This window comes from Luteolibacter yonseiensis (assembly GCF_016595465.1).
Classification (GTDB): Bacteria; Verrucomicrobiota; Verrucomicrobiia; order Verrucomicrobiales; family Akkermansiaceae; genus Luteolibacter; species Luteolibacter yonseiensis.
This window is the reverse complement of sequence record NZ_JAENIK010000004.1, coordinates 1-115,343: the sequence shown is the minus strand read 5'-3', so window position 1 is coordinate 115,343 and position 115,343 is coordinate 1. Positions and strand designations below refer to the sequence as shown.

Below are 115,343 nucleotides of genomic sequence, written 5' to 3'. Positions count from 1 at the left end.
TCGGGACCTTTGCTCCGGCGGGCAGTTCGGCCTCGGTCCACACCAATTTCCAACCGTCGCCGTCACGGATCTGGAGGGGCCAGGTGAATTTGCCCGAGCGCGGATCGATCTGAAGCGGGTGCCGCACGACATGAGGGTCCCAGGGGCCCTCCAGCATCGCCTCAAGCGCGGGTTCCCGCGGCCATGAGTCGTCGTCCAGAATCCAGACCGCGTCGGCTCCCCCCTCGAATGCGAGCTCCATCACGGCCCGGACGCCTCCAGCATTGCCCAGATTGTCCGGCATCGAGTGCACGACCAGTGTGAACGGGAGATGTTCCAACGAGCCTAAGGCGCTTACCGTGTCATCCGTCGAACAATTGTCCGCGACGAACACCCACTCCGGAGGAGTGGTCTGGCGGGCAAGCGCCATCACGCAGGCCAAGGCGGTTTCCGCGCGGTTCATGGTCGCGAAAACCGCGGCGACACGTGGCTGGAACGAATCCGGTTTCATGTCCATTTCAGAATCACTTTCCACGCGCGGGAGAGCAGGGAGAACAGTCCGTCGATCAGGCCCTCCAGATAAGGATCCTTGAAAAGGGTGTGCCCGTAAACCCTGCGGATCGCGCGGGACTCCACGTGCTGGAACTCCGCCGCGAGCACGGTGTCCATGTTCCGTTCCTTTGTCAGGTGGCGCTGCGAGGCGTTTCCTCCATGCATGCGGAAGTCCGCGATGTTGACCGGGATGTGTTGGAATTTTTTTCCGATGGAATCCAGCCTCGCGTAAAACTCTCCGTCCATCACATAGCGGAAATCCTTCCGCAACCGGTGCCCTTCCCGGATGATCGTCCGGTTCCGATAGAAGGCCGCCGTGGATGGAACATAGCAATGATGATAGATGTGGATGAATGAAGACCAGCGGGGGACCTTCATGTGGCGGGTGAATCCGCCGGATTCATCAATGAAATCATAGTCGCCGTACACCACGTCCGCATCGGATTTTTTCAATTCCGCCAGCGTTCGCGCGAGTGCCCCGGGCTTGAACCTGTCATCAGCGTTCAACCAGATGACCCAGTCTCCCCGCGCGCGGTCGAAGCCCTTGTTGATCGCATCGGACATGCCCTCGTCCTTTTCCCGGATCCAGGCAATGTGGGGAAAACGTGCCGCGACCGCCGCGCTTTCATCCGTTGACCCTGCGTCGAAAACCAGATGCTCCAACGTCACTCCTTCCTGTCCCGCCACGCTCGCGAGGCAGTCCCCGAGGAAGCGGCCGTAGTTCAGGTTCGGAGTGATGATGGTGAAATCCATGTGGGGTTACGGCACGGTGTCCGGCAGTTCGAGCACCTTGGCGGCCACATTGCCGGCGTGCAATGCTGTTGCCCATGTTTTGGAGATCCCGACCGTGTCGCGGCCGCCCGAGTCCCAATGTCCCAGTTCCGTCATGAGGGCGGCGGCGTGGCCGCGGACATCATCCGTGTCCGCCTGCGTGCCGGATGCCTCGGAAACGAACCACCCGAAGCTGGACATGGACGGTGACCGCCCGGAGACGACCGAACACCCGGAGCACAAGGCCTCGCCGGCGGCGATGCCGAAGCTTTCGAAAGCGGACGGACTGTAAAAAACCATCGATTCCCGCAGGACTGCCGAAAGTTCGGACCGGTCCAACGGTCCTCGCAGCCTGACACGGCTTCGCATTCCGGGAGGGAGTCCGGTCAGCCAGGCCATCAGTCGCGGAGTTGGAAACCCGATGATCTGGACGTTCACAAGGGAATCTTCCGCGAGCAGGTGATCGAAAACTGCCATCATGAGTTCCGGACGCTTCTGCAGGCGATCCGGCCATCGGCCGACACACACGATCTGCCGGACCTTTCGCGGGGAGCCATCATAATGAAAGAGCGGCTCGACAGGGTGGGGAATCACCCTGACACGGCGCGCCAGAGCCGGCCCCCCATAGATCCGGCACAATCTCTTGTAGTGGCGTGCCGCTTCGGGCGACACGCACGCGATGACATCTCCCTGCTTCAGGTGGGCGGCCCGCCCGGGATCCGTCACCAGCATTCCCACCGTGATCCCTTTCAGGACCCTTTTGAGGAAAGTGAAAGCTCCGACGGGTTGATAACGGACTCCTGACAAGATCCACTGTTCATGGAGCCAGCCGCGCAGGCCGGCCAGCGGGCTGATGAGTCCGCCGTTGTCCTGATTCAACACCAGATAGACTCCCGCTTGGCGGATCGCCGCAGCCACCTTCCGGAAACGCGGGCTGCCCCACGCATAGAGGACGACACCGTCCAGTTCATGGCTCCGCCACCAGGCGGGAGACTCGAGGTTGGGGAATTCCGTCCGGATCAGGTCCGCCTCGTCCTCCGGCCGGCGGGTTCCAGGCATTACGGCTCTCGCATCGCAGCCGACCGACTGGAGCCCCCGGCACATGAGCCCGCTGTCACGGGCGAAAAAATCCGGACCACCTCCGAATTCAACAGGAGTGCAGGTGAACCAGCGCATGTGTGATGGAAGGCTCACCCTACTTCGTGAAGATCACATTACAGTTCGCTCCGTAGCGGAGAAGCTTGGGAAAACGGCGGAAGAGAAGGGCATCCATGGATTGGACCGTTTTGGACAACCATTCGAAGCGATCCGAAACCGCCTTCATCGGGTAGCCGAGGAGGTTGAACATCTGGACCTCGCAGGATGAGAAGCCCGCGGCCATCCGCTCGAATTGTGAAAGATACAGATTGCTCTCATCTTCGAGTTCATGCTTGGCCATGCGCACCGCCCGGATGGCCGCGACCGGCAGGTTGTGTCCCATCGGTTCGAAAATGAAGACCAGGCGTCCTCCGGGTTTCAACACACGACGCACGCTTGCCGCCAGGCCTGTCGCGTTGTGGGCGAGGTGATGGAGAGCGGCCTGTCCCCAGACCAGATCGAGTGATTCGTCTCCATATCCCGAGAGGTCGAAGGCATCGCCCGCCACGTAGGACAATCCCGGCAGCCGCTGCATGCGCTCCTCGATTTCGGGACCGGATGCGGCGTATAAATCAAGGCCGGTCACCTCCGCCTGCGGGTAGGCTTCCGCCAGCCCGGCTGCGAGTTTTCCAAAACCGCCGCAGATTTCCAAAGCCCGTTTTCCGCTGAGGTCGACGCGGCAGAGTTCGCTGTAGCCCGCGAGGAAAAGCGGTAGATCCGAGGTGGGGAAGCCTCCTATCGCAGGCAGCATGGACTGCGCCTTCGGGTGGGGCGCGGATGTCGGATGGGTGAGCTGGAGGGGCATGGTGGAAGAAGAAAGTGATTTTACCAATGGATCAGCGTGACACCATTCAAATGGTCGCCCGGTCCGAGGATCTCGTTGGTGGGGTCGAGTCTGGCATCAAGCCCCGCGTCGCGCAGCCAGGCCACGAGTTGCGCGTCGGTCCGTCCTTGGATGGACTTCGCGAATACGGATGAGTTGCTGACGATCACACCCCGGGTGGCGTGTTTCAGATACCGGTGGAGGTAGTCGTCCTGGATCGCAGAGCTCAGTTCGGTGAATGCGTAGTTGGAGATCACCAGATCGATGGTGTCTTTGTTTTCCTCCCCGCTGGGGCGGGCGCAGCCCGTGAGGTTGTTTTCCGCGAGCATCCTGACAGCCGCGCTCTCCACTTGGGGCAGGTCGGCCAAGGTGGTGGTTGTCTTGGAAACGAGCGCGTTCATCGCCGCCAGTCCTCCGAACCCGACCCCGATTTCGGTGACATTCGATCCGGGCGAGAGATAACCGTTCCTCCCGAGCCAAAGTGCTGTCGAGAGATAGCGCAGTGTCGTGGGGCTGAAGGCCTGGGGCGTGCCGAGCAAAAAGCCGGGCCAGCGGATGGGATCTCCCCAGGAGTCGAGTTGTTTGACTCCCGGATCGTCCAGCCAGCGAGCGCCCCACTCACGAACCCGCTTGGCATAGAACCGGCCTTCAACCGGCCCGACGGTCTCCACGATGTCGCGGATGGCCGAGTTCCGTCGGAAGTTGCGGCTGTCGATCATGCCGTCCGCGAATGCCTGGCATGTCGTGACCCAGGGGGTGTTTTCGGAAATGCTGGTTCTGTCGTCCGGGCCGCCATCCGGAGCGTGGATGCCGGAAGGGAGGGAGGCGAGGTTCCCATACTCACGCCAGATGCGGTCGTGAACACGGTGCCAGATCCGGCGCTTCGGCACGGTGGAAGAGATTGGTGCGTTCATGCCTGGGAGGAGGTCCGCTTCCTGCCGGAGATGGCCACCCAGGCACCGATGCAGAGAACAAGCGCGGCCGTCGAAGCGGAGGTGATGAAGCCGGCGCGGCGCAGGGGTGGATTGTAACGCATTTCGATGACGTCCGCCTCGTCCGGAGAAGGATTCGGAAAAAGCATGCTGGCGTCCGGGGCCCGCAGCACGGGCTGCCATTCCGTTGCCGACCGGGCTTTGTATTCCCAGCCGTCATCTTCGTTTTCCGCGGTCCGGATCCAGCTCACTCCGGCGGGGACCTCCAGCAGGCGGTGGTTCTCCCCGCCGGTGGTTTCCTGGATCCGGATCATCGGCGGCCTGTTTCCGGAGAAAAACGCGTCCTTGTCGCCGGTGTTTTTGAACCCGGTGTTCCTGGCCACCTTGAGGGGATTGTCATAGAGATCCATGGACGGGCTGCTCCATATCTTGTTCCACTCTCTCGGGACGTCAGGATTGCCCGGCCAGGTGATCAAATGGGAAACTCCGGCCCGTCCTTGTTTTTCCGCATCGCCAGAACTTTCGTTGGGAAGAAGCATGCCATCCGGGACGATGGTGTCATAACCCGTGATCGACCCCACTCCGTACGGTGAAAGCGTGTTCGGGATGAACGGCGTGCAGGCCATGTGTCCCGTGGGATGCATCAGGGTGGTGACCCTGCCGCTGTGGCCGACCGATTCCTGCAATACCAGGGAATCGGCGGTGTCGGGGAAGAGGGGATGCCGCTGGGGATCGGTCCAGACGATCCATCGGGATCCGAACAAGCCGACCTCGGCGACCACGCAGCACACCAGCAGCCAGCTTCCCACCCTGCGGTGGTTCTCCCGCAGGGAAGCGTGCAGTCTGAAACACATCAGCGCGGCGACGAGCAGCAGCAGTGGCAACATCTGTTGCGGACTCCAGATCGAAAAATCATGAATGAGATTGTCAGTCCTTCTCGCCATCCAGCCGGAGAAATAGCCGAACGAACTCCCGCCTCCGATGGCGAGGATTTTCGTCCGTAGCGGATCGGTGATCCCCGGTTTGAAGAACAGGACCAGGCTGGCCGCCGTCCAGACAGCGATGCCGAGTCCCGCCACGGCGGAAGTGATCTTGAAGAGTTTCAACTTCGTCTCACGGCTCGCGGTTTCCATGAAATGGGCGAACGCCAGAATGCCGCCCAGAATGAAAAGCAGGAACAAGCGCTGGTAGAGAACCCGGACCAGCGGGGTCAGCGGCAGCAGCAGCCCCGTCCAGATGAGCACCCGTGCCAGCACCGGTGTCTGCCTGCGCCAGAAGGCGAGGAATGCGATCAACACCGGCAGGGAACCGAAATAGGCGACGAAAAACAGCTCACTCTTGAATCCCTTGAGAATGTCGATCGAGTCGCATCTCCCGAGAACCGATGGGAAGATCTGGAAGGGATAGGCAGCCAGGTTGAAAAGAGGCTGAAGCGCCCCCACGGGATAGATGCCCGCCGCCCTGCCATACATGCCGATGTGCAGCTTGAGACTGTCGCTCTTGAAGAACGCATCCACGCACGGCAGGAACATCATCGCGGCGAGTCCCAGCGCGAGGCAGCCCCATGCGGCATATCGGCCGAGAAGCTTGAGCAAGGATTTGACGAGTTCGGAGTCAGGGACTTTTCTGAATCGGGTTGAGACAAGCCGCCATGATTCCTCCACCCAGATGGCGACGATGGTGATGCAGGAGAATATCGCGTATTGGAGGTTGCCGCCCAGGAAAGCCAGTCCGATGAAGATCGGAACCAGTGCCCAGGTCCACCTTCTGCCTTTTCCGTAGGCATCCACCGCCCACAAAGCCCACGGTATCCAGCAGAACGATCCCAGCGCCCAGCGATGGTAGACCCATACCACGAACTGGGAATTCGCCGCATAGGCGAGGGCTCCGCAACAGACCCATGGCAGGCTGATATCCCTTCCGCGCAGGAAGAGGAACATGCCGGTCATCGCGACCAGCACCTGTCCCAGCAGTCCGAGATTCCATGCCTCCCAGAATCTCATGAAACGATGCAGTTGCATCGTCCAGTCGTAATAAAGGCCCATCGTGTTGGCATACTGGGCCGTTCCTCCATAGGTCATGGTGCTCCAGCCTACCCATCCCTCCCTGCGGTAGCTGTCCTGCGCGAATATCCGGTAAACGATGGATTGGTCCGCCCCATCCGAAACGAAGTGGTTTTTCACGACCGGGTCCGCGTTTTCCGGCCGCCAGGGGCGCATCATTTCGTTGGTGATGTCCTGGGGGGCGAGGTTGAGTCCTCCGATCAACCAAGGAGAGAACCAGGCCAGCACGATGATCGCGCATGCGAGGAGTCCACCTGCGGTTGATTTGTTTGAAAGCGTCATGAAGAAGTGGATGAGGGGAAAGCGTCAGTCGCGCCGCTCGGTTTTCAGTCCGAGAACACCGAGCGAAAAACTGCCGAACAGGAATTGGATGCCAAGTATAATCAGGGTGGATGCCGGGATGATGCGCCGCATGTTCGCGCTGTAGGAGAGTCCTTGGAACCCGGCGTGCTGCCACTCGAGAAAGGCCAGTCCGAGCAGCAGCATGCCGCCGGATCCCATCAGGATTCCCAGGACCAGCCCCCATTCGAGCGAGATGGCGTCAAGGACCCTGCGGAGTCTCCTGTTGGGAGGTAGGAATCCTTGCGAGACGGCGAATTCCCGGGTGAAGACCGCCAGCCAGAGCAGTTGGGTTCCCACGAGCAGGAACATGGAGCACACCATCATCGTGCCGACGTCGAGCACGGCCTTGCCAAAGATCATCTGTCCGAATGCGAGGGTGCCAAGTCCGACGGAACCCACTCCGGTGATGCCGATGCCGGGCATGAGGAAAAGCCAGCGCGGACTGAACAGCAGCATGAACCTCAGGTGGCGCCATCCGTCCCGCCAGCTCCGCAGGTGGGGTGCCCTGGATCTTCCGTCCGGGTGGAGCGTGATGGGCACCTCCGAGATCTTCAGTCCGGCCAGGGTCGCCTTGATCACCATTTCCGAGGCGAACTCCATTCCGATCGTCTGGAGGTTCATCACGCGGTAGCCTTCGCGGGTGAAGGCTCTCAATCCGCAATGGAAGTCGTTGGCGGGGCATTTGAAGAAGAGCCGGCCGATGAAGGTCAGCACGGGATTGCCGATCCACCGGTGTTTCCACGGCATCGCCCCCTTCGCGATCCTGCCTCCTCCACGGGGCATGCGACATCCCATGACGAGGTCGTCGCCCTCCTTGAGCTTCTCGATGAACGGGGTGATGTTGGAAAAATCGTAACTGTCATCCGCATCTCCCATCAGGATCCATTTACCGCCCGCGGCTTCGATCCCCGCGCGCAGAGCGCTGCCATATCCTTTTCTGGAGACGGAAATGATGCGCGCGCCTTCCTCCAGGGCGATCTCAGGCGACCTATCGGAGCTGCCATTGTCGGCGATGAGGACTTCTCCCCGGATACCGGCGGCATCAATGCCCTGCAGCGCTTTCCTGATGCATGTCGCCAAGGTCTCCTCCTCGTTGAGGCATGGCATGACAATGGTGACCAATGGGGTGTCGTTCATGAAATGGATTGATGCTTCAGCCGGGAATCGTGACCGTGTCACCCGACCGGTTTCCATCCGGCCGCTTGCTTTTCTCCGATGGGTGCGAGGGTTTTTTCAAACCAGACCGGAGGCATCAGCACCTGTTGGCCGCTCTTCTTGCCAAGCCACGCGGCCCACCATGAATAACTGCTGTTGGCGATGATGTGGTTTCCGGCCAGCGACATCAGGTGAAGATAGGTCAGCGGTGACGAGGACGGATCGGGTTCGATCACCGTGGTGTCGGATGAGGTGAAATGTCGGCGGCACCAGGACGGTTCGTCGGAGAAGACATGGAAACGCGGGCTTTCCATGCCGGAACGCATGTGTTCCATCGCTTTCGCGTAGTAGCCGGGGTCGCAGATGTCGAGATTGGGGTTGCCGGTATAATCGGTCCGCCGGACATGGATCGCCACCGAGCCGGGAGCGCGGAGTTGTTCGGCCAGACGCTCGTGTCCGTCCTCCAGACCGAGGTCGTGGGTGGAAAGCTCCTGCCGCAGGCTGGCTTCGATGCTTTCAAAATAAAGCGGCGTTTGGAAATAGCCGAAGAGCATGCAGTCCGCGGGCGCTTGCAGGAACCGGGGGTCGAATGATTGGTCGCTTTCGCTTTCCCGTAGAACGGGAACTCCGCGATACTCCCAGTAATGTCTGCCGGTTGCTTTCAGGAGGAGTCTCGCTCCCAATGAACAACGCCGGACCACCTGCGCCTTTCCTTCTCTCAAGCCGGGCAGCCGCTTGATGCATTTCACCTGATCCCATCCTTCCCGGTTGAACCAGGACCCGTCCATTACCAGCGGGACGCCGTGCCTGTCCGCCAGAACCCGTCCCATGGCATACTGGAACAGGTTGTTGCCCAAACGGCCGAGCATGACGATGCGAACCATGGAATCTGCGTGGTCTTGGTGAAAATCGGGGGACAGGCATCATGAAGTCCGGTACCTGCGGAAGGCCGTGACCATCTTCTCCACCACCGCATCCGTCGCGTAGGCTTTTCTCAGCTTCAATCCGCAGTCCCGGATTTCATCCGCCGTCATGGACATGACCTCGTCGAGCGCCGTGAAGAGTGATGCCCGGCTGTCCAGGCTGAACGCTCCCTTGTGGGTGGTCACTCCGAGGATCTCCTCCACCGATGTTCCGGACACGAAACAAACCGGGGTTCCGAGATAGTAGGCCTCCAGCGCAGGCAGGCCGAAGCCTTCGATCTCCGAAGGCAATATGAGGGCCCGCGCCCCCAGATACGCGGCTTGCAGCGCGTCATCCTCAAGGAAGGGCCGTTTGATGATGGTGCGGGAGTCATCCAGCAGGTGTGAGGCTTCCGGTGGAAGAGGACCTATCAGATGCAGCATGGGCAGTTCCATTCCCTGCGATTCCGCTTCCTTCCACCAACGGATGAGCTGGGCCGTCCGCTTGTGTGGTTCGCAGGATGCCAGATGGATGACATAGTTGCCTTTGGCGGGTGAAAGCGGCTGCGGAACCTCCTCATACAGGCAGGGCTCGTAGGTCACCGAAATCTCCTTGGCCGGGATCTGGTGGCGTTTCATGAACTCGCTGATCTGGGTTTTCGACGATTCGGAAACCGTCAGGATGCAGTCAGCGCTCTTCAGGGTATGCTTGAGCATGATGGTCCAGTACCGATATTCCCACGGTCTCCGCCATTCGGGATAACGGTCCTTGTCATATTGGATGATGGTATCGTGGATTGTCACGACGGACGGACTGCAGAACGGACTCAGGAGCGGGAGATAGCCTTTCGGATAGTAATAGATATCCGGTTCCGTCCGGATCCGGTTGAAAAGCGGATGGAAGTGGTCGGTCAGCAATCTCACCCACTTTTTGCGGGTTCCCCACGGCAGGATACGGATGGAATTCACGTTTTCGGGAGCCTGCTGGGAAGTTCGCGAGGCGATGGTCGTTATATCGAGTTCGTCATTTTTCTGTAATGCCTCCAATACGACCTGCGACATTCTGGAAATGCCGAAACTCCGGTCATGCCCCGGGTTCTGGTCGGCCAGATAGGTCGTGACCGTGAGTTTGTCCTTGGGACGGACGGCGTGCCCTGGGGATGCCTCATGACGACGGCCGTCGGTTTCCGCTACGATCTCTTCACAGATCCGTAGGAAATGGTCCCTCCATTCGCCCGGACCGGCCTGCTCCTTGAGCCATTGCCGTCCGGCTTGGCCGCGTGCCGCACGGACTGCGGCTCCGGCGTCCTCGGCGGCAATGATGACCCGTGCGAGGTCGGCGGGGTCACCGGGTGAGTGTGACCAGCCCGTGACTCCATCAGCGATGGTTTCGGTCAATGCGCCGGAACGCGCTCCGATCACCGGTCTTCCGGCGGCATAGGCCTCGTAGGCCGTCAGTCCGAGAGGCTCCCACCAGATGGATGGGACCAGAAGCGCCCGGCAGCGGTTCAGAAGATCCTGTTTTTCCGTCCCGCCGACGAAGCCCACACATCTCACATTCTTCAACCGTCCGGCCCGTTCCAAAAGATGCCGCTCCTCCGGACCGGTCCCGGCGATCACCAGGCCGGGGCAGCGGGGGCCGAGTTTGTCTTCAAGTATCTCCCATGCCTCCACCAGGTTGAGCACCCCCTTCTCAGAGACCAGTCGTCCGAGATACAGATAATATGGCTTTTCGTTTCCAACGAGCGGTTCCTGCCCCGCGTCCCAGCAATGTCGCAACAGCTCGATCTTTCCCGCCGGGATCCCGGCCTCCATGAATTTGTCCTTCATGAAGCGTGACGGGGCTATCCACCGGTCCACGCAATCCAGCAGGCCCCGGGAAATCGCCAGCTTGAGATGGAGGGAGAGAACGGCGGTCTTGAGCCGGGAGTCCTGCCACGCCCCGCTTATGATCTCCGGCAGCGGATTTCCGTGCAGCGCCGCATCGTTGACTTTCGTGCCGGTCCACAATGTCCCCCCCGGACTGAAAGGCCGGAAGTTATGTGTGTATTGCATGACCGGAATGCCAAGTCCCCGGGCCTCCTGATAAAGCCCGAACGAGCCTACGGGGATGACATTGTGGAAAAGAAGGACATCGGGAGCGAACCGCCGGGCATGGGCCCGGAGCTGTGCCCTTGAGTCAGGGTTGTCCGCCATCAAAAAAACCTGCTTCAGGGGGGACGGACCCGCACCCTCGATCCAGTCGTCCGTGCGGAAACGCAATTCGTCGACTGTTGCGGACGACGCAAGAAGATCGGGAATCCCGTCCACCCACGCTTCCTCGCCACCGCGGAAACGGTATTGGTTGAATACCTGGAGAATTTTCATGGATACGCTTTTTTAGACCAAGCGGAACGGGACCTGGATTTCGGTTCGGGCAGGCACGGAGCGGAGGTCCCTCCTCGGTTCATTGGTCTGGAAATGCCTGATCAAGGTAGGTCACGAGCTCAAGGGTGAAACGCTGCTGGGCTTGATCCGTGAAATGTACCAGATCGGCGAAATCGGCGGCCTCCGGTGTGAAAAATGATGCCCCTTCCCGCAGGATCATGTGGTCGGGGTGGCGGGCCGCGAGGTCCGACAGATAGTGTCGCAAATGGGGAACCACCGTCGGGTCCAGGTATTTCCGCATCGCCGGATGGGTGTGTCCCTCGATCACCAGAATTTCGCACCCTTTGGCGGAAAGCTCCTCCACCATGCGGGTGAAGGCCGCCTGCTCGAAGGCGGAGGTTTCACCAATATCCAATTGGGGAGCCCTCCTGCGGGCTTGCTCTTCGAGATCGGTTTCCAGCGACTGGTCGAATTTTTTCTGGGTGACATGGGTGATGTCCCAGCCGAGGACCCGGTGTGAAATCGACTTTTGATACCGATACAGGGGAAACACTCTCCCGATCAATCCGCTCTGGACCGCCTTCGGGACGAGGAAGTCCCAACCGTTCCATTCGACGGCATCCGGGATTTCGGAGAAGTTCATGAACTCCGCGGCGACGATGCCGCTGCCTTTGCCGTAGAACATGATTTCAGAAAGGTAGCAGATCATGAGATCCCCTTTTTTAAACGGAATATCCCGGGAAAGCGTGAGCATGTCGAAGCCGCGTGCGCCGGGTTGTGCCAGTTCGGTGGTCCACAGGCGCCTGCCGATCCGCCGGTTCATCAGCACCTCGTCGATCGCGCGGTTGGTCTGGCTGCTGCCAAGGAGGATCGCCCGGGGCCTGCCGCTGGTTTCCTCCATCAGCGCCCGCTTGATGTGATATTGGGCGAAGTTGTCAACATTGCCCTTGTCGTAGAAAATAGCCCAGAAAAGCACGGTGGATCCTGCGGCGAGCGCCATGACATTCAGAAGTAGAAAAATGACAGCTCCCATGGCCAGTCCTCTCGCGGGCCGGAGCCGCGGACTGCTTCCCAGCCATTTCCAGAAGACCGCTGCGGCGAACGCGCACAGGATCGTTAGTGTGAAAAGTTCCATCGCTTCCGCCATCCGCCCGTGAACGAACGCGGATGGATCGTCGGATTTCCCGTCGATCACCTTCGATATCGTGCCATGGAAACGGGAGGCGGCCGATTCCGCCACAGTTTTCCCCAAGGCGAGAAACCCTGTCCACGCACAGCATAGGATGGCTCCTGCCAGCACTGCCGTTCGTTTGAATGATACGGACACGGATCAGAATTGGAAATAGATGAATGACGAACCGTCAAACACCCCGAGCGTTGAGATCAGGACCAGGACCGCGGCGACGGCGGTGGCCTGCCTTCCACCTGTCCAGGTGGAGAAACAATCCATCGCCGCATGCTTCCACTGGAGGACCAGGACCAGCGAACCGAGCAGCAGGATCGGCCAGGCGAAGCCGCCGGCCTGGGCCGGCGGTATCCACAACGTGGCGAGATAGCCGGAGATGACATTCCATTGGCCGATCTCCGCCGGCACGGTTCCGGAACGGAAGAGCAGCCAGCCGATGCAGGTGAGATGGAAAAACAACGCCACGCCCATTGCTTTCAGAAAAAACACCCCCGGCCCTGATGCGGCAGGTGTTCCCGTCGGGACCTTCCGTTTGACGGAGTCCCAGCCACGATGCAGCACGAGGAGGATGCCGTGATAGAATCCCCAGGCCAGGAACGCGATCCCCGCACCGTGCCACAGTCCTCCAAGGACCATCGTGATCATCAGGTTCCGCGTGGTCCTGAACGCGCCGTGCCTGTTTCCCCCGAGCGGGATGTAAAGGTAGTCACGGAGCCAGACCGAGAGGCTGATGTGCCAGTGCCGCCAGAAGGCCGCGGGATTGGAGACGAGGTAGGGTGCCTTGAAATTGTGAACCAATTCGAAGCCCATCAGTTTGGCCAGTCCCCGGGCGATGTCCGAATAACCGGAAAAATCTCCATAGATTTGAAAAGCGAACGCATACAGCACCAGCCATGAGGCGGCATCGGAAAATGGTGGTTGGCCGGAGGAGAATCCCGCGTCCACAAACGGGGCGAGCCGGTCGGCGATCACGATCTTCTTCAGATAACCCACCAGACACAGCCAGATGCCGTCGATCACCTGCTCCCTCCGGATGACTCTGGGCCTCACGCACTGGGGCAGGAGATCCTTCGCCCTCACGATCGGTCCCGCCACCAGATGGGGGAAGAACGAAACATAGAGCATGAAATCCAACGGATTCCGCACGGCCTTCAGTTCGCGCCGGTAGACGTCGATGGTATAACTCATCGACAGGAAGGTGTAGAAGGAGATGCCCAGGGGCAGGATGACGTGAAGCGTCGGCAGGTCGGCCCGCATGCCGAACGTGTTGAGGATGTCCGCGAGTCCCTCCGCGAAGAAATCGAAGTATTTGAACACCCCGATCACTCCGAGGTTCAACGCCATGCTGAATGCGAGAAACCCTTTTTTCCTTGAAGGATCGGAGGTGGCCTCAAGCCGTAACGCGCACCAGTAATCGAAAAAAGTGGTGAACAGGAGCAGGCCCAGGAAACGCCAGTCCCACCAGCCGTAGAACACGTAGCTCGCCACGACGAGCAGGACGTTCTGCGCCCTGTGCCGCAGGCGGTAATAAAACGTCAGGACGATCGCCAGAAAGACGAGGAATGCGATCGAATTGAAAACCATCGGACGTGGGTCGCAAAAAAATCAGGAGAGCCTGCCGTGGGCCAGCAGCCTCTTCATCACGCGGCGGACCTGGAACAACCTCCGCAGCAGCTTCAGAACGGATGGGTTTTTCAGCCCACCCGGTAGCCGCCGCAGGTCGATATGTTCCCGCTGGGCTTTCAATCCTTCGTCGATCATCCGCTGCCAGTGCTTTTGTGTGGTGCTGTCCTCATACCAGCGGAAATGCGCGAGGGCTTCGGGGATATAGGCGAACCGGTAGCCCTTCCGCAGCAGCCTCAGGTAGTATTCCCAGTCCATGCAGTTGCGGTAGGTCACATCCAGCAGGTTTCCGTCCGCGATGATTTCCCGGCGGTAGAAGGCCGAGGTGGAGGGGATGATACAGCCCACGAAAAGCAGGTCCCACTCATCCACCGGGGTGTCGAGCTTGCGACGGATCACCGTTTTGTCCTCGCGGACATAGACGCAGTCGCCGTGCACCACGTCCGCCGATGGATGGGCGCGGATGAAGTCCACCACCTTTTCCAAGGCTCCGGGAAGCAGATAGTCGTCACAGTTCAGCCACATCAACCAGTCTCCGGTCGCCTGGAGGAAGCCCTTGTTGATGCCGTCGCTCATTCCATCGTCCTTCTCGCTTTTCCATTTCAAATGAGGGTGGCGGGCAAGGACTTCGAGGGTTTCATCGGTCGATCCCGCGTCGGTCACGATGTGCTCCACCTCGACTCCTTTTTGGGCGAGAACGCTCTCGATGCAATCGGTGAGGAACCTGCCCTGGTTGAAGCTGGGAGTGATGATGGAGAATTTCATGTGTTTCACACGACCGGGGCGGGCCTCGCTCCGATTCCTGGCGCGGCACAGGCCGGGGCGGTCTTTCTGACGCGGCGCCAACTACGAAAAACCGGAGCCTCCCAACGCGGCATGGATTCCTTCAACCGAAGGTGAGGTAGAAATTGTTGTCCGCGGGAAGCGAATGGCTGTAGCCCAGCTCCAAAAGAAATTGCTCCAGTTCCTTTCGTGTGCTGCCGAACCTGTCCAGGTTTTCATCGTTGGCCTCCACGACAATGGCGGGCTTGTTCTCCACCAGCCAGTTTTTCATGCCCTTGAGTGCTTTCATCTCGGCACCTTCGATGTCCATTTTCATGATCGAGGTTCTTTCGGTTGTCGTCCGGGATTGTATCCACTCGTCCCAGACTTCGACACGGACATTCGCTATGGCGGTGCCCGATGCGTCTTCTCCCGCCGCCGTATTCGCGAGATGTGAAAGTCCCGAGTTTTCGGAATGGCAGATCAGAGGCAGCCAGCCCGGTTCGTCACTCAGCGCCATTTCCAATACTTCCAATCTGGATGCGACGTTGTTGTCCTCCGCCGATTTCCTGAGTGATCGCGCGATATCCGGGTTGGGTTCCACCGCCAGAATCCTGCAGTTCGGGGAAGCGCTGGATGCGATGATCGAGAAATAGCCGAAGTTCGCCCCCACATCCAGGAACTGGCAGCCGGGTTTGAGGTGGGCCAGGATGAAACCTTCTGTTTTTTTCTCAAACTCACCCCACAGGCGGATGTAGTCCGACATATATTCCGACCCATGGACATTGAGAGACTGGCCCGTTTTCAATCTTGCCGGCGCGGGCGCCGGCCGGACCACGAGAGGGAATATTGAGTTCGACTTGAGCGCGCCCAGTATCCGGTCCCTCCCCTTTTCGAGCGGATAGAGTCGGATCAGATTGGTGATGATTTGCTGTATCATGATTCAGGCTTTTCGGGTGTCTTTTCTGGTGGGGACCATGCCGCGTTCCGAGTGGTATCGGAGCAGCGTGCGCACCATTTGATATCTGCGATAGAAGGAGGAACGTTTCCATGTGGGGAAATTGTCAAATTTCCGCATGATGCTCTCATTTTCCGATACGAATTTGGCTTGTGCAGAAACCGATTTGCTCTCCGGGTGTATGCGGAAAACCGAAACGAGGTCGTGGACATGACGGATCGCGTCCGGGCGCGCTTGAAGCCGCTGTCCCGCTCTCAGGAAAAAGTCGTAGTCGAAACTATAGTTCAATGCCGTGTCCAGGCCTCCTACCGAGTCGTAGAGTCTTTTGGTCCAAACCGAGGAAGGCTGGGGGATCATCAGGTAGAACAGCAGCGCGATTTCAAAATCGAACGATATCTTCAATTTGGCCTCTTTCGTGCCATCGGGCAGCAGAATGGAGTAGTCGCCATAACACAGGTCCAGCTGTTCATCATTATCGAACATGCCAATCATGCGCTTCAGGGCGCCCGGTTCGAAATAGTCGTCACTGTTGATCCAGCAAAGCAGGTCCCCGCTGGCGGATGAAAAACCTTCGTGAATCGCGGAAGACTGGCCGGCGTCCTTGTGGGAGCGCCAGCGGGCGAGGTGTCTTTCGTGTTTTTTGATGATGTCGACGGTTCCGTCGGTAGAGCCGGCGTCGAGGATGATATATTCGAGATCTTCTATTCCTTGGGAGAGGACGCTGTCGATGGTTTGTTCGATGAACTGGGCCTGGTTCAGAACGGGAGTGACAACTGTGATTTTGTTTTTTTTCAAGGAGTTGCTGAGCTGGGGTTTGTTGTATCCGCTGCCGCTCTCAGGCATTCTGCCGGGAAGGGGCCAGCGCCTTTTCGTAAGCCACCCGGACATGTCGCAGGTATTGGGGCTTGGAATAGCTGTCAAGAATCCTGTTCTTGGCGGCTTCCGCTTTTTTGCGCAGCATCCGCCGGTCGGAGTCCGCCTGGATGATCGCATCCGCGATCTTTTCCACAATGACGGGATTCGCCGCGACAGGAATTTTCCAGCCACATTCCGGCGTGACGATTTCTCCCGGCGCGCTGGTGTCGAGAACAACGGGAGCCACTTGGTGCAACATGGAGTCCACCATCGTCATGCCGATGTTCTCCCTGAAGGAGGGGAAAAGGAAGATGTCGCTTTTGTTGAGAATGTCACGGTAGTCGGCCCCCTTCAACAGAGGGAGGAAAGTCACCCTGTCCTCGATCCCCAGCCGGGCGACGTTCTTTTGCAGGTGGGCAACCTCCGGACCGGGGCCTGCGATCCGGAACACGACGTCCACCCCCCGGTCGCGTGCCCGTGCGATGGCCGCGAAGGAGAGGGCGATCCCTTTGGAACCGATGATGCCACCACCGTAGAAACAATTGAGGGGGCCGCTCTCGGAGAGAAGTGAATCCGGCCCGCCTTGTTCCGATGGCTCGAAATAAGTGGGAAAGACCACTTGCACCGGCCGGCTGGTGAACTTGTTGAGGAAATGCCGGGTTTCCTGGTTGGAGGCCAGCACCACGGTATTCCGCTCCAGGCTTCTGCGGAAAGAGGGTGAAAGGGAGTACAGTTTGGAGATCATCGTGCGGAGACCCTCAGTGATCTTGGCTTCGGTGCTGAGCATCCCATAAGCCGAGAACGGAACGTTCCCCGCGCCGCCAACCGGACCCCATACAGAGGGAATACCGGTCTTGTAAAACGGGGAGCCCATCCGCCAGGTGGAATAGGTGACGTGATGGACCAGGTCGAAAGCGTCGGACCGGTGCTCCCGGATGACCGCATCCACGCACTCATCGAGCCAGATCCGATAGTAATGCCAGTTCATCAGGCGGGCGATGGCCTGGTTCCTGTTGTGCTGGTGCGTGCGCCCGACAAACACGAACCGCGCGTCGGCGATGGATTTTTCGACGTTTCCTGATTCCAAATGGTCCAGAATCTCGTGTTCGTGGTTGCAGTGGACGAAAACCGTCAGCCGATGCTGTTCCGAGAGGGCGACAACGGCTTTCCAGGCAAGGCCCAGCTCGGATCCCTGGCTCGGGCTGCAGGCAACTGCGATGAGGGCGATGTGCGTGCGGGATGTCATGAGGGATTTTTCCGTGAGCGGAGGATCTGGATACTGCGGGTGGCCACCCATGCCCACATTTCCAAGCTATGCCAACGCATTTTCGGCAGGCAGCCGACGACAAACCACAGCCATTCCCGTATCGGGTGTGTTACGAAGGTCACTTGGATCGCGCGATACGCCCGAACCGCGTTTTCTCCGTCCAGATTCATGAAACGTTCGCAATGATTGGCGGAGATCTTCTGGCTGAGCGCTTCCTGGGTCGCCGCCTGTTGTTTGGAAATCGAACTGGAATGGACCCGGAAGTCCAGCGAAGGTTCCGGAACTCCGATGATCCGACCGTGCTCGATCATCCTGCCCCAGAGAGCGAAATCCTCGGCGTGCCGTTCTTCCGGCCTGTAACCTCCGCATTCGAGAAACGCGTCTTTCCGGAACATCACCGTGGGATGGATGATGGGGCATTGGAAACAAAGGCGCAGGGCGATCAGCGCCTGGCTCCTGATGAAGCGCCCCGCCTTCGTGACGTAGGCGGGGTCTCCGAAAATGGTGACATGCGTGTGGCAGATGACCGCCCGCGGGTTTTTCCCGACGGCGGCCCATTGTCGCGCGAGCCGCTCGGGATGTGAAACGTCATCCGCGTCCATCCGGGCGATCCATCGTGCCCGCGATTCGGCGACTCCGCGGTTCAGCGCGATGACGATCCCTTCATGCTCCAACGTGATGACGCGTATCCGCGAATCAAGTGAAGCGAATCCGGCGAGGATTTCAGGCGTCCTGTCGCTGCTCCCGTCATCGAGGATGATGAATTCGAAATCACGGAACGTTTGACCGAGGATGCTCCGGACCGCCTCCTCAAGGTATCGTTCCCCGTTCCATACGGGCATGATGATGGAAACAAGGGGTGTCACGGCATTGATGCGAGTTCATGGTACATTTCGGCATGGGCGGCGGCAACCGCTTCCACCGTGAAGCGCCGCAAGGCATCCTCGCGACCCGCCGCGGCCAGGATGGCGGATCGTTCGGGATCGCGGTGGATCTCCAGCAATCGTTCCGACAGCTCTTCCTCATCATTGCTGGTGAACAACAAGCCGGTTGTTCCATGACGGACCACGTCGGGGATTCCTCCCGCGTCCGATCCGATGCAGGCGACTCCCGCCGCCATGGCCTCCGCCAGCGCCAGTCCGAAATTTTCCTGGAGGGATGGGAGCACGGCACATGTCGCGACCCTCAGGGATGCGAGGATCGTTTCGAGGGTGGACTTGCCGTGGAAAACGCACCACGGACGGGACTTCAAGCTCTCGATGAACGCTTGCCCGTAGGGGTGCCCTTCATTGCAATCTCCGAAAAAATGGATTTCGCAGTCCGGAAATTCGGCGTGGAGCCTGTCACCAGCCCTCACCAGGAGGATGGTGTTTTTCCATTCGCTTACAACGGACATGCAAACCACGTAGGGGCGGCCGGAAGGTTTGTTGATCACCTTGAAAAATTCCGGCGAGACGGCGTTCGGGATGATCCATGTCTTCCGCGCGCGTTTGGAGACGCTCTTTTGTGTGTGGCGGGAGATGCAGTGCACGCCGGAGACCCGGCTCAAGGCGAATTTTTCCAATCTTGATGCCAGTCCGAGATAGGAGAACGGCCTGGCTTTCATGGAGGTTGCGATCTCCGTCAAATTGCCATGCAGGGTCAATATCGAGGGGACGCGTGACAAGGCTGCCACGAATCCCGATTCCCGTTCTGTCCCCTGTGCGTGGATTTGGACGGGGCGGGTCCTTCTGAGGTACCGTAAAAGAGCGAGGGCGCGACCGAAGAATGGGCCGCCCATGCCCGGGAGGGGACAGTTGTCATACGCGACGGGGACAAAATGAAGGTTGCCGTCCCAGCGGTCCTCGCCTTCTTCGGGGCGTCTGCGTCCGTATAAGATTTCGATCTGGAGATCTTCGCGGTTTTTCAGTCCGGCAAGCAGGTTGTGGACGGCATTGTGCAGGACCGGAGAGGGCCGGCGTCTGTCGCTTTCGACATAACTCGAAACCTCATTCGCGTCGACGACCAACATGGCGATCTTCAGCGGGGGCCGGGGAGATCGAGTCCCCGCATCCGGATGGGTGGAGCGAGATCTGTCGGCGGAGAAACTCATGCAATTGAGAAAATGCGTTCCATTGCGGTTCTGATGCGTCCGTAGTAGTGATCGATGGTGTAGTTTTCCAGAATGCGCGCGCGGGCGGCGTCTCCCATGCTCATGATTTTTTCCGGATCTTCGAGGAGTGGCCGGAGTTTCCGATCAAATTCCTCATCGGTGAACGAAGTGAGGTGTACTCCGGAAACATCATCCACGGCGGCCTCGCATGCGCCGGTGTCCGTGCTGACGATGGCCGCAAGTCCGCTGCTCATCGCCTCAAGGACGGAGAATGGAAGGCCTTCTTCATAAGAGGGAAGCATGTATAGATCCAAACTCTGGAGCATTTTCTTCAGTGCGGCCCCCTTGAGCACCCCATGGAGTTTGTAGTTACCATCGCTTTTCGCCAGCATTTCGGCGGCTTCCGGATTTTCTATGGGGCCGACGAAATGCACCTCGATCGGCAAACCCGAGCGTTTCGCCCATTCGGCGATCCGGATGACCCGCCACACCCCTTTGCGGAAGCCGATCATTCCGACGACTCCGATCCTTATGGGGCGGCCCCGCGCGACCTCCCGTGGCATCCGGGGAAATTCCCCGGTATCGATCCCGAAGTCGCAATCGTGGATTTTCGCGGGATCGAAACCGTGGTCCAGATAGGATCTGCGCACCGTGGCGCTGCACGAGAGCACCGCATCCGCCAGATCCGTCTGTTCGATTTCATGCAAAACGGAGTCGGGTGTTTTCTCGGTGAACGACAACCCCGCTTCGCGCCTCGCCCTCTGTTGGTAATGAAAATGCTCGAAAGGATGCATGGAACCCCGTTCAAGGATGAGCTTGCGTCCTGTGGGCTTCAGATGGGAAAATAAAAACCGGTGGACGGTCCCGTTGGACCAGACCGCAGGAGCGAGGTCGCTGTGGGATCTGACCCATCTGGCAAGTGTTTTGGGTTCGTCCATCGCCAGAAAGGACGGGAGGTTGTATTTGCTCCGCGCGTGATTCCATACCGTCGCCACAGGGAACGATTTGACGATGTCGGCGGGGATGCCGCTACGGGTGTAGCGGAACTTTGGGAACCCTCCGTATAAAGTCCCCATACAGCCGAGCCGCTGCAGGGCGAATATCGGGTAAGGCATGGGTCTCCACTGCCGTTCGTAAATCACATCCACTGGTGGTAGCATGGTCATAAAAAATTCAATTCGCTTTCAAGTGATGTCACTGTTTGCGATGGATGGAACGCCATCGACTTTCGTCGTCCCACTGTTCCAGAGAGGAGGATGGCCTCCCTGTGGCCTTGATGAAGTCTGCCAGAAGCAGTTCCCCGCGTGAGGGTGACGGTTGGCTATTTCCCTGGACGGAGATGGCGCAGGCTATCGGTCATGGGAACGAATCCGCCACCTCCCGGGCCTTGCCGGGAGGTGGCGTGGTTGGATTTCCGGTATCAGGAGGCTCGTTGCCGGGTTTGAGCCGGTCATCGCCACCCGCCGACGCTACGGAAGTCCCGGTTGCAAGACCCCGCACGAACGGGTTTGGCAGAGAAAGTTGTTCATCGGCGGGGAATGGTATTTTCCACGATGTGCCGCAGCCGCGGGTGCCTTGCCGGGATCGGGGGGCGATGGTGACGGTTCCTGTAGGGACTTCATCCGGAGAGTCCGGCATTCATTTGAAGTCCGCCTTCACCTTGAAGGTGTTGATCGCGCTGTGGAGTTCCGCGGATCCATTTCCCCCGCCAAGCCAACGTGAGGCGATGACCGTCATGCTGTCATCGGGTCCGACCACCACGTCCGGATATTGGATTCCCTCGGCGGAGCCATCAGGAAGGTCCCAGGGGAGCAGGGATTGAATTCCTTCGATTTCCCCGTTGTTGACCAGCCAGGCGGTGAGTTTTTCCCTTTGTGTGGTGGAATTGTTTCCGACAATAACCACTTTTCCGTCAGATGGTCGCTTGTATCCGCACACCCGCGATCCTAAAAGCCCCTGGCTCGGCATATTGGCGCAAGGAATGGCGGTCGGTTTCAGAGCTGTCCAGGTCCGCCCATCGTCGTTTGAAGTCGACCGGTAGATGGCTGTCCGGTCCGTTCTCCAGTAGCTTGCCAATGTCCCGTCTGCCTCGATGATGGCGAAGCCTTCGCCGGCGCGATTGGCAAACTGGGGAATGTTCGCGGGCTTCCAACTGGTTCCCCCGTCATCACTGTAACTGATCATGTTCTTCCAGATGGAGGATGATGTGTGCCAGCATGCCACGATTCTTCCGCTGGGAAGGGTGAGCATGTGGTTCAAAAGCAAACCGTTTTCAAACAATACCTGAGGATTGTCCGACAGTGTGAAGCCGTTTTGTGTGATCGAAACCAGCTGTTTTTTGACCTTGTAAAGGTCGTTGGTGATCGAGAGATAGGTGAGCCAGATTTGATCACCCACCTGGTTCAGCACAGGTCCGACATTGGCTTCGCCGGGTTTTGTGGTGATGACCGTCACGCTTGGTCCCCATACGCCACGGCTGTTTCTGATAGCCATCCGGATCACGCCATCGGCGGTTTCATGGCTCGAGGCGATTTGCCAGGCCGCAAGCACCCGCCCGTCAGGAAGCTGCGACAGGCTGGGGATATGCAGCCCGAGCTTGTTGCGTTCGTAGTCCAGGAGGGCGGAGGTGGAGTCGATGGTGGGATTCTCAACGCTGGAAAATTCGGAATTGAGAGTGTGGCCCGGGAATGAGTTGTAAATGCCGGCCCTTATCGAGGCCGTGGGATTGACCCCCTTCCAGCGGGAGATGGGAAACCAAACCGCGGAGTCGACCTTCGCACCCATGTCGGAGAACAGGCCGCCTTGGATCCATGAGCTGAAGCCATCCGGTTCCTTGCGGATCATCGCCCTGTAGCGGGTGTTCGTGGCGATGATCTGGGTCATCTCCACCCATTGTGAGCCAGAACCGGAATTGGAAAGGATCCGGTTGTAATAGTTGTTGGCGGTTCTTTGGAGCGTCAGCGACATACCGCCTGTTCCCATCAAGCCATTCAGGCTTCCGGTGGAGGTGAAACCCATGATGCTGTTCACATCTCCCTGCCCCGTGGTCATGAAGGACATGATCGAGGACTGCCCTCCGCTTGCGGCGACAGGCGGGTTGAGCAATCCCCTGTAGTTGCCTGCAACTCCTCCTCCCCAAACGATGCCTTCCGCGGTGACCTCCCCCGTGGCGTTGCCGCTGAGAACCACGCTGGTGGAACCGGTGGAGGCATTGTCCAACACCTGGCCATTGACCAGTCGTTGACGGTTTTGGTTCGACAGGATGAGTTTCGAGCGTGTCGTTTCCCTGGCTTGGCCGGATGGATCGGCCGTGCCGGATTCCGCATTGAAAGGGTCGGTCCCCCGTTGGAGTTCGACGATATTGGCGATTCCGTCTTGATCGAAGTCCGCAGTCTCGGGATTGGCCGTGCTTTCGTCGGTATAGATCTGCCGGATGAAGAGGTTCCTGTTGGCGGCTGCGTCGAACCCGTCCTTGAGAATTTCGCCTGTTCCCTTTTGGACCTGCGGAGAGTATTCCCAATGGACGAGATCGGTGGAGTATTGCAGGAAATAGGTCCTGTCAGGCACTCCCGGCCAGGAGGCTTTCAAGACCTTGCCGGTAGGGCTCAGGGAACAGCTCATTTCCGCGGGAGAGACTCCGAAGGCCTGGGGGGCGAGCATGCCCAGTGCCGCCAAGCCACAGATCCGCTCGAACAATGCCCGCGATTTCGAGCGGAGAGTCCGGGGAGAGGGAGAGGGTTTTTGATAGTCTTTGGGATTTTTCATCTGCATCAGGGGGGAGCCCTAGATTACACAAATGAATTCAAAACGAAATCGGGGAGGAGACTGAAATGAAAGCGGGGGATTCCCCTACAAAAACAAGAACGGGAGGCGATCACCTGTCGTCGTAAGACCTGACCCACAGCACCGCCTGTTGCATGAGCTGGACACCATCCTCCAGCTGGAGCTTTTCCTTGATCCTGGCCCGGTAGCTTTCCACGGTTTTGATGCTCAGTCCCAAGGTCTCCGAAATGCTCCGTGTGCTGTTGCCGCGGCCGATCATCTGGAAGATTTCCAGCTCCCGGTCCGCGAGGCTTTCGACGGGGGAAATCTCGCTGCCATTGCCTTTGGCAATGCGCTTCAGCATTATTCCGGCCAGTTTCTCGCTGACGTAGATCTGCCGGTCGATGACCTTTCGAATGGCATGGAGTATCTCGTTGCTGTTTTCCTGTTTGTTGATGTAGCCGAATCCGCCCGCCCGCAGGACACGTTCCGCATACAGTCCCTCATCATGCATGGAAAGAACCAGCACCGGGGTGCCCCACTTGCGGGCCTTGATATCCTTGATCAGTTCCAGACCGCTTGATGATTTCAAACTCAGATCGACAACTGCGATATCGGGCTGGGTGTTTCCGATGCCTTCGATGGCCTGTGAGGCGTCGCTGGCCTCGCCACAGACCTGAAGGTCCGGCTGCTGGTCGATCATCAGGGCGAGAAGCTCCCTGACCATGGGATGATCGTCCACCAGGAAGACACGTTTGACCGATTGATCCATGTTTTACGATACGAGTGGGATTTTGCAGCTGATCCGGGTTCCCTTGTCATCCTGCGAGATGATTTCCAGTTTCGCCCCAGCCAGATTCGCCCGATAACGCATGATTTGGAGACCGATTCCGGGCTCCGTTTTGCAAGATGAGTCAAGACCGATCCCGTCATCAGACACCTCCACTATAAGCTGGTCCGCCTCCCGGGCAAGCAGGATGTGGATATTATCGGTTTTCGCGTGACGGACCGCATTGCTGACGGCCTCCTGTGCGATCCGGTAGAGATGTCCGGCGGCTGCTGTGCCGAGTGTGAAGCGGTCTCCCGTTTGTTGATAGTGGCATTGCACATCCATCCGTTCGGTGGTGGTGGATGCCAGCAGCCCCAATGCGACATCCAGCCCCTCTTCGATCCCCATCGGATAGAGTCCGCGTGCGAGATCCTTGGTTTGCTGGATGCCTTCGCGGATGAGTTCCCCGATTTCCGATGCCTTCCCCGCCTGCCGGGGGAGGTTCATCCGCTCCAGTTCGGTTTTGAATGTTCCGACTGCGAAAGCCACACCCGCCAGATGCTGGCAGACTCCATCGTGGAGATCATGGCCGATCCTGCGTTGCTCACGCTCGCTGGCTTGTGAGATCTGGTTCTCGAGGTTTCGTCGTGATGTGAGATCGTTGAGGACGAGCACCGTACCGGTCCGGTCGGCATTTTTGCCCAAGAGGGGAAGGGCGGTCAGCCCGAGCCGGATCCCGTTGCCGGCGTTGTTGGTGCGGCTCAGGGGAATCTCTCCATACCCGGAGTGCTGGCCGGAAATGCTTTTACGGAGCAGCTGCCGGTCATGTGGACTGCCGGCAGCGGGATCAAGCAGTCCCTTTTCGATCCCGTCCACCCAATCCTCCGCGGAAATCCCCGGACTGATCTCACCGAAAAGCCTCCCTGCGGCCGGATTGAAGACGATGATCCGTCCTTCCCTGTCCGCGACCACCACGCCGTCACGCATGCTGTCCAGAATCGAGGTGAGGATTTCTTTCTGGTTTTGCAGAGCCGCCTCGGTCAGGCGGCGGATCCTGACCTCCGATGTCAACAGGGCCGTCAGGCAAAAGATGGAGAGCCGGATCGCTGAATTCCAATAGACGATGAAAGGACGGGAGTAGTGCTTGGGCCCCAACAGTTCCGCCGCCAACCAAATGCCGGCGGCCAGGAAGGCAAGCGACAGGGATGCTTTTCTTCCTCCATACCATGCTGTCAGAATGATTCCCGGGAGATAGAATGCCGACAAGGCGAGTTCGGAACCGGTCAGCCAGTCGACAAGACCGCAGCACAACACCCAGATGACCCCGGCAGACGAAGGCGGGACGAGCGAATGCAGGGGTTTGATTTCAGAGTGATTCACGGAAAAGATGGGAGGGGGGACCCGGAATCAGACGAGCATGTTTCCACCTGTCATTCCGATCAAACCCAGTTCCGCCAGCCGGTCATCAGGCACGACGACAGGGGCGTTCCAGGGGCCGGATGTCCATTGGTCGAGATGGGGCTGCCATTTTCCGGGTGAATCGATGAGAACTCCGATGCCGTGCTCCCTGAGTTCCTGCGAGGCTTCGTATCGTTCCGGGGCCGCGCAGGTCCAGAAGATGCCTCTCCCGCACGCGGCGGCTTCCAAGGCGACCGTGGACCATGAGGATGCGATCGCATCGCACCAGCGCAGATCATCTTCCAGTCCGGCACCGCTTATGCCGAAAGCCGTTGCTCCCGCCCGTTCCATGGCGAGCAGGGCCTCTTCCACCGGCTCCCGGGGGTGGAGGCGGATCCTCACGTCTGCTTTTCCGATCAAGCCCGCGAGAATCCTATAGTCCTCATCCCGTCTCTCCCGGGTGTAGTCTCCCTCAGCGGGTTGGGAAAAGAAAGCGATACGGGGGCGGGTTCTGCCATCCCTGGAGGGAGGGGAAATCGTTTGATGGATTTTTTCCAAACGCGGATGTCCGTGGCAGTGGATCCGTACCGCGGGATCCACCCGTGGACGGAACCATGCTTCGTCGATTTTGGAGAGCAGGATCAGATCCGTCGCCTGGGTGAGCTGGTAGGTGGGGAGCCGCTGTCCGTGCATTACATGGATGACGTCCGCACCCGTCTCCCTGGCCCATCGGACCAATGCCTTCGAGTCGGGAGCCAGTTCATAAGTGACATACAAGGAACGCAGACGGGGTTCTTCGCCGCGCAGCCTCGCGAGCCCGAGTTCCATGGTGAAGATTTGCTCGATGAGGCGGGGGTGGAATGCCGGCGGCAGGTTTTCTTCACGAGGAACGCACTTCGCCAGAATCCTGGCAAGCCGCCGGTGGGTTTTGAACGCGGTCAGAAGGGAGCGAGAACGCTGTCGGAAGCCGAGTTTCCTGAGGTTGTTGGAAAAATCAAAAGGGACCGCCGGGAGATTTGGAAGTCCGGCGTCCTCACCATAAATCCGGACGCTTTCGGGATCAGACGCTTCGATCAAAGGAATGAGCGAGTCCCTGTGAGCGGGAGTGGGAAGAAGGCGGTAGCCATCCACCGGAGACCGGGATTTTTTCCCTTCGCCGTCTGGGGCCGGACTGAGATCGCGTGAAGAGAAGAGTTGCAGGAGCGCCCAGACACCCCACCATGAAAGCCCGCCTTTGAGCCGGTTCTCCACCACCGGGCCGGCGTTCCATCTCATCACGTGGATGAGGTCGGTCCAATACACGAGAACAGGATCATTGGATTCTCCCCGGAATTTTCTTAAAAAATCCTCATACTCTGAAAGCGAGACAGACATGATCCGGCGGCGGTCGGAGGAGTTTGCAACCAAGGGCGGACGAGGAATCCGCGGGGCGGACACGCAGGGATTCCTCCCGCGCCTTTATTGGCGGCGCGGGCGGCAAGCCACCGCAAAAAGACCGAGAAGGAGGCCTGATCGTTCCGAATCCAGCAAAACCTTCCTCATCTCTTCTGGGTGGCCTCCGCTCATTCTGGCATATTGGTGATGGAGTCCCAGAAATCTTCGCAATCTGAGGTTCCGTGCAAGAGTTTCGCAGGAGGTTTCCGTGTAGCGATGATAGTAAATCCTGAGATCCCCGAAACGTTCCGCGAGTTCTCTTTTGAATTCTTCCTCTCCGGGTTCGTAGAGATGGTGGGAGTTCGTTTTGCTCGGCGCTCCTGTTTTCACATAGGGAATGGAGGCGATCAAGCGTCCCTCCGGGCGAAGCACACGGGCGGCTTCATCAAGAGCCTTGCGGTAGTCCGGCAGATGTTCCAGCACCTCAAGACAGATCACCGCATCAAAGGATGAATCTGGAAACTGAAGTGAGTGGGCGTCACCTTGGGTGATGGATTCGGGATCCGGCACTCTGGATTTCGCCGCGGTGCAGGCGGTGGCGTCGTATTCGATACCCCGATAGGTTGAAACGGCGGGAGCGACGCGGCTGCTGAAGACTCCGAGTCCGGTTCCGATTTCCAGCAGGTCGTCCGAGGGTTTCACCTCGGAAAGCGCTTTGGAATACCGTTGTTCGTGGAGATGGACCTGGAACGGGTCTCCGCAGGTCGCGACATCAAGTCTTTCGAAGACATGCGGAGCTTCTGAATGGGATGTGTTCATCGTGATGAAGGTCGGGAGCCGGTTGGAAGGTCAGCATTTCAGTTTCGCACGCTGGACCTGCTCGACCGGGAGAATCTCGCTGACTTTTCTGGTCAGGGATTTGCTCACGTTGCGCAGATCCCGCGCCAGACGCCGCATGCCGTCAGGTTCGAGGCTTGCGGCGTGGTCGGTGCCCTTCCACGTCCGATCAAGGGTGAAGTGGCGCTCGAAGATCTCAGCTCCCAAAGCGAGGGCGGCGATGTCCGCGGCGATGCCGAGGTGATGTCCGCTGAAGCCGATTTTTTTGACCTTGCTGGCGAAGGTTTCACGCAGGCGGCTGATTTCCAGCAGGCAGATGTCCGCGAATTCGACCGGATATCCCGACGTACAGCTATAGAGCACCAGGTCCTTGTTGCGTCCGTGTTTTTCGAAACGGCTCACGATGGCCTCTTCTTCCGCATGGGTTGTCATGCCCACGGACAAATGGATTTCCCCGCCATATTCGCCGCAGAGGTAATCGAGAATAGGAGTGTTGAGATTGGTCGCGGAGGGGATCTTGATGAAGGCGGGATCGATGGAGACGATCTCGCGGGCGGAGGTCATGTCCCAAACGGACGTGCTGTAGACGAGCCCCAGTTCCTCGCACCATTCCTTGAGCTGGCGGTTCTGGTCGAGGCTGAGTTCCAGGGCTTCGCGGTGGGCGCCATAGGTATCGCCATACGAGTTGTGTGGGTTGGGATGCGGGGCATTGTATTGCTGCGGACTGAGAAGTTCCTTGGGATTGCGTTTCTGGAACTTCACGGCATCCACCTTGCAAAACATCGCCGCGACGGTGATGAGTTCCTTGGCGATGGCCATGTCGCCCTTGTGGTTGCAGCCGATCTCGGCGATGAGGAATGGAGTGGTCATGGTTAACGGGTGTCGACGGTGGAATATGATAGGCTTGTTTCGATCGGGTGCCAGGGCCTTGCCAGGCAGGAAGAGGGGCTAAATTCGACCGGTTCCGGAGGCTGTCGCACGTTCGTTTATCCATGCCTCGACAAGTCCTTCGGTTTCTTTCAGGGCGAAGCCCATCCTCCTGAGGGCGCTCCTGCATGATTCGATGCGGTCGGCACCGACGATGAAAGGATGCATCTCGATTATCAGGAGGCGGAAATCCGGGAGGCGGTGTTCATTTTCCGACACGAAATCAATCTCGCCGCCTTCGATGTCCATGATCAGGACATTGGGCCGGAAATCATGCTTCGCGCACAGGTCGTCGTTGGAGTAAACAGGGACACTCACTTCCTTGCCGGTGGCGAGGTTGGCGCTTCCGCTGACGATGAAGTCCTGAAGAAAGAAGGTCCCGTCCATCGTCTTGCTGACCAGACAGTGTTCGATCATGAACTTGCAGGCGTTCGTGGCACGATTGCTTTCCAGGATCGGGATGAGCCTTGGATTCGCCTCCACCACCAGATGGGCTCCGGGATCCGAGAGCAGGCGGTTGGTCATGCACGAAACCACGCCGACGCAGGCTCCGAGTTCGAGGACCCGGTCGTCCTTGGCGAGATGCCGCCGGATCAATTTGCGTTCCGGCAGTTCGTAGCAATCGAAGAAAAAGCGGGATCGGAAGCCCATCGGCATGAATTGGAAGGGGAGCCCGAACTCGAGTCCTTCCGTGCGATAGGTTTTGTTTGTCAGGCTCCACAGCCAGCCGTAGAGGGGGCTGTCATACTCTCGTTTCACCCAGAGTATGTCAAACATCCGATGCAATGCGATCTTTAGCCGGAGCGGTAACAGTTTCCTGAGGAGTGGCATGATACGGTTGAAATGGAGGTGCTTTTGTCGTTGTTTTCAGCGGGCGACTGCGACCGCCTGAAGGTAGATGTTCTCTCGGGAAGACAAGGATGTCCGGTAGGCGTCCGCCTGCGGGCGGGCGGGCAGCAGTGCGGAAAGTTTCCGAAGCTGCCGGGCCACCAGGGACTTGGGTTTGCGCTGGCGGATGAAGCGGTCCAGAGGCAGGCCGCATGTGCGCAGGGAGACTATTTCGTATCCGCTGTTGGTGAGGCAGCGTTCAAGCGATGTTTCCGTGAAGTAGTTGATATGTGCGAGCCCGCGGATCCCCCATTTGATCTGTTTTTCCACCCAATGATCCGGGTCGTTGGGAACTTCGACGAAGAGATGGCCTCCGGAACCGAGGACATGGGTGTGCAGCCGCCGCAGGAAGGTGCCGGGCTCCGGAACATGTTCCAAAACGTGGCTCATGGTGATCAGTTGGGTGCGGATGCCGGAGTTTTCCGGCTGGAAGAGTTCATTGATCACATCAATATGGGGACCCGTCCGATTGGCCAGGGCGAAACCCGCCATCGCCTTGTCGGCTTCGTAACCTTGGACCCGTCCGCATCTGGTTCCCAGCTTGTTGAGCAGGCGTCCGGCGCCGCAGCCTATGTCAAGCGCGCTCTCAAAACCGGATCTGCCCGAAGTCTCAAGGATGTAGCCCATCTGTATTTCCGCCCGGTGATCCATGAAGCGGATGTATTCCTGATCCGGCACTTCGTTACGGACCTCGCGGTATTCGCTTTCGTAGTAGGCTGCGAGCTGCTCCTCCGTCGGATAGGGGGATGTCTGGCAGAATCCTTCAGATCCGTGGCTGACCACCATACACTCGGGAAAATCCGGATGACGGCCGAGGGGTTTGATTGCGGAACTCATGAATTCAAGCTTTGTTGCGGTGTGGTCGTCCGGATGTGATGAAGAATACGCCAGGCGATGGCCGCGGCCGGGATGTGGACGGCCGCGAAAATCCAGGGGATGGTGGCATCGCCCATTTTGCTGGAGAGAAGGACGCTGGCTGCAAGGAAAGATATGCCCACGCCCAAGTGGAGGAAGGTGTAGGGTTCCCTACGCAGCGCCCGGGTATAGTGCATGGATACGAGCCAGATGGAGTAAAGCACCCAACCGATGGCGAAACCGGCGGCAGATGACGCGGGAAGAAAGCGTGCCGCGGGTCCTGGAAGCAGCCATTGGAAAACCAGCAGCGCGATGACGAATGCCGACATTCCCAGAACGCAGAACCCCACGCTTCTGCGGGCGGCCAGACTCCACGCGGCATTCACTTCCGTCCACATGCCCTTGGCGGCGAGCGCTCCCCAGGAAGGTATGCGGACGGCGGTCCAGGTGTTGGCGATTCCACCGATCATCCGGATCATCTGGAAGGTCATCCCGATCTGACCGGAGACCACCGGGCCGTGAAGTTGCATCGCCAACGGCGCCAGACCGGATTCAAGGAAGTAGCGGCTCATCCATGTGCCTGCGATCCGCCATTGGAAACCCCATATTTCCCTCCTCCAGGAAACCTGCGATTTCCCCGGGGGCCGCAGGATCTGGATCGCGAGTTTACGCCATTTCAACGCCAGGTAAGCCACAGGAAAAGCCACGGAAACAACCGACGACCAGATCACCACATCGATCCCGAGTCCCAGCAGAAGGCAGATCGAAGTGGTGGCAAACCCGACGATTGATGCCCAGAACCTATAGCTCGCCACCTCCGTGATCCGGTTGCAGCCTTCCAGAAGCGCCCAGAACGGTGTGAGCGTGAAGCCGATCGCCGCGCAGGCGGAGCCCACAAGCCAGGGGGTGAGCCAGGCCACTCCATGGTCCGGCTTGGAGGAAAAGAAAAGATATCCGCCCCCCATCAGCGTCAGCATCAGCGCGCCGCCCATGATGGAATAGTACAGATTCGCTTTCTGGAACAGGGACCGGAGACGGGAGAGCGAATCCCTTTTGCCCACCAGCACGCCGTTCCCGTTGAATCTCAACCAGGCGAACTCCTTGCTGGAAAACTGGGTGATGCTCTGCGCGAATCCGGCTTCGAGAAAGACCTGGATGCCGATCACCCCGGCGAAGCTGTAGAAATATCCCTGTTCCACCGGCCGGAGGTGTTTGATCATGAGCATCATGGTGATCGGGCCCGTCACGAAACGGACCAACTGGGTCGCGGTGGATGCGGCGATGGCCCTGTCCATTCCCAACAGCGCCATCAATCTGGCATATGCGGATTTATAGTTGAAATTGGCGGGTGGCATCAGATTGGCGGAGGGGATCAACAAGAAGGTTTCCCGAATGTCGCGGGAAACGGAACGAGTCCCAAGGGGGGCGGTGGGATGGGATTCATGAGGTTTCCGCGATCAGCCGACCTGGATGAGGATACCCTCCCCCGCCTGAATGGAACGATGCCGGTCCATCGAAGGGGGATCAGCGCGGGACGTTTCGGAAAATGAGATTTTCGGCAAGGCATTTCACTTTGGCCGTGTGCCGTTCGGTGAAGAACCAGAATATGACCGCAACAGCGAAAATAAAACCCGCCACAGCGGCGAAAAGAATCAGGTTTTGGAAATTGAAGGGAAGTTTGGCTGGAGCAAGCCATGCACAGATGAAGCAGGCAACGGGCATGTGGATCACATAAAGGTCGAGAGGAACGGAGTTATCATCGTGCGTCATGATGGAACGCTGGGGGATCCGGCATGCGGATGTGGCCTGGGAAGCGGGGAGTAACTCCGGGCCGGCTTGTATGCGGGCAAGGGAAGGTTTTTGTGCAGCATCCCGACCATGGCGGTTCCCATCAGCAGCACCCTTGCGCCTCCTTCAAAGGTTCCGATAATGGCCAGCCAAAAGATGGGGCTGACAATGAAGGGCGAGCAGATGAACAAGGCGACAGGGAACCATTCCGTGCCGCGGGTGCGTTGGATCTGGCGGTGCGCGTGAACCGCCACGAGGATGAAACCGGAAACAAGCACAGCCAAGCCCACGTAGCCCACGGTGCGGATGGTCTGGACGGGGCCGCTATGGTATCCTCCGTTGATCATCATGGATTCCTGAACGTTGGAAAGTCCGCTGATGGCAACGCCACCGCGGTCATCCTCGAACTTTTTCATGGCTTCGAACTCCTTTTTCGTAAAGCCGAGTCCATCGCCCAGCCACTTGTTCTTGATCCATTTTTCGGTGAAAAGAGCTTCTTTCCACATCTCGACCCGCCAGTCGGTCGAGCCTTCCGCATCACGTTGGAAGCGCTGGTCCCAAGTCCCGGGAAGGAAGGTCAGGGCGCGTTGGACGTTGGCGGGCAGAGGGGCGATGGAATTGACAAGAGCCAGCATGAACAAGCCCGCCGCTCCCAAGAAGAAGGAAGCGAAAATCGCCCTCATCCCTCCGCGGTAGAAGATTCCCACCAGGAAATAAAGGCAGGCGTGGATCAATTGGGACCGGTATCCGCTGAAGGCGGCGGCTGCCAGGGACGCGAGAACCAATGGCATCCATAACGGATGGAAGGAGGCCTTGAGCGGGGAGATCCGGCTTGATATCCAGTTGGCGAGGGTCAATGAGATCTGACGGACAAAGCTGACACGGGTCGCTTCTCCTGGTGCGACACTTTCTCCATTTTCGACGTCGCTTGAGAAGGTGGCTCCGAAATAATAGCCGATGGCGGGGACTAGCTTCGAGATGAGACCCAATCCGAAATTCATGACTCCGCTGATCACTGAAAGTCTCACACACCATCGCAGATCGTTTGGTGCGACCAAAATGACAGACAGAAGATACGCGGCTGCGGCGGTGATTGCGAAAAAGACATATGGTTTTCCTCCCACAGAGTCGCCACCAAGCAGGTTCAGGCCCACCGGGTTTCTCATGTAGGTCTGCACCACACACAAGGTGAAGGCGGCACACCAGACTTCCAAAATCGTGATGCGAGGCCGCATGGGCAGCTTGCGCATGAGGAACAACAGCGAACAAAAGCCCAGAGTGACAATCTGGGCCATCATTTCGGTGGTGAAGTTGCCAGGCAGGGGAACGACGAGGCCGAGGGATGAAGCAAACGGAATGATGAGCCATATGCGGCGGCCCAGTGCGACACAGACAGACAGCCCGATCACCCCGACAATCCACAGAACCGTTTCGAACTGTGCGGTTGCCGCGGCGATGCCGAGGTAAAGAGCCCCGATCGCGGCGATCGTGAGCAAGAGGATGGTTTTGATTTTTTGGGAATCCATGGCAGTGGCTACCGTAGGCGGTTCTTGTAAGTGGAATTGATCGTCGACCGGTCAACGGGACGAGTGCCGGGCGTGAAATCCGGATTGGAAGAGCGGTGGTTGGATCGAGATCGGGTCAAATCGCATCCATTTTTACTGTCTGGCGGCGTCATGGAGAGCTTCCGGCGATCACGATTCGCAAGGACTCGGCAACCGACAAACTCCTCATTCCCGATCCCTTGCCAGACAAATGCATGCCAGTGTCTGAGAAATTGCTGACGTCATCCTCACAACCCGAAAAGTCGTCGCGAAGGACGGGGATGATAGTATCGATATTTTCCAACAAGCTGCGTTTGTTGCTCCTGCTTTCCATCAGCGCTTCTCTCTTCGTCAGTAGCCACGGCATCGAGTAGAAAAGGCGCACGCCTTTGCGATCCGCCGCCTCGCGGAACGCACGTAGGATGGATTCTCCCTCACTGCTCAGGCGGGTGGCACGTGCGATACCCGAGGCCGTGAGGTCGGGATTGTGGATTGGGGTTTCAATCCTGCCATGGTATTTGATATCTTCGGGGCCGTAGCGATATTCTTTCCCTGACAACATTTTCAAGCCAAGGGTTGCCAGATAACGGGGACCTGGTCGGGACAGGTTGAGGTACTCCCGAAACGTCGTGGTATGGCCGAATGAATCTCCGCCTCCGGCCAGCCCGGGGTCGCCGGCCGAGGTCGCCATCGCGAAGCTGAAAGCGGAAGGACTTCGTTCGGTGGTTGAGTAAGTGAGAAGGTCCGGTTCCAAGCATATCACCAGGGTATCCCCGGCGGCGCAGTTGGCCAATGCCTGGTGCAATAGGTATTTAGCGCCCGCCGCGACAGGCAGGCCTAGATTGAATGATGGCAGGCCGCAGGTTGTCTCGATGATGCGGGGGTCGATGGAAAAGGCGGTGCTGGAGCCCCCCGTGAAGAAGATGATGGGAGTGGACGGCTGTTCCTTCCTGACTGTTGCGATCTCCGCCTCCCTGCGATCCACGACGTTTTTCCAGAACCTGACTTCAGGATTCTTGGGAATGGCCAGATAAAATCCGGTTCCATATGCCGCAACGGCGCAGGCGAGCAGGGCGGTGACGAATCGCATCTTCTAGAAATTGAAATAGATGAAGGATGATTCTTCCATGGGGGCCAGCAGGATTGTCAGGAAGACCAGGATCATGCAAGCAACAGGACGGCGGGCGTGATGATATGCGGCTGTTTCCTGACGGACGCCCAACAGCTCAAGGCCCAGGAACAGCGAGGCGAACAAAAAGATCAAAGCGGTTGTGGCGATGTCAGAAGGTCCGGCGAAGACACTGGCGACATTTTTGAAATTTGCCAGAGAATATGAGGCGGGGCTGAGGACCGCCTGGGCCTTGTCAAGAAGCACGTGCGGGTCGCGTTCCAAGAAAAACAGCCAGGCAATGGTCGTATACCCGAACGTGACCGCCCACCGCAGGGGAGCCCAGATGGTCAATGGTTTGCCCAGGCCGCAAAAGGCAACGCCGATTCCATGAAGAAGCCCCCATATGATGAATCCCCAGCCGGCGCCATGCCAGATCCCGGATATGAGAAACACGATCAGGATGTTGGCTATCCAGTAACGGGATCTCCGTCCCCCCAGAGGAAGGTAAACATAGTCCCGCAGCCACGTCCCCAGTGTGATGTGCCAATTCCGCCAGAACTCGCGGAGATCCGTGGACCAATACGGGCATCTGAAATTCAGGGTGAGCCGGACACCGAAAAGAAGACCTAGGCCCAGGGCAATGAAGCTGTAGCCTGCGAAATCGAAATAGATCCGTATGCCGAAGGCGAGGGATTCGAACCAGACGTGCCATGCGTTCGCAGGATCCAGGATGAAGTGTCTCGCAAGACTTCCGATGTTGTCCGCGACGATGAGTTTGTATGCCAGGCCGAGAACGATCCATTGAAGTGCCGTATCCAGATTTTCCCGGTGGATTCGGAACCGGGTGTTTTCAAGCTGTGGAAGCAAGGATCCGCGCTTCTCGATCGGCCCGGCGACAATCTGGGGGAAAAACGAACAGAAATTGAGATAATCCAGGAATTTGGGCCTGGATCCCGGATTCCGGATGGTGTCGATCCAGAACCCGATTTTCTGGAAGGTATAGAAAGAAAGTCCCATCGGGATGAGAACCGAAGGCTGTTTCAGGTTGAGCCCGAGCCATTCGTTCATCACGAAATCCCAATATTTATAATAAAAGAGCGGGGCGAGTTGTCCCAACAGCAAGATCACAAATGTCAGTTTCGAAAACCAGCCATCAGGTGAAAAACCGCGCCGTGAGGCGAGCAGCACGCCGATCCAACTCAGGCCGACAACCCATAGGAAAACGATCAAGGTCAGGGCGCTTTCCTCTCCCAGCAAAATCAGTCCGGTAAAGGCCAGGGATAGTTTGGCCACCAGGATTTCGCGATCCGGGCGGACGAGTCTCGCCAAGCCTATCAACAATCGGGAGGCGATGAAGCAGAGGAAGACGAGTTTCCAAAAATCGTATGAAGCGAAGTTCATTGAATTCGGGTGTCTTGGGAGGAGGGAGGCAATCCTAAGTTGCTCCAGATCTCGAAGCCCAGCAGGCTCGATTGGATTTTGAAGCCGTTTTTGCGGAGTTGCTCCTTGTAGTCGGTTCCCTTGAACCGCAGGTCGGGGCGGTTGATGACGACCAGATCCGCGAACATCAGTCCGGGAGGGTCGGCTTCGAGCTGTTGCAAGGCGTGGACGTACCTCATGCCCCCTTGTCGGTAAGCGTAATACCGGGTGGCGTTCATATCCGCCTGCCAGAGGACGCGTTTCCCTTTCTTCAGGGCGTCGATCGCGATGGAAGTGGCGGCTTGATAATCATCGCGCGCATGTCTCTCCTGAAGGCGGAGGCATAGCGATGAAACGAGAAAGACGATGAGCGCGCACGTCGCCAGGATGAAATTCGGGACCACCTTTCTGGTTCCTGATTCAAGGCAAAGGGCGATGGGCAGGAGAACCGCCGGGATGGCAGGGCTGAGGTGCCTTCCCAGAACCCGGAAATCCTGCGTGAGTCCGACAAGGGCGAGGGTGAGAAGTGGAAGCAGGACGGCAGCCGTGACGGCGATGATGCTTCCGCGATCGGTCCGGGAGAGCCAGGTTCGCACGCCGGCGGACCAAGCGCCCGCCAGGCAGAAAAAAGCGGGTATCAACCATGCGAGATGGGAAACCAATGAAAACGGCGTGGCCCTGAGTTCGTTTCTCGTCGGACCGATGCCGAGCAGTCCGAGGATTTCATAAAACCCAAATCCGATGCTGAGCAACCCGCCGCCACCGGATGTCGCGGCCCGGTACCCTTGTTGAAGCGTGTGGATGTAATAGGCGATCACGATCAAGGCGGTCAGACACCAAGGCAGGGACCTCGTCCAGAAGCCGGGAGTCTTCAGCCAGTCCGGTCGGAGAATCACAACCGCGAGCACCGCACCGGCAGCCCAAACCGCGGCGGTGAGACTGCTCAAAGTCAGCAACAGGCATCCGAGGGCAACCGTGTGAAGGCCGTCGAAAGTCGAGGTCCGGCGGCTTTCGATGATTCTTGCAAGGCCTGCGGCGACCAGGGCTCCGGCTGCCATCTGCAGGGTGTAGGGGCGGAGTTCGCCCACATAATAGAGGACGAACGGGGATGCCAGACAAACCAAGGGCCAGAAGCGTACACGCCTGAGAGCCAGCACCATGAGCACCAGGAAGGGCAGATTGATGCAGCGCAGCGCGTATTCACTGATGAAACCGATTTTCACCCATGCCCAGACGGCGACCATGTAGAGAGGCATCTGGATGTCCGATCCACCGAGCCTGTACGTGATTGCGACCCAATCCTTGAATGTGGGCATGAGCGCCTTGAACGCGGTGCTTCCCTCATCCATCCAAAGACTCTGCTGCGTGATCGCACAGAGACCCACCAGTGTCGCCAACAGTCCCAGAACGATGGGATACCAAGTATGTCGGGTGATGTTCATTTCGCGGCGATGCCGGATGTCCTGAGCTGTTGGAAAAGCTCCCGGGCCTTTGTGGCAAATTTGAAGAACGGGACCGACGGTTCGCCACCGAGGCGGGGTGGAAAACCGATGGGCACCTGTCCGTGGCGGATTGCCGGCATTTTCCTGAGGAGGACGGAGAGGGCGACGTTCGCCAGGTCGAAATCCGGCGGGATGGCACGGATGGCGGAGGCACAGGAACTCCCCGTCATCAATCGATAGGGAACGTTGGCATCCACGCAATCGGCACGGGTGAGGAGTTTGAGGGAGGTTCTCAGAATCTGGCTCGCCAGAACCCGGCGGAATCCATCCCGTCTCGAACGCTTGCCATAGATGACATCGAACCGGTCTCTCAATACCCAGAAATCCGCGAAATGGTCGGGCGAGGATTGGCCATCCGAGTCGATCTGCAGGATATGGGGAATCTTGCGTTCAAGGGCGATCAGATAGCCTTGGACGCAGGTCTGCCCATGCCCGCGGTTCGGACGGCTCAACAACTCCATCCGGGGAGCGAACCGGGCGGCGAGATCCTGAAGCTTGGCTTCCGTGCCATCTGTGGAGCCGTCATTGATCGTCAGAAGGGTGAAATCTCCGACCGTCTCATCCAGCACCGCCATCCACGAGCGGACAACCTCTTCGACGGATGCCTGCTCGTTGAACACGGGCATCACAACCAGCAATCGGGGCGTGTCGGGAGAATCGGTCATGTGCGGCAGCGGTGGCGCGTCAGGAATTTGTAAACCATGGTGTCCTTTTTGGACACGCTACCGCCCTTGGTCATTAAGGTTGTGAGCGTAAGGATGCTCACACTCCGAGGGTAATTTGGAGCCTCTATTGTTCAAGAAAAAATGAACAAGGCCGGGTTCGTCCGATAAGGGCTCCGGGGACATGAATCTTGCCAATCCTCCCGCGAAAAGGGACCTTCCTGCCGGATGCATGTGATTCGGAGATTGCTCAGCGACGGTCGCGTGCGTGCGTGCGGGATACTCTTTTGCCTTCTGTTGTTGGTCGTGGGGGGGATCGCGTGGAAAACGGGCATCACACCTGGCGATCTCAAGTCCTGGTGGTTTTCGCTGAATGCCTATCTGGTGAAAAACCCTTGGGCATTGTTTGCCGCACTGGTGATCCTGCCGGGTTTTCCGGTTCCTCTCAGCGCCTTGTTATTCACGGCCGGAGTGGTTTGGAGGGATCAGCCGGCGATGGCTTGTCTGCTCAGCCTGGCCGCCATCACCCTTAACCTTGCCTGGACCTACTGGGCGGCTGCCGGACCGGGACGGAAGGTGGTGGAAAAACTGCTCGTCTCGACCTCGGTGAAAATTCCTGATCTGCCGAAAGGGGATCATCTGAAACTCATTCTGATCCTGAAGCTTACGCCGGGGATTCCCCACTTTTTCCAGAATTACCTTCTCGGATTCCTGCGTGTGCCGTTCCTGCTGTATCTTCCCGTCTCGATCATTTGCAATGGCGTCATCGGTACGGGGATCGTGCTCAGCGGGGTGGGGCTGGCAGATGGACGGCTGATGCCCGCGCTGACAGGCATTTCATTGATCGCGGTCGGGGTGGTCCTCACCCAATTGGTCCGGAACTGGCTGGCGAGACGGAAACAGGTGGCGGGTTGAAGAACGGTCCGGTACGAAAAAGCTGGAATGAGGCGATCCACCTCCTTCCAGCCTTTCAGTTTGTCGGAATGCCTGAGTCCGCTCTCAGATGATCATTCCCGCGGCCACGGTTTCGTTGGTGCCGGGATCGATGAGGATGAACGAGCCGGTGATGCGGTTCCGGCGGTAGGAGTCGTGGATCAGGGGGACGGCGGTGCGCAGGGAAATGCGACCGATGTCATTCATGTTGAAACCAGTCACCCCTTCGATCTTGTGAAGCGTGTTGATGTCCACGTGGTACTTCACCTCCTGGATGATGGCCTTGGTCTCCTGCGTCGTATGACGGATGACGAGTTTCGCCTTCGGCGGCATCGGCTTGTTCGAGAACCAGCAGATCATCGCCTCGATGTCCTGCTCCACACGGGGAGGATTGTTGGTTTTCACCAATGTGTCGCCGCGGGAGATGTCGATTTCCTCTTCAAGGGTGATGCAGACGGATTGCGGAGCGAAGGCCTCTTCGAGTTCTCCATCCGGACTGTGGATGGCCTTGACCTTGGTCGAGAAGCCCGAGGGAAGGACGGTGACTTCATCACCGGGCTTGAAGACGCCACCGGCCACCCGGCCCGCGTAGCCGCGGAAATCATGCCATTCGTCGCTCATCGGGCGGATGACCCACTGCACGGGGAAGCGGGCGTCCACGTGGTTTTCCTCGCCGCCGACATAGACGTTCTCCAGGTGATAGAGGAACGTCGGCCCTTGGTACCAGGGCATGTGTTCGGATTTATCGACCACATTGTCGCCGTTCAGCGCGGAAATGGGGATGTCGGTGATTTCGACGATATTGTCCAAGCGGGATGCGAATTCCCGGAAGTCCTTGATGATTTTTGTGTAAACCTCCTCGGAGTAGTCCACGAGGTCCATCTTGTTCACCGCGACGACGAGGTGTTGGATGCGCAGCAGGTTGGCGATGAACGAGTGCCGCTTGGTTTGCTCGATCACCCCCTTGCGGGCGTCGATCAGGATGATCGCCAGGTTGGCCGTGGAGGCTCCCGTCACCATGTTGCGGGTGTATTGGATGTGGCCCGGAGTGTCGGCGATGATGAATTTCCGTTTCGGTGTGGCGAAGTAGCGGTAGGCGACATCGATGGTGATGCCTTGTTCCCGCTCGGCCTTGAGACCGTCGGTCAGCAGGGCGAGGTTCACGTTCTCATCCCCACGGCGGCGCGAGGATTCCTCCATGGCTTCGAGCTGATCCTCGAAGATGGACTTGGAGTCGTAAAGAAGGCGGCCGATGAGGGTGGATTTGCCGTCATCGACGGAGCCAGCGGTGGTGAAGCGGAGAAGATCCATTTGAAAATTGGGGAACGATCAGTTGAAGGTGATCAGTGGGAAAAGTTGAAGAGTGGAGTTGGGTATTGGGAGGTGGCCAGTAACCGGAATTTCACTGGGTTGCGGACACTTTTCAGAAGTATCCTTCCTTCTTGCGGTCCTCCATGGCGGTTTCCGAGCGTTTGTCGTCGGAACGGGTGCCTCGCTCTGTCTGGCGTGCGGCGGCGACTTCGGCGATGACCTCATCCAGATCGGCGGCTTTGGATTCCACCGCGCCGGTGCAGGTCGCGTCGCCGATGGTGCGGAAGCGCACGATTTTTTTCTCAACCGGTTCGTGGTCCTGGGCCTTGAGGAACTCCGTCACGGCAAGCAGCGAGCCATTGCGCTCGAAGACCTCGCGCTCGTGGGAGAAATAGATGGAGGGAAGGGGGATGTTCTCACGCTTGATGTACATCCAGATGTCCATCTCGGTGAAATTGGAAAGCGGGAACACGCGGAAATGCTCTCCGGGATTTTTCCGGCCGTTGAAGAGGTTCCACAGTTCGGGGCGCTGGTTTTTCGGATCCCATTGGCCGAAATCGTCACGGTGGGAGAAAAAGCGTTCCTTGGCACGGGCCTTTTCCTCATCACGGCGGCCGCCGCCGAGGCAGGCGTCGTATTGGTTTTTCTCGATGGTATCGAGCAGGGTGACGGTTTGCAGTTTGTTGCGTGAGGCGTTCGGTCCTTTTTCCTCGACCACCCGGCCGGTATCGATGGATTCCTGAACCGAGCCGACGACGAGCGTCGCGCGGATGAGCTCCACGAATTCATCGCGATAAGTCATTGTTTCCTCGAAATTGTGGCCTGTGTCGATGTGGACGAGAGGGAACGGCATGCGCGCCGGCCAGAAAGCCTTGCGTGCGAGCCAAGCCATGACGATCGAGTCCTTGCCGCCGGAAAAAAGAAGGGCGGGGTTTTCGAACTGCGCTGCCGTCTCACGCAGAATGAAAATTGCTTCGGCTTCTAACTGGTCGAGATGGCTGAGTTGGTAGTTGGGCATGAGATGCGGATTCGATGGAGGAATGAACCTTGGAAACGGGGGTGGACCACTCGCTCACAAGGAGCAGTGGGGATAGGTTCAGGACCGAGTCGGGTCAAGATTTAATTATTATTTTGGGTAAAATGGTAATGATTAAAGTAATGGTAGATATAATCATAGAAAAAGCCGGAGCCCCGCGGACTCCGGCTTTTTAAGAATGATCCCGGGCTGGATTGGTGATCAGACCAAGGGGCGGTGCGCGGATATTTTCCCGCGGATCGCTTCCAGTAGTTCGAAGGCGGCGTCCTCGATGGAGGACTTCTCCGTGTCCAGGACGAGGTCCGGATTGTTCGGCGGTTCGAAAGAACCGTCTTTTCCCGTGAAATGGGCGATCTCCCCGCGGGCGGCTTTGGCGTAGAGTCCCTTCACATCGCGTTGTTCACAAGCTTCGTAGCTCGCCTTCACATAGACTTCGAAGAGATCGTTTCCCAGAAGTCCCCGCGCCAGATCCCTCAGTTCTCCCCTCGGGGTGATGGCGGAGACAAACGTGATGATGCCTTGGGAAACAAACACCTTCGCCACCTCCGAGATGCGGCGGATGTTTTCCAAGCGGTCGTCATCCGAGAAACCGAGATTGGAGTTGAGTCCGGTGCGCAGATTGTCGCCGTCAAGGATCGTGGTGAAGCGCCCCTGCTGGTGGAGCACGCGCTCCGCCGCGTTCGCGATGGTGGATTTCCCCGATCCGGAAAGCCCGCAGAGCCACACGACGATGCCGCGCTGGCCCAGCAGGTTTTCCTTATCCTGACGGTGGAGGAACCGGTGGAACTCTGGATGAATGTTCGACATTGGAGACGGAAGATACAACGCGGAGCCCGGGGAGTGCGAGTGAATTTCTTCCCCCGTCTCAGGCACCCTTGCCGATGATGAACGCGTCGAAACCATGGGCGACGAGAGCGTCAGCCGGGAGGACGGCGCGGCCGTCGAAGACAAAGGCTGGCTTCAACATGAGGTCGTAGATGCGTGGCAGGTCCAGCGTGCGGAATTCATCCCATTCGGTGAGCGTCGCCAACGCGTGGGCTCCGTTCGCGGCCGAGTATGGATCGGAGCAGAACTCGATGTTCGAGGCGATGAGCTCGGGTGAGACACCGGCGTAGATCAGATCCTGGGTGATGGTTTCCACGCTGACCCTCGGGTCGTAGATCGCGAGGTGGGCGCGCTCGTTCAGCAGATCGCGGCAGACCTGGATGGCGGCGGATTCGCGGGTGTCGTTGGTGTCCTTCTTGAATGCGAATCCGAAAATCGCGATGCGCTTGCTGTTGACGGTGTTATAAAGCGTGCGGACGATCTTCTCCACGAAGCGTGATTTCTGCCAGTCATTGAGGTGCACCACCTGGCGCCAGTATTCGGCGACGTGGGGCAGGTTGAACGAGTCGCAGAGATAGACGAGATTCAGGATGTCCTTCTGGAAGCAGGAGCCGCCGAACCCGACCGAGGCCTTGAGGAACTTGGGTCCGATCCGTGAGTCCATCCCGATCGCGCGGGCGACCTCGTCCACATCCGCACCGGTGGCTTCGCAAAGGGCGGAGATGGAGTTGATCGAGGAAATCCGTTGGGCGAGGAAGGCGTTCGCAACCAGCTTGGAAAGCTCGGAGGACCAGAGGTTGGTGGTGATGATGCGTTCGCGGGGAATCCAGTTCGCATAGACGGAGACCAGAGCTTCCACGGCGGCCTGGCCTTCCGGGGTGGATTCGCCTCCGATGAGGATGCGGTCCGGTGCCTCCATGTCTTCCACGGCGGTTCCTTCGGCGAGGAATTCCGGGTTGGAGAGCACCTGGAACGTCGCTCCGTTCGGCGAGTTGGCGGCGAGAATGGACTTGATGGCGGTCGCCGTCTTCACCGGGATGGTGCTTTTCTCGACGATGATCTTGTTTCCTTCCGAAACCTCGGCGATGAGACGGGCGGCGGACTCGATGTAACGCAGGTCCGCGGCGCGTCCCGCGCCGATGCCGTAGGATTTCGTAGGCGTTCCCACGGAGACGAAGATCAGGTCCGCCGCCGCGATCGCCGAGCGGATGTCGGTGGTGAAGTGGAGGTTTTTGCCGATGGCCGAGGCCACGACCTCATCAAGGCCCGGTTCGTAAACCGGGAGGGTGTCGGAGTTCCACGCGGCGATGCGTTGCTCGTTCAGGTCGGCGACCGTCACTTGGATGTGCGGGCATTTGGCGGCGATCATGGCCATGGTGGGGCCGCCGACATAGCCGGCGCCGAGGCAGCAGATGGATTTGACGTTCATAGAGTCGTGTTTTGTTGGTTCGGGGTGGGTGATTGTGGGAGATGTTCAACCCCGCACGTGGTCGCGGAGCAGGTGATAGACGAAGAGTGAATTGTAGGTGAAGTAGCGTTTGAAAAGGCGGCGAGGTTCCATCGCCACGCGGTAAGCCCATTCCATGCCGCATTTCTGGATCAGAGGCGGCGCCTGGCGGACCTCGCCCGCATGGAAGGCGAATGCCGCGCCAATGCCGAAATACACTCCGGGTGGCAGGCGGTGCTTGTTTGATGCGATCCAGTGCTCCTGCTTCGGGCAGCCGAGGCCCACCCAGATCAGGTTTGCTCCGGACCGGCGGATTTTTTCAGAGATCGTGTCGAACTCGTTCTCCGGCCATTCTCCGAATGGAGGTGAATGGGTGCCGGCGATTGCGACGCCGGGGAACCGGATCGCGAATTTTTCCAACAGGCTGTCCAGTGTGGATTGTTTTCCACCCAACAGGAAATGTTTGAACTCCGTGGCCTTGCCTTCCGTGGCACGCAGGGTCTCCAGCATCAGCGTGGGGCCGTAGACCCGGTCGGTCAGTCTTTCCGCGTCGGGGAGTTTGGAGTTGAGCGCCCACACCAGAGGCATTCCGTCCGGACAGATGAGGTCGAAACCGCGCATGGATTGTCCGAACTCCGGGTCCGTGCGGGCGAGGGCCGCGACGTGGGTGTTCGCCGCTTCGACCGCATAGGTTCCGCCGCGCTTAAGAGCATGGTTGAGGATCCATTCGACCGCCCCCGCGTAGGTGGTTGCAGCCAGGGGCAGGCCGATGATGGAGATGATTTTCAAACGGCGGGAAGTTTATTCCTTGGATACCGGGACGTGGTGTCCGTGGCTCTTGAGCAGCGAATGGCTGCGGGCGATGTTGAGATCGTGAGCCACCATTTCCGCACACATTTCCTCCACGGTGATTTCAGGAGTCCAGCCGAGCTTGGCCTTCGCTTTCGAAGGATCGCCCAACAGGGTTTCGACCTCCGCAGGGCGGAAGTAGCGCGGATCGACCTTGACGACCACATCACCGGCCTTGACGGCGCAGGCTTTTTCCGGATCCAGGATGCTGCTGACCGTGGCGATCTCATCCACTCCCTCACCGGAAAATTCCAGTTCGATGCCGGCTTCCCTGGCGGAGAGTTTCACGAACTCGCGCACGGAGATCTGCTTGCCGGTGGCGATCACGAAGTCATCCGCGGTTTCCTGCTGGAGCATCATCCACTGCATGCGGACATAGTCTTTCGCGTGGCCCCAGTCGCGCAGGGAATCCATGTTTCCAAGGAACAGGCATGACTCCAGGCCTTGGGCGATGTTGGAAATCGCACGGGTGATCTTCCGGGTGACGAAGGTTTCGCCGCGGCGCGGGGACTCGTGGTTGAAGAGGATGCCGTTGCACGCATACATGCCATAAGCCTCGCGGTAGTTCACCGTGATCCAATAGGCGTACATCTTCGCCACCGCGTAGGGCGAGCGGGGGTGGAATGGGGTGGTCTCCTTCTGCGGGATCTCCTGGACGAGGCCGTAGAGCTCGGAGGTGGAGGCCTGGTAGAAGCGTGTCTTCTTTTCGAGGCCGAGGAAACGGATCGACTCCAGCAGGCGCAGCGTGCCGATGGCGTCCACGTCCGCGGTGTATTCCGGAGCTTCGAACGAGACGGCGACGTGTGACTGCGCGCCGAGATTGTAAACCTCGTCCGGCTGGATCTCGCTGAGGATGCGGGTGAGGTTGGAGCTGTCCGTCAGGTCGCCATAGTGCAGGCGGAAGCGTGAGTTCTCCACATGCGGATCTTCGTAGATATGGTCGACCCGCTGGGTGTTGAATAGGGAAGCGCGACGCTTGATGCCGTGGACTTCGTAGCCTTTTTCGAGAAGAAATTCGGCCAGATAGGAACCGTCTTGTCCGGTGATGCCGGTGATCAGTGCTTTTTTCACTAGGGTGGGGTGGTTGATTGTTAGAGGCGGGCAACTCCGGTCGCGAGAGTTGATAGAAAATCCTGATAGGCGGCAGCAAGGCCGATTTCGAACGAAACTCCGGGTGTCCAGCCGGTGGACCTGATCTTGGAGATGTCCATCAGCTTGCGCGGCGTGCCGTCCGGCTTCGAGGGGTCTGTTAGAATGTCTCCGGTGAAGCCCACGGTGCCCGCGACGAGCGAGGCGAGCTGGAAAATGGTGATGTCCTCGCCCACGCCGACATTCACCCAGTCCGGCGGGGATTCCAGTCCCAGCAGGTGGAAACACGCGGCGGCGAGATCATCCACATGCAGGAACTCGCGCCGCGGGGTGCCGGTGCCCCAGATGGTGACGGACGAGTCTCCGCGCTCCTTGGCCTCGTGGAAGCGGCGGATGAGGGCGGGGATGACGTGGGAGTTCTCCGGGTGGTAGTTGTCACCGGGACCGTAGAGGTTGGTCGGCATGGCGCTGTGGTAGGTCAGGCCGTGCTGGGCGCGGTAATGCTGGCAGAGTTTCAGGCCCGCGATTTTCGCAATGGCATATGCCTCGTTCGTCGTTTCCAGCGGACTGGTCAGAAGGCAGTCCTCGGGCATCGGCTGGGGCGCCATTTTCGGATAGATGCAGGACGAGCCGAGGAACAGCACGCGGGGCACGCCGGCGCGCCGGCTGCCTTCCACGAGATTCGAGGCGATCGCGAGGTTTTCATAAATGAAATCCGCCGGGTAGGTGGAGTTCGCGTGGATGCCTCCGACCTTGGCCGCCGCGATGATGACGATGTCCGGCTTTTCCCATCCGAGAAACTCGAAGACGGCTCCCTGGTCGCAGAGGTCGAGCTGATCGCGCGTGGTGGTGATGATTTCGTGACCGCCGAGTTTTTCCGCCTCACGGACGAGTGCCTTGCCGACCATTCCGCGGTGGCCTGCGATGTATAGTTTCTTCATAAATTGGTTCCGTATCGGGCGATCAGCCGCTCTGCCACAGCAATGGCCATGCCTGTTACCTGATCCATATTGTAATATCGGTAGGTTGCCAGGCGGCCGATGAAGCTGACGGACTTTTCCGCCGCGGCGAGTTCCGCATACCGCTGGTAAGCGGCGCGGGATTCCGGGGCGGGGACGGGATAGAAGGGCTCCTCATCCGGTGTCCAGTCCTTGGGGAATTCCCTGATGATCGTGCTCGCCGCGATGTCCTGTCCGGTGGCGTGCTTGATCTCGACGATGCGGGTGAAAGGTACTTCCGCATCCGGATAATTCACCTGCATGGCGGGTTGCCAAAAGCCTGGTTTGCCGGAGATCTTCTCCCGTTCCAGCAGTTGCGGGCCGCTGAATGACTCGGCCTCGAAACGCAGGGAGCGGTAGGGAAGGGGGCCGAAGCGGCGGTCGTAGAACTCATCCACCGCTCCGGTGTAGACCAGGTGTTTGTGCTTCCACCGGGCGCGGGCCTCACCGGCATCCACACCGAGGTGCAGCTCCACACCGGGCGAGGCCTCCAGCAGGTTCTCAAAGAGGGCGGTGTAGCCGCGTTCCGGCAACGCTTGGAATGTCTCGGAGAGGTAGCGGTCGTCGCGGTTCGTGCGGATGGGGATGCGGCCGCAGACCGAGGCGTCGAGTTCGCGCGGGTGGCGCTTCCATTGTTTCAGCGTGTAGCCTTCGAAGAACAGCTCGTAGAGTTCCCGCCCGACTTGGGAAATGATCACCTCTTCCGAGTTGGCCGGCTCGGAAATGGGGATGCGGTTCTTTTCCAGCCAGTCTTCGAAACCGGCGGTCGTCGATTCCCTGCCGATGAACTGTTCGAAGGTGTTGAGGTTGATCGGAAAGTTCCAGTAACGGCCACGGGCATGACTCCTGATCGTGTAGCTGACCTGATGCCACCCGGTGAACGCGGACAGGTAGTCGACGATGCGCCGTGAGTTGGAGCGGAAGTAGTGGGGGCCGTATTGGTGAATGAGCACCCCGGCGGCATCCGTGCGGTCATACGCATTTCCCCCGAGATGGTGGCGGCGGTCCACCACCACGCATTTCCACCCTGCCGCGGAAAGGCGCTCGGCGGTGACAAGCCCGGAGAAGCCTGCGCCGATGATGAGGAAATCTGTGGATTGGTCCGCTTCCAAGGAAGTGAGTGGCTCGGACGCTGCCGCCCGTGGTCGTTCTCTCCGGAGGGAGGGAAACCAAGTAAGGAAGCTGGCGTTGGGAAGTTGAGGGGGAGAGCGGAAAATCGCCTGTGCGGGGATTTTCCGGGATGAATCAGGGGAGGGGCCGGCGGGGGAGGAGGATCGAGAAGAGGTCCATGTCCACCGCATGTTGCTCGCCGAGGAATTCGAGGAGGATCTTCACCCGCTCCGTGGCGGATGGAACGGCGACGACCGTTCCCTGCATGCCTTGGAACGGACCGTGTGCCACCTCCACCTCGTCGCCGATTTCGATGATCGGGCTCAGGGTGAGCAGTTCGTCCTCGGTCGCATCCTTGCGGTTGCGGATCTCTTTTTTGATGGAGTCTACGAATGATTCGGGAATGGGCGGGACTTCGGAGCCGAATTTCACCAGTCCGCGGACCCCCTGGCAGTAGGTGACCGCGCGTTCCATTTCCGCCAGCCCGAACTTCGCGAGCACATAGCCGGGAAACATCGGTTCGACCCACCAGATTTTTCCACGGCGGGTGGCCTTGCGGTAGCGCAGACGCGGGCAGAAGACCTCCACCTCCGCAAGCTCGCGCAGGTGATTTGCGGCGATGTGCTCACGTTTCGTCTGGCAACGGACGCAGAACCATTCCGGTGGCTGGGGGGAGGCGGGATTCATTGGCCGAGGAGCTTTTGCAATACCGGAAGAACTCTGCCGCTGCTGCGAAGCCAGCTTTCGAGCCTGTCCACCCGTTCGTTGAGAAATTTCCTGCGCACGGGATCGGAGATGTCCTGGGTGGTTTTCGACAAACGGTTGATCTTGGTCTTTCCGCTCTCCAAATGAGGGCGGATCTGTTCGCGGATGAAGCCGCCGACCAGTCGTTTCAGTTCGATGGAGGGTTCGTAATAGGTGCGGCGCTCGCTTTCCGAGCTGACTTCGCGGACCGCGCCGAGGCTCTTGAGGGCGCGCAACCCCTGGCTGGCGGAGCCTTTGCTGATGTGGAGGCGCTGCACCAGATCGTCCAGAGAGAGCGCGGTCTGGGAGATGAAAAGGAGTCCGTAAATCTCTCCAATGGATCGCGGCAGTCCGAGCACGCGGACTCCATCGACGAAAAAGGCGACCACTTGTTGTTCCAAGGGGTCGAGATCGTAGGGATCGCTATCGAGCAGATCTGCCATGGCCGGACAGTGGACGGTTCCATCCGTTTGTTCAATAAAAAATGAACAAATAAGGCGTTGTTCCGTTCTATACGGCTGGAAACCAATGCTGTTGCATTGGAATTTTCAGTTTCTCCGGTTTGCGGGCGACATTTTTCCGACCGGGAAACGAGAGATGGGGACTCTCATGAGGGAACCACGTTCGCGAGCACGAGGGCGCCGACTCCCGCGCCGAGGGCGATGCGGTACCAGCCGAATATGGAAAGCCCGTGGCTCTGGAGATACGAGACGAGCCACTTCACCGCGATGGCCGCGAACACCGCGGCGGCGACGATGCCGACGATCAACGCTACGGGAGAATAAGTGTCCGTAAGCAATTTCATCCCGCCGAACCAGACGTCATATTTCGCACTGACGCCCGCCGCATCCACCTTCCAAACCGCCTTTTTCGCTGTGGCGGCGGTCAATGTGAGGACTCCGAGCAGGAATGAATACTCCACCGCGGCCTGGATCGAGAGTCCGACGAGCAAACCGCCGACGATGGTCATGAGGCTGCGGCTGGTGCCCGGCCACATGGCGACGCACTGCAGCAGTCCGATGATGAGCGCCATTTTCAGAGTCATGGAAACAAGGTCCTTGCCGCTGCCGACGAGAGGGTTCCGCTTCCGCCACCAGGCCGTTGCGAGGATGAGGACACCACCGACGATCCATGCGATGACAACAGGTGTGGTGCCGAAGAGCTTTTCCTCGATCTTGTCATTGAACAACACCCCGATGACGGCTGCGGGAAGAAATCCGGCAATGAGCATGATGGCCAGCCTGAGACCGTCCGGATCCTGACCGAGCACGCCCCGAAGCATCTGCATGACGCGTTTCATGTAAATGCCGAGCACCGCAAGGATCGCCCCGCCTTGGATGCAGATGGCGAAAATGTCCGCCGCCGCCTTTTCCGTGGCGCTCGCGGTGCCGATGCCCATGAAATGCTGTGCGACGAGCAGGTGGCCGGTGGAGCTGACGGGAAGGTATTCGGTGATCCCCTCGATCACTCCCAGGATGAATGCTTGCCAAGGTTGCATATGGAACTGCGGGAAAGCTGCGGAAAGTGTCGCAGGCAGGCAAGGCATTTGAGGTTGATTCGTCGCCGGGACTGGCGGATGTTCCCGGCCCCGATGCCAACGCTGCCATGAAAGTCCACTACCTCCGCATGGTGCGCAGGGCTTTCCGTGCCTTGCGCCACCGCAAGCTGCGCCACCGTCCCTGGTGGCAGAAAATCACCAAGCCCCTCTTCGAGCGCAGCTTGTGGGTCCCCTGTCGTGATACGGTGGCGACCGGCCTGGCCATCGGCTTGTATTTCTCAATGGTGCCGATCATTCCGCAGTCGATCGTCGCGGCGATCCTCGCGATGCGCGTGAAGGCGAACGTTCCTTTCGCGGTGGCCGCGTGTTTCATCAGCAATCCATTCACGAATGTTCCGTTCTGGTTCGCCCAGATCCGCCTTGGTCAATGGGTGATCGAGACGTTTCACCTGCACGTGCCCTTCGAGAAGGCCCAGATGACCCTGCCGGGAGTGGGTTTGGTTTCGATCAGCAACTTTTTCGTCGGATTCACGGCCATGGGGCTGCTCATGGCGCTGCTGGCGTATCCTCTGGTTCATTTGTTTTCCGCCATGCTGCCGCACCACCTGCCCGTGCGGCGGCACCGGAAAAAACGCACGTCCGCGGAAGGTCCGGGAAATGTTCCCGTGCCCTGATGAGGGGAATGGGGTGGGTGTGTTCCGGGTGATTCGGTGAAATCCTGAAAGGGGCGAGCTGGTCTCATGTGAGCCAGAAGTACACTGGGATTGTAAATGACATGATCGAGTACACCGATCGTCTCATATTTTTAAAATTGCCGATTTTGGTTTAAAAATCTGAGATTTTTTTGATTTTTTCCTTCGATTTTTCCCGAACATTTGTTCGATTAATCGCCATGAATCGAGTAATAATTTATTTAAATATCTTATTTTAAATGAATTATAATTTCAATAAAAATGCCACAGTTTCATCTTGCTGGCTCGGTGTATTTTGGTGTACTTTGCTGCCACTGACACAAACGACACCTGCCTCCAGTGGAAATTGACAACCAACGCTACACGGGATTTCACCCGTATAAGATCGACCCGAAGTTCCGGGTTTCGGTCCAGGCGTCATGGCGGCCCGAGGTGGGAACGTCCCTCTATCTGTTGTTCGCGAAGGATCAGGGGCTGCCGTTGGTCCGCGTGCTCAGCAAGGAAGCTTATGGGCACAAGGTGTCGGTCATCAACGGGAGCGACAAGACCCCTGCGGAGAAATCCAAACTGCTTGCCAAGCTCGCGTTGCTCTCACGTGAAGCCGCGGTCAACGAGCAGGGCAAGTTGCTCGTGCCCAAGGATCTGAGCGAGAAAGCCGGGATCGCTCCCGACTCGGACGTGGTCCTGGCCGGCCGCGGCATGAATTTCGAGATCTGGAGCAAGGCCAACTTCGACACCTACCTGGCGCATCTCACTGGCGAGGACGCCGAAGACGATCTCGGTATTTTCTGAATTTTTCATCCCTTCCACATTCGACAACCACGATGTTGTTCACCCCACCCATTCCGACCCACGATACGGCCCGCCTTGCGGCTCCGGCCGGTTTCGTGTGCCTGTCGGGTCCGGGAGTTTTTTCAGACGATGCGGCACGCTCGGGACAGCTTGCCGGATGGTCGACGGAGGACCGCACCGCTCCTGGCTGGTTGTCGGTGCGGTTTCCTCAAATTTTCATGGCTGGGCGTAAGAAGTCTCTCGGGACAGAGCTTCTCTCGCTATTTGAAACGGTGGTCCGCGCTGCTCCTGGCTGGTTGTCAGCGCGGCCATCGACAGATTTTCCAACACCTGGCGCTGTGGTTTCCCTACGGCGTGCCGGGTGGTTCGAAGCGTTGTTCGGCAAGTCGCTCCGCCCTGTTGCGGACGAATCCACAACACGGGGATTGGAAGACATTCCATCGGACGAAGTGGCTGGCTCGGGACAGCACGCCGCTTCGTCCCTTCCCACGGATGCCTGCGCCGCTCCTGGCTGGTTGTCGGCCCGGGCATCCGTGAATTTTTCCGAAATCGTGGCTGCGGATGGCTACCATCTCCCGGTTTTCCCTGCGGAAACCGAAGAATGGATGGCTGCGGGCCCCGGCAAGTTCATCATCGACGGCACCTTGGGTGGTGGCGGCCATAGCGAGATTTTTCTCAAATCCGGAGCCCGTGTGCTCGGCGTGGATCGCGATCCGGAGGCGCTCGCGCATGCCCGCGCCCGCCTCGCGCATTACGGCGAGCGCTTTTCCACATGGGAGGGGAATTTTTCCCAGCTTCTGGAAACCCCCGCAATCCGGCAGGGCGATCTCGCGGATGGACTGCTGATGGATCTCGGCGTTTCCTCGCGCCAGCTCGACTCCGCCGAACGTGGATTCTCCTTCATGCGGGAGGGGCCGCTCGACATGCGCATGGGTCCTTCCAGCCCGCGCACCGCCGCGGACATCGTGAACAAATGGCCGGAAGCCGAGATCGTGCGGATCCTTTTCGAATTCGGCGAGGAGTCGAAAGCGAGGCGCATCGCGGGAGCCATCGTCAGGCAGCGGGCCATCAAGCCCTTCACCACCACGCTGGATCTCGCGGACTTCATCGAGAAAACGATCGGTCGTCACGGGCGGACCCATCCCGCGACAAAGACCTTCCAAGCCATCCGCATGGCGGTGAACGAGGAACTCGAGTCCCTGGCGACCGCTCTGGCCAACGCTTCCTCGGCCCTGAAGCCCGGGGGACGCCTGCTCATCATCACCTTCCACAGTCTTGAGGACCGCATGGTCAAGAGATTCCTCAAACACCGGTCCACCGAATTTCTCGATGACCCCGGTTGGCCGGAACCCCGGCCGAACCCCGACTACCAATACCGGCTGCTTTGCAGAAAAGCCATCGCACCATCTGCCGAAGAAATCTCCCTGAACCCGCGAGCCCGCAGTGCCAAACTGCGGGTTGCACAGCTTTTACACCCCAAGTCATGAACCGTCGCCGCAACGAGCCCCGCACTTCCGTGTCAACCTATATCGCCATCATCCTCGGCGGCATCATCATGACCGCCGGTGGAGTTCTGCACGTGTTCTACAAGAACCGCCAGATCCAGGTTTCCCGGGAGATCGAATCGATCAACCGGAACATCGAGCAATGCCGCCTTGACACGCGCACCACCGACATGCGCATGGACCAGCTTCTGAACCGCTTCGTCATCCGCAAGCAGATCGCCGAAAACGGAACCTCCCTGCGGCCGATTCCGCTGAACGTCATCGAAGAGGTTGACTCCGGCGCATCCGGCCGCCACAGCGTCGCCTCCGCCGCACCTTAGAATTTGAAAACCACCTTCCAGTCCCGCTGCATCATCCTGTGTTCGATCCTCGTGGTCGGGCTCAGTGTGCTTTCGGCCAGATTGGTGCAGATCCAGCTCGTGGACCGCCACCACTACGAGCAGAAATCCCAACGCCAGAACCGGAGCGTGGAGAGGCTGACCGCCTCGCGCGGTGAAATCGTGGACCGGAACGAGGAAACCCTCGCGAAAAGCATCCCCGTGATGAGCGTGCTGGTGGACAAGACGCACATCATGGACCCGAAGATCGGAAGCTTCGGCCTCGCCTACCAGCAGGCAAGCGCCGAACCCGGCTGGAACGATCTCACTCCCGCGAAGCAGGCGAAACGCATCAACGTGCTGCGTGGCGAGATTCTCGATGGCGAGCCTGTCGAGGTCATCCAGCAGAAATACCTCGCCTACATCGTCGGCACCCTCGCCCGTCCGCTGGGCATGCGGAGGGACGAGCTTCACGCGAAGATCGCCGGAAACGACGCGAAATATTTCACCATCGCCAAGAACATCAATCAGGACATCGGCGACAACATCCGCGAGATCACCGAGAAAAACAGGATAGACGGCATCGAGTTCGAGAACTCGCTCAAGCGCTGGTACACCTCCGAGGAGCATGCCACCCACCTCATCGGTTTCACCGCGGAGTCCGAGGAGAAGGACGCCGATGGCAAGGTCCACACCAAGATCGTGGGCAGGTTCGGCGTCGAGTCGTCGATGAACGACTTTCTCGCCGGTCGGGACGGCTGGAGCGAAAAGCGCCGCAACGACCGTGGCATCGTCGTCCCCGGCGATTCGGGCAGCCTGAAGCCGCCGCGTGCCGGACTCAACGTCAAGCTCACCATCGACATGGGCATCCAGAGCATTGTCGAGGAGGAGCTGGACGCGGGGCTGGCGGAATTCCGGACCCACAAGGGGGCGGTTGTCCTGATGGATCCGAAAACCGGTGAGATCCTCGCCTTGGCGAGCCGCCCGAACTTCAACCTGAACCGCAAGGAGAATCTCGCGCAGAACAGCTTCAACTACGCCATCCAGGCCGTGAACGAGCCCGGCTCCGTGATCAAGATCATCTCCGCCAGCGGTGCGATGAACGAAGGCCTGGTCACTCCGCTGACCTCCATCAACTGCTTCAATGGCTTTTACCAGGGCAGGGGCTTCAAGGTGACCGACGACCATCCCGCGGGATATCTCACGGTGGAGGGAGTCCTGCAGAAGTCGAACAACAACGGGGCTTACAACCTCGGCCGCCAGCTCGGATCGAGGCGGTTCTACCAATACCTCCACGAGTTCGGTTTCGGGAAGAAAACCGGCATCCAGCTCAGCGGCGAGAGTTCAGGGATCGCCCGGAATACCAACAATGAAGCGGATTTCTCCCGCGCCTGCTATGGCTACGCCACGAATGTCACCACGCTTCAGGTCGCCTGCGCCTACTCGGTCATCGCGGGGGATGGGAAACTGAGGAAGCCGCACATCGTCAAATCGCTCATCGCGAACGACGGGACCATCGTGGAAGACTACAAGCCGGAGGTTGTGGGCACGGTCCTGAAACCCCGTGCCGCGGCGCAGATGCGGGGAGCCCTGGAAAAAATCGTCCAGAAGGGCGGAACGGGAGTCCGGGCCGGCGTGCCCGGTTTTCGTGTCGCTGGAAAAACCGGAACCGCGGAGAAGCACAATCCGCTGGGCGGATACTTCAAGGGCAAGAAGATCACCACCTTCGCCGGCATGATGCCCGCACAGGACCCCGCGTTTGTCTGTGTGGTCGTCATTGACGAGCCCAATCCCACGGCGGAGGTCGTCAAGCCCCAGGGAGGCAATGTCTCCGCGCCCATTTTTGGAAAAATCGCCGCCCGCGTGGTTACCCACATGAATTTGCAACCGACCGAACCCGTCACAACGCCGCTCTCCGCCTCCAACAGATGATTCTCCGCGATCTCATTTCAAGCCTCACAAAAGTCACGGTCGCAGGATCGCTGGATACCGCCGTCTATGCCGTCACCACCTCATCCCGCGAGGTGACACCGGGCAAGATTTTCGCGGCCATCCGGGGAACCACGCTGGACGGCCACCGCTTCATCAATGACGCGCTCGCCGCCGGAGCCTCGGCGATTCTCGCGGAAACGGCGCAGCCTTCCGACTACACCGCGCCCGCGACCTGGCTGCATGTGCCGGACAGCCGCGAAGCCGTTTCCATACTTGCCTCCACCCTGGCGGGGCACCCATGGCAAGACCTGAAAATGGCGGGTGTCACCGGCACCAATGGCAAGACCACCACGGCGTTCCTGCTCCACCACCTGATGAAATCCGCATGGCATCGCGCGGGGTTGCTGGGCACCATCCTCGTCGACGACGGCGGGAGACAGGAGCCCGCCAAGCACACCACTCCCGGTTCGATCGAGCTTTCCGCGGTGCTCACCCGCATGCGCGACAACGGGTGCCGTGGCGTGGCCATGGAGGTCTCCTCGCACGGCATCCACCAGAAGCGTGTCGCCGCCGTCGGGTTCGATGCGTGTGTTTTCACGAACCTCACGCAGGACCACCTCGACTATCACGGCACCTTCGAAGCCTACTTCAAGGCGAAGGCGGATTGGTTCCATGCTCTTGCGGCGAACCCCCTCGGCAAGAAGCCCGCCGCCGTCATCAACACGGACGACGCCTACGGCAGGGAGCTCGCCGTCGCACTGGAAGGGAAGCTGCCGGTCATCAGGTTCGGCTTCAACGTGCATTGTGATTTCCGCGCGAACAACTTCCGCCAGAACGCCCGCGGCATGGAGTTCGAGCTCACGGCCAAGGGCAAATCCTTCCTGGTCCGTGCCCCGCTCATCGGCCGCTTCAACGTTTACAATCTCCTGGCCGCCATCGCCGCCGCCAGCGCCTGCGGCATCAAGCCACGCGACGCCGTCGCGTTCTTGTTGGAAGCGCCACAGGTCCCGGGCCGGATGGAAAACGTCGGAAATGCCGGTGGTGCGACCGTTTTCGTGGACTACGCGCACACTCCGGATGCGCTGGAAAACGCCTGCCGCACGCTCAAGGAGCTCGAGCCGCGCCGCCTCATCACCGTCTTCGGTTGCGGGGGGGATCGCGACAAGGGCAAGCGCCCGCTCATGGCCGCCGCCGCCGCCCGCCACAGCGACGCGGTCGTCGTGACTTCCGACAACCCACGTTCGGAAGATCCGCTCGCCATCATCAGCGAGGTCGAGAAGGGCCTCGGAGGGAAAGCCTCCCGCAGCATTCCGGACCGCTCGGAAGCCATCAATTTCGCCATCGCGAACTCCCTCTCCGGCGACATCATCCTCATCGCCGGCAAGGGCCATGAGACCACCCAGCAGTTCGCCACCGAAACCATCGACTTCGATGACCGCAAGCATGCCAGCAAGGCGCTTCGCGAACGTGCCCAAGCCATTTCCGACATGCGATGAACCCCATTTCCGGACAGCAGATCGCGGAGATCCTCGGCGTGCCGGTCGCCGCGGGACGGGGAGACGTGATCGTGTCCGGCGGCGTCTCCACCGACACCCGCAAGCTGCCGCCGGGGTCCGCGTTTTTCGCCCTGCGTGGGGAGAATTTCAACGGCGACCTCTTCGCCGCCCAGGCGCTCGGCACCGGTTCGTCCGTCGCCGTCGTCCAGAACTGGGAAGGGGTGCCACCGGAGGGGACCGCGGTCATCGTGGTTCCCGACACCTTGCTGGCCCTGCAGCGCCTTGCCTGCTGGTGGCGCAGGCAGCTCGACATCCCCGTGGTGGGCATAACGGGCTCGAACGGGAAAACCAGCACCAAGGATTTCACCGCCGCCGTGCTTTCACAGCGGTTCAACGTCTCCGCCACCCGGGGGAACCTGAACAACCACATCGGGGTTCCCCTGACCGTTCTCGGGACTTCGAAAGACCACACCGCCGCTGTCTGGGAAATGGGGATGAACCATCCCGGCGAGATCGCGCCGCTGTGCGAGATCGCGAGGCCGAAGTATGGCATCATCACGAACATCGGCACCGCGCACATCGAGTTCATGGGCACGCGCGAGGCCATCGCCGAGGAGAAAGGAATGCTCGGCCGCGCGCTTCCTGCCGACGGCATCCTGTTTCTGCCAGCGACCTGTGATTTCCGCGACTACCTGCGCCAGCGTGTCCGCTGCGGCATGATTTCCGTGGGAAACGGCCGCGGACTCGTTCGTGCGGAAGATCTGGAATTCGGCGCTGATTCGACGGAGTTCTCGCTCGTGATCGAAGGCGAGGAGCCGGTGCGTGTGAGCCTGCCCGTGCCCGGCCGCCACATGGTGACGAACGCGCTGCTCGCCGCCGCCACCGGTTGGAAGCTCGGGATTTCTCCCGCGGAGATCGCCGCAGGGTTGTCGAACGCCTCGCTGACAGGCGGACGTCTCGGACGCTACGAATACCAAGGCACGACGGTCATCGACGATACCTACAACGCCAATCCCGAGTCCATGGCCGCGGCCATCGAGACCTTGGCGGACACCCCGGTCAACAACGGAGGACGCCGGGTCATCGTGCTCGGACGCATGGGCGAGCTCGGGCCTCACGCACCCGCCGCGCATCTCCGGACCGGCGCCCTCGCCGCCGGGCGGAACCTGACGGTCATCGCCGTGGGCGATGGCTCGGAAGGCATCGCGGAAGGCGCTGGAAACGCTCCTCATTTTCCCGATCTCACACAAGCGGCCGAGTGGCTGAAACAAGAAGTGAAACCAGGTGACGTCGTCCTCTTCAAGGGCAGCCGATCCGCAACCGTGGAGCGTGTGATGCACGCCGCTTTTCCCCGCAACTGATGTTACCTGCGATTTACGATTTCTGGCTGAACGCCTTTGAACACGGAGAAGCCTGGGCCAAGTCCTTCCGCTTCCTGAACCTTTTTCAATACATCACCTTCCGTGCCGCCAGCGCGGGGTTGTTGTCGTTCATCCTGTCCGTCATTTTCGGGCCGCGCGTCATCCGCCGTTTGATCTCGTTGAAAGTCGGCCAGCCGATCCGCACCGCGGACGAGGTGCACAAGCTCGCGGAACTCCACGGAGGAAAAATCGGCACGCCGACCATGGGAGGCGTGCTCATCATCGGGTCGGTGCTGGTTTCCACGCTCGTTTTCGCACGGCCGCTGAATCCCTTCATCGCGGTCTGCGCCTGCACCATGGCGGCGTGCGGCCTGCTTGGGTTCTGCGACGACTACAAGAAGGTGAAGGAGAAGAAATCCGACGGCATCAGCAGCCGGAAAAAACTGGCCTGGCAGCTGGTCATCGCCCTCATCGCGGCCTGCTTCCTGTATTTCAAAAAGGAGATCTCCGGTTTCGGCGCGACACCCCAGCAGATTGCCGAGGGTTTGGCGGGTTACCGGCTCGGCCAGAATCCCATCGGTATCGGTGCGGTCACCTTTCCTCTCTTCAAGGTCGCCATCATCGACCTGCAGTGGCTGGTCATCCCCTTCTTCGCGCTGGTCATCGTGGGTTGTTCGAACGCCGTGAATCTCACCGACGGTCTGGACGGTCTTGCGACCGGCACGACCATCAGCGTCGCATTGTCCTACGCGTTCCTCGCTTACCTGGCCGGTCACTTTTTCATGGCCACCGAGTATCTGGTCATCCCGCACAACCGCTACATCGGCGAGCTGGCGGTTTTCCTCATGGCGCTGGTCGGAGCCTGCTTCGGGTTCCTCTGGTTCAACTGCCACCCGGCGAAGGTTTTCATGGGAGACACCGGTTCGCTTGCCATCGGCGGCGCCCTCGGCACCGCGGCCATCTGCACCAAGCAGGAGCTGCTTCTCGTCATCATCGGCGGGGTGTTCGTGATGGAGGCGATGTCCGTCATCCTGCAGGTCGGCAGCTTCAAGCTGCGGAAGAAACGCATTTTCAAGATGTCTCCGATCCACCATCATTTCGAACTCCTCGGCTGGCATGAGAACCAGGTGATCATCCGTTTCTGGATCATCTCGATCATGCTCGCGTTGTTCGGCCTCGCCCTTTTGAAAATCGCCTGATCATGACACTCACCGGAAAACATGTCGCCATCCTTGGCGCGGGCCGCAGCGGCCGCGCGGCGGCGGCGCTTGCCTTGAGGGAAGGAGCGGAGGTCTCGGTTTGGGACAGCGCCGGGGCGCAGGCGTTTGTCGGGATGCCCGCCGGTGTGGCGATCCATCCGCTCGCCTCGGAGGCGCAGGGGGCGGAACTGGTTTCGGACCTGCTGGTCGTCAGCCCGGGCATCGACACCTATGGATCCTATGTCGCGGCATTCTCCCGGCAGACGGGAGAGGTGATCGGCGAGGTGGAATTCGCCGCGCGATATTACAATGGGAAAATCGTGGGCATCACCGGGACGAATGGTAAGACAACCACGACCGAACTCATCGAGCGCATCCTCTCCCACGCGTCGCTCGGCGGTGCCGCCTGCGGAAACTACGGCGTCCCCTTCACCGAGGTGGTGCTGCAAAACACTCCGCCTGATGCGGTGTCCCTGGAACTGAGTTCGTTCCAGTTGGAAACGGTTTCCACGCTGCATCCCGTCGTCGCGGTGTGGCTGAATTTCGCGCCGGACCACATGGACCGCTATCCGACGGTCGAGGCCTACCGTGCGGCGAAATTGAGAATTTTCGAAAACCAAACGTCCGAAGATACCGCCGTCATCCGTCTGGGTGAGGAGCTGCCTGATCTGAAGGCGAAGGTGGTGACATTCTCCACCACCGATGCTTCGGCGGACTGGTATTCCGAAGGACATACCATCCGGCATGGCGGGGAGACCTGGCTGGACCTTGATCGCGATACCAGCCTGCGGGGCCTTCACAATGCGGAGAACGCGATGGCCGCCCTGGCTGCCTGCCAGGCTCTCGGGATTTCCCAGTTGCTGATGCGCGAGGCGCTGCAAGGCTACGCGCCGCCTCCCCACCGTTGCGAACTGATCCGCACGCTCGACGGAGTGGAATACCTGAATGATTCCAAAGCGACGAACCTGCACGCGCTCGAAAGCGCGCTGCGTTCGCAAACGCGCCCCGTCATCCTCATCGCGGGAGGGAAGGAGAAAGGCCTCGACTACTCGCCGGTGGTGCCGCTCCTGGCGGAAAAAGCCCTCGGCGTGGTCACCTTCGGACAAATCGCGCGCCCTCTCGCGGATTTGTTTTCCACCGCGGTGAATTGTGAGTCAGTCTCGTCTCTCGCGGATGCCGTGACCGTCGCCCGCAGCCTCGCCCCCCGGGGATCAACCGTCCTGCTTTCTCCCGGAACCTCGTCCTTCGACCAGTTCTCCGGCTATGAACAACGTGGAAACGCCTTCCGCGACCTGGTCCACCAACTTCGTTAGACTCATTCGTGCCATGAAACCCCACACCCTACCCGTCAAACGCCGCCCCGCGCCGAAAGGGATTTTCAAACGCCTCCGTGCCGTGACAGGCAACCGCCGGCAGCGCGTCGCCGCCACCGCGGAAATGGAAGGCGAGGACAGCAGTTCGAAAATCTCACGCGCCCTGACGATCATTTTCCTGATCCACATCGTCGCGATCGCGCTGATTTTCGTGCATCAGAAATTCCTGGACGGCCGTGCTCCCGAGGAAGCCCAGGCCCAGAAACCCGAGGTCGTCGCTCCGGTCGCACCGAAGGAGGATCTCCCCCGGCTTTCATCGGGAGACAGGTCCTACGTGCCCACGCAAGGTGACAACTACACCCGCATCGCATCCAGACTGGGTGTGGATGAGGGAGACCTCCGCCTGGTCAACAAACACATGGATATCGTGCCCGGGCGGATCATGCTGATCCCGCCGAAGCGTCCCGTCGCTCCGCCCGTGGCGGAAGTCGCGGCGACCCAGGCGCCCGCTCCGGTGGCAGTCCCTCAGTCGGAAGGGCTGGTGCCCGCGGTGGATGTGAACGACGCCCCGCGCGCCCGCCTAGTGAAGCCGAACGTCGCGAGCGCGACCGCCGCCGCATCCGCCGCCGCTCCGGTGACGGCGTCAGGGAAAACCTACGTCGTGCAGAACGGCGACAGCGTCTGGCGCATCGCGAACCGTTTCAAGGTGAAGCAGGACAAGCTCATGAAGGCGAACGGCATCAGCGACGCCCGCAAGATGAAAGTCGGAATGAGCCTGGTGATTCCAAACTGACAAATCCCACGGATGTCCCGTTATTGCTCGATCCTCCTCTACGCCGCCGTCATCATCCTGACGGGGCTGGGGCTGGTCATGCTCATGAGCACCGGGATGTGGGCGACGGGACAATTCAAGGGATCCTATCATTTCCTGATCCGCCAGTCACAGATGGTGGGGCTGGGCCTCGTCGCCGCCATGTTCGCAGCGTGGTTCCCCGTGGAGAACCTGAGGAAACTCGCACCATACATGTATGGTGTCATCTGTCTCATGTTGATCCTGTGCTTCGTCCCCGGAGTGGGAACCGGCGACATCCTGGGATCGAAGCGTTGGATCGTCATTCCCCTGGTCGGCCAGTTCCAGCCGTCGGAACCGGCGAAGCTGGTGACCCTCATCTGCCTGGCGACGTGGTTCGCACGCTGGCAGACGGAGGTGCACACCTTCTGGCGGGGTTTTGTGATACCGGGGATCATTGTGGGTATTCCGACGTTGCTGATCCTGGTGGAAACGGACGTGGGTTCCGCGCTTTCCCTGTCCCTCGCGGTCGCCGCGGTATTGTTCTGTGTCGGCACGCGGCTGATCTATCTGGTGCCGACGGCCCTCACGGCGGGGGGCGCGGTAATGTTCTACCTGATGAACAACGCGAACCGCTGGGGGCGGATCGAGGCATGGATGAATCTGGAAGAACACAAGCTGAGCCAGGGCATGCAGCAGTGGCGCGCGCTGCTGGCTCTCGGCAACGGCGGTCCCTGGGGCGTGGGCCTTGGCAACGGAGTGGAAAAATTCGGCACGCTCACCTTCGCCCACATCGACTTCATCTTCCCTGTCATCGGCGAGGAGCTCGGCCTGCCTTTCACGCTGGGCGTGGTGCTGTGCTATGTGCTCATCGGCGTGGGTGGCTGCGGCATCGCGCTGCAGGCGAACACGATTTTCAGCCGTTGTGTCGCGCTCGGGCTCACGTGTCTGATCGTGATTCCCGCGATCCAGAACATCGCCGTGACCACCGCGCTGCTGCCGAACGACGGCCTGCCGCTGCCCTTCGTCAGCTACGGCGGCACGAATCTCGTCTTCAGCCTCGCCGCGGTGGGGATGCTGGTGGGGATCCACCGCCGTTCCCAAGTGCGTGTTCCGGTGGAATACCCGCTGACCAAGCAGACGCGGTTGGCCGTGAAACTTTGAAAAGGGGCATCACCCGGCCAGGCCGATGATCCGCGCCTGGTCGAAGTCGAAGGGGGTCAGCTCGATGACGACCCGGGTGTCCGGCGGGAAACTCGCCTTTTCCTCGGTGAGGGGCTTCGAGAGATGGGCGAGGATCAATTTTCCATTCTGTGCCCGCACGCGGTAGAGCACCGGGTTGAGGTTCTCCAGGATCGTGGCGGCGGTATGGATGGTGGCGTCCGGCATGGCGTGGCGGAGTTTCAACCGCCGGGCGGCCCCGCGACAAGCCTGCGGGTGGGTGAATTTTCCTTCAAAATCCGCGGGATTGGAAGATGACCTTGCTTGACGTGCCGCGTGGGTCGATCATGATCCCGGACAACCGCTTGATATGGATGCCTGCTGGTTTTTCCCAACTTTATCAATTCTCCTACCGTCATGAACTTCCGTCTCACCACCGCACTTGCCGCACTGCTCTGCGTCTCGTTGGCCGCTTGTTATCCTTATGACGAGAGCCGGGACCGGAGGCGCGTTCAGAAGAAACCCGAGAATGCGTCCGTCACCAGCGTCGAACAGCAGAAGCTCCAGGCGCAGCGTGACGAATTGAAAAAGAAGGAGGAAGCTGCGAAGAAAGAAGAGCTGAAGGAGACAACCGTCGCTCCGGACACCAGCGTGCCGCCGACCGAGGCACCCAAGCCGCCGGTGGAGGAGAAGAAGCCGGACATTCCGGTGGCGAACAAGGTTCCGGGCAAGGACGGCTACGTTTTCAGCCCCTTCAACAACAAGCTCATCGATGTTCGTGGTTATGCTCCCGGCACGCTCGTTGCGGATCCAACCTACCCGGAATCCGCGAAGAAGCACTTCCGCGTACCATAAGCCCCGCATTCCCCGGTAGCCATTCTGGCAAGCAAACCGACCGGGTCCGGCGCAAAGGACCCGGTCTTTTCTTTTCCCATGAAGACGGATTTTCCAAACATCACCATTCTCGGCGGCGGACTGCTCGGCGGTTCGCTCGCGCTCGCACTCACCGCCATGGAAAATCCGCCACACGTCCGGCTGTGGGCGCGCAAGCAGGAGACCGCCGACGCCGCCTCGCGGTTGGGGATTGCCAATGTCACCAGCGACCTCGCCGAGGCTGTCCAAGACGCGAGCCTCGTCATCCTCTGTGTGCCGGTGGGGGCCATGGCCGCGCTGGTTTCCGATGCCCTGGCCGCCGGTCTTCCTGACAACTGCCTCGTCACCGATGTGGGCAGTGTGAAACGTGTGCCGCACCGGAAGATCTCTCCTCTTCTCAAGGAACGGGGCATCCGTTTCATCGGAAGCCACCCGATGGCCGGCTCCGAGCGGAACGGTCTTTCCGCCGTCACCGCCACCTTGTTCCAAAACGCCGCGTGCCTGCTGACCAATGACAACGGCGCACCTGCCGACCAAGCCACCGCCCTGGAGCGGTTCTGGAAAGCCATCGGCTGCCGAACCTCATGGATGAGCGCGGCGATCCATGACGAACTGGTCGCCCGCATCAGCCACCTGCCGCACATCTACGCCGCCAGTGCGGCGCGGGTTTGTCTGAAAGACCCGTCCGAAGGAAAGTTCGGCGGCGGCGGATTGCGCGACACCACCCGCGTCGCCGGAGGAAATCCGACGATGTGGGCGGAAATTGTCATCGAAAACCGCGAGGCCCTCACCGGACTGCTGCGCGAAAGCATCGATGACCTGCGCGAAATCCTTGCCAGTCTGGAGAACGCCAACCAAGAACAAGCGCGGCAGTGGCTCGTCACCGCCAAGCAGCGGCGCGAACCGCTGAACCCTCAATCATAAGCCAATTTCTGTCCTTTCTCATGTCGGAATTTCGAGTCAAAGCCATTTCAAAACTCCAAGCGGAGTTCAGTGTCCCCGGTGACAAGAGCATGTCCCACCGCGCCGCCATCCTCGGCGGCCTGTCCAACGGCGTCTGCACCGTCCGTAACTTCCTCCCGAGCGAGGATTGTGTGAACACCCTCAACGCCATGAAGGCGCTCGGAGCACCCCACGAGGTGCTCGACACGCTGCCCGGCTACGGCCCGGTGAACCTGCGCATCCATGGCCAGTCGATGAAGCTGAGCCAGCCGGCCGCGCCGATCGACTGCGGGAACGCGGGCACCGGCATGCGCCTGCTCGCCGGCCTCCTCGCCGGACAGGATTTTCCGACCGAGCTCTTCGGCGACGCCTCGCTTTCGTCCCGCCCGATGGGCCGCATCACGGTGCCGCTCGGGCAAATGGGGGCCAACATCGAGACCCGGGGCGAAAAACCCGGCTGTGCCCCGCTCTACATCCATCCCGCCAAACTCACGCCCATCACCTACGAAATGCCGATGGCCAGCGCGCAGGTGAAAAGCGCGGTGCTGCTCGCAGGGATGTTCGCCGAAGGGAAAACCACGGTCATCCAGCCGGCGGAAACCCGCGACCACACGGAACGCATGCTCGCCGACTTCCGCGTGAGCACCCGGCGCGAGGGCAATGCCATTTCCATTTTTGGCGGACAAATCCCCGAGGCCTGTGATTTCACCGTTCCCGGAGATATTTCCAGCGCCGCCTTCTGGCTCGTGGCCGCCGCCGCGTTGCCCGGCTCGCGCCTGCTCATCAAGGATGTGGGGCTGAATCCCACCCGCACCGCCATTCTCAAGGTCCTCAGCCGCATGGGCGCGCACATGACCGAGATTGTCCACAGCAGCGAGGGCGAACCGATCGGGAACATCGAGATCCACGGTGCGGAGCTCACCGGCACCACGCTTTTCATCGATGAAATCCCGAATCTCATCGATGAGATCCCGGTCATCGCCGTCGCCGCCGCGCTCGCCAGGGGCAGGACCATCATCCGCAATGCCAAGGAGCTCCGTGTCAAGGAAACCGACCGCATCACCACCGTGGTCAACGGTCTCCGCGCGATGGGTGCCGAGGTGGACGAGTTCGAAGACGGGATGGAAATCACCGGCGGGCGTCCTCTCCACGCTGCCACCATCGACAGTTGCGGCGACCACCGCATCGCCATGGCCTTCGCCATCGCCGGGCTTTTCGCCTCGGGCGAGACGGTCATCCGCAACACCGAGTGCGTGAACACATCCTATCCGGGATTCTCCCATCACCTTGACGCGATCCGCCACGAGCGGTCTCAAGCCTCAGATTTCAGCCTGCCAACCCAAGCCACCGCGTGAGTTCGAATCCAGCCGACACCCCCCGTTTCGCCATCGCCATCGATGGGCCAGCCGCTTCAGGAAAGAGCACCCTCGCACGCAGGCTCGCCCAGCGTCTCGGCCTGGTGATGGTCAACTCCGGCGCGATGTATCGCGCCGTCACGTGGAAGGCGCTTCAGGAAAACATCGATCCGGCGGACTCCGCCGCGGTCGTCGCGATGCTCGACCGCATCTCCATCCACTGCGGCGAGACCGGCATGACCTCCACCATCACCATCGACGGTGTGGATCCCGGGGATGAACTGCGCGCGGAAGCCATCAATTCGAACGTGTCAGCCATTTCCGCCATTCCGGAGGTGCGGACACTGCTGGTGGATCTCCAGCGGAACTACCTCGACCACACCAGCGTCATCATGGAAGGCCGGGACATCGGGTCCGTGGTTTTTCCCGACACCCCCTTCAAGATCTACGTGGATGCCGACGAAGCCGTGCGCTCCGCCCGCCGCAGTCATGTCGGGGAGGTGGATTCCGTCGCCAAGCGCGACGCCGCCGACAGCGAGCGCAAGCACGCGCCGCTTGTCGTCGCCGAAGGGGCCGTCGTGCTGGACACCTCGCATCACACGATTGAAAGCGGTGTGGACGCCGCCATCGAGATTCTCAAGCAGCAAGGTCTCCCACTCGCCGAGTCGTGAATCCGAAACCTCCCATGATGCGCTGGATCTACTGGCTGGGCTGGATGTCCTTCGGCGCGGCCTTCCGCACCCTTTTCGGGATGAGAGTCACCGGGGAGGAAAATCTCATTTCAGAAGGCCCGGTACTGGTCGCCTCGAACCACCAGAGCTTTCTCGACCCGCCGTTGATCGGAAATCTCTACAAGACCGAGATGACCTATCTCGCCCGCAAGACGCTTTTCACCGGCATGGGCGCATGGCTCTACCCGAGGTGGAACGCCATCCCCGTCGATCAGGACCGGCCGGACATGGGCAGCCTCAAGACCATCATCCGCAAGCTGAAGGAAGGCGAGCGCGTGCTCGTTTTCCCGGAAGGCGAGCGGACGCTGGACGGAAACATCGGCAAGGCGGCTCCGGGCATCGGCCTCGTCGCCGTGAAATCCGGGGCGGTCATCCAGCCCGTCCGTATCTCGGGGGCTCGTGAAGCCCTGCCGCGCGGCTCCGGAAAAATCCGCTTCGCGCGCATCACCGTCGCCGTCGGCAAGCCCATCCGCCTGACCGAGGAAGACACCCGGGGTGACGCCAAGGAAAACTACGACCGCATCGCCAAACGCATCATGGCGGCGATCGAGGAGTTGTAAAACCTGATGTGATTCTTCCCGGCGGACGCTGTTTCCGTCGTCCGGGTCATATTTGGATCGTGGCACGCATACGGGATGACATCACCGTGCCGCAGCCCCGGCCAAAATGCTTGCGCCCTGATGTCTGATTGTTAGTCTTCCACGGAAAATGAGCCTCTATTCCGCTTTTAAAAAATCCGCCTCGCGCGGCGATTTTTCATTTTATGAAAAGACGGCCGGATTCGCCCTGGCCGCGGCCGCCTTTTCGGGGCAGGCCCACGGGGCGGTTGTCTACACTTCATCCACCGGTGTGACGTCCACCGGCGACATCACGCCACCCGGAGGATTCACCGTGGGACTTGAGATCGGCTCCCAGTTTTCGTCGGGTGCGCTGGGTTACATCACCGGTATCGGCAACCTCGTGTTCGGGGAATCCTCCTTGTTCGGCTTTTTCCGCAACGGTGGCGCTACGGTCGACGGATCCGGGTTCGTCTCGTCCCCTTTCACGCAGGCGAATTTCCTCGATGGTGATTATTACAACAACGCCCAGGAAGGGGCCGACAATTATGTCGCCTTCCGTTTCACCTCTGCGGATGTGAACGGCGGTGCTCCCGTTTACGGTTGGGCCCGGATCGAGCTGCCGCCTGTGGAAAATGCCGAAGGTAACGTGAAACTCCTGGGTTGGGCATATGAGGACACGGGGGCTCCCATCGCGGTTGGAGCGGTTCCGGAGCCTTCCGGCCTCGCCCTGCTGGCTCTCGGAGCCGCCGGGACCACGGCTTTCCATCGCCGCCGCCGCGAACGGGAAACCGCGCTTTCCGTTGAATGAAGCGGCGCAAGGTCCTGCTGGTCGGCTGGGACGCTGCGGATTGGGAGATTTGCCTGCCCTTGGTTGAGGCGGGAAAAATGCCCGCGCTCGCAAAGCTGATGGAGGAGGGGACCTGGGGCAACCTCACCACGATCCAGCCCGCCTATTCACCGATGCTCTGGACGAGCATCGCCACAGGCAAGCGCCCGTTCAAACACGGCATCCATGGTTTCAGCGAGGTGGATCCGGGCACGGGGCTGGTGCGCCCCATCACCAATCTCTCCCGCTCCTGCCGCGCGATCTGGAACATCCTGCAGTTGCACGGGTATCGCTCGGCGGTCACCGGGTGGTGGCCCAGCCATCCGGCCGAACCCATCGACGGCGTGATGGTTTCGGATCGGTTTCACGTGGCCCCCGCCTCCGCCGGGATGCCATGGCCCGTTCCCACCGGGGCTGTCCATCCGCCGGAAATGGCCGCGGCGCTGAAGGAACTGCGGATCCATCCGCACCATCTCGACGAATCCCACCTCCTTCCTTTCATTCCCGCTGCGGCGAAAATCGATCAGAGAAAGGACGATCGTCTGGAAAAACTCGCCCGCATCCTCGCGGAGTGCTCCACCGTCCACGCCACCGCCACCGCCGCGATGGGATCCACTTCCTGGGATTTCGCCGCCGTTTACTACGACGCGCTCGATCACTTCTGCCATGGGTTCATGAAGTATCATCCGCCTCTCAAGAACGGTGTCGATCCGTTGGATTACGAAATCTACCGGCATGTCGTCGAGGGTGCCTACCGCTACCACGACATGATGCTCGCCACCCTGCTGCGGATCGCGGGCGAGGAAACCACCGTCATGTTGGTTTCCGATCACGGGTTCCAATCCGGCGGTTCCCGACCGGACACGCTTCCGCTCGAGCCCGCGGGGCCCGCCACGGAGCACAGGCGATATGGGATTTTCGTCGCGCGCGGTCCGGGGATCCGCCGGGGCCACCGTATCCATGGCGCGGGGCTGCTGGATGTTTGTCCCACCCTGCTGACCCTCTTCGGACTGCCCGTCGGAGCGGATATGGATGGCCGCGCTCTCGCGGAAATCTGGGACGCGCCGCCCGCGATCCGGAGCATTCCCTCATGGGAGGAAATCAAAGGTGACGACGGCTCACATCCCGCCGGCCTCTCGATCGATTCCGGGGATGCCGGTGAAGGCATCCGCCAGCTTGTCGCGCTCGGCTACATCGCCCCGCCCGGAGATGACGCCATTCTGGCTGCGGAAATCACCAACCAGGAGCTGAAATACAATCTCGCCCTCAGCTACATGGATGCGGGCCGTTACGGCGATGCCGAACTGCTGCTGGAACCTCTGCATGTGAAGCACCCGGAGGAGCACCGATTCGGGCTCCACCTCGCCGCCTGTTACCACGCCATCGGGAGGGAGGGGAAAATCACCGGCCTCAGTCGCAGGCTCGTCAGGGCGCAGCTTCGCAAGGAGCGGGAACATGGTGCGGTTCTGGACCGGGACGCGCTCAGGCATTTCCTCGCCTTCGCGGCATTTTCGGAAAAACGTTTCGGGCAAGTTCTCCAGGCCATCGGTCGCATGTCACCCGCCTACCGGGAGCGTGCGGAAACCCGCAACATGCTGGCGGAGGTCCAGCTCCGGTTGCGGCGCTGGCAGGACGCCGAATGGAATTTCCTCACCGTCATCGCGGCGGACCAGGAAAACGCCAATGCCTGGTGCGGAGTCGCCCGTGCCCGGCTTGGCATGCGCCGTTATCCTGCCGCGGCGGAAGCGGCGATATCCTCCATCAGCCTGGTTTTCGGCAGGCCGCTCGCGCATTTCCTTCTGGGAATGGCACTCTTCCGGAACGGGGAGATGGAGCGGGCGCGCAAGGCCTTCGAACTCGCCACCCACCTGAATCCCTCCTACGCGGCCGCCTACCGGATGCTCTCGGAAATCCACACCCGCCACGGCGGGGATGTGGCGATGGGGGCCGCGTGCAATCAAATGGCGAGGCAGGCACGGCAGCGGCTGCGCGAGGCACGCGAGAGGGAGATCTCTCCGGGCAAACCTCCGGCGGAACGTGCGGGCGCTCCTGCGGAACTGGACAAATTTCCGGACTCCCTCGCCGGTATCCCCCGGGACCGGATCATCACCGTCGTCAGCGGCCTCCCGCGTTCCGGCACCTCCATGATGATGCAAATGCTCGCCGCCGGTGGTCTGACGGTTTTCGCCGACAACGGGCGGATCGCCGATGCGAGCAACCCCCACGGCTATTTCGAACACGAGGCGGTGAAGCTTCTGCACCGGGATGCCTCGTGGCTTCCTGACGCCCGCGGCAAGGTCGTGAAGATCGTCGCTCCGTTATTACCGTTTCTTGTCGAATCCGATCGCGAAGGAAAACCCCTGCATTACCGCGTGATATTCATGACACGCCCGCTGGAGGATGTCATGGCATCCCGTTCCCGTATGTTGGAAGAATCTCCCTCCGCGAGTGGAGAGCAGGCCGCCAGAACTCAGGAAAATCTCGCCCGCCATTTTCTCCGGACGCGACAAATTTCCGCGCTTGAAATCGATTATACCCGCGTGCTCAAGGAGACGGACCGGATGGTGGGGGAACTACGCGATTTTCTTGGCATCGATCTTGATGCCTTCCGGATGACGCAGGCGATCAAGCCGCCGGCGAAGGGATGAGTTCCCGTGAACTTTTCAGGATCATTCTCAGTTCAGCAATCCATCGACAAAAGCCGATGTCAACAGTCCTATGAAAAGGAGGACGGAGATAAAGATGCCCAGCTTGAGGGTCTTTCCGTAGTCACGTTGAAGTTCGTTGTCCATCCACGAGAAAAAGTCGGGTTTGAAGCTGTAGCGAACGCATTCCCAAAACTCCTTGGACCCTGAGAAAAACAGCTTGAAAGCGATGGGTGCTGCGAATGTGACGGCGATCAGCGCGGCTATGAGGGGAAGATATTGGAGCATTTTTCGCGGTGGAGATTATTCCGGCGGGAGCAGCGGCGGCAGTTCCGGAACATCATTGAGCTGTTCGAAGCTCTCCGCAGGCGTGGTGGGGTCGCCCGGACGGCTGAAGATCTCCTGCATACGGTCGAGGTATTTCGAGACGTCGTCGCTGCGGCGGTGCGGCTTGGATTTGAGCCGTTCCTTCAGGCGCATGTAGTCCTCGAAGACGCCGGTGGTTTCGCCGGCGCGGGCACGGGTGATTTCGAACCAATCGAGATAGTCGCGGGCCTGTTGAGCCTTGGCCCTCATGGTGGTGCGCCGTTCGTTGAGGGCGGTGATCTTTTCCGCCAGCCCCTTGGACTTGTTCCTGGCAATGTCGTTGAGGACGATCTGGTATTCGGAGATGACGGGACGGTAGGACGGGAAACAGCGGTAGCTGAGGCGGACGAGGGCGTCCTGCGCGAGTTGCACGGCCTTCACGCGTTCGGGTTCGGGCAGTGCCGCGACTTCAGGCCAGGCGGCGAGATCCTTTTGTTCCACGATCCCTTCCCCATTGCGGAAGTTGAGCCTCAGTCCCTCTTCCAGAGCGGTCTCGGTACGGGAGACGCTGAGGATGTCGGTGGCGAGGTTCTGCCCGCCGATGTTGGCGAGCTGGAGGGCCCACCACTTCGCCAGGCTGGTTTCGGAGAGGTTGAGTTCCGGGAAATGCCTGCGCAGGAGCGCCGGCATCTCGCCTTCGTAAGGCGCCACTTCGGTGAGGAAGCTCCGGAAGGCCTCCTTGCCCTGGGGTTGTTCCAACAATGCCATGACAAGCGAACCGGCGGAGACGCGGAAGGCCGCCCGCATCGCGGCGTCCATTTCATCGAAGGCTTCCGCATCGGTGGAAAACAGGTCGTCGATCTTGAACAGCCCGCCGCTCTTGAAGAGGGCTTCGTAAAAGCGGCGGTCGCTCTGGTTCGTACGCCATGCGTTCGCCTCGCGCAGGCCGTCGACCAACCACGGAGGAACGAGGAAACGGGTCTCCGAGTCGCGGGTCGGATGGTTTTTCAACCCGCGTTCGTAAATCAGCGCGGTGGTGATAGCGAACTTGAGACGTTCATGTTCGATCCCGCGGCTGAGGTGCACGTCCATGTTGACGCGGTAGCCGGACTCGCCGACGAGGATCTGCATGGCGATGGTGCGCGAGGGCGCGGGATCGCCGGATTTTCCGTGGAGGGTGATGTTGATGGGCACCTTCCATTCGTATTTCTGATCCCTCGGCTGCAGGCGTTCTCCGGTGAGGATGAGAAATTCGTCCTTCGCCTGCTCGGCGAGCGCGGAGATGTTGCCCCGGTCCTGGGGTTCGCCGCCGATGATGCTGAACTGGCCGGTGTTGCTGATGGCGCGGTCCATGCCATCGATTTTCACCGCCGGGGCGGGAGGCTCGACGATCTGGACGGCACGCGGCGCGTCCTCCGCGAGCAGAGCGACGGTGGAAAAAAATCCGAAAATCAGCGGACGGGTGATCATTTCTGCTCGGGCTAGAATGTCCCGGGCACGCCTCCCATGCCCATCGGTTCGCGGGGATCGAGGATGATGTTGCCCTTTTCGATCTTGATGCGCTGCATTTCGTGGAATGCCATGCGGATCTCATCCGGGAACGCCGCGGCAAGCTTCTCGTAGGCCGGTCTCACCAGGATCAGGAAGCCTTGGGGGATGGTGAGCCTGCCGAACCGTCCTCCGCGCGGTGGATTCGGAAAGTCCGGGTGATAGGGGCCCCCGTGGAGCTGGACTTCGGTCGTGGTGCCCTTGAGGTCTTCCATGCGCGAGATTTGAAGGAACATGGAAACGGTGAACGGCCTGCCCATGATGCGGCGCTCCATGATGACCTCCGCACGGCTGTCCTCGAAGCGGACCAGAACGCGGTCCAGGGAGACCTGGCTGGCGAGCGGGCCGCCTTGTTTCGCCACCAGCGTGCGCGCGAGCCATTGGTTCACTTCGGCCTCGGAGAGTGTGACGGCGTAACCCCGGTCGATGGCGTTCTGCAGGACGACCTTCATGTCACGCTCGGGCAGCGGCTTGGCATTCGGGCCTTCGCCGGAAAGACCGGTCAGGTCCTGTGGCTGGGCGGCGTAAAAAACCGCTGTGGCGAGGCCACCCGCCGCGATGAGCAGGATCAGGGTGACGAGTTTCGAGAAGCATCCGCCGCCGGATCTGTATGCTGTGGGTTCGGCCATGAGCCGTCTGCTTACCACTTCGTGCGAAACTTGCAATGCCTCACTCGGCGGACTTCGGCGCGGGGGCGGAAGGGGGAGGGGGGGCGGAGGCTCCGTCGGCCTTGGCTCCGGCGGTGTAGGAGGACGAGCGGTAGTCGGTCTGGTAGAAACCCGAACCCTTGAAAATGATGCCTCCGCCCGTGCCGAGCAGGCGTTTCACGGTGCCGTCGCAGTCAGGCTGCGGGCAGTCCGTGAGCTTGGCTTCGCTCATGCTTTGGAAGACTTCGAAGCGTTTTCCACATTTCTGGCATTCGTAATCGTAGTTTGGCATGGTGCTGGGCGGGTCTTGTAGCACGTCCGGACCCGGGTGCAACCCCGGCGTGGGAGAATGTCGGCGGGCAGCGTGGGATTTCGCGTGCCGTGGGCGGCGGGTTCTGGTTGAGTCACGGACATGCCACCCCGCGTCAAGACCGTCGCATCCATTTCTGTCGAGAAGTTTTTCGATGCCCATGCCGCCGCCCTCGGCCTGACACTGCATGGCGAACGGGTGGGATTCGACCGCCTGATCAGCGAACCGGCGATGAACCGCCCGGGCCTGGCACTGGCGGGGTTTTTCGCCTACTTCGCCCGGAAACGGGTGCAGGTGCTGGGAAACTCGGAGCTTTCCTATTTGAAGAAACTGCCGGAACCGATGCGGATCGACCGCTTCCGCAGGATGTGCGAGCGGGACATCCCGTGCATCGTCGTCGCCCGCGGTTCCGTGCTGGATGACAGCCTCGCCCTGGTGGCGAAGGACCATGGCATTCCGGTTTTCGGCACTTCCCAGGTGACGATGAATTTCCTGAACGCGGCGACCATCCGCCTGGAACACGAGTTCGCTCCGAGCGTCACGCTGCATGGCTGCATGGTGGACATGCGCGGGGTCGGCGTGCTCATCGTCGGTCGGAGCGGAGCCGGAAAGTCCGAGACCGCCATCGGTCTTTTGGAGCGTGGCGCCTCGCTCGTGGCGGATGACATGGTGCGGGTGAAATACGTCGGTGGGGACCTGGTGGCGACCGCGCCCGACCTCTCACGCGGCTACATGGAGATCCGGGGCATCGGCATCATCAACGTGGCGAACCTCTACGGCCTCGCATCCATCCGGCCGGACAAGCGGTTGGATCTGGTGGTGACGCTCAAGCCGCAGGCGGATCTGAATGAGGTGGACCGCATCGGCCTCCAGCAGAAAACCTACGAAATCCTCGGCCAGCAGGTGAACCATGTGGAGATTCCGGTCGGTCCCGGCCGGGACACCGCGCGCATGGTGACCATCGCGGCGCTTGACCAGCAGTTGAGAAGGCTGGGTTACAACATGGCGGACGAGTTCAACCAGAAACTGCTGCACCACATGGGTGGGGGGAGATCCTTATGAACGTGTTTCAACCGTTGCTTTTTGATAGCACGGTCATGGATCCAACGATGCGATAGTTGGATCTCTCCATGGCCGGAAGCAACCGCGCGGGAATGAATTCCGCGCTCCCGGTTCATGCCGACCGCCTTGTCTCGCCCCGGTCGGATTGCAGGAAATGGTTCCAGCTTTCGTCGGCGAGGCCGTTTTCATGCATGCCGAAGAGCGGCCTCCAGCGCGGGGCCAGCGGTTTGCTCTGGGGATGCATGTTCGCCTCATGCGTCAGCTTGTTTCCCTTGCGCGTGTTGCAGCGGAAGCAGGAGGTGACGATATTGTCCCAAGTGGTGCGACCGCCCTTGTCGCGGGGCAGGACGTGGTCGAGGTTGAGCTGGGTTTCCGGCAGGACCTTGGTGCAGTACTGGCAGGTGAACTTGTCCCGCAGAAACACGTTCCTGCGGGTGAATTTCACCTCAAGCCGCGGGAGACGGTCGTAAATGGACAGGACGACGATCTTCGGCACCCGGATCGCGATTTTCGCGGCACGGATCATTTCCGCGTCCGTGCTGTCCAGCGAGTAGGAAATCCAGGACGATAGGTCATGGGAGTTGAACCGTTCCTCACCGTCCACCTGCACGACCTGGGCGTGTCCGATGCACAGCAGATGGAGCGACCTGCGGACGGAACAGGTATGGATCGGCTGCCAGAACCGATTCAATACGAGCACGGGATGTTCGAGCACGGCATTCATACCTTTCCCAACCAATCGTGCGCAAACTAGCAGAGCCCCTCCCCACGGCAACCCAAAAGCTCGCGAATTTCGCAGTTCGCTTCGGCTTTCTCCAGGGAGAGGGGCTGCAAATCGCACGGTTTCACAGCTTCGCGGGATATGTTCCGTTCCTCCCGCTCATCCGCTTCCGTGGCAAGTGTCGGCTTCGTCACATATGCGATCTTCACCGGGCGCGGCGAATACCGGATGAAGCCTGTGTCAATGATTCTCACCCCCTTGGATTCCCGGAATTTCGCACAAATCCGTCGATTGATCCGGATTTCTCCCGACCGATCCGGCTTTTGTGACATTTGTGTCACAAAAGCTCCCTTGGGAATGTCGCACAGCATCAATAACAAGCTGGCGTGTGACGCGTAACTGTCACCGTTTCGTCACACGATCCACCTACCGAAAAATGCAATCCATGAAATCCATCCGACGCGTCCTGCTCGCTTCCAGCCTGCTCGGCTGCCTTCCCGCCACCGCCGGCAACGAGGCTGTCACCGAAACCGCGGCAGCCGACGAAACCAGTTCCTCCACCGCGACGGGCCTCCTCGTCGGAAAATTCCCCGGAGAGTCCGCGTGGGACCGCGCCTGGTCCGCCTTCACTCTCTACAAGGACGACAACAACCCGATTCTCCAGGAGTTCTCGCTCCAGGGCCGTTTGCAGGTCCAATATGCCGACGGTCACTCCGACAACGGCCATTTCGACATCGAGGACTACAAGAACTCCGGCAAGGACGAGGCCGTGTGGGGCGACAAGCTTGAAGTCCGCCGCGCCTATCTCGGATTCAAGTCCAAATGGTTCCAGAACTGGAAGCTCGAAGGACAGATCGACGTCGATACCGACGGACTCGACGGCGAGGGCGGACGCACGTTCTACAAGGACATCTACGACCTCTACGTGAGCTACGCCCCCTCGGACGCTCTGAACGTCTCCATCGGCAAACAGGAGATCAAGTTCTCCCGCGAACAGGAAATCTCCTCCAAGGAAATCGTGACCTTCGAGCGCAGCCTTGTCACGAACATGACCCACCCCGGCAACCTCACCGGTATCTGGGTGAACGGCAAGGGCATCCGCGAACACTGGCTCTATGAACTCGGTGCTTACGGAAACGACCAGGTCGCCGAATTTTCCGATCTGGACGCCGGTTACCTCTTCCTTGGCAAGGTCGGCTACGACTACTCCGCGCAATCCCGCCTGGATTCCGCCATCGTGTCGTTCCGCTACATGCACAACACGGAGCCGGGCTTCAAGGATTCCAAGGTGGATCCGAACTATTCGTTCTCGGCCTCGCCCGGTTACACGGATTCCATCGCTCTTTCCAACGACATCGTGCACGGCCGCTGGGGTCTGACAACGGATCTCATCTACGGTTTCGGTGATGAGGAGCTGGCCCAGTCCGACGCTGTCGCGCTCAACATCATCCCCACCTATTTCATCGCGGACGGGTTGCAGCTCGCCGGCCGCATCCAGCTCGCATCCGGCCAGGATCCGGATGGTCTCAAGCTCGGCTCCCGCTATGAAGGGGTTTCGCCCGACACCGATCCCCTCACCGGAAAGAGGACTTCCGATTCCGCGGGCAACAGCTACTTCTCCGCCTATCTGGGCCTGAATTACTATATCTATGGTAACAAGCTCAAGCTCATGAACGGCGTGGAATACTCCCACCTCGGCGGCGGTGACTACGACGGCACCACCTTCCTCTCCGGCCTCCGCTTCTCATTCTGATTTCCAGGAACCCTCAACATCGAACGAACGACATCATGAAACACATCATCACCCTGTTCAGCGCCGCCGCAATGCTCACCATGGCCAGCGCGCAGACCCTCAGCATCAAGGGCTCCGACACCCTGGGTGCCAAGCTCGTCCCGCAGCTCGCGGAAAGCTTCAAGGCAGCTGGAAACACCGGCGTGAAATTCGAGATCGCCGCGGAAGGATCGACCACCGCTTTTCCGGCTCTCGCCAACGGCACCGCGCAGATCGGCATGTCCTCCCGCAAGGTCAAGGACGACGAGCGCACCTTCTGCCGCACCAAGGGCGTCTACCTCAAGGAGCACGAGGTCTGCCACGACATGATCGTCGTGATCGTGAACAAGAACTCCCCGCTCACCAAGCTCACCAAGGACCAGGTCGCCAAGATCTTCACCGGCCAGATCAAGGACTGGTCCGAGATCGGCGGCGCGCCGGGCAAGATCTCCATCTACACCCGCAACACCTCCTCCGGAACCTACAAGGACTGGCAGAAGCTCGCCATGGGCGGCCGCGACTATCCGAGCAGCTCCTCGAAGCTGGCTGGCAACGAGCAGATCGCCCAGGAAGTCGCCAAGAACAAGAACGGCATCGGCTACGTCGGCCTCGCCTATTCGAAGACCGCCGGAACCAAGGCGCTCTCCATCGACGGTGTCGAGCCTGTCGGCACGAACGCGAAGAAATACGCCTATGCACGCCTCTGCTACTTCTACGCTCCTGACAAGCCGAGCGCCGAGGCCGAGGCTTTCATGAAATATGTGGAATCCCCTGCTGGTCAGGACATCGTCCGCAAAGTGGGCTTCATCCCTGTCAAGGATCTGTAATCCTGTTATTGGTTAAAGTTGCCATCGAATTGAGCATCACTGGCTCGCTGGTGATGCTCAATTCTTGTTTCTCCCCTCCAACCAGCCTACCAAGTCGCCCAACACCGCATGTCGCAGGAAGAAAAAACCGCTCGTCCACCCGGTCACCGTTTTCAAAAACGCGGTCTCTCCTTTGATGGGGCGATCAAATATTTCTTCGCGTCCAATGCCGGGCTGACCATTGTCATTCTCATCCTCATCATCGTCTTCCTCCTGAAGGAAGGCCTTGGATTCTTCCCCGGCTACCGGCGGGAACTCGAGATCTACCGGGTCGCGGGTCTGGAATTCGTCGATATTTCCCGTAAGAACCTGACCGCGCAGGAGCAGCTCACCAGCCTCCTGAACCGCGCCTACTTCGCGGAAATCAACGGGAAATCGGCCCGTGAGATCCGCCGCACCCAGGAAGCGAGCGCCCTTTTCAACGCCTACACCGACCAGATCGGGGCAACGCGCGACCTGGTGGTGAACAACACCCAGGAAGGCAGCCATCCGAACCCCCAGATGATGGCCACCCTCATGGCCAACTATGAAAAACAGAAGACCAAGGCCCTCTCGTCACTCCCCGCCACCCCGCATCTCACCGAGAGCGAACGAGCCGCGTTGATCGACTCCATCCGGGGCCGCGCCGTGGATGCCACCGAAGATCCTCCGCTGGTGGCGAAACTCGCCGAGGAATACGCCGCCGCCCAACAGAAACACGCCGAGCCCCTGCAGGCGGTGCGTGCGACCATCGACACCTTTGAATCCAGCGGTTCGGAACTCAGTGGCCTCATCTCGGAAATGACCGAGACCGTCACCGCCACCAAGGCGAAACTCTCCGAAGCGGACCTGCTGGAAAAGGACCGCAAGACGCTTCTCGCCGCGGCCGCCAGCGCGAAGGATCCCGCCGAGCGGGAAAAGCTCACCGCCGAGGCCCACGCCTCGCTCGCCGAGATCCCCGATACCGAGGGACCCATCCAGCTCCTTCTGGAACGGCGCCCCGCATGCATCGAGATCCATGAGAAGCTCAGGCAGGCGGCGTCAGGCATTCCCAGCCAGCTCCCCGCGGACTTCAGCCAACCGGAGGCGAACCGCCTGCTCGGCGTGGCCCGCAAGGCGTGGCCTGTCTTTCTCAGCGACCTCGGGAAGACTCCCGCCGAGATCAACTCCTGGAAGCACGACAAACCCGTCGCCCTCACCACCGCCATCGGCTCGTTCCTCACCGGCAAGGACTGGGTCACCGGAGGGGAGTGGCAGGATTTCTACGGCATCCTGCCGCTGGCCGCGGGCTCGCTGATGATTTCCATCGTCGCGCTCGTCATCGCCATCCCCACCGGCATCGGAGCGGCGATCTACGTGAACCAGTTCGCCTCGCCGTGGGAGCAGTCCACCATCAAGCCTGTCATCGAATTCATCCAGGCGATTCCTTCCGTCGTGCTGGGGTTCATCGGCATCCTGGTTTTCGGCACTGTGCTGCGGGATCTCTCGATGTCGGATTCGTTGAGCTGGGTGCCCGGCTTCCCGATCGAGGAACGGTTGAACATCTTCACCGCCGGCTGCCTGCTCGCGCTCATGAGCATACCGACCATCTTTTCGCTTGCGGAGGACGCCATCAACAACGTGCCGGGTGCCTATGCGGAGGCTTCGGAAGCGCTCGGCGCCTCACGCATCCAAACCACGTTCCGGGTGATCATCCCCGCCGCGTTTTCCGGCATTCTCGCCGCCATCCTGCTAGGGCTCGGCCGTGTGATCGGAGAAACGATGGTTGTCCTGCTGGTCGCCGGAAACCGCATCAAGATCCCGGACTTCACCAGCGGCTTCGGCACCTTTTTCCAACCCGCCCACACCCTCACGGGCATCATCGCGCAGGAGCTGGGAGAGGTCCCGCTCGGCAGCGTCCACTACCGGGCGCTGTTCGTCGTCGGCATCGCCCTGTTCGCGGTGGTCCTTGCGATCAACGCCACCGCGCACCGCTTCGTGAACCAGATGAAGCACTAACCTTTCCGTCCCATGTCTCATCCTGATAAACTCATCCGCAAGGGGCTGCCGAAAGGCCACTTCAAGGATGTCGCCGTGCGCTTTTTGCTCGGTGGCGGCACCTATTTCATCGTCCTCATCGCGGCGCTGCTTTTCGGCAAGATCATCGTCGATGGAGCGCCCGTTCTCTTCAAGGCGGAAGCTCCTTTCGTGGACTTTGATTTCCTCACGGCGAAGAACCAGACGCTGCACGTTTTCGATGACGCGCAAGGAACCCGCCACCAGCTGCCCGCTTCGGAATACAGCGAATATCTCAAGAAGAACGAGGGTAAGGAAATCTTCAACGAGCAGAGCTATTCCTATTCGGGCGGCGGCATCGCCGGACCCATCGTCGGAACCGCGCTGCTCACCGTCGGCTCCATGATCATCGCGCTTTTCTTCGGGGTTTGTGCGGCCATCTACCTGTCGGAATACGCGAAACAAAGTCCCTTCATCCACGCCGTCCGGCTGGCGATCCTCAATCTGGCGGGGATCCCCTCCATCGTCTTCGGTCTGTTCGGCTTCTCCGTCTTCGTGCTTGCGGTGCCCGTCATCACCGCCGCGCCATCGGACCGCTCCCTCCTCGTCATCCCGCTTTTGATCGGTGACTACGTGATGAGCTTCCAAGGTTGGAACTCCTCGCTCATGGCCGGTTGTGCGACGCTGGCGTGCATGATCCTGCCCGTCATCATCACCGCCTCGGAGGAATCCCTCCGCGCCGTGCCGCAGGGCTTCCGGGATGCCTCCCTCGCCATGGGAGCCACCCGCTGGCAGACCATCCGGAAGTGCGTGCTGCCCTTCTCCCTCCCCGGCATCCTGACCTCCTCGCTGCTGTCCATCGCCCGTGTCGCCGGGGAGACCGCGCCGATCATGTTCACCGCCGCCGTCGCCGCGAAGGATGATCTGCCGTGGCAGGGATTGAAGAGTCCCTTCGACCTGCTTTCCTCGCAGGTCCAGGCGCTGCCGTATCACATCTACACCCTGGCGGCCCGCATCCCCAATTCCGAATACACGCAGCGCGCGCAGTTCGGTTCCGTATTCGTCTTCCTCCTCCTCGTCGCATTCCTGTCGGCGGGTTCCATGATCCTGCGTGCCAAGCTCCGGGCGAAACTCAAATGGTAAACATGCAAAACGCCATCCAGATCCAGAACGTCTCCTTCGCCTATCATTCCAAGCAGGTTCTTCACGACGTCACTCTCGACATTCCCGAACGGGAGATCACCGCATTCATCGGGCCCTCGGGTTGCGGGAAATCGACCTTGCTGCGCTGCATCAACCGCATCAACGACCGCATTTCCGGCGCGCACATCGTCGGAGGTTCCATCCATGTCCGCGGGATCGACATCAACCGCCCGGACATCGATCTCCAGGAACTCCGCCGCCAGGTCGGCATGGTCTTCCAAAAGTACAATCCGTTCGCGAAATCGATCTACGAGAACGTCGCGTTCAGCCTGCGTGTCGCGGGCCGGAACAAGCGGTCCGAGCTCGATGAGATCGTGGAGAACGCCCTGCGCGGCTCCGCCCTCTGGGACGAGGTGAAGGACCGCCTCCACAGCAGCGCCTTCGGTTTGTCCGGCGGCCAGCAGCAGCGTCTCTGCATCGCCCGCGCCATCGCGAACCAGCCGCAGATCCTGCTGATGGACGAGCCATGCGCGGCGCTCGATCCGCTGGCCACCCTCAAGGTCGAGGAACTGCTCGTCGAGCTGAAGAAGAAATTCACTATCGTCATCGTCACGCACAACATGGCCCAGGCCGCCCGCTGCTCGGACAGGACCGCCTTCATGTACTTGGGCAAGCTGATCGAATATGGTCCCTCCATGCAGATTTTCGAATCGCCGAAAGATCCCCAAACCGAAGCCTACGTCACCGGCACCTTCGGCTGAACCTCCCCGCACCATGCACGACATTCTCAACCGCCCGGCCACGGAACCGCAGACAGGATCTTCCATCGATGTGGAGACCCTCGATTTCTGCTACGGATCGTCGCAGGCCCTCAAGGGCATCAATGTGGAAATCCCGGCCAACGGAGTCACCGCCTTCATCGGCCCGTCCGGTTGCGGCAAGTCCACCCTGCTGCGCTGCATCAACCGCATGAACGACGAGATCCCCGGCACCCGGATCACCCGCGGCGGCATCCGGATCAACGGTGTGGACATCTACGACAAGTCGGTGGATGTGGTGAAGCTCCGCCGCGACGTGGGCATGGTGTTCCAGAAGTCCAACCCGTTCCCGCGCAGCATTTACGAGAACGTCGCCTACGGCCTCCGGCTGCGCGGCGAGTCGAACAAGGCCGTCCTCGACCAGGCCGTGCAGGAGGCGCTCCAGGCCTCGGCGCTCTGGGACGAGGTGAAGGACCGTCTCCAGGAATCCGCGCTCGGCCTCTCCGGCGGCCAGCAACAGCGGCTCTGCATCGCCCGCACCATCGCGGTGAAGCCGCTTGTGGTGCTCATGGACGAGCCATGCAGCGCTCTCGACCCGATCGCCACCGCGAAGGTCGAGGAGCTCGTTTGGAATCTCAAGGAGGACTATACTTTCATCATCGTCACCCACAGCATGGCACAGGCCTCGCGGGTGTCGGACAAAACCGCTTTCTTTTACATGGGGGAACTCGTCGAATTCGACACCACGTCGAAGATTTTCAGCAATCCCACGCACAAAAAAACCGAAGACTATATCAGCGGCCGTTTCGGTTGAGATCACACATACATATTCATCATGAACACTCCCCACATTTTTCGTGACTTTGACAAGGTGATGGAAGCCCTCAAGGCGGACGTCCTTCTCATGGCCAGCCTCGCCCGCCAGAACCTGGAGCGCGCCATGCGCTCGCTTCTGGAGCGTGACATCGACCTCGCCCGCACCGTCATCGCGGATGATTCGGACGTGGATGATCTGGAGCGCAAGATCGACCAGACCGGCATGGAAATCCTCGTGCGTTTCCACCCTGTCGCCTCGGATCTGCGTCTCGTCATCACATCCATGAAGATGGCGCATAATCTGGAAAGGATCTCGGACCATGCCGTGAACATCGCCAAGCGGTCCAAGAAAATCTGCAAGGCGAACCCGCTTGAGGAAGCCTCCCTCACGGAGCCTCTCTATTCCCTGGCGGACAAGCTCCTGCGCGACGCGCTGATGGCTTACACGGATGCGAACACCGTGCTCGGCGAGGGATTGAAACTCCGCGACAAGGAATTGGACCGTCTCCACAAGCAAATGATTTCGTCACTCAGCGGCCGGCTGGAGGATTCCAACGGACGCTCGGAAAACCTGCTGCACCTCATCTTCGTCGCCCGTTCCATCGAGCGCATCGGCGATCTGGCGGTGAACATTGGTGAGGACGCCGTGTTTCTGGGGGAGGCCCGTGACATCCGCCACGAGCACCGCAAGCTGCCGGAACAATAAATCCACATTCATCCCGCAAAGTGCGGATGTCCGTGTGGGAAATTTTTGGACAACCGGCAATCCGTGCTAAACTCCGGCCATGCTTCACCGAATCATCGTCCCCGCTTTCGCCATGTGCGCCACCGCCTTCGCCGCGGATCTGACAGCCATTTCCTTTGACGATGCGGCGGGGAAGAAAACCTCGCTCAAGGACTACAAGGGCAAGGTCGTGCTCATCGTGAACCTCGCCTCGAAATGCGGCCTCACTCCGCAGTATGAGGCTCTGGAGGCTCTCTACCGGAAGCACAAGGAGGAGGGATTTGTCGTGCTCGGCTTTCCCTGCAACGACTTCGGGGGGCAGGAGCCCGGCACCATCGAGGAGATCCAGAAATTCTGCAAAGCGGATTACGACGTGACTTTCCCCATCATGGACAAGGTCCATGTGAAAGGTGAGGAACAGCACAAGCTCTACAAGACCCTGACGGGGGAGAAGGGAGCGTTCCCGGGCGATGTGCGCTGGAACTTCGGGAAATTCCTCATCGGCAAGGATGGCAAGGCGATCGCCCGCTTCGAACCGACGACGAAGCCGGACAGTGCGGAACTGACAGGCGCGGTGGAGAAGGCAATCGCCGAACCCGCGAAGTAAGGAATGATGGACCCGTGTCCCGGGGCCGTCAGGACCTGCGGACCCGTTTCACCGCAGCTTTTCAAGCACCGCCTGCCAGACCCTGCCGGTATCGAGCTCCTTCTGGCAACGGAGGTCGAGCGGGCACTTGGGCAGCAGGCAGGGAGAGCATTCCACGTGACGGCGGACGCTGGCGTGGCGTTTTCCCAGCGGACGCTTCCAAGCGGGGTCGTTCGGCCCGAAAAGCACCACACAGGTGGCCCCCGCGTGGGAGGCGAGGTGCGGCAGCGAGCCGTCCGCCGAGATCACGAGCGATTGGCCCGCCAACACGGGCAGGGCTTGGTCGAGCGGCTCGGCATGGAACGACTCGGCGCTTTTTCCCAGATTGTCGGAGAGGATCTTCCCGAGCCCGCGTCCGGTGCCGATGCTGGCGACGGTGACCCGGAGACCGCTGGTGATGAGTTTTTTAGCGAGTTCCACCCATCGTTCGATGGGCCATTCGTGACTCGGGCCGAAATCCGACCCCGGGCAGAGCAGGACCGTTCCGTCCACGGGGTCCACACCAAGGTCGGCAGGGGCGAAATATTCCGGTTGGCCGGTTGGAATGCCCAATGTCTCGACAGCGGAAAGGTAGTGGCGCACCCGGTGTTCGAGGGGAGTAGCGGAGATGGCGAGCGGGTGGGTGAGCTGCTTTTTCAGTTTCCGCTCGTCCACTCCCAGCCGGCGGGGGATGGAGGCGTTTTGAAAAACATCCGCGGCCAGCCCGGTTTCCCACGCCAGCGAGGCCTGCCAGTTTCCCGCAATCTCCTTGGCGAGGAGCCTGGATTTCGCCTTCGCATGGATGGGGATGACGGTCAGATCCGGGAGTGTGGCCCAGAAATCCGCCTGATTTTCAGGGCAGAGGACCGCTGTTTTCAGGCCGGACGCCATCATCGCCCGCAGTGCCGGCACGGAGAAACAGGCCTCATCCCAGCGCTCGGGCGCAGCCATTATCATTTCTCCGGAAGTCATCGTCACCGACCGAGTCTAACGGAGCCAAGGCATTACGGAAATAGTAAATTTAAGCGAGATTTCCAACCCTCCGCCGTCCGCAATTTGCGGATTGCCAAGCAGGCTAACCCGGAATAGCTTCGCCGCCCGACAGCCGCTCCGCGCATGGATGCTGTCCACTGAACCGATTTTTACACCGCCGTGGGATTTGTGGATGCCATCAAACGCTGGCGGTTGGCCCGACAGGGACTCTCGTCTGGAAAAAAACGCCGGGTTCATAGCGAGAACCCGATGGTGCAAGCCTTGGAAGACAGCTTCTGGGTGAAACTCTCGCTTTACGCCACGTTCGTCGTGGGTACGGCGGCACTCGTTCTCAACTCTTCTCCGGACACGGCGTTCGGTCAGGACATTCTCAAGGGGGGGCGTTACGCATTCATCATCGCATTCACCGCGCTGGTGATGTTCCACATCAATTTGCAAGGCTCCTGCCGCCGGAACAGCCGGGTGGTGTTGGTGTTGGGAGGTATTTTCGGTCACCTGCTGCTGGTCAGGGCGGTGATGAGTCTCGCGGACGTCGGGGCGATTCCGGAGGTTTTCCGGTTTTTCGCAGTCCCGTTCGCTCTCGCACCGATGCTCCATGGAGTCCTGTTGGGACGTGCGGTGGCTTCATTTTCAGCGGTTTATGTAACGCTCATCGGTTGTTTGCTGGCTCCGGAAGAGGAAGTCCTCGGCTATCTGATCCTGAGCTTGGTGGCGGGTATGACCAGCGTTCTGCTTGCCTATCAGGTAAGGAAGCGCCTCCAGCTCCTGCAGGCGGGAATTTATATTGGCGCGGTCACCCTCGTGACCGGACTGGTGCTCGGCCGGCTGGATCTCGTCGCCGTTTTCGGACCGCAATCGATGGATCACCTGCAACTCCTGGGGAATGGCAGTGCTGCGGCGTTCGGGACGGCGGTGCTCACGGCCCTGCTCATCAGCGGACTGCTGCCGCTTTTCGAAGGAGCCTTCCACCTTACCACCGACATCAGTTGGCTGGAACTGAGCGACTTGAATCACAAGCTCCTGCGCCAGATGCAGCTCGAAGCGCCCGGGACTTTCCACCACAGCCTGGTGGTGGCCTCGCTGGCGGAAGCGGCGGCGGAAAAAGTCGGGGCGAACGCACCGATGTGCCGGGTTTGTTCTTATTTCCATGACGTGGGGAAGCTGAAAAAGCCCGGCTATTTTATTGAGAACCAACACGATGGTGGTGAAAATCCCCACAACACCCTGACCCCGACGATGAGTTCGCTCATCATCATCGCCCACGTGAAGGACGGCGTCGATCTGGCGGTGAAAAACAAGCTCAACCCGCGCATCATCGACGTCATCCAGGAACATCACGGGGATTCGCTGGTCTATTATTTCTACCGTCGGGCACAGGAGCAGAAAAAGGCGGAGATGGAAAAAGTCGACCGCCGTTTGGAAAACCCGGAGGATCTCCCGATGGTGGAGGAGAAGAATTTCCGTTACCCCGGCCCCCGCCCGAGCACGCGTGAGAGCGGCATCATTTCCCTGGCGGACAGTGTGGAAAGCGCTTCCCGCTCGCTGCAAAAACCCACGCCGGCGAAGATCCGCGCGCTCGTCGACGACATTGTCCGGACGAGAATCAACGATGGCCAGCTGGACGCATGCCCGCTCACTCTCCGCGAGCTCGCCCTGGTCAAGGACAGCTTCTCCAGCACGTTGCGCAGCATGCTTCACAGCCGCATCGACTACCCGAAGGACGATTCAGCCTCCGCCACCAAGCGGCTCTCGAGCGATCCCAGCCACGGCGGACGTGTCATCCCGATGCCGAAGCGTGCCTGATGCCTTTCAGACGGAAAACCATTATCATGTCGCTCGAAGTCATCATTGGCAACAACCAGGAAGCCACGGAAATCCCCGAAAGCTGGCTCACGGCGCTTGAAAGCATCGCCCACGAGGCCGCGCGGCTGGCACTGGAGAACGCCGCCGAAGACGACTCGCCTCTTTCCCACCTGGCAACGCTCGAGGTCGCCCTTGTGGATGACGCCACCAGCGACCAGGTCCACCGCGACTTCATGAACATCGAGGGAGCGACCGATGTGATCACCTTCCATCACGGGGAGATCGTCATCGGAGCCGGAGTGGCGGAGCGGCAGGCTGCTGAATATGGGGAGCCGCTCGCTCGTGAGATCCTGCGCTATTTCGTGCATGGACTGCTGCATCTGGCGGGGCACGAAGACGAGGATTCCCGCGAACGCGCCACCATGGAAGCCGCACAAGAGGAGATCGTCGCAGTCCTATGGACCGCCGACCTCCGGGAACGCCTCGGCGTGGCGTGACACCGGGATACCGGTGGTTCTTCTTTGTTTCGCTTCCTTCCGATGTTCAATGTTGAGCGTCCGGCGTTCGATGTTCATGGTCCTCCGCCATGTCCCGCATCAACCATTCCTTCTGCCGCTGGTGTTATTCCGACATACCGTTGGAAACCCTCTGTCTCGCCGCGAATGACATTGGCATCTCCTCCATAGAACTGGTGATGCCCGAGGACATGCCCTTGTTGAAAAGCCACGGACTGGTCTGTGCGATGATGAGCTTTCCCACGGGAAAAACCCCCGATGGAATCGAAGTCGGGCGCATTGAAAAGGCCTTCAACCGTCTCGAACACCACGACACCCTCGTGGAAATCTACGAACCCCACCTCCGGGCTTCCGCCGCCGCCGGAGTGAAAAACGTCATCGTCTTTTCCGGCAACCGCGAGGGGCTCGGCGATGAGGAGGGGCTTCGGAATTGCGCCACCGGTCTGCGCCGCCTGCTGCCATTGGCGGAAGAGCTGGGCATCACGCTCGTGATGGAACTGCTCAACAGCAGGATCGACCACCCGGACTACCAATGCGATCACAGCGCGTGGGGTGTCCGGTTGTGCGAGCTGTTGGACAGCGGGAATTTCGGCCTGCTTTACGACGTCTATCACATGCAGATCATGGAAGGTGATGTCATCCGCACCATCCGTGAGAACCACCGCTGGTTCATCCACTACCATACCGGCGGCTGCCCGGGCAGGAATGAAATCGATTCCACCCAGGAGCTGAACTACCCCGCCATCATGCGTGCGATTGTGGAAACGGGTTATGACGGGTTCGTCGGGCAGGAGTTCATTCCGCTGGCGGAAAATCCACTGGAGAGCCTGCGGCAGGCGGTGGGGATCTGCAGCGTGTGAGGGAAGGGTGGAGATGGGTGGAAAATGGAGCGCGGAATTCATTCCGCCCCGGAGACTCCCGCCATTAAAAAAGGAGGTGGTTCCGGGAAAGGCGCCCGTGGCGGCGGTGCCTGCGGCGAGAGCCTTGGAGGCGAGCAGGGAAACCGGCAGTGCGGCGGCCTGTGTGTCGGTGGCGAAACCGGCGAGCATGACGGCGGCCAGCGAGCCGCCTGCGGCGCATCCGCGTTTCGCGAGCTTGCCGCGAAGGCGTTCGGTCGCGCGGTCGATGCGTTTTTGGGCCGCATCCGTCGCGATGCCGAGTGTCCGGGCGATTTCCCGAACGGACAGTGAGCGGTAAAACCGGAGCAACAATGCTTCGCGATTTTTTTCCGACAACGAGGCGAGAGCGTCGTTGAGCAAGGGTTGCATTTCCTGCCAGACATCGTGGGACGGGCGGGGTGGCTCGGATTCCATGGCTGCCTGCAGGTGCTGGAGTTTGCGGTTTTCCCGCTGGGATTTGCGGATCAGGTTTTTCGCCTGCATCATCGCGGTGAGGTGGAGCCAGCCGCCGAGCGATGCGCATGAGGTGAGGGATCTCGCCTTTTGTGCGAGCGCGATGAAAGTGAGCTGGGAAACCTCGCCCGCCATCGAGTCGTCACGGCAGGTTCTTCTGGCTGTCGAATGCACGAGTCCGGCGTAGCGGGCGACCAGCGCGTGGAACGCGGCTTCGCGGTCTTGCTCCAGCCACTCGGCGAGCAGTTCGGGGTCGGATGGCGCGGACTTTTCCATGTTCTGAAAAAGAGTGTCATGTCACCCCGGATACCGGACAAAAAAATCCGGTGATTTCATTTCCCGCGTCCACCCGCCGGCTGCGCCGCCGCTCCACAGGCCGGAACTCATCTGATCCCGTGTTCCCTGGCGAAACCGGCTTTCGCCGCGGATTCTTCCTGCGGCCAGTTGTCGTAGATCTGCCGCAGCGTCCGTTCGCGGTCTTTTCCAGCGGGAAGGGTCATCGCCCATTGGGTGGCGGCTTCGGGTTCGTAAGTGGAAACCGTGGTGGCATAAGCCCGGACGGCGGTGTTCCTTGCCGCGCCCTGCGGAGTGGTGGCCAGCCATTTGCCCGCTGCTTGATAATCTTGCCGCGTCCAGTCGATCATCATGGTGGAAACATGCTCATCCGCTCGATCTGGCGGGAGATTTTCCTCCATCCAACCGATCCATTTCGGAGCGTCTTTTTTCACGTTGGAATAAACCAGGGTGGAAAGGAACGCATCCGACTCCGCAGGGGTGAGCCGCGCGGAGGCGAGCCACTCGATCGTGGTGTCATAGCCGTACTGGTGCGAACAGTTCGCAAGGTGTGCGACCGCCGACTTGGACATTTCCTTACGGGAATCCTCGTCCGTGATGGTGGCGAGGTGCTGGCGGAGAACCGTCAGGGTTGCGGTGCGTTCCTCCGGTGTCTTTGGCGCACTGAGAATGGCCTTGAGCGCTTGGTGGTTGTCCTTGATTTCCAAATCTCCGATGAGCTTGAACGCGAGGGCCGGGTCTTTTCTTCCGACTCCCGATAAAATCCCCCTCTTGTCATCCTCCCTGATGAACTTTGAGTAATTCCCTCCGTTCTCCCGCAGCCATGCGACCGTCGCTAGGGGATCGGTCCGTCCTCCGGCGGGCAGGGAAGTTTCGATCACTTTGGCCAGAATCGGGTCGGAGTCTTCCCGTGTCGTAGCGGAAAATTTCGGCAGGAGGCGCAGCGCTGTCAGAGGATTGACGCTGGCGAGTTTCAACATGGGAATGGAGAGGACGACGTCGCGGAGCTTCCCGCCGAATTCGTTCTTATCGAGCACTTCGATCAGCAGCATCTCCATTTCGGAAGGGCCGAAGGAGGCCAGTTGCATCATTACTTCTTTCTGCGTCGCGTCATCGATCGCCAGGCCGGTTTTTTGGATTTCATCGAGTTGCCGCATCCATGCGAGGAACCTGCCGACGGATTCCCTGGCGACGGTGTCGTGGGTGTCGCGGTCGCGTTTGGTAACAGGGGCGGAGTGTTCCAGTGTGGGGGAGGAGGCAGGAATACGGAGTTCTGCGGCGCGTGAGACGAGTCGGGCGTTCCTCGCGGTCGCGACAATGAGTCGTTGCCGGTCGGTCCAACCGATGCCTGCGGCGAGGGTGAGGATGAGAAAGGTGACGGCGATGGAGATTTTCATGATCGGGGAATCAGTCTAGGCTTTTGAGGATCTCCTTACGGAGGGCTTCATCGGAGATTTTTTCCGCGAGGGTACGGGCATGATCCTTGTTGGATTGTGCCGCGGAACTTTTTAAAAACTCGCCGAGGAGTTCGTCATTTCCACTGGAGTGGGAGAACTCCACTGCGAACGCGGCGGCTTCGGAGAAGGTCGTTTTGGCCCGCATCCGCACCGCATTGTCCAGCACCCGGGCGGTGACCTGATCCACGGCTTCCGGCAACTGCTCTCCGATCCATTTGCGGATCGCGGCGATGTCGGTGCCGCCGATTTTTCTTTGGAGAGAAATGTTTCCAATTTTGGAAACCGCGACATTTGCCACGCAGAACGCGCGCTCCTCGGATGTGGCTCCGATGTTCTCCAGAAACGGCGCGACCGCTGGCAGGTCTTCGGCCAATTTGCAGGCCGCCCAACTGAACACCTTCTGCTGTCCGGTGACTGGAAGCGAGTTCCTGACCAGTTTGGCGAAAGAGGCTGTTTCGTCCTGCTTCAGCGGATCCAACGCCACTTCGAGGAGAAAGTTCTCGCGCGACTCCTCCGGCACCTGCATCACGCGGAGGGTGGCGGCGTCGCCCGGTTGGGAAAGAAGCGATTTTACCACGACCTGTTGGAGTTTGTTCTGCAGCCAGTTTTCCCCGCTGAGAGATTTATAGTCGAATGTTCCGGCGGCGATCTGTTCGTCCATCCATGCGGAGGCTTTTGCGAAATCGTAATGCGCCCATTTTCCGAACGCCTCCGCAAGACAGAGCGGGACGGGCCCGGTGGCGTCTTGATAGCGCCGGATCAGACTGACCACCGCAAATTCAGGGAATTTCCCGCCGAGCACGCGCAGAAGAGCTTCCTCCATACTCTCCTTCATCTCCCTGGTAGTATCAAGGCTCGAAATATCATCGATCCCGGCCAGCAAATCTTCCTGCGTCATTTCACCCAACCGCTTCTCCAACATGAATTGGTCGACCTTATTGAGCTGGCCGGGCGGGTTCGCCTTCGCGAATTGTTCGGCGACGACGCTCCAGTCGATCGAAAGCCTGCTGTTTTTATAAGTGTTGCTCCGCTGGAGTTTCGCGGGTGAGGCGTCGGCTATGAGAGCGGAGGTGCGGGTGGAAACTGTGGTTTCCAAGAGATCGCTGTGCCGGTCCAGCGCTTGGATGGTTTGCCGCTGGGTGACGATCCACGCACCGCCGAGGATGAGGGCGATGACGGGTGGCGCGAAGGTGGTGGCTTTCATGACGGTGGTCAGGAGGATGGGGAGAGTCAGGGAAGTGGAGGATCCAGCGGCGATGGCCTTGCTGGTCAGGGCGGAAATCGGCAGTCCCGCCGCCTTTGCGTCGGAGGTGAAACCTGTGAGCATGGCGGCGGTCAGGGAGCCACCTGCCACGCAACCCCGTTTCGCGAGTTTCTCACGAAGCCGCCCTGTGGCGCGGTCGATGCGTTTCTGCGCGGAGTCCGTGGCGATGCCAAGGATCAGGGCCACTTCCCTGACTGCGAGGGATCGGTAAAAACGCAGCAAAAGCGCTTCCCGATCCTTTTCCGACAATGCGGCGAGCGCTTCATCAAGCTCTGGCTGCATTTCCTTCCATGAATCGTGCGGGTGATGGGGTTGGTTTTGCATGGCGGCTTGCAGCGAGGTGCGCTTGCGGTTTTCACGGCGGGAGGCGCGCAGCAGATTTTTCGTCTGCATGACTGCGGTGAGGTGGAGCCAACCAGCCAGCGACCCTCGCGAGACGAGCGATCCTGCTTTCCGGGCTAGCAGGATAAAAACGAGTTGGGTTGCCTCGTCTGCCAGAGCATCATCGTTGCCAATGCGCCGGGCTGCGGCGTGGACCAGCCCGGCATAGCGCGTCACGAGTTGGTGGAACGCGGCCTCACGCTGATGCCTCACCCATTCGGCTAGGAGTTCGGCATCGGTGGGGGAGGTGTTCTGCATGTTCTGGAATGGATCTGTCCGGGCGCGGAAGAAAACGGACAAATATTTTTTGGAAATTTCATCCTACCGACTGAAAGGCGAAGGCGGAAGTCCCCGGTTCGGGAGGTCAATCAATCCCGTGTTTTTTGGCAAAGGCATCCCTCTCCGGGGAATCTCCCTCCGGCCAGTTTTGGTGGATGAGCCTGAGTGTCGAATCCCGGTCGTTTCCCGCCGGCAGGGTCATCGCCCATTGCGCCGCATTCATCGGGTCGTGACGGGAAACGGTTTCGACATAACCGCGGATGGCCGCTGTTTTCGCCGGACCTTCCGGGGCGGTTGCCAACCACTGTCCGGCGGCCTTGTAGTGGGTCCGGCTCCAGCTGGCGACCATGGTTTGGATCGTTTCCGAGGCTTGGGCGGGAGGCAGTTTCCGGCTCATCCATTCGGTCCATTTCCCTGTCTCGTCATACATGCCGCAACTGCCCAAATGCCTGGCGAAAACCGCCAGCTCTTCCGGCTCCAGCCTGGATGACTCCAACCATCGGGTAGCTGCGGGGTAGCCTTCGTAAACGGTCTGGCGAACGAATTCTCCGAGGACCTGCGACTGGATTTTTTCCGACTCCGCCTTGTCCGGCAGGGTGGCGAGATGCTCCCTAAGCGCCTTCAAGATCGATGTCCTGCCCTCGGGCGTTTTCCCCGATTGAGGGACGAGGCGATCCATCGAGAGTTCGGTGACTCCAAGCTCCCGGATGAATTTGAACATCAGCGTCGGGTCCTGCTCGGACGCGTTCCTGACGAGGGCGGATCCCGTCAGCGCGGAAAACCGCTCCGGGTGCTGTTTTGAATTCTCACGGAACCATTCCACCGCCGCTGATGAATCCCTTTTCGCCCATTCGCCAAGTGCCGCGGCAACGATGGATTCCGCCGGGGCAAGACGTTTGTATAAATCCGGCATCTGGGAAAAGAGAAGCGGCACCTGTTGCGGGCTCTTCTCCGTGAGGATGCGGAGGGAAATCCTCATGAGATTCTCGCGATCCCCGCTCTCAGGGAGATCAGTGGAATTCAGATCGGCCACGAGCTGCTTCAGCTCGCCCGCGTTCAGCTCGCGGATGCGTCCGCTGAGACTCCCGAGGTGGACATCCTTCCCGTCCGGAGCTGGCTTTTTCGGCTCCTTCAGGAAGGCGAGGATGTCCGCGGTGAGTTGTCCTGCGTCCGGAGAGCGTGTTTCCCTGGGGCGTTTGGTGGGGAAACCGCCCGGGCCGGAATCGAGGGCGGAACCGGCGGTTTCTTTTTCAAGGCGCTGCCGGACATCCAGAGCATGTTGGATCTTGTGATGGTTTTTCCATCCGATCGGGACGATCACCGCCAGCAGGACGAGCGTGAGTGAAAGGGAGGTTCTCATGATTCACCGGTCTCCCGATTCGAGTTTTTTCACCAGCCTGGTACGGACCTCCGTGTCGGACACCTTGTCCAGCAGAGGGATCGCTTCGGCACGGTGCTCCGCCGCGACATCACTTTCCAGGAAGCCCGCCAGTCCGTCTTCTTTGCCACTATTTTCATAGTAGACAATGGCCTGTGCCAGCGCCTCCGGAAACGACAGGCTTCCCTGCCTGGCGGCCTTGGCCAATGTTCCGCCGATCATCCGTTCCACATCCGCATCCGGCGCCTGGGACGTCATCCACGTTCGTGCGGCATCGATCCTTTCGAGACTCAACCTGCGATAGGGGCCGAAACCCATCTCGATATTCGACCACACCTGTTTGACCGCCTCCACGCGTTCCGCCGGCGTCGCGCCGATACGATCCAACTGGAGGGACACCCCGGCGAGGTCGGATTGGATCAACGCGCGGGCCGTGGTCCGCGCGATGACACGGTTTGAATCCTCCTCCATCAGTTGTTCCCGGACGAGAGACGCATAATTTTTGATTTCCTGGTCGTTGAGCTCCGGGACTTGGAATGCCTGCATCACCTCGACCCGCTGGTCCTGGTGCATCCCGGCAAGCCGGTCACGCGCGTCCGACACATTTGCCGCCAGCATGGATTTCATCAGAATCGATTCGAATTCCACTCGGGACCGGGATCTGCCATCGATCGTCCTGCTGTCGAAATTTCCAGCCATGATCTGGCGATCAAACCATGCCCGCGCACCCGCCGGGTTGTCCTCCACCCATTGCCCGAAGGCCCGGTTCAAGTCGTCGAGGAATCCGCTTCCGGCGTCTTCGAGTCGATCGATAAAACGGTCGAGTCCCGCCTCGGTGTTCTTTTTCATCAGCGGTCCGACCACCATCGCGACCAGCCAATCCTTCTCCCGGCGCGATGCCTCCAACCTCTCGATCTCATCCAAGGCGGCGAGCAATTCGTCCGAATCCATCGCGCCGAGCTGCTGGTTGATGATATTTGGATTGTATGGAGTGCCGGTTTTGATTTGTGAAAACCGGGCGAGGATTGTTTTCCAGTCCGGAGGGTGGGAATCGTTTCCGATCCTGATGACCGGCTCCTCTGTCTCCGTCGGCTGATCGAAGCGGGAAACGGAACCGCTCCGGATCTTGGTCTTCAGTTCCAAGTTGCCACGTTCCACCTCCGCAAGCGTCCCCACCTGGTGGGTGATCCAATAGGAACCGAGAACCAATGTCGCTGCCGGAAGTAGGAACTGGAGCGGTTTCAACAAAACAGAATTTCCCGGATATCGATTCCTGCTGTCAACGGAGAAACCGAGGCGCATGGCCCGATAATTAAAACATTATAAAATTGCTTAATATAGTAATTTAATGCTTGCCTTATTCGGAAAGCCGGACCAGATTCGGTCGTCGCCACCTTCTGTGTGAGGTGCGTGGCAAGATCGGGAACACCCTTCTCACCTCCGCGAATCATGAAACTTCAGGCTGCCCATTCTCCGCTCGCGATGTTCGTCGCGGCAGACGGTCTTTGTTGATCCGCCGCTGCTTTTTCCGCCCGGTGGGAAACTGTTCCGCCTCATCGCTGGTATCGCCCCATCCTTTTTTTGAACGCCGTGGTTGGCTGGTAAAAAGGTCCGCCCCGGTCTCACGACCGGAGCGGACCATTCCGCCGCCGCTCTCCTGTTTCTCCACCTTCATTTTCCAACATCATGCATCTTCCCACACCTCAATTTTCCCGTCTGGTCACCGCGCTGGCCTTCGACCTGAACAACCCGTTGCTCGACTCGATGATCCTTGCCTGGGATCACATCGCCACCCGTTTCCTGAACCGCCTCGCCAACCATCGTGAAGCGGCGGGAAAGGTGGAATCCATCAGGCTCCTGGCGATTCATGATGGCATTCATGCGGTGCTGGGATCGGGAAACGGCTATATGTTCCATGGACTGTCGTCCGGAAGCTCCACATCCGCCGCGTTGGCTGCGACGGCCCAGGCGTCGCACGATGTGCTGGCGGCGGTCTTTGATCTGCCGGAGGACCGTGAGGATCTCGCGCATTTGCTCGAGGAGAGCCTTTCGCTCATTTCCGACCCCGCCGAGGCGGTGGCCGGAGTCATCACGGGGGCCGCGAGCGCGGGGACCTATGAGCGGGAGTTCGCTCCATTGACGCTGGAAGACCTGGTCAGGGATGCGGCCAAGGCAGGCCGTATTCCACGGCGGCCCTTGCGGGTGGTGGCACTGGCGGAAAAACACGATCACGACGGCTGGCGCAGGTCCGCGTGAGAAGAATGATGGTCTTCCGGAATGATTCCTATTCGATGCCGTGCTGCGCCTTGAACGCCTCGGCCGCCGCTTTTTCCGCTTCGTCCTTTTTCGGCCAGTTGTGATAGATGTTCCTTAGCGTCCGGTCGCGTTCCTTGCCGGGTGGCAGGGTCACGGCCCATTGCGCGGCTGCTTCGGGCTCATACTTCGAGATGGTTTCGGCGTAGCTTCTTACCGATGTGTTTTTCGCGGGACCTTCAGGCATGGTGCCCAGCCACGTGCCGGCGGCCTGGTAGTCGTTCCGGGTCCATTGCCTGACCAGATCCCGGATGCTGTTGTCCGCCTTGTCGGCGGGGAGTTTTTCGCTGATCCAGCCGACCCACCTGCCCGTCTCGGCTTTGGCGGCTCCGCCGGAGATTCCATTGACCACGGATTCCAGTTCCGCAGGGGTCATGTCCGAGGAGTCCAACCATTTCGTGGCGGATTCGAACCCATCCGCCGCCAGGCCGCTTCCCAAGTTCACGGATGCGGTGCCGGCCGCTCTTTTGCGCGCTTCTTCATCATTGATCGTGGCGAGGTATTCGCGGAGGGCGGTGAAGGTGGCGGTCCGCGCCTCCGGAGTTTTGGCAGCGCGGGCGATTCCGGAAAGGGTTTCATTGGGTTCCTCGATGCCCAGCTCCCCGATGAGCTTGAAGGCGAGTCTGGGATCATTCGTGGCGGCTCCCTGGATGAGGCCGCGCTTGGCGTCCTGGGTGATGAGATCGGGAAATTTCGCACTGTTGGCACGCACCCATGCGAGAGCGGCGGCGGGATCGCTTTTCGCCCAGTTGCCCAGGGATGAGGAGACGAGATGTTCGCCCATTCCGTTCGAGGTAAAGATGTCCGCGGATTCGGTGAACAGCGCCAGAGCGGCCTGCGGGTGTTCGCTGGCGAGGCTCATGACGGAAAAGCCGATAAGACCTTCCCGGGTATCATCCTTGAGGTCCGGCGTGGCCCGGACTTCGGCGATGAGGATCTTCAGCTGCTTACCATCCAGCGACATCAACCGGTCGAGAATCTCCATGATGCGTTTCTGCGCCGCTTCGTCCGGAGCCTGGCCCTTGCTCTCGGCGGCTTCCATCTCCCTTGCGAAGGCGATGAACTCCTTCGCGATGAGCCGGGCTGCCTTTTCCTGGTCTTCCCGTTCCGTCCGTTTGGTGAGCGGGGCGGAGCCGGCGGGATGTGCGGTGTCCGCGGCGATGCCAAGTTGCGCCGCTTCGGCGACAAGCCGACTGTGGTCCTTGCGGACCACTTCCAGCCGCTGGCTGCCACGCCAGCCGAATGCGGCGGCGAGTGCGAGGATGAGGATCGAGATGGCGATGGAAATTTTCATGACGGTGGCTGCCTGGCTTACTTGAGGTTCTTGAGGATCTCCTCGCGGCGTTTCTCATCGGAAATTTTCCCGGCGAGTCTGGCGGACTCCTCCTTGTGTTCACGAGCCTCCCAACCGCCGAGGAAATTGACGAGAACCTCGTCATTTCCACTGGTTTCGTGATACTTCACAGCGAGTGCGGCGGCATTGTAGAAAGTGAATTTCCCACGGTCACGGTAGGAACTTGTGAGGGCCTTGCCGGTCATGGCGTCCGCGCTGCCGGGGACCTGCGATTCCGCCCATCCACGCATGGCGTCGATGTCTTCGGTGGTAATCTCTTTCTCACGACCTGACTGCCTGATTTTTGTGGTGGCGGCCTGTTCCACCGCGGCCCTCCGTTCGTCGGAGCTGGCGGCGATTCGGTCCAGATAGGCGGTCACTTCCGGATAGCCCTTGGAAACCAGGTTTGATGCGAGCTCGGCGAGGGTGTGGTTCCGCTGGTTCTCCGGTATCTGCGAACGGACGAGATCCGCGTAGGCCTTCTGGTCCTCCTCCTTGAGTTGGCCGGGGTTGGCCGATTGCAACGCCTCCGCACGCTGCTCTTCCGGAAGACCGGCGAGACGCTGGCCGGCTCCTTGGACATCCGAGGCGAGGAGGGTGGAGATCAGGCGGCCCTCGAACTGGATCCGCATCCGGTTTTTCCCATCCAACGACTTGCTGTCGAATTTCCCTGCGGCGATCTGTTGATCAAACCAGGCGGTGGCCTTGACCGGGTCCTTTTTCGACCATTTTCCCAACGCGTTCGAAAGTTGCCAAATGAGGTCGCCGCGGTCGTCCCCAAACCGGTCTGAGAAAAGGTTGAGCGCCAGCTCCGGATCTTTTTCCGCAAGCGGTTCGACGAACATCTGCTCCAAGGCGGACCGGGCCGCCGGCGACAGGTCGAGGGCGGCGATCTCGTCCAAAGCGGCGACGATCTCCTCCTTGGTCATGGCCTGAAGGCGCTGGTGCATGCGGATCATTTCGCGCATGTCGCCCATGCCGCCGTTGGTCCGCATTTCCAGCATCGCTTCAGAAATTTTTTTCCAGTCCGGCGCGTCCTTGGACTTCGCCTGAGCGGACTTGGCTGTCTGTTTTGAATGCGTTTCCTCCGGCGACGCCTTTGCTCTGGCGATGCGTTCGCGCAGCCGCGTGCTTTCAATTTCCAACGTGGAGATGGAATGATGCTGCGTGGAGAGCAGGCTCCCTGCCAGGACCACCGCCGCGATGGGGGGGATGAAGATGATGACTTTCAACTTGATGGCATTCGACGGTTTTTTCCGCCCATGTCAATGAGGATGGTGTTGGAAAAGCCGCCGGATTTTCCACCATCTCCGAACAGGTTGAAACATTCCCAAGCGGATTGCGACCGACGGGATGTCACAGTTTCGTGAGCTTCGTCACGCGACCGGTCTTGTTCCAATCCTGCACATAGAGGTTGCCCGCCTTGTCGAAGCTGAGGCCGTGGGGAGCGGTGAAGATTCCGAGCTTCATGTCCTGCGGGGCGACACCAAAGTTGGCCCACTGGGACTTGTCCGGATTGTCACCAAGGAAGGAAACGGGGGTGCCGGTCTTGTCGAGGATGGTCACCCGCGATTCAAGCTCGGCAACGGCAAGGGTGTCCCCGAGGATGCTCACGGAGCAGGGGCGGCGCAGGTTCGACGCGTGCACGCCGATCCAATTGCCCTCGAGATCGAGGTGGACGAGGCGGCGCTTCTCGCGGTCCACGACAAGCAGGCGCGGATCGCCGAAGCGGGTGTCGATGGCGAGGCCGTGAGGGGTGTTGAATTGCTTTTCATCCGGCCCTTTGCTGCCGAAGGATTTCAAGAGTTTGCCGTTCTCGTCGAACTTGTGAATGATGTTCGAGCCGTAGCCCATCGAGGCGAAGATGGCTCCGTCCGGGGCGACGGTGACGCCCGTGACCCCACTCCAACCGCCCGGGACTTCACCGGTGGAGGCGTTGGGAATTTCCAGCAGGAGTTTCCCCCTGGTGTCGATTTTGCAAATGCGGAGGGGCGGATTGTTGCCGTTGAGCTGGGCTCCGTAGATGGCCGTCTTGTTGCCTTCCTTGCGGATGGCCATGGCGTGGAATCCCTGGCATTCCGGGGCGATGGTGTCGCGAAGCTTGCCACCCGGCTCATAGACGAGCACGGAAAGCGCGGAATCCGTTGAAACGTAGATCAACCCGCTGTCGTCATCCACGACCACACCACCGTGGGTGGGGCCGATGATTTTTCCGCCCGGCAGTTCACCCCAGTGCGGAACCGCTTCGTAGGACCATGCGCCATTGCCGGTTTTCACCGCCGTGCCGGGATCGTCTCCCGGCTTGGTGCCGTGATCCGGATGGGCGAACGCGAGCGGGGCGATGAGGAAGGGCAGGATTAGGAAACGCATAAGACCCGCATTCCTAACATGTAGGACGAGGGAAGCAAGAAGAGGATTACTGGATAAACAGGGAGGTCGGTCATGGGATCCGCCTCCGGGTCGGGATATCCGGCGACCGGGGATCAGTCCCCCCCGGTCTCCGGTGTTCCGCCGTTGAGGCGTTCGATTTTTTTCCGCTCCCGGGCTTCGCGGAAGAAGCTCTGGAGCAGGTAGAGGCATTCCTCGCCGAGCACTCCCGAGGTGACGTCGCAGCGGTGGTTGAGCGGGGGATTCGCCTCCAGCAGATTGATCCATCCGCCGGCGGCTCCCGCTTTGCTATCAGGGCAACCGAAAACGACGCGTTCCGGGCGGCAGTGGACGATGGCCCCGGCGCACATCGGGCAAGGCTCCTTGGTGACGTAGAGCGTGCATCGCTCCAGCCGCCAGTCCCCCACGGCGACCTGGGCCGCGGAGAGCGCGAGCATTTCCGCATGGGCGGTGGCGTCCTTGAGTGTTTCCACCTGGTTCCAGGCCCGGGCGATGATGCGGCTGTCCCGGACGATGACCGCCCCGCAAGGGACTTCTCCCGCGGCGTAGGCCTTGCGGGCCTCGCGCAGGGCCTGGCCCATGAAATAGGCGTCGCTCTGCAGGTCGATGATGGGGCCTTCGTTTTCCACGCCGGAGGCGTAGCGGGTGCGAGGACGGGATGCAATCTGAAGCAGTTGCCTTTTCCTTTATGCCGTGGCTCCCGTCACGTGCCTCCTCCGGCACGACAACCCCAAAACGGCCGAAATCGCGACCACTGCCATGGTGCCCGGCTCGGGAACGATCCCGTTGTCATAAACAGCGGTTGCTCCGTTCAGGTAGGTGACGGTCCATTTTGTTGATGTATTCGCTCCTCCCGCGGCTGATCCATGGAAGGCCACGAAAGAGGGTGCCGATGGGTCGTTGAGACCGGTCAACCGGCGATCTCCCCCTGCGGTTCTGAACACGATGCGCGCCCAGAATCTCTCCGCAGTGTTTTCAAAGATCGTCGTGCTGGCGACATCGGCAGGCGCGAACAAAAATGCCGCGCTCTTTATCTCGTGGATTCCCACTCCGGGAATATTCGGCAGGTTGCGGTAGTCCATCTCGATCTGTGTGATGGGATTGGTCTCGGACAGCGTGAATTCGTTGGGGAAGGGGTATCGGTCCGCATGAGTCGCATCCGGAGGAAAAGGCAGACTGGCCCAGTCTCGCAGAATGAGAGTGGCCGCTGACGCGGGAAGGCTCAGGCATAGGACACTCATAATACCCAGCCAGGAAGCCAGCCGTCCCGGGAATGCGATTTTGTATTTCATCTTCGATATCTGTTAGAGATCCCCGTCCATCTGTCAATTTTACAATTCGCACGGCCCGGGTCCGAGGTCCGTGAAAATTTTCCGTGCGGGATGGGGGAATCCGTGGTTCGTATCCCGCCTGTGATACCGAAAATTTTTACGGACCGAGTGATCGCCCCCTCATTGCTGGCGGCGGATTTTTCGCGCGTGGGGGAAGAAGTCAGCCGGGCGATCCATGCCGGGGCGGACTGGATGCACATGGACGTGATGGACGGCCATTTCGTGGACAACATTTCCTTCGGCCCGGCCATGATCCAGACGGTGCATGAGTCGAACGACATTTTTCTCGACGTGCACCTGATGATTTCCCGGCCGGACCACTACCTCGAGCGGTTCATTTCCGCAGGATCGGATCTCATCACGGTCCACGTCGAAGCGGAGCACGATGTGGCGGAAACGCTCCGGCGCATCCGGGAGGCGGGTTGCCAGGCGGGCCTTGCGCTGAACCCGGCCACGCCGTTCAGCGAGGTGGTTCCATTCCTCGGAGAAATCGACCTGCTGCTTTGCATGACGGTGGTCCCGGGCTTCGGCGGGCAGGCGTTCATGCCGGAGGTTTTGGAGAAAATCTCCGCGGCCACGGCATTTCGACAGACAAATGGGCTGCGCTACCACGTTGAAGTGGATGGAGGCATCGACGCCACCACCGCCGCCCGCTGCTATTCCGCTGGAGCGAATGTGATGGTGGCGGGCTCGTCCACCTTCCGCGCGGCCGACATGGCCGCAGCGATCACCGCCATCCGCACCGCATGAAATCCAAGTTCCTACTTCCCGCCGTCACCGCCGTTCTCGGCTTCACCCTCGCATGGGTGGCGAAGCCCGGCAATCCTGCCGCCACGGCGGCCCGGCAGGTGGAGGAGTCCCCGGCCAAGCGGCTTCCGCGCGCGGAGTCCGGCGTCACCAGCCCGTCTGGCGACAACAAGCGGCCGAAAGATGTCAAAGCCAGCGACTTCCCGCTTGCCGACGCGGCTGACAAAGGGCCGAAAACCCGCGATGAAGCCCGTATGCTCCGCCTGACCGAAGCGCTGGGCCTGAGTATCGATCAACAGGGGGATATCATCAAGCTTATCGAGGACGTGCAGGCCGCCATGGACGGAAATGTACCGGTTCTCCAGGACCTGGCCACGCGTGGAAAAGCCATCGAGGAAGGACTTACCAAGCTGCTTTCTCCAGAGCAACTGGCGAAGTTCCAGGAACTGAGGGTCCGCGAACGGGAAAACCGGGTCGAATCCCGCGCCCAGAAAATGATTCTGGGAGCCATCGAGGACATCGATCTCTCGCCCGAGCAGCGTGAGGAGGTTCTCAAGCGTCTGAGACTGAGGGCGAAGAACGAAATGCAGGCGATTCCAGACGCTGCCACGCTCTTGTTGGACAAGTCCATGTTGCCCACGAACAACAAGGAACTCTCGATGGATGGCATCCTTTTGCTCACCAAAATCGATGAAGACGGAGCTCCGTCGGAAAATCCGGCCCAGGCCCATCAAAAGGTGCTTGATAGCCAGCGACGTGATCTGGAAGAGACTCTCAATTGCTTCGACGGAATCCTGTCCTCCGGCCAGATGGGCCAGTACCAGGCATCGCTCGCCGAGGCTCGCGCGATTCTCGAAAAAATCCCGAAAATGCGGGGCGAGGCCCGTGCGACACCCGAACCGGTTCCCCCCGTCACCGTCGAACGCGTGCCGGTACCTGACGAGAACGAGGCGATGAGTGCGGAGGATGAAGAGGAGATAAAGAAGGCCGAGGAAATGGGCGACGAGGAACAACCGGACGAAGAACTCTGAACATGCCCATCATCGATCATCTCTTCGCCATCGGCCCCATCCGCAAGGCCATCTGGAGGCTGTGGTATCCCTTCCTTACCCGGAGGCTCCATGAAGAAGGGGTGGTTTTCCTGAATTACGCTTTCGAAACCGAGCCGCCGCTTGGCATCCCACTGGAGCCTGCGGACGAACCGCACCGGGCGTGTGTCCAACTCTACCACCACGTCGGCACCCAGGCGGATCTCGCGGGAAAAAACGTGCTCGAAGTCAGTTGCGGCCACGGCGGCGGGGCTTCCTATCTCACCCGCACCTTGCGTCCGGAGAAATACACCGGCCTCGATCTCAATCCGAAAGGCATCGAATTCTGTAAAAAACGCCACCGCGTCGCCGGGCTGGATTTCATTCAGGGAGACGCCGGAAACCTGCCGTTTCCAGATCATACGTTCGACGCCGTTATCAACGTCGAGGCCTCCCACTGTTATCCGGATTTTCCGAAATTCCTCAGCGAGGTGGCCCGCGTTCTCCGGCCGGGCGGCCACTTTCTCTATGCGGATTTCCGCTTCAGCGATGGCATTCCGGAATGGGAGAAAGCGATTGAAAACATCCCTCTCCGGCAGCTCAAAACCCGCGACATCGGTCCGGATGTCCTGCGGGGCATGGAGAAAAACTCCGCCAGCTCCCAGGCGTTGCTGGATAAAAAGCTGCCGAAATTCCTGCACGGCCTCGGCCGCGACTTCGCCGGCGTGACGGGTTCGCGGGTTTACAACGCGCTTCGGGACGGGCAGCTCTCCTATCGGTCGTATTGTTTCCAACAGGCGTGAGATTTCTCCGCGCTTGCAGCAGGTGCGGTGGTTGATTTCACTGTATCCATGACACGCCCAGACGGTCGCCAGAACGATCAACTCCGCCCTATCTCTTTCATTCCGAACGTGGCCCCTTACGCCACTGGCTCGGTGCTGGTTTCCTTTGGCGACACACGCGTCATCTGTTCCGCCACCATCGAGGACGACGTGCCGCGCTGGATGCGTGCCCAGCGGGTCGAGGGTGGCTGGCTCACCGCGGAATACTCCATGCTGCCGTATTCCACTTTGGAGCGTAAGCCACGCGACATTTCCCGGGGCAAGCTCGACGGGCGTTCGTCGGAGATCCAGCGTCTCATCGGTCGGGCGCTGCGCGCCTGTGTGGATTTGAAAAAAATCGGCCAACGGACCATCTGGATCGACTGTGACGTGCTCCAGGCCGACGGAGGCACCCGCACCGCCTCCATCAGCGGCGGTTGTGTCGCCATGGCCATCGCCCTGAACAAGTTGATGGCGGAGGGACGGTTGAAACAATTCCCCGTCAAAAAGCTTGTCGCCGCGGTGTCCGCGGGCGTTTACCAGGGAGTGCCCGTGCTGGACCTGAACTATCCGGAGGACAAGGATGCCTCGGTGGATTTCAATGTCGTCATGACGGAATCCAACGAATTCGTGGAAGTTCAGGGCAGCGGTGAGGAAGCCGTTTTCTCGTCCGAGGAAATGACCGCCATGCTGGAGCTCTCGCGGAAAGGGATTTCCGAAATCATCTCGCTTCAAAAGGCCGCGATCCTTACCGCGGATCGCGCCGCTCCAGCGGATCTGGCATCCCTGACGGCTGCGTTTGGAAAGCGCTGAAATTCTTCATGAACCCCATCTCTCTCAATCGTCCCGCATTCCAACGAGATTGGGAGGGCTGCTGTTGCAGCGGCGACCGCTGTCAGGCACCGCCTACTTTCCACTTGGCGAAATCCCACCATCTGGGTAGAAGACCCGCGCAATGACCCGCTCATCCATCGAAGCCGCTGCTTACGTTTACATCATCTCGCTCACCATCGTGTTCATCTGGACCGTGGTGAAGGTGTGCCAACAGATTGGCTGGCTGTGATTTGAGCAAAGAGGGGAGGTTTGCCCGGGCCCCTCTTTTTTCCCCATGCGGGGCCGGATGGCTTCACCCGGAGGAAGGAGCCTGGCTATTTCCAATCCACCGCGACCTCGGCGACACGGCCGCTCTTGTCGTCGTATTTGAGCAATCCGTGCTCCATCGCGTATTCGTGCACGCATTTGGTGACCTTCACGTCGAAGGCACAGTATTCCGCGATCTTCCGCAGCGGGGCGAACTGTCCTGTTTTCTTGTGCTCCTGCCACCAGCGCAGCGCGTCGAGCCCATCCGCTGTCTTGCCCATGCCGAGCGAGGCGGACGCCACCGAGTCCAGCTTCAGCCTGAAACCGACGATTTTCTCAAGCTCCAGCATCATGTCCAGATTGATCGTTTGCTCGACCATGGTGTGGAAAACGTAGGGTTGCAGCACCGGGTAATCGAACTGCATGTGGTTCCAGCCGACGACGAGATCCGCCTTGACCAGTTCTTCGCCGAGCTTTTCCATCTCACTTTCGGGGTAGATTTCATACGTCCCGCGCGCGGTGCTGTAAGTGACGCCCACGGAGACGCCCATTTTGGATTTGTTTGAGAATCCCCCCACGTCGCCGAAGCTGCGCTGCGTTTCCAAGTCGAAATAGACGATGTTTTTCCCGGCCACGCGCGTTTGTAGCGGGAGGATCCGATAGGCCGCAAGCACACAGTCCAAGCCATGGAGGTTGTGTCACCTCAATTTGGCATCGCCCTCCTTGCCGGAATCGCCCAAGTTTCATCACGATCATGTCCGATTCCATCCGTGCCGACAAATGGCTGTGGGCCACACGCTTCTTCAAGACCCGCGGCATCGCGGCGGATGTGTGCATGACGGGAAAACTGAAGCGCAACGGACATCCCCTGAAGCCGGCGTCTCCCGTGCAGGTGGGGGACTTGTTGGAAATCCCGTTCGTGGAGGGCCCGGGCATCAGAAAAATTTCCGTGAAGGGGGTCATCGCGAAACGGGTGGGTGCTCCCGAAGCCCAAATATGCTACGAGGATCTGACCGCTCCCGACGTCTACGAAGCTCTCAAGCAATGGCAGATTGCGAAACAAGAGGCGGCGGGGGGGCGGCCGACGAAGAAGGACCGGCGTGAGATCGATAAGATCCACGGGTTTTGGGACGACGTTTGAAGGAGGACCCGGAATGGGGAGCGGACGGAGCCGGCCCATGGCACTGGCACTGCTTACTCTGCGGTGGAGAGGGGGATTTCCATCTCTCCTTTGGATCGGCGGATCCGGGATCTCCGGTGGACAATAAAAAATCCCGGCACGGCAGAGACTGCCATGCCGGGTCGGGGGAGTCCGGGGAAATTATGGCTCCTCAGCCTCTTCCGGTGGGGGAGCTTGTGGACGCTCTCCGCGTGGCGGACGGCCCCCTCCCTTGGGGTGGAGTTCTTCAGGAGTCAGTTGGCCGTCGTCGTTTTTATCCAGCGTCTTGAGTGCTTCTGGAGCGGCTTTGATTTCCTCTGCGGAGATGATGCCGTCGTGATCCACATCGAGTGTTGCGATGATCGGTGGCGCGGGTGGAGCAGGCGGCTTCCGGTCGGGCTTGCCGGTCTTTTTGCCTTCCTCGTCGCGGGACTTGCCCTCGCGTGGTGGTGGCGGCGGCGCGGGGAGTTCCTCACGTGTGATGGCCCCGTCGCCGTCTTTGTCCAGCGTGGCGAGAGAGGTGGCGGCGGCTGCGATTTCCTCAGCCGAGAGCGTGTGATCGTGATCGGTATCGAGGGCGCCGATGATGGGTGATGGTGGCGGACGGCGGTCGCCCTGCTGCTTTTGTTGCGGCGGCTGGGCCGTGGCGGTGAATCCTGCGGCAAGAGCAAGCAGGAGCTGGATGCGGATGGTCTTCATATGGTTTATTGAGTGACGCTCCAGTGGGAACGATGCTGATGAAACAGCTCGTGTGTAAACGAAGTGTGTGGAGATCCGCCCGAAAGTGTAAAATTCATGTAAATCCTGTGGGCGGAGGCGGAGTGGGTCTGCTAAGAGATTTCCAATGCTGGAAGTTTCAGGAAATCGCCGTCTGTTGGTGGTGGATGATGATCGCAAGTTGGCGGGATTGATCCGGGACTATCTCATGCCGATGGGTTATGAGGTGGAACTGCGCCACACCGGCCCGGAGGGATTGGCGGAGGCGCTGGCCTTTCCTTATGAAGCGGTGATTCTGGATGTGATGATGCCGGGAATGGATGGCTTCGGAGTGTTGCGCGAGCTGCGGAAAAAGTCCGACGTGCCGGTGCTGATGTTGACGGCATTGGGCGATGAGGCGGACCGTATCGTCGGGTTGGAGCTGGGTGCGGATGATTATCTGCCGAAGACATTTTCCTCGCGCGAACTGCTCGCAAGGCTCCGCGCCGTGACACGGCGGGCTCGGGTGAGGCCTGGAAACGACCTGCCCGTGGAGCTGTGCGCGGGTGCCCTGCGGTTGTGTGAGGAAACGCACACGGTGGTTCTCGGTGAGCAGGTCTTGGATCTGACGGCATTGGAGTTTGCCATCCTGACCGCACTTCTGAAATCGAAGGGCCGGGTGAAAACACGGGAACGGTTGATCGAGGAGGTGTCGGAAAGGCGCTTTGATGTCTATGATCGCTCGATCGATGTGCACGTCTCTTCCTTGCGGAAAAAACTGGGTGATGACGCGAAGAATCCACGGTTCATCCGGACGATCCGCGGCATCGGTTATTCACTGCACGAACCCGAGGTGGGTGATTTCGCTTGATGATGAAAACGCGCTTCCATGTTTCCCTGATGACGAAGGTGCTCGTGTGGCTCTTGCTGCATCTGGGGATTCTGGCGCTGGCGTTCGTGGGTTTTGTCGGGTGGCAGTTGGGAATGGGTTTGGATTCGCTTCTGAGCGGCGCGGCGGGCGAGCGGTTGCGGGATTTCGGAGACGAGGCGCGCGAGGGGGTTCACGGGCTCCCGAGGGATGAATGGCGTGGTGTGATTGATTCGCTGGCGAGCGAGAAGAAGGTGGTGGCGCGGCTCCTGGATGACTGGACCCCTTCGGAAATTCCTCGGAACGTGATGGAGAAAATCCGGACCATGCCGCCTCCCAGGGGAGAGGGGCATCGGCGTCCGCCACCACCACACGGACGGAGACCTCCTCCGGATCATGATTTTCCGGACGATTTCGGCCCGCCACCGAGGGAGGATGAGGAGATGATGCCGCGGGAGGACCCTCCCACGTCCTTCCCTGTCAGCCGGCCGATTTTTCTCGCGCGGGGTGAAAAAGGAAACGGCTACTGGGCAGGAGTGCAGGTAGCGCTTCGCGGTGGTCCGCAATTGCTCCTGGTCCGGTCCGAACGGCTGGATGGGGAGGGGATGTTTTTCGAATTCAGGCCTTGGCTGTGGGGGGGATTGGCGGTGCTGGCATTGAGCCTGGCGTTTTGGGCTCCATTTGTCTGGGGCATCACGCGCTATATCGGAAAGTTGACACTTGCCGCGGACCGGATCGCGGCAGGCCAATTCCAAATCACCCTGCCGCGGCGGGGAGGGGACGAGTTGGGGAAGCTCGGCCAGGCGATCGAAGTCATGGCGGGGCGTCTGGATCACTTGATTTCCGGCCAAAAGCGTTTTCTCGGAGATGCCGCGCATGAGCTTTGTGCTCCTCTCGCCCGCTTGCGGACAGGATTGGGAATTCTCGAAATGAAGCTGGCAGACGTGGATCAGCGGCATTTGTCATCGATCGAGGCTGACGCTCAAGAGCTGGCGACATTGGTGGAAGAGGTTCTCGCATTTTCCCGCGCCGGGAACCGCACACCGCAGCAGAAGGTGGTTTCGTTGGAACCGCTCGTACGTGAGGTCGCCGCGAGGGAAGGTGGGGTGAATCCCTTGCAGATAAGCGTTTCTCCTGAACTACAGGTGGTTGCGGATCCCACACTCCTTACCCGCGCTGTGGGCAATCTTGTCAGGAATGCCAGGATCCATGCGGGAGAACAGGCGCGCATCACCATTGAAGCGGTTGAACGCGGGGAGTTTGTGGAGGTATCCATCACCGACGACGGTCCGGGGGTTTCTCCAGAAGAGCTGTCCCGGTTGTTTGAGCCATTTTACCGGCCTGACGTTTCGCGGAGCCGGGATACCGGCGGCAGCGGACTCGGTCTCGCCATTGTAAGGACTGCGATCCAAGCGTGCGGTGGTGATTGTGCCGCCTCTCTTCCCTCTGCCGGAGGCTTCCGGGTGACATTCCGGCTGCGACAACCCACCCGCAACGCCTGATTTGGGAAAGACCTCGCTGAGAATAGGGGATAGTGACCACTCTGTTACCAATTTCGAATCGCATTATGCCCGAATATCGGCCCGAATCGTGCATTAAGAGGCGTTGAATCAAATTTTTTTCGAACGCTTTGCTGATCGAATTGCCTGAATTTCAGTCAATTGGAATTCTGTGGCAAGAAAAGGAATAAAAATGATCACGAAATGGATTGACCGGGGGCGGCCGGTCAATCTAGGGTCTCCCCGTCGCCACGACGGAGGGCGACCGAGAGACAGACGGTCGATCGCGGTGCAAACCACCCGATCGGCTTTTTAGTCCCCTCGAAACAAGCTCTTTGACAGTATGGCTCAGCGGTAATCGTGCCAAGTGAGAAAGTGAACCGGTGGATCCTGCGAAGGATTCAAGTCCTGCGAAGGATTCCGACGCTTCAAGCAAGGCGGTCGTAAGCAGACTATGATATCGCTGGGAAGAGGAAAAAGATTAAATTGTGCGCTGCGCATCTGGTTTCAATATCGAAACAGTGCGCGGAAGTTGGCTCTTGAAGTCAACAACCCCGATTTGAATCGCGGGTGCCGGCGACGGCATCTGAAAGATCAGATCATTTTTACGGAGAGTTTGATTCTGGCTCAGAACGAACGCTGGCGGCGTGTTTAAGACATGCAAGTCGCACGGGATCAGTTGAGTAGTAATACAATTCTGGTTTAGTGGCGCACGGGTGAGTAACATGTGAATTACATGCCCTTCAGTGGGGAATAGCCCAGGGAAACTTGGATTAATACCCCATGGTATCGCAAGATTAAAGGTGGCCGCAAGGCTGTCGCTGAAGGATTGGTTCGCACCCTATCAGCTTGTTGGCGAGGTAACGGCTCACCAAGGCTACGACGGGTACCTGGTCTGAGAGGACGATCAGGCACACTGGAACTGAGACACGGTCCAGACACCTACGGGTGGCAGCAGTCGAGAATAATTCACAATGGGGGCAACCCTGATGGTGCAACGCCGCGTGGAGGATGACGGTCTTCGGATTGTAAACTCCTGTCATCTGGGAGTAAGGCATGGCTGTTAATAGCGGACATGATTGATAGTACCAGAAGAGGAAGGGACGGCTAACTTCGTGCCAGCAGCCGCGGTAATACGAAGGTCCCGAGCGTTGTTCGGAATCACTGGGCGTAAAGGGAGCGTAGGCGGCGCGGTAAGTCAGATGTGAAATCCCGGGGCTCAACCCCGGAACTGCATCCGATACTGCCGTGCTTGAGGATTGGAGAGGTAGCTGGAATTCTTGGTGTAGCAGTGAAATGCGTGGAGATCAAGAGGAACACTCGTGGCGAAAGCGAGCTACTGGACAATTCCTGACGCTGAGGCTCGAAGGCTAGGGTAGCGAAAGGGATTAGATACCCCTGTAGTCCTAGCAGTAAACGGTGCACGCTTGGTGTGAGGGGAATCGACCCCCCTTGTGCCGGAGCTAACGCGTTAAGCGTGCCGCCTGGGAAGTACGGTCGCAAGACTAAAACTCAAAGAAATTGACGGGGACCCGCACAAGCGGTGGAGTATGTGGCTTAATTCGATGCAACGCGAAGAACCTTACCAAGGCTTGACATGCATCTCTAAGCGCGTGAAAGCGCGTGACCCTTCGGGGAATTTGCACAGGTGCTGCATGGCCGTCGTCAGCTCGTGTCGTGAGATGTTGGGTTAAGTCCCGCAACGAGCGCAACCCTTGTGATTAGTTGCCAGCACGTGAAGGTGGGAACTCTAGTCAGACTGCCCAGATCAACTGGGAGGAAGGTGGGGACGACGTCAGGTCAGTATGGCCCTTACGCCTTGGGCTGCACACGTACTACAATGCCCAGCACAATGAGAACCGAGACCGCGAGGTGGAGGAAATCTGCAAAACTGGGCTCAGTTCGGATTGGAGGCTGCAACTCGCCTCCATGAAGTTGGAATCGCTAGTAATGCCGTATCATCTACGACGGCGTGAATACGTTCCCGGGTCTTGTACACACCGCCCGTCACATCATGGAAGCCGGTCGCACCCGAAGTGCCCGTACCAACCGCAAGGGGGTAGGGTCCTAAGGTGTAGCTGGTAACTGGGATGAAGTCGTAACAAGGTAGCCGTAGGGGAACCTGCGGCTGGATCACCTCCTTTCTACGGAGAAATTCACAAACCGTTCTCACGGTCCCTGTGAAAGGTCGAGACCCCGCTCCCGGCAACGGGGGATGGGGTTGTCAAAACGCAAGTTAGACACCTGAAACACTTAAAACCGGAACATCGCAGGATGTTCCAAACCAAAAAACCACGCAACTGTGTATTTATTGATAGGTTACGCAGTGCACAATTTAATCTTTTCTCCTCACTTCAACACCACCCCGTGAAACGGGCACCCTCGGTAAAGGGGGTTTAGCTCAGTTGGTAGAGCGTCTGCTTTGCAAGCAGAATGTCAACGGTTCGAATCCGTTAACCTCCACCATCTTTCATGAAGCGCCTCGGACTCCGGCAACGGAGGGAACGCTTTGTGGAATCCAAATGGGCCTGTAGCTCAGTTGGTTAGAGCACCGCCTTGATAAGGCGGGGGTCATAGGTTCGAGTCCTATCAGGCCCACCATTCCATTACCGAAGAGATTGAAGTTCCATACTGAAAAAACGAGTCCGCTCTTTGACATCCACATGGAGAAACAAATAATTTCAAGACTGCAATAAATATTGATGACTCATAAAGAGCCATTCTTAGCGGTCCTTGAATATATTCTAATTCCCAAATACATCAATTTTTACGGCAAAGCCGGCAGAGATGCCGGCAGTAGGCAGGTCGAAAGACCTGCAAAGCGTGGAAACTATCCTCATCGGAAGATAAGGAAAAGTCCGCGTGGCTGATTTCAATTAGGAATCAAGCTTTAAAGGGCACACAGTGGATGCCTTGGTGCTAACAGGCGATGAAGGACGTGTTAAGCTGCGATAAGCTTCGGGGAGCGGCAAATACGCTTTGATCCGGAGATTTCCGAATGGGGTAACCTGGTGGTTTTAATAAGCCATCGTTTCTTTCCGAAGCCCGATCTTAGGATCATATGGGAAGTTAAGAAAGAAGACGCGATACCCGGTGAAGTGAAACATCTCAGTAACCGGAGGAAAAGAAAGAGAATCGATTCCGTCAGTAGTGGCGAGCGAAAGCGGATCAGCCCAAACCGGGAGCTTGCTCCCGGGGTTGTAGGACCCCGTCATGGGACCTCAATGGATAGGTGAAGGAACTGGAAAGTTCCGGCACAGAGGGTGATACCCCCGTAACCGAAATCCAACGAGGCCTTAGGGAGTTCCTGAGTAATACGGCACACGTGAAACGCCGTATGAATCTGTGCCGACCACGGCATAAGGCTAAATACTAGTTAGCGACCGATAGTGAACAAGTACCGTGAGGGAAAGGTGAAAAGAACCGCTGTGAGCGGAGTGAAATAGAACCTGAAACCGTGTGCCTACAAGGTGTCAGAGTCCCTTCGGGGATGATGGCGTGCCTTTTGCTTAATGAGTCTGCGAGTTAGTATGTGTGGCGAGCCTAAGTCCTTAGGGGACGGAGGCGAAGCGAAAGCGAGTCCGAACAGGGCGACCTTAGTTGCACGTGCTAGACCCGAAGCGGAGGTGATCTACCCTTGGCCAGGTTGAAGCGCAGGTGATACTGCGTGAAGGACCGAACAGGTGAATGTTGAAAAATTCTCTGATGAGCTGAGGGTAGGAGTGAAAGGCTAATCAAACCCCGTGATAGCTGGTTCTCCTCGAAATGCATTGAGGTGCAGCGTCGCGTGTTTATGAATGGGGGTAGAGCACTGAAAGGGCTAGGGGGCATACCCGTCTACCAACCCCTATCAAACTCCGAATACCATTCAACAGAACGCGGCAGTGAGACGGTGGGGGATAAGCTTCATCGTCAAAAGGGAAACAACCCTGATCAGCAGCTAAGGTGCCTAAATAACGCTAAGTGGAAAGGATGTGGAATTTCACAGACAGTGAGGATGTTGGCTTAGAAGCAGCCACCATTTAAAAAGTGCGTAATAGCTTACTCATCGAGAGATTCCGCGCCGAAAATGATTGGCGATAAGCGTTATACCGAAGCTCTGGGCTTCCGTCCCTGGGGACGGGAGCGGTAGAGGAGCATTCTTGATTGCATTGAAGCGCGATGGCGACTGACCGTGGAGTATCAAGAAGAGAGGATGCAGACATGAGTAACGATAAGACGGGTGAGATCCCCGTCCGCCGTAAACCCAAGGTTTCCCGGGCTACGATTTTCGTCCCGGGGTTAGTCAGGACCTAAGGTGAGGCCGACAGGCGTAACCGATGGACAGCAGGTTAATATTCCTGCACTTCCGACCCTTAACCCGGATTGACGCATTTTTGGAGGTAACTAGGTGATTGAATTCCGAGGTGAGGCTACGGCCGATCCGCATTACCAAAGAAGGTGCCGAGAAAAGATCCGGTGTATGCTAAGGAACCTGTACCGTAAACCGACACAGGTGGGTGGGTAGAATATACCAAGGCGTAAGAGTGAACCCTGGTTAAGGAACTCGGCAAATTGGCCCCGTAACTTCGGGAGAAGGGGTGCCTAGGTTTACCTAGGCCGCAGTGAAATGGCCCAACCGACTGTTTAGCAAAAACACAGCATTCTGCCAAGACGCAAGTCCAAGTATAGGATGTGACACGTGACCAATGCGGAAAGATTAAGGCAAGATGTTAGCAGCAATGCGAAGCTTTGAACCCAAGTCCCCGTGAATGTCGGCCGTAACTATAACGGTCCTAAGGTAGCGAAATTCCTTGTCGGGTAAGTTCCGACCTGCACGAATCGTGAAACGAGTTGGGCGCTGTCTCAACCAGGTGCTCAGTGAAATTGTAATGGCGGTGAAGATGCCGCCTACCCGCAGAAGGACGGAAAGACCCTATAGACCTTAACTGTAAGCTGTCATTGGTTTTTCGATTTTCATGCTCAGCATAAGTGGGAGACTTTGAAGCCATCCTTTAGGGGATGGCGGAGTCGCCAGTGAGATACCACCCTTGGGTGTTGGAAGATCTAACCTCGACCCGTGAATCCGGGCGAGAGACATTGTCAGCCGGTCAGTTTTACTGGGGCGGTATCCTCCCAAAGAGTAACGGAGGAGCGCGAAGGTGGGCTCAGCACGGTCGGTAACCGTGTGTCGAGTGCATAGGCATAAGCCCGCCTAACTGTGAGACCCACAAGTCGAGCAGATACGAAAGTAGGCCTAAGTGATCCGGCGGTTGAATGTGGAATTGCCGTCGCTCAACGGATAAAAGGTACCTTAGGGATAACAGGCTGATTTCATCCAAGAGTTCATATCGACGATGAAGTTTGGCACCTCGATGTCGGCTCGTCGCATCCTGGGGCTGGAGAAGGTCCCAAGGGTCCGGCTGTTCGCCGGTTAAAGCGGCACGCGAGCTGGGTTCAGAACGTCGCGAGACAGTTCGGTCCTCTATCCTCTGTGGGCGCAGGAAAATTGAGGGGTTCAGTTCCTAGTACGAGAGGACCGGAATTGACATACCTCTGGTGCACCGGTTGTCCTGTCAAGGGCATGGCCGGGTAGCTAAGTATGGAACAGATAAGCGCTGAAAGCATCTAAGCGCCAAGCTGCTCCCAAGATGAATTTTCCCCAAAGGATCGTCGAAGACTACGACGTTGATAGGCTTCAGGTGTAAGTGCGGTAACGTATTCAGCCGAGAAGTACTAATCATCCGTTTGGCTTGATTCCTATTTTTGAATTAGTGAAGACAAGAGACCGTGAATGGACCTGAGGAAATCAGGTTTTGGAATTATTGAAAACTCCGTGTGGATGTCAGGGAGCGGGCGAAGGGAACGAAGCCCGCTTGACCGTCGACAAAGACATAGCTCAGATCGTCAGAGATTCAGTTTTGCGCCAATGGAAGTTGGCTCCAGGATTGCCCTCTGGTGACCAGAGCGCGGTGGAACCACCCGGTCCCATTCCGAACCCGGAAGTGAAACGCCGCAGCGCCGATGGTAGTGAGACGATAGGTCTTGTGAGAGTAGGTCGTCGCCAGGTATATGCCCGGCTCCTGTAAAAGGGAGCCGGGCTCTTTTTTTGTGCGGGGGGAGGAGAGAGGGAAGGGTGGAAAGGGTGGAAAGGATCGTGGAGAGAGGAGGAGCATAACCGG

At 59.6% G+C, this 115,343-nt stretch carries 103 protein-coding genes, 2 tRNA genes, 3 rRNA genes and 1 pseudogene (1 of these 109 running past the window's edge); 45 read left to right on the top strand and 64 right to left on the bottom strand.

The features are described 5' to 3' along the window. From JIN84_RS02245 to JIN84_RS02080, 34 genes are all read right to left on the bottom strand, one after another. Positions 1–490 carry the 5' portion of a glycosyltransferase gene (locus tag JIN84_RS02245; RefSeq protein WP_200349381.1) on the bottom strand. Its footprint begins 422 nt before the window's first position, so only the first 490 of its 912 coding nucleotides appear in the window; the start codon lies at positions 488–490; its stop codon lies off the left edge, out of view. After that, positions 487–1,284: a glycosyltransferase family 2 protein gene (locus JIN84_RS02240; protein ID WP_200349380.1), complete on the bottom strand. Its 798-nt coding sequence runs from the start codon at positions 1,282–1,284 to the stop codon at positions 487–489. Before JIN84_RS02240 ends, JIN84_RS02245 begins: the two co-directional genes overlap by 4 nt. A gap of 6 nt (positions 1,285–1,290) precedes the next feature. Then, positions 1,291–2,496, bottom strand: a complete 1,206-nt coding sequence (locus JIN84_RS23340) for a glycosyltransferase family 4 protein (protein ID WP_200349379.1) — start codon at positions 2,494–2,496, stop codon at positions 1,291–1,293. Between the two features lies 1 nt (position 2,497). Then, a complete protein-coding gene (locus tag JIN84_RS02230; protein WP_200349378.1) occupies positions 2,498–3,244 on the bottom strand; it encodes a class I SAM-dependent methyltransferase in 747 nt (248 codons plus the stop codon). A gap of 20 nt (positions 3,245–3,264) precedes the next feature. Next, the gene (locus JIN84_RS02225; RefSeq protein ID WP_200349377.1) at positions 3,265–4,176 is read right to left on the bottom strand and encodes a class I SAM-dependent methyltransferase; all 912 of its coding nucleotides are present in this window, start codon (positions 4,174–4,176) and stop codon (positions 3,265–3,267) included. Continuing rightward, positions 4,173–6,539 carry a glycosyltransferase family protein gene (locus tag JIN84_RS02220; RefSeq protein WP_200349376.1) on the bottom strand — a complete coding sequence of 789 codons (2,367 nt, stop codon included), beginning with the start codon at positions 6,537–6,539 and terminating at the stop codon, positions 4,173–4,175. Before JIN84_RS02220 ends, JIN84_RS02225 begins: the two co-directional genes overlap by 4 nt. A 24-nt stretch (positions 6,540–6,563) precedes the next feature. After that, positions 6,564–7,778: a glycosyltransferase family 2 protein gene (locus JIN84_RS02215; protein ID WP_425563432.1), complete on the bottom strand. Its 1,215-nt coding sequence runs from the start codon at positions 7,776–7,778 to the stop codon at positions 6,564–6,566. Further along, positions 7,775–8,638: an alpha-1,2-fucosyltransferase gene (locus tag JIN84_RS02210; protein WP_200349374.1), complete on the bottom strand. Its 864-nt coding sequence runs from the start codon at positions 8,636–8,638 to the stop codon at positions 7,775–7,777. The genes JIN84_RS02215 and JIN84_RS02210 overlap by 4 nt, the downstream gene beginning before the upstream one ends. 39 nt (positions 8,639–8,677) lie before the next feature. Further along, positions 8,678–11,023, bottom strand: coding sequence for a glycosyltransferase (locus tag JIN84_RS02205; RefSeq protein ID WP_200349373.1), 2,346 nt, complete (start codon positions 11,021–11,023; stop codon positions 8,678–8,680). 79 nt (positions 11,024–11,102) lie between these two features. Next, positions 11,103–12,350: a glycosyltransferase family protein gene (locus JIN84_RS02200; protein WP_200349372.1), complete on the bottom strand. Its 1,248-nt coding sequence runs from the start codon at positions 12,348–12,350 to the stop codon at positions 11,103–11,105. A 3-nt stretch (positions 12,351–12,353) separates the two neighbouring features. After that, positions 12,354–13,793, bottom strand: a complete 1,440-nt coding sequence (locus JIN84_RS02195; protein WP_200349371.1) for an MBOAT family O-acyltransferase — start codon at positions 13,791–13,793, stop codon at positions 12,354–12,356. Between the two features lie 21 nt (positions 13,794–13,814). Beyond that, positions 13,815–14,597, bottom strand: a complete 783-nt coding sequence (locus JIN84_RS02190; protein ID WP_200349370.1) for a glycosyltransferase family 2 protein — start codon at positions 14,595–14,597, stop codon at positions 13,815–13,817. A 121-nt stretch (positions 14,598–14,718) separates the two neighbouring features. Further along, positions 14,719–15,534, bottom strand: coding sequence for an FkbM family methyltransferase (locus JIN84_RS02185; protein ID WP_200349369.1), 816 nt, complete (start codon positions 15,532–15,534; stop codon positions 14,719–14,721). Positions 15,535–15,537: 3 nt separating this feature from the next. Next, a complete protein-coding gene (locus JIN84_RS02180) occupies positions 15,538–16,347 on the bottom strand; it encodes a glycosyltransferase family 2 protein (protein ID WP_200349368.1) in 810 nt (269 codons plus the stop codon). 40 nt (positions 16,348–16,387) lie between these two features. Further along, a complete protein-coding gene (locus JIN84_RS02175) occupies positions 16,388–17,653 on the bottom strand; it encodes a glycosyltransferase family 4 protein (protein WP_200349367.1) in 1,266 nt (421 codons plus the stop codon). Then, the gene (locus tag JIN84_RS02170) at positions 17,650–18,540 is read right to left on the bottom strand and encodes a glycosyltransferase family 2 protein (protein WP_200349366.1); all 891 of its coding nucleotides are present in this window, start codon (positions 18,538–18,540) and stop codon (positions 17,650–17,652) included. The genes JIN84_RS02175 and JIN84_RS02170 overlap by 4 nt, the downstream gene beginning before the upstream one ends. Next, entirely contained in the window at positions 18,537–19,685 is a 1,149-nt protein-coding gene (locus JIN84_RS02165; protein WP_200349365.1) for a glycosyltransferase family 4 protein, read from the bottom strand. Before JIN84_RS02165 ends, JIN84_RS02170 begins: the two co-directional genes overlap by 4 nt. A 77-nt stretch (positions 19,686–19,762) precedes the next feature. Next, the gene (locus tag JIN84_RS02160; protein ID WP_200349364.1) at positions 19,763–20,881 is read right to left on the bottom strand and encodes a glycosyltransferase family 4 protein; all 1,119 of its coding nucleotides are present in this window, start codon (positions 20,879–20,881) and stop codon (positions 19,763–19,765) included. A 241-nt stretch (positions 20,882–21,122) separates the two neighbouring features. After that, positions 21,123–21,404, bottom strand: a complete 282-nt coding sequence (locus JIN84_RS02155; protein WP_200349363.1) for a hypothetical protein — start codon at positions 21,402–21,404, stop codon at positions 21,123–21,125. After that, the gene (locus tag JIN84_RS02150; protein WP_200349362.1) at positions 21,405–23,531 is read right to left on the bottom strand and encodes an exo-alpha-sialidase; all 2,127 of its coding nucleotides are present in this window, start codon (positions 23,529–23,531) and stop codon (positions 21,405–21,407) included. A 109-nt stretch (positions 23,532–23,640) separates the two neighbouring features. Beyond that, positions 23,641–24,300 carry a response regulator transcription factor gene (locus tag JIN84_RS02145; protein WP_200349361.1) on the bottom strand — a complete coding sequence of 220 codons (660 nt, stop codon included), beginning with the start codon at positions 24,298–24,300 and terminating at the stop codon, positions 23,641–23,643. 3 nt (positions 24,301–24,303) lie between these two features. Then, positions 24,304–25,677 (bottom strand): ATP-binding protein, encoded by a 1,374-nt coding sequence (locus tag JIN84_RS02140; RefSeq protein WP_200349360.1) that lies wholly within the window; start codon positions 25,675–25,677, stop codon positions 24,304–24,306. A gap of 27 nt (positions 25,678–25,704) precedes the next feature. Further along, entirely contained in the window at positions 25,705–26,997 is a 1,293-nt protein-coding gene (locus JIN84_RS02135) for a hypothetical protein (RefSeq protein WP_234043144.1), read from the bottom strand. A gap of 156 nt (positions 26,998–27,153) precedes the next feature. After that, complete coding sequence (locus tag JIN84_RS02130; protein ID WP_200349358.1) at positions 27,154–27,888, bottom strand: class I SAM-dependent methyltransferase; 735 nt, start codon at positions 27,886–27,888, stop codon at positions 27,154–27,156. A 30-nt stretch (positions 27,889–27,918) separates the two neighbouring features. Further along, positions 27,919–28,776 (bottom strand): N-acetylneuraminate synthase family protein, encoded by an 858-nt coding sequence (locus JIN84_RS02125; RefSeq protein WP_200349357.1) that lies wholly within the window; start codon positions 28,774–28,776, stop codon positions 27,919–27,921. 78 nt (positions 28,777–28,854) lie between these two features. Next, entirely contained in the window at positions 28,855–29,610 is a 756-nt protein-coding gene (locus JIN84_RS02120; RefSeq protein WP_200349356.1) for an FkbM family methyltransferase, read from the bottom strand. Positions 29,611–29,700: 90 nt separating this feature from the next. Next, positions 29,701–30,558 (bottom strand): class I SAM-dependent methyltransferase, encoded by an 858-nt coding sequence (locus JIN84_RS02115; protein ID WP_200349355.1) that lies wholly within the window; start codon positions 30,556–30,558, stop codon positions 29,701–29,703. Then, positions 30,555–31,955, bottom strand: coding sequence for a hypothetical protein (locus JIN84_RS02110; protein ID WP_200349354.1), 1,401 nt, complete (start codon positions 31,953–31,955; stop codon positions 30,555–30,557). The genes JIN84_RS02115 and JIN84_RS02110 overlap by 4 nt, the downstream gene beginning before the upstream one ends. A 145-nt stretch (positions 31,956–32,100) precedes the next feature. After that, a complete protein-coding gene (locus tag JIN84_RS02105) occupies positions 32,101–32,298 on the bottom strand; it encodes a hypothetical protein (protein WP_200349353.1) in 198 nt (65 codons plus the stop codon). 44 nt (positions 32,299–32,342) lie between these two features. After that, the gene (locus JIN84_RS02100) at positions 32,343–33,890 is read right to left on the bottom strand and encodes an O-antigen ligase family protein (RefSeq protein WP_200349352.1); all 1,548 of its coding nucleotides are present in this window, start codon (positions 33,888–33,890) and stop codon (positions 32,343–32,345) included. A 148-nt stretch (positions 33,891–34,038) separates the two neighbouring features. Next, positions 34,039–34,998 carry a hypothetical protein gene (locus JIN84_RS02095; RefSeq protein WP_200349351.1) on the bottom strand — a complete coding sequence of 320 codons (960 nt, stop codon included), beginning with the start codon at positions 34,996–34,998 and terminating at the stop codon, positions 34,039–34,041. A gap of 3 nt (positions 34,999–35,001) precedes the next feature. Beyond that, positions 35,002–36,420, bottom strand: coding sequence for an MBOAT family O-acyltransferase (locus JIN84_RS02090; RefSeq protein ID WP_200349350.1), 1,419 nt, complete (start codon positions 36,418–36,420; stop codon positions 35,002–35,004). Next, a complete protein-coding gene (locus JIN84_RS02085; RefSeq protein ID WP_200349349.1) occupies positions 36,417–37,880 on the bottom strand; it encodes a hypothetical protein in 1,464 nt (487 codons plus the stop codon). The genes JIN84_RS02090 and JIN84_RS02085 overlap by 4 nt, the downstream gene beginning before the upstream one ends. Then, on the bottom strand, positions 37,877–38,605 hold the full coding sequence (locus tag JIN84_RS02080) for a glycosyltransferase family 2 protein (RefSeq protein ID WP_200349348.1): 729 nt from the start codon (positions 38,603–38,605) through the stop codon (positions 37,877–37,879). Before JIN84_RS02080 ends, JIN84_RS02085 begins: the two co-directional genes overlap by 4 nt. Positions 38,606–38,830: 225 nt before the next feature. On the opposite strand from JIN84_RS02080, the gene JIN84_RS02075 reads away from it, so the two are divergent. After that, positions 38,831–39,517, top strand: coding sequence for a TVP38/TMEM64 family protein (locus tag JIN84_RS02075; protein WP_200349347.1), 687 nt, complete (start codon positions 38,831–38,833; stop codon positions 39,515–39,517). 84 nt (positions 39,518–39,601) lie between these two features. Here JIN84_RS02075 and cysN read toward each other — a convergent pair whose 3' ends face one another. The 11 genes from cysN to JIN84_RS02020 form a co-directional block, all read right to left on the bottom strand. Then, positions 39,602–40,846, bottom strand: coding sequence for a sulfate adenylyltransferase subunit CysN (gene cysN / locus JIN84_RS02070; RefSeq protein ID WP_200349346.1), 1,245 nt, complete (start codon positions 40,844–40,846; stop codon positions 39,602–39,604). A 112-nt stretch (positions 40,847–40,958) separates the two neighbouring features. Continuing rightward, positions 40,959–41,864 carry a sulfate adenylyltransferase subunit CysD gene (gene cysD / locus JIN84_RS02065; RefSeq protein WP_200349345.1) on the bottom strand — a complete coding sequence of 302 codons (906 nt, stop codon included), beginning with the start codon at positions 41,862–41,864 and terminating at the stop codon, positions 40,959–40,961. A 219-nt stretch (positions 41,865–42,083) separates the two neighbouring features. Then, positions 42,084–42,689, bottom strand: coding sequence for an adenylyl-sulfate kinase (gene cysC, locus JIN84_RS02060; protein WP_200349344.1), 606 nt, complete (start codon positions 42,687–42,689; stop codon positions 42,084–42,086). A gap of 58 nt (positions 42,690–42,747) precedes the next feature. Then, the gene (locus JIN84_RS02055; RefSeq protein ID WP_200349343.1) at positions 42,748–44,136 is read right to left on the bottom strand and encodes a UDP-glucose 6-dehydrogenase; all 1,389 of its coding nucleotides are present in this window, start codon (positions 44,134–44,136) and stop codon (positions 42,748–42,750) included. A gap of 45 nt (positions 44,137–44,181) precedes the next feature. Further along, positions 44,182–44,943 carry a WecB/TagA/CpsF family glycosyltransferase gene (locus tag JIN84_RS02050; protein ID WP_200349342.1) on the bottom strand — a complete coding sequence of 254 codons (762 nt, stop codon included), beginning with the start codon at positions 44,941–44,943 and terminating at the stop codon, positions 44,182–44,184. Positions 44,944–44,955: 12 nt separating this feature from the next. Further along, positions 44,956–46,074: a GDP-mannose 4,6-dehydratase gene (gene gmd, locus JIN84_RS02045; protein WP_200349341.1), complete on the bottom strand. Its 1,119-nt coding sequence runs from the start codon at positions 46,072–46,074 to the stop codon at positions 44,956–44,958. Between the two features lie 20 nt (positions 46,075–46,094). Next, the gene (locus tag JIN84_RS02040; RefSeq protein ID WP_200349340.1) at positions 46,095–47,033 is read right to left on the bottom strand and encodes a GDP-L-fucose synthase family protein; all 939 of its coding nucleotides are present in this window, start codon (positions 47,031–47,033) and stop codon (positions 46,095–46,097) included. Then, positions 47,030–48,202, bottom strand: coding sequence for a UDP-galactopyranose/dTDP-fucopyranose mutase family protein (locus JIN84_RS02035; protein ID WP_200349339.1), 1,173 nt, complete (start codon positions 48,200–48,202; stop codon positions 47,030–47,032). Before JIN84_RS02035 ends, JIN84_RS02040 begins: the two co-directional genes overlap by 4 nt. A 133-nt stretch (positions 48,203–48,335) precedes the next feature. Beyond that, positions 48,336–48,887 (bottom strand): transcription termination/antitermination protein NusG, encoded by a 552-nt coding sequence (nusG, locus tag JIN84_RS02030; protein ID WP_200349338.1) that lies wholly within the window; start codon positions 48,885–48,887, stop codon positions 48,336–48,338. After that, positions 48,884–49,387, bottom strand: a complete 504-nt coding sequence (locus tag JIN84_RS02025; RefSeq protein WP_200349337.1) for a GbsR/MarR family transcriptional regulator — start codon at positions 49,385–49,387, stop codon at positions 48,884–48,886. Before JIN84_RS02025 ends, nusG begins: the two co-directional genes overlap by 4 nt. Before the next feature lie 164 nt (positions 49,388–49,551). Then, positions 49,552–50,442 (bottom strand): undecaprenyl-diphosphate phosphatase, encoded by an 891-nt coding sequence (locus tag JIN84_RS02020; RefSeq protein ID WP_200349336.1) that lies wholly within the window; start codon positions 50,440–50,442, stop codon positions 49,552–49,554. Between JIN84_RS02020 and JIN84_RS02015 the strand changes: the two genes are divergently transcribed. From JIN84_RS02015 to JIN84_RS01965, 11 genes are all read left to right on the top strand, one after another. Next, positions 50,424–51,116 (top strand): DUF2062 domain-containing protein, encoded by a 693-nt coding sequence (locus JIN84_RS02015; RefSeq protein WP_200349335.1) that lies wholly within the window; start codon positions 50,424–50,426, stop codon positions 51,114–51,116. The two genes, JIN84_RS02020 and JIN84_RS02015, sit on opposite strands and share 19 nt — an antisense overlap. 357 nt (positions 51,117–51,473) lie before the next feature. Then, positions 51,474–51,926 carry a hypothetical protein gene (locus JIN84_RS23335; RefSeq protein ID WP_200349334.1) on the top strand — a complete coding sequence of 151 codons (453 nt, stop codon included), beginning with the start codon at positions 51,474–51,476 and terminating at the stop codon, positions 51,924–51,926. Between the two features lie 338 nt (positions 51,927–52,264). Beyond that, positions 52,265–53,413 carry a 16S rRNA (cytosine(1402)-N(4))-methyltransferase RsmH gene (gene rsmH / locus JIN84_RS02005; RefSeq protein ID WP_325099546.1) on the top strand — a complete coding sequence of 383 codons (1,149 nt, stop codon included), beginning with the start codon at positions 52,265–52,267 and terminating at the stop codon, positions 53,411–53,413. A 29-nt stretch (positions 53,414–53,442) separates the two neighbouring features. Beyond that, complete coding sequence (locus tag JIN84_RS02000; RefSeq protein WP_200349332.1) at positions 53,443–53,751, top strand: hypothetical protein; 309 nt, start codon at positions 53,443–53,445, stop codon at positions 53,749–53,751. A gap of 3 nt (positions 53,752–53,754) precedes the next feature. After that, positions 53,755–55,680, top strand: a complete 1,926-nt coding sequence (locus tag JIN84_RS01995) for a peptidoglycan D,D-transpeptidase FtsI family protein (RefSeq protein WP_200349331.1) — start codon at positions 53,755–53,757, stop codon at positions 55,678–55,680. Then, positions 55,677–57,176 carry a UDP-N-acetylmuramoyl-L-alanyl-D-glutamate--2,6-diaminopimelate ligase gene (locus tag JIN84_RS01990; RefSeq protein WP_200349330.1) on the top strand — a complete coding sequence of 500 codons (1,500 nt, stop codon included), beginning with the start codon at positions 55,677–55,679 and terminating at the stop codon, positions 57,174–57,176. The genes JIN84_RS01995 and JIN84_RS01990 overlap by 4 nt, the downstream gene beginning before the upstream one ends. Then, a complete protein-coding gene (locus JIN84_RS01985; protein WP_200349329.1) occupies positions 57,173–58,537 on the top strand; it encodes a UDP-N-acetylmuramoyl-tripeptide--D-alanyl-D-alanine ligase in 1,365 nt (454 codons plus the stop codon). Before JIN84_RS01990 ends, JIN84_RS01985 begins: the two co-directional genes overlap by 4 nt. Beyond that, the gene (mraY, locus tag JIN84_RS01980; protein ID WP_200349328.1) at positions 58,537–59,736 is read left to right on the top strand and encodes a phospho-N-acetylmuramoyl-pentapeptide-transferase; all 1,200 of its coding nucleotides are present in this window, start codon (positions 58,537–58,539) and stop codon (positions 59,734–59,736) included. Before JIN84_RS01985 ends, mraY begins: the two co-directional genes overlap by 1 nt. A gap of 2 nt (positions 59,737–59,738) precedes the next feature. Next, positions 59,739–61,049, top strand: coding sequence for a UDP-N-acetylmuramoyl-L-alanine--D-glutamate ligase (gene murD, locus JIN84_RS01975; protein ID WP_200349327.1), 1,311 nt, complete (start codon positions 59,739–59,741; stop codon positions 61,047–61,049). Between the two features lie 13 nt (positions 61,050–61,062). Continuing rightward, a complete protein-coding gene (locus tag JIN84_RS01970; RefSeq protein WP_200349326.1) occupies positions 61,063–61,842 on the top strand; it encodes a LysM peptidoglycan-binding domain-containing protein in 780 nt (259 codons plus the stop codon). A gap of 12 nt (positions 61,843–61,854) precedes the next feature. Next, positions 61,855–63,003 (top strand): FtsW/RodA/SpoVE family cell cycle protein, encoded by a 1,149-nt coding sequence (locus tag JIN84_RS01965; protein ID WP_200349325.1) that lies wholly within the window; start codon positions 61,855–61,857, stop codon positions 63,001–63,003. A gap of 9 nt (positions 63,004–63,012) precedes the next feature. Here the strand turns inward: JIN84_RS01965 and JIN84_RS01960 are convergent, their stop codons facing one another. After that, positions 63,013–63,228, bottom strand: a complete 216-nt coding sequence (locus JIN84_RS01960) for a S1 domain-containing protein (RefSeq protein WP_200349324.1) — start codon at positions 63,226–63,228, stop codon at positions 63,013–63,015. Between the two features lie 189 nt (positions 63,229–63,417). Between JIN84_RS01960 and JIN84_RS01955 the strand changes: the two genes are divergently transcribed. The 7 genes from JIN84_RS01955 (at position 63,418) to JIN84_RS01925 (ending at position 70,935) form a co-directional block, all read left to right on the top strand. Next, positions 63,418–63,855, top strand: a complete 438-nt coding sequence (locus tag JIN84_RS01955; protein ID WP_200349323.1) for a hypothetical protein — start codon at positions 63,418–63,420, stop codon at positions 63,853–63,855. Between the two features lie 78 nt (positions 63,856–63,933). Then, entirely contained in the window at positions 63,934–64,797 is an 864-nt protein-coding gene (locus JIN84_RS01950; RefSeq protein WP_200349322.1) for a prephenate dehydrogenase, read from the top strand. A gap of 20 nt (positions 64,798–64,817) precedes the next feature. Then, positions 64,818–66,170, top strand: coding sequence for a 3-phosphoshikimate 1-carboxyvinyltransferase (gene aroA / locus JIN84_RS01945; RefSeq protein ID WP_200349321.1), 1,353 nt, complete (start codon positions 64,818–64,820; stop codon positions 66,168–66,170). After that, entirely contained in the window at positions 66,167–66,841 is a 675-nt protein-coding gene (gene cmk, locus JIN84_RS01940; protein ID WP_200349320.1) for a (d)CMP kinase, read from the top strand. Before aroA ends, cmk begins: the two co-directional genes overlap by 4 nt. After that, the gene (locus tag JIN84_RS01935) at positions 66,838–67,461 is read left to right on the top strand and encodes a lysophospholipid acyltransferase family protein (protein ID WP_325099545.1); all 624 of its coding nucleotides are present in this window, start codon (positions 66,838–66,840) and stop codon (positions 67,459–67,461) included. The genes cmk and JIN84_RS01935 overlap by 4 nt, the downstream gene beginning before the upstream one ends. A 148-nt stretch (positions 67,462–67,609) precedes the next feature. Further along, positions 67,610–68,269, top strand: coding sequence for a PEP-CTERM sorting domain-containing protein (locus JIN84_RS01930; RefSeq protein WP_200349319.1), 660 nt, complete (start codon positions 67,610–67,612; stop codon positions 68,267–68,269). Then, complete coding sequence (locus tag JIN84_RS01925) at positions 68,266–70,935, top strand: alkaline phosphatase family protein (RefSeq protein WP_200349318.1); 2,670 nt, start codon at positions 68,266–68,268, stop codon at positions 70,933–70,935. Before JIN84_RS01930 ends, JIN84_RS01925 begins: the two co-directional genes overlap by 4 nt. A 27-nt stretch (positions 70,936–70,962) precedes the next feature. Here the strand turns inward: JIN84_RS01925 and JIN84_RS01920 are convergent, their stop codons facing one another. Genes JIN84_RS01920 through JIN84_RS01905 form a run of 4 tightly spaced genes read right to left on the bottom strand, consistent with a single transcriptional unit; the run spans position 70,963 to position 73,725 of the window. After that, positions 70,963–71,220 carry a hypothetical protein gene (locus tag JIN84_RS01920; protein WP_200349317.1) on the bottom strand — a complete coding sequence of 86 codons (258 nt, stop codon included), beginning with the start codon at positions 71,218–71,220 and terminating at the stop codon, positions 70,963–70,965. A gap of 15 nt (positions 71,221–71,235) precedes the next feature. Next, positions 71,236–72,708: a hypothetical protein gene (locus JIN84_RS01915; RefSeq protein WP_200349316.1), complete on the bottom strand. Its 1,473-nt coding sequence runs from the start codon at positions 72,706–72,708 to the stop codon at positions 71,236–71,238. A gap of 11 nt (positions 72,709–72,719) precedes the next feature. Next, positions 72,720–73,415: a hypothetical protein gene (locus JIN84_RS01910; RefSeq protein ID WP_200349315.1), complete on the bottom strand. Its 696-nt coding sequence runs from the start codon at positions 73,413–73,415 to the stop codon at positions 72,720–72,722. A 40-nt stretch (positions 73,416–73,455) separates the two neighbouring features. Continuing rightward, complete coding sequence (locus JIN84_RS01905; protein WP_200349314.1) at positions 73,456–73,725, bottom strand: FmdB family zinc ribbon protein; 270 nt, start codon at positions 73,723–73,725, stop codon at positions 73,456–73,458. Positions 73,726–73,845: 120 nt separating this feature from the next. Between JIN84_RS01905 and hprK the strand changes: the two genes are divergently transcribed. Next, positions 73,846–74,805 (top strand): HPr(Ser) kinase/phosphatase, encoded by a 960-nt coding sequence (gene hprK / locus JIN84_RS01900; protein WP_200349313.1) that lies wholly within the window; start codon positions 73,846–73,848, stop codon positions 74,803–74,805. Between the two features lie 112 nt (positions 74,806–74,917). Here the strand turns inward: hprK and JIN84_RS01895 are convergent, their stop codons facing one another. Beyond that, positions 74,918–75,520, bottom strand: coding sequence for an HNH endonuclease (locus JIN84_RS01895; protein WP_200349312.1), 603 nt, complete (start codon positions 75,518–75,520; stop codon positions 74,918–74,920). Positions 75,521–75,971: 451 nt separating this feature from the next. Here JIN84_RS01895 and JIN84_RS01890 point away from each other — a divergent pair, with 451 nt between their 5' ends. From JIN84_RS01890 to JIN84_RS01855, 8 genes are all read left to right on the top strand, one after another. Continuing rightward, positions 75,972–77,279 carry a porin gene (locus JIN84_RS01890; protein WP_200349311.1) on the top strand — a complete coding sequence of 436 codons (1,308 nt, stop codon included), beginning with the start codon at positions 75,972–75,974 and terminating at the stop codon, positions 77,277–77,279. 35 nt (positions 77,280–77,314) lie between these two features. Continuing rightward, positions 77,315–78,124 carry a PstS family phosphate ABC transporter substrate-binding protein gene (locus tag JIN84_RS01885; protein WP_200349310.1) on the top strand — a complete coding sequence of 270 codons (810 nt, stop codon included), beginning with the start codon at positions 77,315–77,317 and terminating at the stop codon, positions 78,122–78,124. 108 nt (positions 78,125–78,232) lie between these two features. Beyond that, on the top strand, positions 78,233–80,140 hold the full coding sequence (pstC, locus tag JIN84_RS01880) for a phosphate ABC transporter permease subunit PstC (RefSeq protein ID WP_200349309.1): 1,908 nt from the start codon (positions 78,233–78,235) through the stop codon (positions 80,138–80,140). A gap of 12 nt (positions 80,141–80,152) precedes the next feature. Next, entirely contained in the window at positions 80,153–81,280 is a 1,128-nt protein-coding gene (locus JIN84_RS01875; RefSeq protein WP_200349308.1) for a PstA family ABC transporter permease, read from the top strand. Between the two features lie 2 nt (positions 81,281–81,282). Beyond that, the gene (pstB, locus tag JIN84_RS01870) at positions 81,283–82,041 is read left to right on the top strand and encodes a phosphate ABC transporter ATP-binding protein PstB (protein WP_200349307.1); all 759 of its coding nucleotides are present in this window, start codon (positions 81,283–81,285) and stop codon (positions 82,039–82,041) included. 13 nt (positions 82,042–82,054) lie between these two features. Continuing rightward, entirely contained in the window at positions 82,055–82,852 is a 798-nt protein-coding gene (pstB, locus tag JIN84_RS01865) for a phosphate ABC transporter ATP-binding protein PstB (protein WP_200349306.1), read from the top strand. A gap of 21 nt (positions 82,853–82,873) precedes the next feature. Then, positions 82,874–83,560, top strand: coding sequence for a phosphate signaling complex protein PhoU (gene phoU, locus JIN84_RS01860; RefSeq protein WP_200349305.1), 687 nt, complete (start codon positions 82,874–82,876; stop codon positions 83,558–83,560). Positions 83,561–83,672: 112 nt separating this feature from the next. Then, entirely contained in the window at positions 83,673–84,185 is a 513-nt protein-coding gene (locus JIN84_RS01855; protein WP_200350007.1) for a glutathione peroxidase, read from the top strand. A gap of 48 nt (positions 84,186–84,233) precedes the next feature. Here the strand turns inward: JIN84_RS01855 and JIN84_RS01850 are convergent, their stop codons facing one another. Next, complete coding sequence (locus tag JIN84_RS01850) at positions 84,234–85,154, bottom strand: glycosyltransferase family 9 protein (protein ID WP_234043143.1); 921 nt, start codon at positions 85,152–85,154, stop codon at positions 84,234–84,236. A gap of 201 nt (positions 85,155–85,355) precedes the next feature. Between JIN84_RS01850 and JIN84_RS01845 the strand changes: the two genes are divergently transcribed. From JIN84_RS01845 to JIN84_RS01830, 4 genes are all read left to right on the top strand, one after another. Further along, the gene (locus JIN84_RS01845) at positions 85,356–86,999 is read left to right on the top strand and encodes an HDIG domain-containing metalloprotein (protein WP_200349303.1); all 1,644 of its coding nucleotides are present in this window, start codon (positions 85,356–85,358) and stop codon (positions 86,997–86,999) included. 26 nt (positions 87,000–87,025) lie between these two features. Beyond that, positions 87,026–87,496 (top strand): rRNA maturation RNase YbeY, encoded by a 471-nt coding sequence (gene ybeY / locus JIN84_RS01840; RefSeq protein WP_200349302.1) that lies wholly within the window; start codon positions 87,026–87,028, stop codon positions 87,494–87,496. 89 nt (positions 87,497–87,585) lie between these two features. Next, positions 87,586–88,374, top strand: a complete 789-nt coding sequence (locus JIN84_RS01835) for a hydroxypyruvate isomerase family protein (protein ID WP_200349301.1) — start codon at positions 87,586–87,588, stop codon at positions 88,372–88,374. Positions 88,375–88,398: 24 nt separating this feature from the next. Beyond that, positions 88,399–88,704, top strand: coding sequence for a hypothetical protein (locus JIN84_RS01830; protein WP_200349300.1), 306 nt, complete (start codon positions 88,399–88,401; stop codon positions 88,702–88,704). On the opposite strand, the pseudogene JIN84_RS23520 reads toward JIN84_RS01830, so the two are convergent. The 5 genes and pseudogenes from JIN84_RS23520 to JIN84_RS01805 form a co-directional block, all read right to left on the bottom strand. After that, positions 88,666–89,142 (bottom strand): annotated as a pseudogene (locus JIN84_RS23520) (RNA polymerase sigma factor); the annotation flags it as partial. The gene JIN84_RS01830 and the pseudogene JIN84_RS23520 sit on opposite strands and share 39 nt — an antisense overlap. 107 nt (positions 89,143–89,249) lie before the next feature. Next, positions 89,250–90,557 carry a hypothetical protein gene (locus tag JIN84_RS01820; RefSeq protein ID WP_200349299.1) on the bottom strand — a complete coding sequence of 436 codons (1,308 nt, stop codon included), beginning with the start codon at positions 90,555–90,557 and terminating at the stop codon, positions 89,250–89,252. Between the two features lie 10 nt (positions 90,558–90,567). Beyond that, positions 90,568–92,520, bottom strand: coding sequence for an RNA polymerase sigma factor (locus JIN84_RS01815; protein ID WP_200349298.1), 1,953 nt, complete (start codon positions 92,518–92,520; stop codon positions 90,568–90,570). A gap of 106 nt (positions 92,521–92,626) precedes the next feature. Beyond that, a complete protein-coding gene (locus JIN84_RS01810; RefSeq protein WP_200349297.1) occupies positions 92,627–93,901 on the bottom strand; it encodes a hypothetical protein in 1,275 nt (424 codons plus the stop codon). A 3-nt stretch (positions 93,902–93,904) separates the two neighbouring features. Next, positions 93,905–95,164: a hypothetical protein gene (locus tag JIN84_RS01805; RefSeq protein ID WP_200349296.1), complete on the bottom strand. Its 1,260-nt coding sequence runs from the start codon at positions 95,162–95,164 to the stop codon at positions 93,905–93,907. A 441-nt stretch (positions 95,165–95,605) separates the two neighbouring features. Between JIN84_RS01805 and JIN84_RS01800 the strand changes: the two genes are divergently transcribed. Continuing rightward, positions 95,606–96,175, top strand: coding sequence for a hypothetical protein (locus tag JIN84_RS01800; protein ID WP_200349295.1), 570 nt, complete (start codon positions 95,606–95,608; stop codon positions 96,173–96,175). A gap of 28 nt (positions 96,176–96,203) precedes the next feature. Here the strand turns inward: JIN84_RS01800 and JIN84_RS01795 are convergent, their stop codons facing one another. The 5 genes from JIN84_RS01795 to JIN84_RS01775 all read right to left on the bottom strand — a co-directional run bounded on the left by JIN84_RS01795 (position 96,204) and on the right by JIN84_RS01775 (position 101,245). Further along, complete coding sequence (locus JIN84_RS01795) at positions 96,204–97,526, bottom strand: hypothetical protein (protein WP_200349294.1); 1,323 nt, start codon at positions 97,524–97,526, stop codon at positions 96,204–96,206. 17 nt (positions 97,527–97,543) lie between these two features. Then, positions 97,544–98,797 (bottom strand): hypothetical protein, encoded by a 1,254-nt coding sequence (locus JIN84_RS01790; protein ID WP_200349293.1) that lies wholly within the window; start codon positions 98,795–98,797, stop codon positions 97,544–97,546. A gap of 124 nt (positions 98,798–98,921) precedes the next feature. Continuing rightward, on the bottom strand, positions 98,922–99,935 hold the full coding sequence (locus JIN84_RS01785) for an NHL repeat-containing protein (protein WP_200349292.1): 1,014 nt from the start codon (positions 99,933–99,935) through the stop codon (positions 98,922–98,924). 113 nt (positions 99,936–100,048) lie between these two features. Further along, entirely contained in the window at positions 100,049–100,582 is a 534-nt protein-coding gene (tadA, locus tag JIN84_RS01780) for a tRNA adenosine(34) deaminase TadA (RefSeq protein ID WP_325099544.1), read from the bottom strand. 57 nt (positions 100,583–100,639) lie between these two features. Continuing rightward, positions 100,640–101,245 carry a PEP-CTERM sorting domain-containing protein gene (locus tag JIN84_RS01775; RefSeq protein ID WP_200349291.1) on the bottom strand — a complete coding sequence of 202 codons (606 nt, stop codon included), beginning with the start codon at positions 101,243–101,245 and terminating at the stop codon, positions 100,640–100,642. Between the two features lie 147 nt (positions 101,246–101,392). On the opposite strand from JIN84_RS01775, the gene rpe reads away from it, so the two are divergent. The 4 genes from rpe to rph are packed head-to-tail and all read left to right on the top strand — an operon-like array spanning position 101,393 to position 104,693. Beyond that, the gene (gene rpe / locus JIN84_RS01770; RefSeq protein WP_325099543.1) at positions 101,393–102,034 is read left to right on the top strand and encodes a ribulose-phosphate 3-epimerase; all 642 of its coding nucleotides are present in this window, start codon (positions 101,393–101,395) and stop codon (positions 102,032–102,034) included. Beyond that, on the top strand, positions 102,031–103,062 hold the full coding sequence (locus JIN84_RS01765; protein ID WP_200349289.1) for a hypothetical protein: 1,032 nt from the start codon (positions 102,031–102,033) through the stop codon (positions 103,060–103,062). Before rpe ends, JIN84_RS01765 begins: the two co-directional genes overlap by 4 nt. Before the next feature lie 2 nt (positions 103,063–103,064). Continuing rightward, positions 103,065–103,862: a phthiotriol/phenolphthiotriol dimycocerosates methyltransferase gene (locus JIN84_RS01760; protein WP_200349288.1), complete on the top strand. Its 798-nt coding sequence runs from the start codon at positions 103,065–103,067 to the stop codon at positions 103,860–103,862. A gap of 48 nt (positions 103,863–103,910) precedes the next feature. Then, positions 103,911–104,693 (top strand): ribonuclease PH, encoded by a 783-nt coding sequence (rph, locus tag JIN84_RS01755; protein ID WP_200349287.1) that lies wholly within the window; start codon positions 103,911–103,913, stop codon positions 104,691–104,693. A 335-nt stretch (positions 104,694–105,028) separates the two neighbouring features. Here rph and JIN84_RS01750 read toward each other — a convergent pair whose 3' ends face one another. Then, positions 105,029–105,634 carry a ribonuclease H-like domain-containing protein gene (locus tag JIN84_RS01750; RefSeq protein WP_325099563.1) on the bottom strand — a complete coding sequence of 202 codons (606 nt, stop codon included), beginning with the start codon at positions 105,632–105,634 and terminating at the stop codon, positions 105,029–105,031. Positions 105,635–105,714: 80 nt separating this feature from the next. Here JIN84_RS01750 and JIN84_RS01745 point away from each other — a divergent pair, with 80 nt between their 5' ends. Next, positions 105,715–106,101: an RNA-binding S4 domain-containing protein gene (locus JIN84_RS01745; protein WP_200349286.1), complete on the top strand. Its 387-nt coding sequence runs from the start codon at positions 105,715–105,717 to the stop codon at positions 106,099–106,101. Between the two features lie 180 nt (positions 106,102–106,281). On the opposite strand, the gene JIN84_RS01740 is transcribed toward JIN84_RS01745, so the two are convergent. Further along, a complete protein-coding gene (locus tag JIN84_RS01740) occupies positions 106,282–106,818 on the bottom strand; it encodes an EF-hand domain-containing protein (RefSeq protein ID WP_200349285.1) in 537 nt (178 codons plus the stop codon). Between the two features lie 145 nt (positions 106,819–106,963). Here JIN84_RS01740 and JIN84_RS01735 point away from each other — a divergent pair, with 145 nt between their 5' ends. The 7 genes from JIN84_RS01735 (at position 106,964) to rrf (ending at position 115,231) form a co-directional block, all read left to right on the top strand. Then, the gene (locus tag JIN84_RS01735; protein ID WP_200349284.1) at positions 106,964–107,686 is read left to right on the top strand and encodes a response regulator transcription factor; all 723 of its coding nucleotides are present in this window, start codon (positions 106,964–106,966) and stop codon (positions 107,684–107,686) included. A gap of 2 nt (positions 107,687–107,688) precedes the next feature. Next, positions 107,689–109,185 (top strand): sensor histidine kinase, encoded by a 1,497-nt coding sequence (locus tag JIN84_RS01730; RefSeq protein ID WP_200349283.1) that lies wholly within the window; start codon positions 107,689–107,691, stop codon positions 109,183–109,185. A 601-nt stretch (positions 109,186–109,786) separates the two neighbouring features. Beyond that, positions 109,787–111,326, top strand: a 16S ribosomal RNA gene (locus JIN84_RS01725). A gap of 246 nt (positions 111,327–111,572) precedes the next feature. After that, positions 111,573–111,648: transfer RNA gene (locus JIN84_RS01720), tRNA-Ala, on the top strand. A gap of 58 nt (positions 111,649–111,706) precedes the next feature. Beyond that, a tRNA-Ile gene (locus tag JIN84_RS01715) sits at positions 111,707–111,783 on the top strand. 280 nt (positions 111,784–112,063) lie between these two features. Further along, a 23S ribosomal RNA gene (locus JIN84_RS01710) occupies positions 112,064–114,922 on the top strand. A gap of 193 nt (positions 114,923–115,115) precedes the next feature. Next, positions 115,116–115,231: ribosomal RNA gene (rrf, locus tag JIN84_RS01705) — 5S ribosomal RNA — on the top strand. Together the 16S, 23S and 5S rRNA genes with 2 tRNA genes alongside form the textbook arrangement of a ribosomal RNA operon. The last annotated feature ends 112 nt before the right edge of the window (positions 115,232–115,343 follow it).

What these genes read in the sequence shown, in the direction of transcription:
- JIN84_RS02025 (WP_200349337.1), bottom strand. Translation starts at nt 49,387, where the DNA reads ATGGCAGATCTGCTCGATAGCGATCCCTACGATCTCGACCCCTTGGAA.
- JIN84_RS02115 (WP_200349355.1), bottom strand. Translation starts at nt 30,558, where the DNA reads ATGAGTTCCGCAATCAAACCCCTCGGCCGTCATCCGGATTTTCCCGAG.
- cysD (WP_200349345.1), bottom strand. Translation starts at nt 41,864, where the DNA reads ATGCCCAACTACCAACTCAGCCATCTCGACCAGTTAGAAGCCGAAGCA.
- JIN84_RS02095 (WP_200349351.1), bottom strand. Translation starts at nt 34,998, where the DNA reads ATGCGATTCGTCACCGCCCTGCTCGCCTGCGCCGTTGCGGCATATGGA.
- JIN84_RS02230 (WP_200349378.1), bottom strand. Translation starts at nt 3,244, where the DNA reads ATGCCCCTCCAGCTCACCCATCCGACATCCGCGCCCCACCCGAAGGCG.
- JIN84_RS01905 (WP_200349314.1), bottom strand. Translation starts at nt 73,725, where the DNA reads ATGCCAAACTACGATTACGAATGCCAGAAATGTGGAAAACGCTTCGAA.
- JIN84_RS01795 (WP_200349294.1), bottom strand. Translation starts at nt 97,526, where the DNA reads ATGAAAATTTCCATCGCCATCTCGATCCTCATCCTCGCACTCGCCGCC.
- JIN84_RS02075 (WP_200349347.1), top strand. Translation starts at nt 38,831, where the DNA reads ATGCATGTGATTCGGAGATTGCTCAGCGACGGTCGCGTGCGTGCGTGC.
- JIN84_RS01910 (WP_200349315.1), bottom strand. Translation starts at nt 73,415, where the DNA reads ATGGCCGAACCCACAGCATACAGATCCGGCGGCGGATGCTTCTCGAAA.
- JIN84_RS01915 (WP_200349316.1), bottom strand. Translation starts at nt 72,708, where the DNA reads ATGATCACCCGTCCGCTGATTTTCGGATTTTTTTCCACCGTCGCTCTG.
- JIN84_RS01970 (WP_200349326.1), top strand. Translation starts at nt 61,063, where the DNA reads ATGAAACCCCACACCCTACCCGTCAAACGCCGCCCCGCGCCGAAAGGG.
- JIN84_RS02150 (WP_200349362.1), bottom strand. Translation starts at nt 23,531, where the DNA reads ATGAAAAATCCCAAAGACTATCAAAAACCCTCTCCCTCTCCCCGGACT.
- JIN84_RS01760 (WP_200349288.1), top strand. Translation starts at nt 103,065, where the DNA reads ATGCCCATCATCGATCATCTCTTCGCCATCGGCCCCATCCGCAAGGCC.
- JIN84_RS02220 (WP_200349376.1), bottom strand. Translation starts at nt 6,539, where the DNA reads ATGACGCTTTCAAACAAATCAACCGCAGGTGGACTCCTCGCATGCGCG.
- pstC (WP_200349309.1), top strand. Translation starts at nt 78,233, where the DNA reads ATGTCGCAGGAAGAAAAAACCGCTCGTCCACCCGGTCACCGTTTTCAA.
- JIN84_RS02015 (WP_200349335.1), top strand. Translation starts at nt 50,424, where the DNA reads ATGCTTGCCAAGGTTGCATATGGAACTGCGGGAAAGCTGCGGAAAGTG.
- cysN (WP_200349346.1), bottom strand. Translation starts at nt 40,846, where the DNA reads ATGGATCTTCTCCGCTTCACCACCGCTGGCTCCGTCGATGACGGCAAA.
- JIN84_RS01810 (WP_200349297.1), bottom strand. Translation starts at nt 93,901, where the DNA reads ATGAGAACCTCCCTTTCACTCACGCTCGTCCTGCTGGCGGTGATCGTC.
- JIN84_RS02130 (WP_200349358.1), bottom strand. Translation starts at nt 27,888, where the DNA reads ATGAACACATCCCATTCAGAAGCTCCGCATGTCTTCGAAAGACTTGAT.
- pstB (WP_200349307.1), top strand. Translation starts at nt 81,283, where the DNA reads ATGCAAAACGCCATCCAGATCCAGAACGTCTCCTTCGCCTATCATTCC.
- JIN84_RS02090 (WP_200349350.1), bottom strand. Translation starts at nt 36,420, where the DNA reads ATGAACTTCGCTTCATACGATTTTTGGAAACTCGTCTTCCTCTGCTTC.
- JIN84_RS02125 (WP_200349357.1), bottom strand. Translation starts at nt 28,776, where the DNA reads ATGACCACTCCATTCCTCATCGCCGAGATCGGCTGCAACCACAAGGGC.
- JIN84_RS01820 (WP_200349299.1), bottom strand. Translation starts at nt 90,557, where the DNA reads ATGAAAATCTCCATCGCCGTCACCTTTCTCATCCTCACCCTCGCCGCA.
- JIN84_RS02175 (WP_200349367.1), bottom strand. Translation starts at nt 17,653, where the DNA reads ATGACATCCCGCACGCACATCGCCCTCATCGCAGTTGCCTGCAGCCCG.
- JIN84_RS01890 (WP_200349311.1), top strand. Translation starts at nt 75,972, where the DNA reads ATGAAATCCATCCGACGCGTCCTGCTCGCTTCCAGCCTGCTCGGCTGC.
- JIN84_RS01885 (WP_200349310.1), top strand. Translation starts at nt 77,315, where the DNA reads ATGAAACACATCATCACCCTGTTCAGCGCCGCCGCAATGCTCACCATG.
- ybeY (WP_200349302.1), top strand. Translation starts at nt 87,026, where the DNA reads ATGTCGCTCGAAGTCATCATTGGCAACAACCAGGAAGCCACGGAAATC.
- JIN84_RS02160 (WP_200349364.1), bottom strand. Translation starts at nt 20,881, where the DNA reads ATGCCTTACCCGATATTCGCCCTGCAGCGGCTCGGCTGTATGGGGACT.
- JIN84_RS01740 (WP_200349285.1), bottom strand. Translation starts at nt 106,818, where the DNA reads ATGAAGACCATCCGCATCCAGCTCCTGCTTGCTCTTGCCGCAGGATTC.
- JIN84_RS02100 (WP_200349352.1), bottom strand. Translation starts at nt 33,890, where the DNA reads ATGGATTCCCAAAAAATCAAAACCATCCTCTTGCTCACGATCGCCGCG.
- JIN84_RS02105 (WP_200349353.1), bottom strand. Translation starts at nt 32,298, where the DNA reads ATGCCCGTTGCCTGCTTCATCTGTGCATGGCTTGCTCCAGCCAAACTT.
- JIN84_RS02190 (WP_200349370.1), bottom strand. Translation starts at nt 14,597, where the DNA reads ATGAAATTCTCCATCATCACTCCCAGCTTCAACCAGGGCAGGTTCCTC.
- JIN84_RS02085 (WP_200349349.1), bottom strand. Translation starts at nt 37,880, where the DNA reads ATGAACATCACCCGACATACTTGGTATCCCATCGTTCTGGGACTGTTG.
- JIN84_RS01965 (WP_200349325.1), top strand. Translation starts at nt 61,855, where the DNA reads ATGTCCCGTTATTGCTCGATCCTCCTCTACGCCGCCGTCATCATCCTG.
- nusG (WP_200349338.1), bottom strand. Translation starts at nt 48,887, where the DNA reads ATGAATCCCGCCTCCCCCCAGCCACCGGAATGGTTCTGCGTCCGTTGC.
- JIN84_RS01985 (WP_200349329.1), top strand. Translation starts at nt 57,173, where the DNA reads ATGAACCCCATTTCCGGACAGCAGATCGCGGAGATCCTCGGCGTGCCG.
- murD (WP_200349327.1), top strand. Translation starts at nt 59,739, where the DNA reads ATGACACTCACCGGAAAACATGTCGCCATCCTTGGCGCGGGCCGCAGC.
- mraY (WP_200349328.1), top strand. Translation starts at nt 58,537, where the DNA reads ATGTTACCTGCGATTTACGATTTCTGGCTGAACGCCTTTGAACACGGA.
- JIN84_RS01960 (WP_200349324.1), bottom strand. Translation starts at nt 63,228, where the DNA reads ATGCCGGACGCCACCATCCATACCGCCGCCACGATCCTGGAGAACCTC.
- JIN84_RS02165 (WP_200349365.1), bottom strand. Translation starts at nt 19,685, where the DNA reads ATGTTGGTCGTCGACGCGAATGAGGTTTCGAGTTATGTCGAAAGCGAC.
- JIN84_RS02080 (WP_200349348.1), bottom strand. Translation starts at nt 38,605, where the DNA reads ATGACCGATTCTCCCGACACGCCCCGATTGCTGGTTGTGATGCCCGTG.
- JIN84_RS02210 (WP_200349374.1), bottom strand. Translation starts at nt 8,638, where the DNA reads ATGGTTCGCATCGTCATGCTCGGCCGTTTGGGCAACAACCTGTTCCAG.
- JIN84_RS02055 (WP_200349343.1), bottom strand. Translation starts at nt 44,136, where the DNA reads ATGAACGTCAAATCCATCTGCTGCCTCGGCGCCGGCTATGTCGGCGGC.
- JIN84_RS01835 (WP_200349301.1), top strand. Translation starts at nt 87,586, where the DNA reads ATGTCCCGCATCAACCATTCCTTCTGCCGCTGGTGTTATTCCGACATA.
- JIN84_RS01800 (WP_200349295.1), top strand. Translation starts at nt 95,606, where the DNA reads ATGCATCTTCCCACACCTCAATTTTCCCGTCTGGTCACCGCGCTGGCC.
- JIN84_RS02020 (WP_200349336.1), bottom strand. Translation starts at nt 50,442, where the DNA reads ATGCAACCTTGGCAAGCATTCATCCTGGGAGTGATCGAGGGGATCACC.
- JIN84_RS02240 (WP_200349380.1), bottom strand. Translation starts at nt 1,284, where the DNA reads ATGGATTTCACCATCATCACTCCGAACCTGAACTACGGCCGCTTCCTC.
- JIN84_RS01920 (WP_200349317.1), bottom strand. Translation starts at nt 71,220, where the DNA reads ATGCTCCAATATCTTCCCCTCATAGCCGCGCTGATCGCCGTCACATTC.
- JIN84_RS01955 (WP_200349323.1), top strand. Translation starts at nt 63,418, where the DNA reads ATGAACTTCCGTCTCACCACCGCACTTGCCGCACTGCTCTGCGTCTCG.
- JIN84_RS01855 (WP_200350007.1), top strand. Translation starts at nt 83,673, where the DNA reads ATGTGCGCCACCGCCTTCGCCGCGGATCTGACAGCCATTTCCTTTGAC.
- JIN84_RS01830 (WP_200349300.1), top strand. Translation starts at nt 88,399, where the DNA reads ATGGAGCGCGGAATTCATTCCGCCCCGGAGACTCCCGCCATTAAAAAA.
- JIN84_RS02195 (WP_200349371.1), bottom strand. Translation starts at nt 13,793, where the DNA reads ATGGTTTTCAATTCGATCGCATTCCTCGTCTTTCTGGCGATCGTCCTG.
- JIN84_RS02185 (WP_200349369.1), bottom strand. Translation starts at nt 15,534, where the DNA reads ATGATACAGCAAATCATCACCAATCTGATCCGACTCTATCCGCTCGAA.
- JIN84_RS01730 (WP_200349283.1), top strand. Translation starts at nt 107,689, where the DNA reads ATGAAAACGCGCTTCCATGTTTCCCTGATGACGAAGGTGCTCGTGTGG.
- JIN84_RS02155 (WP_200349363.1), bottom strand. Translation starts at nt 21,404, where the DNA reads ATGCCGGACTCTCCGGATGAAGTCCCTACAGGAACCGTCACCATCGCC.
- rph (WP_200349287.1), top strand. Translation starts at nt 103,911, where the DNA reads ATGACACGCCCAGACGGTCGCCAGAACGATCAACTCCGCCCTATCTCT.
- JIN84_RS01950 (WP_200349322.1), top strand. Translation starts at nt 63,934, where the DNA reads ATGAAGACGGATTTTCCAAACATCACCATTCTCGGCGGCGGACTGCTC.
- hprK (WP_200349313.1), top strand. Translation starts at nt 73,846, where the DNA reads ATGCCACCCCGCGTCAAGACCGTCGCATCCATTTCTGTCGAGAAGTTT.
- JIN84_RS01925 (WP_200349318.1), top strand. Translation starts at nt 68,266, where the DNA reads ATGAAGCGGCGCAAGGTCCTGCTGGTCGGCTGGGACGCTGCGGATTGG.
- JIN84_RS02205 (WP_200349373.1), bottom strand. Translation starts at nt 11,023, where the DNA reads ATGAAAATTCTCCAGGTATTCAACCAATACCGTTTCCGCGGTGGCGAG.
- JIN84_RS02040 (WP_200349340.1), bottom strand. Translation starts at nt 47,033, where the DNA reads ATGAAGAAACTATACATCGCAGGCCACCGCGGAATGGTCGGCAAGGCA.
- aroA (WP_200349321.1), top strand. Translation starts at nt 64,818, where the DNA reads ATGTCGGAATTTCGAGTCAAAGCCATTTCAAAACTCCAAGCGGAGTTC.
- JIN84_RS01775 (WP_200349291.1), bottom strand. Translation starts at nt 101,245, where the DNA reads ATGAAATACAAAATCGCATTCCCGGGACGGCTGGCTTCCTGGCTGGGT.
- JIN84_RS01785 (WP_200349292.1), bottom strand. Translation starts at nt 99,935, where the DNA reads ATGCGTTTCCTAATCCTGCCCTTCCTCATCGCCCCGCTCGCGTTCGCC.
- JIN84_RS02145 (WP_200349361.1), bottom strand. Translation starts at nt 24,300, where the DNA reads ATGGATCAATCGGTCAAACGTGTCTTCCTGGTGGACGATCATCCCATG.
- JIN84_RS01875 (WP_200349308.1), top strand. Translation starts at nt 80,153, where the DNA reads ATGTCTCATCCTGATAAACTCATCCGCAAGGGGCTGCCGAAAGGCCAC.
- cysC (WP_200349344.1), bottom strand. Translation starts at nt 42,689, where the DNA reads ATGTCGAACATTCATCCAGAGTTCCACCGGTTCCTCCACCGTCAGGAT.
- JIN84_RS01850 (WP_234043143.1), bottom strand. Translation starts at nt 85,154, where the DNA reads ATGGCTGCGCCCGAGCGCTGGGATGAGGCCTGTTTCTCCGTGCCGGCA.
- JIN84_RS01765 (WP_200349289.1), top strand. Translation starts at nt 102,031, where the DNA reads ATGAAATCCAAGTTCCTACTTCCCGCCGTCACCGCCGTTCTCGGCTTC.
- JIN84_RS01815 (WP_200349298.1), bottom strand. Translation starts at nt 92,520, where the DNA reads ATGCAGAACACCTCCCCCACCGATGCCGAACTCCTAGCCGAATGGGTG.
- JIN84_RS01745 (WP_200349286.1), top strand. Translation starts at nt 105,715, where the DNA reads ATGTCCGATTCCATCCGTGCCGACAAATGGCTGTGGGCCACACGCTTC.
- JIN84_RS01735 (WP_200349284.1), top strand. Translation starts at nt 106,964, where the DNA reads ATGCTGGAAGTTTCAGGAAATCGCCGTCTGTTGGTGGTGGATGATGAT.
- phoU (WP_200349305.1), top strand. Translation starts at nt 82,874, where the DNA reads ATGAACACTCCCCACATTTTTCGTGACTTTGACAAGGTGATGGAAGCC.
- JIN84_RS02225 (WP_200349377.1), bottom strand. Translation starts at nt 4,176, where the DNA reads ATGAACGCACCAATCTCTTCCACCGTGCCGAAGCGCCGGATCTGGCAC.
- pstB (WP_200349306.1), top strand. Translation starts at nt 82,055, where the DNA reads ATGCACGACATTCTCAACCGCCCGGCCACGGAACCGCAGACAGGATCT.
- JIN84_RS02120 (WP_200349356.1), bottom strand. Translation starts at nt 29,610, where the DNA reads ATGTTTGACATACTCTGGGTGAAACGAGAGTATGACAGCCCCCTCTAC.
- JIN84_RS01990 (WP_200349330.1), top strand. Translation starts at nt 55,677, where the DNA reads ATGATTCTCCGCGATCTCATTTCAAGCCTCACAAAAGTCACGGTCGCA.
- JIN84_RS01930 (WP_200349319.1), top strand. Translation starts at nt 67,610, where the DNA reads ATGAGCCTCTATTCCGCTTTTAAAAAATCCGCCTCGCGCGGCGATTTT.